General features: G+C 38.5%; 129 protein-coding genes and 1 riboswitch (2 of these 130 running past the window's edge). Of the genes, 33 read left to right on the forward strand and 96 right to left on the reverse strand.

Features of this window, described 5'->3' with window-relative positions; all coding sequences use genetic code 11:
- The 4 genes from metH to QNH29_RS25025 all read left to right on the forward strand — a co-directional run.
- Positions 1 to 3,246: the 3' portion of a methionine synthase gene (gene metH, locus QNH29_RS25010; protein ID WP_283861970.1), read on the forward strand. The gene continues 204 nt to the left of window position 1, outside the view; the window shows 3,246 of its 3,450 coding nt (coding positions 205–3,450); its start codon lies beyond the left edge, outside the window; the stop codon is at positions 3,244 to 3,246.
- Between the two features lie 162 nt (positions 3,247 to 3,408).
- Positions 3,409 to 3,822 carry a MarR family winged helix-turn-helix transcriptional regulator gene (locus tag QNH29_RS25015; RefSeq protein WP_283861971.1) on the forward strand — a complete coding sequence of 138 codons (414 nt, stop codon included), beginning with the start codon at positions 3,409 to 3,411 and terminating at the stop codon, positions 3,820 to 3,822.
- 14 nt (positions 3,823 to 3,836) lie between these two features.
- Positions 3,837 to 5,039, forward strand: coding sequence for an MFS transporter (locus QNH29_RS25020; RefSeq protein ID WP_283861972.1), 1,203 nt, complete (start codon positions 3,837 to 3,839; stop codon positions 5,037 to 5,039).
- Between the two features lie 120 nt (positions 5,040 to 5,159).
- Positions 5,160 to 5,723 carry an NAD(P)/FAD-dependent oxidoreductase gene (locus QNH29_RS25025; RefSeq protein ID WP_283861973.1) on the forward strand — a complete coding sequence of 188 codons (564 nt, stop codon included), beginning with the start codon at positions 5,160 to 5,162 and terminating at the stop codon, positions 5,721 to 5,723.
- A gap of 43 nt (positions 5,724 to 5,766) precedes the next feature.
- On the opposite strand, the gene QNH29_RS25030 is transcribed toward QNH29_RS25025, so the two are convergent.
- From QNH29_RS25030 to QNH29_RS25060, 7 genes are all read right to left on the reverse strand, one after another.
- Positions 5,767 to 6,177: a cytosolic protein gene (locus tag QNH29_RS25030; protein ID WP_283861974.1), complete on the reverse strand. Its 411-nt coding sequence runs from the start codon at positions 6,175 to 6,177 to the stop codon at positions 5,767 to 5,769.
- 121 nt (positions 6,178 to 6,298) lie between these two features.
- Positions 6,299 to 6,451: a hypothetical protein gene (locus QNH29_RS25035; protein WP_283861975.1), complete on the reverse strand. Its 153-nt coding sequence runs from the start codon at positions 6,449 to 6,451 to the stop codon at positions 6,299 to 6,301.
- Between the two features lie 11 nt (positions 6,452 to 6,462).
- Positions 6,463 to 7,683: a helix-turn-helix domain-containing protein gene (locus QNH29_RS25040; protein WP_283861976.1), complete on the reverse strand. Its 1,221-nt coding sequence runs from the start codon at positions 7,681 to 7,683 to the stop codon at positions 6,463 to 6,465.
- A gap of 150 nt (positions 7,684 to 7,833) precedes the next feature.
- Positions 7,834 to 9,099: a S8 family serine peptidase gene (locus QNH29_RS25045; RefSeq protein ID WP_283861977.1), complete on the reverse strand. Its 1,266-nt coding sequence runs from the start codon at positions 9,097 to 9,099 to the stop codon at positions 7,834 to 7,836.
- Between the two features lie 203 nt (positions 9,100 to 9,302).
- Entirely contained in the window at positions 9,303 to 10,241 is a 939-nt protein-coding gene (locus tag QNH29_RS25050; RefSeq protein WP_283861978.1) for a magnesium transporter CorA family protein, read from the reverse strand.
- A gap of 205 nt (positions 10,242 to 10,446) precedes the next feature.
- Complete coding sequence (locus tag QNH29_RS25055) at positions 10,447 to 11,331, reverse strand: cation diffusion facilitator family transporter (RefSeq protein WP_283861979.1); 885 nt, start codon at positions 11,329 to 11,331, stop codon at positions 10,447 to 10,449.
- 31 nt (positions 11,332 to 11,362) lie between these two features.
- Positions 11,363 to 11,500: a hypothetical protein gene (locus tag QNH29_RS25060; RefSeq protein ID WP_283861980.1), complete on the reverse strand. Its 138-nt coding sequence runs from the start codon at positions 11,498 to 11,500 to the stop codon at positions 11,363 to 11,365.
- 89 nt (positions 11,501 to 11,589) lie between these two features.
- Between QNH29_RS25060 and QNH29_RS25065 the strand changes: the two genes are divergently transcribed.
- Positions 11,590 to 11,808: a YozQ family protein gene (locus QNH29_RS25065; protein ID WP_283861981.1), complete on the forward strand. Its 219-nt coding sequence runs from the start codon at positions 11,590 to 11,592 to the stop codon at positions 11,806 to 11,808.
- Between the two features lie 287 nt (positions 11,809 to 12,095).
- Here QNH29_RS25065 and QNH29_RS25070 read toward each other — a convergent pair whose 3' ends face one another.
- A complete protein-coding gene (locus QNH29_RS25070; protein WP_283861982.1) occupies positions 12,096 to 12,851 on the reverse strand; it encodes a TraR/DksA C4-type zinc finger protein in 756 nt (251 codons plus the stop codon).
- 227 nt (positions 12,852 to 13,078) lie between these two features.
- Here QNH29_RS25070 and QNH29_RS25075 point away from each other — a divergent pair, with 227 nt between their 5' ends.
- Complete coding sequence (locus tag QNH29_RS25075; RefSeq protein ID WP_283861983.1) at positions 13,079 to 13,252, forward strand: hypothetical protein; 174 nt, start codon at positions 13,079 to 13,081, stop codon at positions 13,250 to 13,252.
- Positions 13,236 to 14,597 carry an amino acid permease gene (locus tag QNH29_RS25080; protein WP_283861984.1) on the forward strand — a complete coding sequence of 454 codons (1,362 nt, stop codon included), beginning with the start codon at positions 13,236 to 13,238 and terminating at the stop codon, positions 14,595 to 14,597. The genes QNH29_RS25075 and QNH29_RS25080 overlap by 17 nt, the downstream gene beginning before the upstream one ends.
- Positions 14,598 to 14,634: 37 nt before the next feature.
- Here QNH29_RS25080 and QNH29_RS25085 read toward each other — a convergent pair whose 3' ends face one another.
- From QNH29_RS25085 to QNH29_RS25095, 3 genes are all read right to left on the reverse strand, one after another.
- Positions 14,635 to 15,261, reverse strand: coding sequence for a LysE family transporter (locus QNH29_RS25085; protein ID WP_283861985.1), 627 nt, complete (start codon positions 15,259 to 15,261; stop codon positions 14,635 to 14,637).
- Between the two features lie 137 nt (positions 15,262 to 15,398).
- Positions 15,399 to 16,436 carry a glycosyltransferase family 2 protein gene (locus QNH29_RS25090; protein WP_283861986.1) on the reverse strand — a complete coding sequence of 346 codons (1,038 nt, stop codon included), beginning with the start codon at positions 16,434 to 16,436 and terminating at the stop codon, positions 15,399 to 15,401.
- 19 nt (positions 16,437 to 16,455) lie between these two features.
- A complete protein-coding gene (locus QNH29_RS25095; RefSeq protein WP_283861987.1) occupies positions 16,456 to 18,123 on the reverse strand; it encodes a DUF6044 family protein in 1,668 nt (555 codons plus the stop codon).
- A 174-nt stretch (positions 18,124 to 18,297) separates the two neighbouring features.
- Here QNH29_RS25095 and galU point away from each other — a divergent pair, with 174 nt between their 5' ends.
- Entirely contained in the window at positions 18,298 to 19,179 is an 882-nt protein-coding gene (gene galU / locus QNH29_RS25100) for a UTP--glucose-1-phosphate uridylyltransferase GalU (RefSeq protein WP_283861988.1), read from the forward strand.
- Between the two features lie 37 nt (positions 19,180 to 19,216).
- Here galU and QNH29_RS25105 read toward each other — a convergent pair whose 3' ends face one another.
- The 4 genes from QNH29_RS25105 to QNH29_RS25120 form a co-directional block, all read right to left on the reverse strand.
- Positions 19,217 to 19,381, reverse strand: coding sequence for an aspartyl-phosphate phosphatase Spo0E family protein (locus QNH29_RS25105; RefSeq protein WP_283861989.1), 165 nt, complete (start codon positions 19,379 to 19,381; stop codon positions 19,217 to 19,219).
- A 140-nt stretch (positions 19,382 to 19,521) separates the two neighbouring features.
- A complete protein-coding gene (locus QNH29_RS25110) occupies positions 19,522 to 19,926 on the reverse strand; it encodes a YugN-like family protein (protein ID WP_283861990.1) in 405 nt (134 codons plus the stop codon).
- 244 nt (positions 19,927 to 20,170) lie between these two features.
- On the reverse strand, positions 20,171 to 21,517 hold the full coding sequence (locus QNH29_RS25115; protein WP_283861991.1) for a glucose-6-phosphate isomerase: 1,347 nt from the start codon (positions 21,515 to 21,517) through the stop codon (positions 20,171 to 20,173).
- Positions 21,518 to 21,688: 171 nt separating this feature from the next.
- On the reverse strand, positions 21,689 to 22,852 hold the full coding sequence (locus tag QNH29_RS25120; RefSeq protein WP_283861992.1) for an iron-containing alcohol dehydrogenase: 1,164 nt from the start codon (positions 22,850 to 22,852) through the stop codon (positions 21,689 to 21,691).
- A 129-nt stretch (positions 22,853 to 22,981) separates the two neighbouring features.
- Here QNH29_RS25120 and QNH29_RS25125 point away from each other — a divergent pair, with 129 nt between their 5' ends.
- Positions 22,982 to 23,212, forward strand: coding sequence for a DUF378 domain-containing protein (locus QNH29_RS25125; protein WP_034674139.1), 231 nt, complete (start codon positions 22,982 to 22,984; stop codon positions 23,210 to 23,212).
- 35 nt (positions 23,213 to 23,247) lie between these two features.
- Here QNH29_RS25125 and QNH29_RS25130 read toward each other — a convergent pair whose 3' ends face one another.
- The 3 genes from QNH29_RS25130 to yugI form a co-directional block, all read right to left on the reverse strand.
- Positions 23,248 to 24,534: a Glu/Leu/Phe/Val family dehydrogenase gene (locus QNH29_RS25130; RefSeq protein ID WP_283861993.1), complete on the reverse strand. Its 1,287-nt coding sequence runs from the start codon at positions 24,532 to 24,534 to the stop codon at positions 23,248 to 23,250.
- A gap of 23 nt (positions 24,535 to 24,557) precedes the next feature.
- Positions 24,558 to 25,757: an ornithine--oxo-acid transaminase gene (locus QNH29_RS25135; protein ID WP_283861994.1), complete on the reverse strand. Its 1,200-nt coding sequence runs from the start codon at positions 25,755 to 25,757 to the stop codon at positions 24,558 to 24,560.
- A 157-nt stretch (positions 25,758 to 25,914) separates the two neighbouring features.
- Positions 25,915 to 26,319, reverse strand: coding sequence for a S1 domain-containing post-transcriptional regulator GSP13 (gene yugI / locus QNH29_RS25140; RefSeq protein ID WP_283861995.1), 405 nt, complete (start codon positions 26,317 to 26,319; stop codon positions 25,915 to 25,917).
- Positions 26,320 to 26,524: 205 nt separating this feature from the next.
- On the opposite strand from yugI, the gene QNH29_RS25145 reads away from it, so the two are divergent.
- A complete protein-coding gene (locus QNH29_RS25145; RefSeq protein WP_481858756.1) occupies positions 26,525 to 26,740 on the forward strand; it encodes a helix-turn-helix domain-containing protein in 216 nt (71 codons plus the stop codon).
- A 177-nt stretch (positions 26,741 to 26,917) separates the two neighbouring features.
- A complete protein-coding gene (locus QNH29_RS25150; protein ID WP_283861996.1) occupies positions 26,918 to 27,742 on the forward strand; it encodes an alpha/beta fold hydrolase in 825 nt (274 codons plus the stop codon).
- Between the two features lie 28 nt (positions 27,743 to 27,770).
- Here QNH29_RS25150 and QNH29_RS25155 read toward each other — a convergent pair whose 3' ends face one another.
- The 6 genes from QNH29_RS25155 to QNH29_RS25180 form a co-directional block, all read right to left on the reverse strand.
- Positions 27,771 to 28,034 carry a DUF1871 family protein gene (locus QNH29_RS25155; RefSeq protein WP_283861997.1) on the reverse strand — a complete coding sequence of 88 codons (264 nt, stop codon included), beginning with the start codon at positions 28,032 to 28,034 and terminating at the stop codon, positions 27,771 to 27,773.
- 47 nt (positions 28,035 to 28,081) lie between these two features.
- Positions 28,082 to 28,459, reverse strand: a complete 378-nt coding sequence (locus tag QNH29_RS25160) for a PH domain-containing protein (RefSeq protein WP_283865740.1) — start codon at positions 28,457 to 28,459, stop codon at positions 28,082 to 28,084.
- A gap of 84 nt (positions 28,460 to 28,543) precedes the next feature.
- On the reverse strand, positions 28,544 to 29,749 hold the full coding sequence (locus tag QNH29_RS25165; RefSeq protein ID WP_283861998.1) for an alanyl-tRNA editing protein: 1,206 nt from the start codon (positions 29,747 to 29,749) through the stop codon (positions 28,544 to 28,546).
- An 83-nt stretch (positions 29,750 to 29,832) separates the two neighbouring features.
- Positions 29,833 to 30,348, reverse strand: coding sequence for a superoxide dismutase family protein (locus QNH29_RS25170; RefSeq protein ID WP_283861999.1), 516 nt, complete (start codon positions 30,346 to 30,348; stop codon positions 29,833 to 29,835).
- A 79-nt stretch (positions 30,349 to 30,427) separates the two neighbouring features.
- The gene (locus QNH29_RS25175; protein WP_283862000.1) at positions 30,428 to 30,643 is read right to left on the reverse strand and encodes a hypothetical protein; all 216 of its coding nucleotides are present in this window, start codon (positions 30,641 to 30,643) and stop codon (positions 30,428 to 30,430) included.
- 90 nt (positions 30,644 to 30,733) lie between these two features.
- Positions 30,734 to 31,471: a peptidylprolyl isomerase gene (locus tag QNH29_RS25180; protein ID WP_283862001.1), complete on the reverse strand. Its 738-nt coding sequence runs from the start codon at positions 31,469 to 31,471 to the stop codon at positions 30,734 to 30,736.
- Positions 31,472 to 31,575: 104 nt separating this feature from the next.
- Here QNH29_RS25180 and kapB point away from each other — a divergent pair, with 104 nt between their 5' ends.
- Complete coding sequence (kapB, locus tag QNH29_RS25185) at positions 31,576 to 31,956, forward strand: kinase-associated lipoprotein KapB (RefSeq protein WP_283862002.1); 381 nt, start codon at positions 31,576 to 31,578, stop codon at positions 31,954 to 31,956.
- Between the two features lie 38 nt (positions 31,957 to 31,994).
- On the opposite strand, the gene kapD is transcribed toward kapB, so the two are convergent.
- The 9 genes from kapD to QNH29_RS25230 form a co-directional block, all read right to left on the reverse strand.
- On the reverse strand, positions 31,995 to 32,615 hold the full coding sequence (gene kapD, locus QNH29_RS25190; protein WP_283862003.1) for a 3'-5' exonuclease KapD: 621 nt from the start codon (positions 32,613 to 32,615) through the stop codon (positions 31,995 to 31,997).
- Positions 32,616 to 32,787: 172 nt separating this feature from the next.
- Positions 32,788 to 33,171 carry a hotdog fold thioesterase gene (locus QNH29_RS25195; RefSeq protein ID WP_283862004.1) on the reverse strand — a complete coding sequence of 128 codons (384 nt, stop codon included), beginning with the start codon at positions 33,169 to 33,171 and terminating at the stop codon, positions 32,788 to 32,790.
- A gap of 113 nt (positions 33,172 to 33,284) precedes the next feature.
- A complete protein-coding gene (locus QNH29_RS25200) occupies positions 33,285 to 33,497 on the reverse strand; it encodes a hypothetical protein (protein WP_283862005.1) in 213 nt (70 codons plus the stop codon).
- 77 nt (positions 33,498 to 33,574) lie between these two features.
- Positions 33,575 to 35,083 carry a leucyl aminopeptidase gene (locus QNH29_RS25205; RefSeq protein WP_283862006.1) on the reverse strand — a complete coding sequence of 503 codons (1,509 nt, stop codon included), beginning with the start codon at positions 35,081 to 35,083 and terminating at the stop codon, positions 33,575 to 33,577.
- Positions 35,084 to 35,198: 115 nt separating this feature from the next.
- Entirely contained in the window at positions 35,199 to 35,816 is a 618-nt protein-coding gene (locus QNH29_RS25210; protein WP_283862007.1) for a 3D domain-containing protein, read from the reverse strand.
- Between the two features lie 132 nt (positions 35,817 to 35,948).
- Complete coding sequence (locus tag QNH29_RS25215; protein ID WP_283862008.1) at positions 35,949 to 36,272, reverse strand: YuiB family protein; 324 nt, start codon at positions 36,270 to 36,272, stop codon at positions 35,949 to 35,951.
- Positions 36,273 to 36,443: 171 nt separating this feature from the next.
- Entirely contained in the window at positions 36,444 to 36,569 is a 126-nt protein-coding gene (locus tag QNH29_RS25220; RefSeq protein WP_283862009.1) for a YuiA family protein, read from the reverse strand.
- Positions 36,570 to 36,725: 156 nt separating this feature from the next.
- Positions 36,726 to 37,217, reverse strand: coding sequence for an NUDIX domain-containing protein (locus QNH29_RS25225; RefSeq protein ID WP_283862010.1), 492 nt, complete (start codon positions 37,215 to 37,217; stop codon positions 36,726 to 36,728).
- Positions 37,218 to 37,301: 84 nt separating this feature from the next.
- Positions 37,302 to 38,519, reverse strand: a complete 1,218-nt coding sequence (locus QNH29_RS25230; RefSeq protein WP_283862011.1) for an NAD(P)/FAD-dependent oxidoreductase — start codon at positions 38,517 to 38,519, stop codon at positions 37,302 to 37,304.
- A gap of 347 nt (positions 38,520 to 38,866) precedes the next feature.
- On the opposite strand from QNH29_RS25230, the gene QNH29_RS25235 reads away from it, so the two are divergent.
- Positions 38,867 to 39,865 (forward strand): NAD(P)/FAD-dependent oxidoreductase, encoded by a 999-nt coding sequence (locus QNH29_RS25235; protein WP_283862012.1) that lies wholly within the window; start codon positions 38,867 to 38,869, stop codon positions 39,863 to 39,865.
- Between the two features lie 39 nt (positions 39,866 to 39,904).
- On the opposite strand, the gene QNH29_RS25240 is transcribed toward QNH29_RS25235, so the two are convergent.
- Positions 39,905 to 40,270 carry a HesB/IscA family protein gene (locus tag QNH29_RS25240; RefSeq protein WP_283862013.1) on the reverse strand — a complete coding sequence of 122 codons (366 nt, stop codon included), beginning with the start codon at positions 40,268 to 40,270 and terminating at the stop codon, positions 39,905 to 39,907.
- 134 nt (positions 40,271 to 40,404) lie between these two features.
- Positions 40,405 to 40,644 carry a YuzB family protein gene (locus QNH29_RS25245; RefSeq protein ID WP_283862014.1) on the reverse strand — a complete coding sequence of 80 codons (240 nt, stop codon included), beginning with the start codon at positions 40,642 to 40,644 and terminating at the stop codon, positions 40,405 to 40,407.
- 209 nt (positions 40,645 to 40,853) lie between these two features.
- Between QNH29_RS25245 and QNH29_RS25250 the strand changes: the two genes are divergently transcribed.
- On the forward strand, positions 40,854 to 41,921 hold the full coding sequence (locus QNH29_RS25250) for an NAD(P)/FAD-dependent oxidoreductase (protein ID WP_283862015.1): 1,068 nt from the start codon (positions 40,854 to 40,856) through the stop codon (positions 41,919 to 41,921).
- A 37-nt stretch (positions 41,922 to 41,958) separates the two neighbouring features.
- On the opposite strand, the gene QNH29_RS25255 is transcribed toward QNH29_RS25250, so the two are convergent.
- Complete coding sequence (locus QNH29_RS25255) at positions 41,959 to 42,282, reverse strand: YuzD family protein (RefSeq protein ID WP_283862016.1); 324 nt, start codon at positions 42,280 to 42,282, stop codon at positions 41,959 to 41,961.
- Between the two features lie 149 nt (positions 42,283 to 42,431).
- Here QNH29_RS25255 and QNH29_RS25260 point away from each other — a divergent pair, with 149 nt between their 5' ends.
- Positions 42,432 to 42,680, forward strand: coding sequence for a NifU family protein (locus QNH29_RS25260; protein ID WP_283862017.1), 249 nt, complete (start codon positions 42,432 to 42,434; stop codon positions 42,678 to 42,680).
- Positions 42,681 to 42,728: 48 nt separating this feature from the next.
- Here the strand turns inward: QNH29_RS25260 and yutH are convergent, their stop codons facing one another.
- Positions 42,729 to 43,739, reverse strand: a complete 1,011-nt coding sequence (gene yutH, locus QNH29_RS25265; protein ID WP_283862018.1) for a spore coat putative kinase YutH — start codon at positions 43,737 to 43,739, stop codon at positions 42,729 to 42,731.
- A gap of 208 nt (positions 43,740 to 43,947) precedes the next feature.
- Between yutH and QNH29_RS25270 the strand changes: the two genes are divergently transcribed.
- Positions 43,948 to 44,448 (forward strand): phosphatidylglycerophosphatase A family protein, encoded by a 501-nt coding sequence (locus QNH29_RS25270; RefSeq protein ID WP_283862019.1) that lies wholly within the window; start codon positions 43,948 to 43,950, stop codon positions 44,446 to 44,448.
- Between the two features lie 40 nt (positions 44,449 to 44,488).
- Here the strand turns inward: QNH29_RS25270 and QNH29_RS25275 are convergent, their stop codons facing one another.
- From QNH29_RS25275 to QNH29_RS25285, 3 genes are all read right to left on the reverse strand, one after another.
- Positions 44,489 to 45,253, reverse strand: coding sequence for a TIGR01457 family HAD-type hydrolase (locus tag QNH29_RS25275; protein WP_283862020.1), 765 nt, complete (start codon positions 45,251 to 45,253; stop codon positions 44,489 to 44,491).
- Positions 45,254 to 45,319: 66 nt separating this feature from the next.
- Positions 45,320 to 45,754: a DUF86 domain-containing protein gene (locus QNH29_RS25280; protein WP_283865741.1), complete on the reverse strand. Its 435-nt coding sequence runs from the start codon at positions 45,752 to 45,754 to the stop codon at positions 45,320 to 45,322.
- A 27-nt stretch (positions 45,755 to 45,781) separates the two neighbouring features.
- Entirely contained in the window at positions 45,782 to 47,083 is a 1,302-nt protein-coding gene (locus tag QNH29_RS25285; protein ID WP_283862021.1) for an EAL domain-containing protein, read from the reverse strand.
- 182 nt (positions 47,084 to 47,265) lie between these two features.
- On the opposite strand from QNH29_RS25285, the gene QNH29_RS25290 reads away from it, so the two are divergent.
- Both QNH29_RS25290 and QNH29_RS25295 read left to right on the forward strand, forming a co-directional pair.
- Positions 47,266 to 47,532: a DUF3055 domain-containing protein gene (locus QNH29_RS25290; RefSeq protein ID WP_283862022.1), complete on the forward strand. Its 267-nt coding sequence runs from the start codon at positions 47,266 to 47,268 to the stop codon at positions 47,530 to 47,532.
- Between the two features lie 165 nt (positions 47,533 to 47,697).
- The gene (locus QNH29_RS25295) at positions 47,698 to 47,982 is read left to right on the forward strand and encodes a cytosolic protein (protein WP_283862023.1); all 285 of its coding nucleotides are present in this window, start codon (positions 47,698 to 47,700) and stop codon (positions 47,980 to 47,982) included.
- Between the two features lie 74 nt (positions 47,983 to 48,056).
- On the opposite strand, the gene QNH29_RS25300 is transcribed toward QNH29_RS25295, so the two are convergent.
- A complete protein-coding gene (locus QNH29_RS25300) occupies positions 48,057 to 48,332 on the reverse strand; it encodes a YutD family protein (protein WP_283862024.1) in 276 nt (91 codons plus the stop codon).
- Positions 48,333 to 48,447: 115 nt separating this feature from the next.
- On the opposite strand from QNH29_RS25300, the gene QNH29_RS25305 reads away from it, so the two are divergent.
- Positions 48,448 to 49,083, forward strand: coding sequence for a YhcN/YlaJ family sporulation lipoprotein (locus QNH29_RS25305; RefSeq protein WP_283862025.1), 636 nt, complete (start codon positions 48,448 to 48,450; stop codon positions 49,081 to 49,083).
- 79 nt (positions 49,084 to 49,162) lie between these two features.
- On the opposite strand, the gene lipA is transcribed toward QNH29_RS25305, so the two are convergent.
- A complete protein-coding gene (gene lipA / locus QNH29_RS25310) occupies positions 49,163 to 50,080 on the reverse strand; it encodes a lipoyl synthase (RefSeq protein WP_283862026.1) in 918 nt (305 codons plus the stop codon).
- Between the two features lie 205 nt (positions 50,081 to 50,285).
- On the opposite strand from lipA, the gene QNH29_RS25315 reads away from it, so the two are divergent.
- On the forward strand, positions 50,286 to 51,239 hold the full coding sequence (locus tag QNH29_RS25315; protein WP_283865742.1) for a M23 family metallopeptidase: 954 nt from the start codon (positions 50,286 to 50,288) through the stop codon (positions 51,237 to 51,239).
- A gap of 22 nt (positions 51,240 to 51,261) precedes the next feature.
- Here QNH29_RS25315 and yunB read toward each other — a convergent pair whose 3' ends face one another.
- From yunB to QNH29_RS25430, 23 genes are all read right to left on the reverse strand, one after another.
- Positions 51,262 to 52,017: a sporulation protein YunB gene (yunB, locus tag QNH29_RS25320; RefSeq protein WP_283862027.1), complete on the reverse strand. Its 756-nt coding sequence runs from the start codon at positions 52,015 to 52,017 to the stop codon at positions 51,262 to 51,264.
- Between the two features lie 106 nt (positions 52,018 to 52,123).
- The gene (locus QNH29_RS25325; RefSeq protein ID WP_283862028.1) at positions 52,124 to 52,426 is read right to left on the reverse strand and encodes a YunC family protein; all 303 of its coding nucleotides are present in this window, start codon (positions 52,424 to 52,426) and stop codon (positions 52,124 to 52,126) included.
- 67 nt (positions 52,427 to 52,493) lie between these two features.
- Complete coding sequence (locus tag QNH29_RS25330; RefSeq protein WP_283862029.1) at positions 52,494 to 53,843, reverse strand: bifunctional metallophosphatase/5'-nucleotidase; 1,350 nt, start codon at positions 53,841 to 53,843, stop codon at positions 52,494 to 52,496.
- 19 nt (positions 53,844 to 53,862) lie between these two features.
- Entirely contained in the window at positions 53,863 to 54,690 is an 828-nt protein-coding gene (locus tag QNH29_RS25335) for a sulfite exporter TauE/SafE family protein (protein WP_283862030.1), read from the reverse strand.
- Positions 54,691 to 54,706: 16 nt separating this feature from the next.
- Positions 54,707 to 55,552: a DUF72 domain-containing protein gene (locus QNH29_RS25340; protein WP_283862031.1), complete on the reverse strand. Its 846-nt coding sequence runs from the start codon at positions 55,550 to 55,552 to the stop codon at positions 54,707 to 54,709.
- Positions 55,553 to 55,736: 184 nt separating this feature from the next.
- Entirely contained in the window at positions 55,737 to 57,134 is a 1,398-nt protein-coding gene (gene sufB / locus QNH29_RS25345; protein ID WP_192654302.1) for a Fe-S cluster assembly protein SufB, read from the reverse strand.
- Between the two features lie 162 nt (positions 57,135 to 57,296).
- Positions 57,297 to 57,734 carry a Fe-S cluster assembly sulfur transfer protein SufU gene (gene sufU / locus QNH29_RS25350; RefSeq protein WP_283862032.1) on the reverse strand — a complete coding sequence of 146 codons (438 nt, stop codon included), beginning with the start codon at positions 57,732 to 57,734 and terminating at the stop codon, positions 57,297 to 57,299.
- Positions 57,724 to 58,953 (reverse strand): cysteine desulfurase, encoded by a 1,230-nt coding sequence (locus tag QNH29_RS25355; RefSeq protein WP_283862033.1) that lies wholly within the window; start codon positions 58,951 to 58,953, stop codon positions 57,724 to 57,726. Before QNH29_RS25355 ends, sufU begins: the two co-directional genes overlap by 11 nt.
- Positions 58,953 to 60,263: a Fe-S cluster assembly protein SufD gene (sufD, locus tag QNH29_RS25360; RefSeq protein ID WP_283862034.1), complete on the reverse strand. Its 1,311-nt coding sequence runs from the start codon at positions 60,261 to 60,263 to the stop codon at positions 58,953 to 58,955. Before sufD ends, QNH29_RS25355 begins: the two co-directional genes overlap by 1 nt.
- A 24-nt stretch (positions 60,264 to 60,287) precedes the next feature.
- Positions 60,288 to 61,073: a Fe-S cluster assembly ATPase SufC gene (gene sufC, locus QNH29_RS25365; RefSeq protein ID WP_283862035.1), complete on the reverse strand. Its 786-nt coding sequence runs from the start codon at positions 61,071 to 61,073 to the stop codon at positions 60,288 to 60,290.
- A 436-nt stretch (positions 61,074 to 61,509) separates the two neighbouring features.
- Entirely contained in the window at positions 61,510 to 62,346 is an 837-nt protein-coding gene (locus QNH29_RS25370) for a MetQ/NlpA family ABC transporter substrate-binding protein (RefSeq protein ID WP_283862036.1), read from the reverse strand.
- A 15-nt stretch (positions 62,347 to 62,361) separates the two neighbouring features.
- Positions 62,362 to 63,027 carry a methionine ABC transporter permease gene (locus QNH29_RS25375; RefSeq protein WP_283862037.1) on the reverse strand — a complete coding sequence of 222 codons (666 nt, stop codon included), beginning with the start codon at positions 63,025 to 63,027 and terminating at the stop codon, positions 62,362 to 62,364.
- Positions 63,020 to 64,045, reverse strand: a complete 1,026-nt coding sequence (locus tag QNH29_RS25380; protein WP_283862038.1) for a methionine ABC transporter ATP-binding protein — start codon at positions 64,043 to 64,045, stop codon at positions 63,020 to 63,022. The genes QNH29_RS25375 and QNH29_RS25380 overlap by 8 nt, the downstream gene beginning before the upstream one ends.
- 161 nt (positions 64,046 to 64,206) lie before the next feature.
- Positions 64,207 to 64,311, reverse strand: a riboswitch (SAM riboswitch).
- 127 nt (positions 64,312 to 64,438) lie between these two features.
- Positions 64,439 to 65,755: an O-acetylhomoserine aminocarboxypropyltransferase/cysteine synthase family protein gene (locus tag QNH29_RS25385; RefSeq protein ID WP_283862039.1), complete on the reverse strand. Its 1,317-nt coding sequence runs from the start codon at positions 65,753 to 65,755 to the stop codon at positions 64,439 to 64,441.
- An 18-nt stretch (positions 65,756 to 65,773) separates the two neighbouring features.
- Positions 65,774 to 66,133: an SCP2 sterol-binding domain-containing protein gene (locus QNH29_RS25390; RefSeq protein WP_283862040.1), complete on the reverse strand. Its 360-nt coding sequence runs from the start codon at positions 66,131 to 66,133 to the stop codon at positions 65,774 to 65,776.
- 129 nt (positions 66,134 to 66,262) lie between these two features.
- Positions 66,263 to 66,571 carry a thioredoxin family protein gene (locus tag QNH29_RS25395; RefSeq protein WP_283862041.1) on the reverse strand — a complete coding sequence of 103 codons (309 nt, stop codon included), beginning with the start codon at positions 66,569 to 66,571 and terminating at the stop codon, positions 66,263 to 66,265.
- 2 nt (positions 66,572 to 66,573) lie between these two features.
- Positions 66,574 to 66,930, reverse strand: a complete 357-nt coding sequence (locus tag QNH29_RS25400) for a toprim domain-containing protein (RefSeq protein WP_283865743.1) — start codon at positions 66,928 to 66,930, stop codon at positions 66,574 to 66,576.
- 138 nt (positions 66,931 to 67,068) lie between these two features.
- Positions 67,069 to 67,308, reverse strand: a complete 240-nt coding sequence (locus QNH29_RS25405; RefSeq protein ID WP_283862042.1) for a YusG family protein — start codon at positions 67,306 to 67,308, stop codon at positions 67,069 to 67,071.
- A gap of 114 nt (positions 67,309 to 67,422) precedes the next feature.
- Complete coding sequence (gcvH, locus tag QNH29_RS25410; protein ID WP_283862043.1) at positions 67,423 to 67,806, reverse strand: glycine cleavage system protein GcvH; 384 nt, start codon at positions 67,804 to 67,806, stop codon at positions 67,423 to 67,425.
- A 77-nt stretch (positions 67,807 to 67,883) separates the two neighbouring features.
- Positions 67,884 to 68,246 (reverse strand): arsenate reductase family protein, encoded by a 363-nt coding sequence (locus QNH29_RS25415; RefSeq protein WP_283862044.1) that lies wholly within the window; start codon positions 68,244 to 68,246, stop codon positions 67,884 to 67,886.
- Between the two features lie 174 nt (positions 68,247 to 68,420).
- A complete protein-coding gene (locus QNH29_RS25420) occupies positions 68,421 to 70,205 on the reverse strand; it encodes an acyl-CoA dehydrogenase FadE (RefSeq protein ID WP_283862045.1) in 1,785 nt (594 codons plus the stop codon).
- A 22-nt stretch (positions 70,206 to 70,227) separates the two neighbouring features.
- Positions 70,228 to 71,403 carry an acetyl-CoA C-acetyltransferase gene (locus QNH29_RS25425; RefSeq protein ID WP_283862046.1) on the reverse strand — a complete coding sequence of 392 codons (1,176 nt, stop codon included), beginning with the start codon at positions 71,401 to 71,403 and terminating at the stop codon, positions 70,228 to 70,230.
- A 36-nt stretch (positions 71,404 to 71,439) separates the two neighbouring features.
- Positions 71,440 to 73,827 (reverse strand): 3-hydroxyacyl-CoA dehydrogenase/enoyl-CoA hydratase family protein, encoded by a 2,388-nt coding sequence (locus QNH29_RS25430; RefSeq protein ID WP_283862047.1) that lies wholly within the window; start codon positions 73,825 to 73,827, stop codon positions 71,440 to 71,442.
- Positions 73,828 to 74,046: 219 nt separating this feature from the next.
- On the opposite strand from QNH29_RS25430, the gene QNH29_RS25435 reads away from it, so the two are divergent.
- A complete protein-coding gene (locus QNH29_RS25435; protein ID WP_082799668.1) occupies positions 74,047 to 74,178 on the forward strand; it encodes a YuzL family protein in 132 nt (43 codons plus the stop codon).
- Positions 74,179 to 74,256: 78 nt separating this feature from the next.
- Here the strand turns inward: QNH29_RS25435 and glnA are convergent, their stop codons facing one another.
- The 6 genes from glnA to QNH29_RS25465 form a co-directional block, all read right to left on the reverse strand.
- A complete protein-coding gene (glnA, locus tag QNH29_RS25440) occupies positions 74,257 to 75,621 on the reverse strand; it encodes a type I glutamate--ammonia ligase (RefSeq protein WP_283862048.1) in 1,365 nt (454 codons plus the stop codon).
- Positions 75,622 to 75,828: 207 nt separating this feature from the next.
- Positions 75,829 to 76,074 (reverse strand): DUF2573 family protein, encoded by a 246-nt coding sequence (locus QNH29_RS25445; protein ID WP_283862049.1) that lies wholly within the window; start codon positions 76,072 to 76,074, stop codon positions 75,829 to 75,831.
- The gene (locus tag QNH29_RS25450) at positions 76,034 to 76,720 is read right to left on the reverse strand and encodes an IucA/IucC family C-terminal-domain containing protein (RefSeq protein WP_283862050.1); all 687 of its coding nucleotides are present in this window, start codon (positions 76,718 to 76,720) and stop codon (positions 76,034 to 76,036) included. The genes QNH29_RS25445 and QNH29_RS25450 overlap by 41 nt, the downstream gene beginning before the upstream one ends.
- An 85-nt stretch (positions 76,721 to 76,805) precedes the next feature.
- Positions 76,806 to 77,624, reverse strand: a complete 819-nt coding sequence (locus QNH29_RS25455) for an ABC transporter ATP-binding protein (RefSeq protein WP_283865744.1) — start codon at positions 77,622 to 77,624, stop codon at positions 76,806 to 76,808.
- Between the two features lie 287 nt (positions 77,625 to 77,911).
- Positions 77,912 to 78,967, reverse strand: coding sequence for a FecCD family ABC transporter permease (locus tag QNH29_RS25460; protein WP_283862051.1), 1,056 nt, complete (start codon positions 78,965 to 78,967; stop codon positions 77,912 to 77,914).
- A complete protein-coding gene (locus QNH29_RS25465) occupies positions 78,964 to 79,968 on the reverse strand; it encodes a FecCD family ABC transporter permease (RefSeq protein ID WP_283862052.1) in 1,005 nt (334 codons plus the stop codon). The genes QNH29_RS25460 and QNH29_RS25465 overlap by 4 nt, the downstream gene beginning before the upstream one ends.
- A gap of 262 nt (positions 79,969 to 80,230) precedes the next feature.
- On the opposite strand from QNH29_RS25465, the gene QNH29_RS25470 reads away from it, so the two are divergent.
- On the forward strand, positions 80,231 to 81,220 hold the full coding sequence (locus QNH29_RS25470) for an ABC transporter substrate-binding protein (RefSeq protein WP_283862053.1): 990 nt from the start codon (positions 80,231 to 80,233) through the stop codon (positions 81,218 to 81,220).
- Positions 81,221 to 81,265: 45 nt separating this feature from the next.
- On the opposite strand, the gene QNH29_RS25475 is transcribed toward QNH29_RS25470, so the two are convergent.
- Both QNH29_RS25475 and QNH29_RS25480 read right to left on the reverse strand, forming a co-directional pair.
- A complete protein-coding gene (locus tag QNH29_RS25475) occupies positions 81,266 to 82,435 on the reverse strand; it encodes an FtsW/RodA/SpoVE family cell cycle protein (protein ID WP_283865745.1) in 1,170 nt (389 codons plus the stop codon).
- A 134-nt stretch (positions 82,436 to 82,569) separates the two neighbouring features.
- Positions 82,570 to 83,343 (reverse strand): DUF4931 domain-containing protein, encoded by a 774-nt coding sequence (locus QNH29_RS25480; protein ID WP_283862054.1) that lies wholly within the window; start codon positions 83,341 to 83,343, stop codon positions 82,570 to 82,572.
- Between the two features lie 128 nt (positions 83,344 to 83,471).
- On the opposite strand from QNH29_RS25480, the gene QNH29_RS25485 reads away from it, so the two are divergent.
- Both QNH29_RS25485 and QNH29_RS25490 read left to right on the forward strand, forming a co-directional pair.
- Entirely contained in the window at positions 83,472 to 83,603 is a 132-nt protein-coding gene (locus QNH29_RS25485; protein ID WP_283862055.1) for a hypothetical protein, read from the forward strand.
- Positions 83,593 to 84,375: an undecaprenyl-diphosphate phosphatase gene (locus tag QNH29_RS25490; protein ID WP_283862056.1), complete on the forward strand. Its 783-nt coding sequence runs from the start codon at positions 83,593 to 83,595 to the stop codon at positions 84,373 to 84,375. The genes QNH29_RS25485 and QNH29_RS25490 overlap by 11 nt, the downstream gene beginning before the upstream one ends.
- Positions 84,376 to 84,810: 435 nt before the next feature.
- Here the strand turns inward: QNH29_RS25490 and QNH29_RS25495 are convergent, their stop codons facing one another.
- Positions 84,811 to 85,473 (reverse strand): FMN-dependent NADH-azoreductase, encoded by a 663-nt coding sequence (locus tag QNH29_RS25495; protein ID WP_283862057.1) that lies wholly within the window; start codon positions 85,471 to 85,473, stop codon positions 84,811 to 84,813.
- A 242-nt stretch (positions 85,474 to 85,715) separates the two neighbouring features.
- Between QNH29_RS25495 and QNH29_RS25500 the strand changes: the two genes are divergently transcribed.
- The 4 genes from QNH29_RS25500 to QNH29_RS25515 are packed head-to-tail and all read left to right on the forward strand — an operon-like array spanning position 85,716 to position 89,013.
- A complete protein-coding gene (locus tag QNH29_RS25500) occupies positions 85,716 to 86,654 on the forward strand; it encodes a substrate-binding domain-containing protein (RefSeq protein WP_283862058.1) in 939 nt (312 codons plus the stop codon).
- The gene (locus QNH29_RS25505; protein ID WP_283862059.1) at positions 86,648 to 87,514 is read left to right on the forward strand and encodes an ABC transporter substrate-binding protein; all 867 of its coding nucleotides are present in this window, start codon (positions 86,648 to 86,650) and stop codon (positions 87,512 to 87,514) included. Before QNH29_RS25500 ends, QNH29_RS25505 begins: the two co-directional genes overlap by 7 nt.
- A gap of 30 nt (positions 87,515 to 87,544) precedes the next feature.
- Entirely contained in the window at positions 87,545 to 88,243 is a 699-nt protein-coding gene (locus tag QNH29_RS25510; RefSeq protein WP_283862060.1) for an ABC transporter permease, read from the forward strand.
- Complete coding sequence (locus QNH29_RS25515) at positions 88,240 to 89,013, forward strand: ABC transporter ATP-binding protein (RefSeq protein ID WP_283862061.1); 774 nt, start codon at positions 88,240 to 88,242, stop codon at positions 89,011 to 89,013. The genes QNH29_RS25510 and QNH29_RS25515 overlap by 4 nt, the downstream gene beginning before the upstream one ends.
- A gap of 10 nt (positions 89,014 to 89,023) precedes the next feature.
- Here QNH29_RS25515 and QNH29_RS25520 read toward each other — a convergent pair whose 3' ends face one another.
- The 9 genes from QNH29_RS25520 to nadE form a co-directional block, all read right to left on the reverse strand.
- Positions 89,024 to 90,400: a HAMP domain-containing sensor histidine kinase gene (locus tag QNH29_RS25520; RefSeq protein ID WP_283862062.1), complete on the reverse strand. Its 1,377-nt coding sequence runs from the start codon at positions 90,398 to 90,400 to the stop codon at positions 89,024 to 89,026.
- Positions 90,378 to 91,088, reverse strand: coding sequence for a response regulator transcription factor (locus tag QNH29_RS25525; protein WP_283862063.1), 711 nt, complete (start codon positions 91,086 to 91,088; stop codon positions 90,378 to 90,380). Before QNH29_RS25525 ends, QNH29_RS25520 begins: the two co-directional genes overlap by 23 nt.
- 272 nt (positions 91,089 to 91,360) lie before the next feature.
- A complete protein-coding gene (locus tag QNH29_RS25530) occupies positions 91,361 to 92,875 on the reverse strand; it encodes a flotillin lipid rafts scaffold protein FloT (RefSeq protein ID WP_283862064.1) in 1,515 nt (504 codons plus the stop codon).
- A 13-nt stretch (positions 92,876 to 92,888) separates the two neighbouring features.
- Complete coding sequence (locus tag QNH29_RS25535; protein WP_283862065.1) at positions 92,889 to 93,422, reverse strand: NfeD family protein; 534 nt, start codon at positions 93,420 to 93,422, stop codon at positions 92,889 to 92,891.
- A 124-nt stretch (positions 93,423 to 93,546) separates the two neighbouring features.
- Positions 93,547 to 94,281: an amino acid ABC transporter ATP-binding protein gene (locus QNH29_RS25540; protein ID WP_283862066.1), complete on the reverse strand. Its 735-nt coding sequence runs from the start codon at positions 94,279 to 94,281 to the stop codon at positions 93,547 to 93,549.
- 21 nt (positions 94,282 to 94,302) lie between these two features.
- Positions 94,303 to 94,998 (reverse strand): amino acid ABC transporter permease, encoded by a 696-nt coding sequence (locus QNH29_RS25545; RefSeq protein WP_283862067.1) that lies wholly within the window; start codon positions 94,996 to 94,998, stop codon positions 94,303 to 94,305.
- Positions 94,985 to 95,818, reverse strand: coding sequence for an amino acid ABC transporter substrate-binding protein (locus tag QNH29_RS25550; protein ID WP_283862068.1), 834 nt, complete (start codon positions 95,816 to 95,818; stop codon positions 94,985 to 94,987). Before QNH29_RS25550 ends, QNH29_RS25545 begins: the two co-directional genes overlap by 14 nt.
- Before the next feature lie 169 nt (positions 95,819 to 95,987).
- Positions 95,988 to 97,409, reverse strand: coding sequence for an amino acid permease (locus tag QNH29_RS25555; RefSeq protein ID WP_283862069.1), 1,422 nt, complete (start codon positions 97,407 to 97,409; stop codon positions 95,988 to 95,990).
- Between the two features lie 210 nt (positions 97,410 to 97,619).
- Positions 97,620 to 98,435 (reverse strand): NAD(+) synthase, encoded by an 816-nt coding sequence (gene nadE / locus QNH29_RS25560; RefSeq protein ID WP_283862070.1) that lies wholly within the window; start codon positions 98,433 to 98,435, stop codon positions 97,620 to 97,622.
- Positions 98,436 to 98,593: 158 nt separating this feature from the next.
- On the opposite strand from nadE, the gene QNH29_RS25565 reads away from it, so the two are divergent.
- Complete coding sequence (locus tag QNH29_RS25565; protein WP_283862071.1) at positions 98,594 to 99,106, forward strand: acyl-CoA thioesterase; 513 nt, start codon at positions 98,594 to 98,596, stop codon at positions 99,104 to 99,106.
- A gap of 30 nt (positions 99,107 to 99,136) precedes the next feature.
- On the opposite strand, the gene QNH29_RS25570 is transcribed toward QNH29_RS25565, so the two are convergent.
- From QNH29_RS25570 to QNH29_RS25580, 3 genes are all read right to left on the reverse strand, one after another.
- Positions 99,137 to 100,108 (reverse strand): cation diffusion facilitator family transporter, encoded by a 972-nt coding sequence (locus QNH29_RS25570; protein WP_283862072.1) that lies wholly within the window; start codon positions 100,106 to 100,108, stop codon positions 99,137 to 99,139.
- A gap of 134 nt (positions 100,109 to 100,242) precedes the next feature.
- Positions 100,243 to 100,476 (reverse strand): hypothetical protein, encoded by a 234-nt coding sequence (locus tag QNH29_RS25575; protein WP_283862073.1) that lies wholly within the window; start codon positions 100,474 to 100,476, stop codon positions 100,243 to 100,245.
- 12 nt (positions 100,477 to 100,488) lie between these two features.
- The gene (locus tag QNH29_RS25580) at positions 100,489 to 101,490 is read right to left on the reverse strand and encodes an AI-2E family transporter (RefSeq protein ID WP_283862074.1); all 1,002 of its coding nucleotides are present in this window, start codon (positions 101,488 to 101,490) and stop codon (positions 100,489 to 100,491) included.
- Positions 101,491 to 101,721: 231 nt separating this feature from the next.
- Between QNH29_RS25580 and QNH29_RS25585 the strand changes: the two genes are divergently transcribed.
- The 3 genes from QNH29_RS25585 to QNH29_RS25595 all read left to right on the forward strand — a co-directional run bounded on the left by QNH29_RS25585 (position 101,722) and on the right by QNH29_RS25595 (position 103,242).
- Positions 101,722 to 101,940 carry a hypothetical protein gene (locus QNH29_RS25585; RefSeq protein ID WP_179595258.1) on the forward strand — a complete coding sequence of 73 codons (219 nt, stop codon included), beginning with the start codon at positions 101,722 to 101,724 and terminating at the stop codon, positions 101,938 to 101,940.
- A gap of 59 nt (positions 101,941 to 101,999) precedes the next feature.
- On the forward strand, positions 102,000 to 102,641 hold the full coding sequence (locus QNH29_RS25590; RefSeq protein WP_283862075.1) for a DUF2085 domain-containing protein: 642 nt from the start codon (positions 102,000 to 102,002) through the stop codon (positions 102,639 to 102,641).
- 136 nt (positions 102,642 to 102,777) lie between these two features.
- Positions 102,778 to 103,242 carry a hypothetical protein gene (locus QNH29_RS25595; protein ID WP_283862076.1) on the forward strand — a complete coding sequence of 155 codons (465 nt, stop codon included), beginning with the start codon at positions 102,778 to 102,780 and terminating at the stop codon, positions 103,240 to 103,242.
- Positions 103,243 to 103,293: 51 nt separating this feature from the next.
- On the opposite strand, the gene QNH29_RS25600 is transcribed toward QNH29_RS25595, so the two are convergent.
- From QNH29_RS25600 to QNH29_RS25610, 3 genes are read right to left on the reverse strand one after another with little or no spacing between them, the layout of a single operon-like run.
- Positions 103,294 to 103,641, reverse strand: a complete 348-nt coding sequence (locus QNH29_RS25600) for a 2Fe-2S iron-sulfur cluster-binding protein (RefSeq protein WP_283862077.1) — start codon at positions 103,639 to 103,641, stop codon at positions 103,294 to 103,296.
- Positions 103,641 to 104,489 carry a family 1 encapsulin nanocompartment shell protein gene (locus QNH29_RS25605; protein WP_283862078.1) on the reverse strand — a complete coding sequence of 283 codons (849 nt, stop codon included), beginning with the start codon at positions 104,487 to 104,489 and terminating at the stop codon, positions 103,641 to 103,643. The genes QNH29_RS25600 and QNH29_RS25605 overlap by 1 nt, the downstream gene beginning before the upstream one ends.
- Positions 104,490 to 104,509: 20 nt before the next feature.
- On the reverse strand, positions 104,510 to 105,079 hold the full coding sequence (locus QNH29_RS25610; RefSeq protein ID WP_283862079.1) for an IMEF encapsulin system ferritin-like cargo protein: 570 nt from the start codon (positions 105,077 to 105,079) through the stop codon (positions 104,510 to 104,512).
- Positions 105,080 to 105,242: 163 nt separating this feature from the next.
- Between QNH29_RS25610 and QNH29_RS25615 the strand changes: the two genes are divergently transcribed.
- Positions 105,243 to 105,917 (forward strand): spore coat protein, encoded by a 675-nt coding sequence (locus tag QNH29_RS25615; RefSeq protein WP_283862080.1) that lies wholly within the window; start codon positions 105,243 to 105,245, stop codon positions 105,915 to 105,917.
- 82 nt (positions 105,918 to 105,999) lie between these two features.
- Here QNH29_RS25615 and menC read toward each other — a convergent pair whose 3' ends face one another.
- From menC to QNH29_RS25650, 7 genes are all read right to left on the reverse strand, one after another.
- Positions 106,000 to 107,109: an o-succinylbenzoate synthase gene (gene menC, locus QNH29_RS25620; RefSeq protein WP_283862081.1), complete on the reverse strand. Its 1,110-nt coding sequence runs from the start codon at positions 107,107 to 107,109 to the stop codon at positions 106,000 to 106,002.
- A 22-nt stretch (positions 107,110 to 107,131) separates the two neighbouring features.
- Positions 107,132 to 108,514: a YjiH family protein gene (locus QNH29_RS25625; RefSeq protein WP_283862082.1), complete on the reverse strand. Its 1,383-nt coding sequence runs from the start codon at positions 108,512 to 108,514 to the stop codon at positions 107,132 to 107,134.
- A 37-nt stretch (positions 108,515 to 108,551) separates the two neighbouring features.
- The gene (locus tag QNH29_RS25630; protein ID WP_283862083.1) at positions 108,552 to 109,406 is read right to left on the reverse strand and encodes a MurR/RpiR family transcriptional regulator; all 855 of its coding nucleotides are present in this window, start codon (positions 109,404 to 109,406) and stop codon (positions 108,552 to 108,554) included.
- Positions 109,407 to 109,712: 306 nt separating this feature from the next.
- Positions 109,713 to 110,987: a TRAP transporter large permease gene (locus tag QNH29_RS25635; protein WP_283862084.1), complete on the reverse strand. Its 1,275-nt coding sequence runs from the start codon at positions 110,985 to 110,987 to the stop codon at positions 109,713 to 109,715.
- Positions 110,988 to 111,479, reverse strand: coding sequence for a TRAP transporter small permease (locus tag QNH29_RS25640; protein ID WP_283862085.1), 492 nt, complete (start codon positions 111,477 to 111,479; stop codon positions 110,988 to 110,990).
- Between the two features lie 13 nt (positions 111,480 to 111,492).
- The gene (locus tag QNH29_RS25645; protein WP_283862086.1) at positions 111,493 to 112,518 is read right to left on the reverse strand and encodes a TRAP transporter substrate-binding protein; all 1,026 of its coding nucleotides are present in this window, start codon (positions 112,516 to 112,518) and stop codon (positions 111,493 to 111,495) included.
- A gap of 381 nt (positions 112,519 to 112,899) precedes the next feature.
- Positions 112,900 to 113,083 carry the 3' portion of a hypothetical protein gene (locus tag QNH29_RS25650; protein WP_283862087.1) on the reverse strand. Its footprint extends 164 nt past the window's final position, so the window shows 184 of its 348 coding nt (coding positions 165–348); its start codon lies beyond the right edge, outside the window; it ends in the stop codon at positions 112,900 to 112,902.

Here is a 113,083-nt window from a genome sequence, read left to right on the forward strand (position 1 = left end):
ATTATTGAAACCAATACCTTTGGGGCTACTAGCATTGTTCTTGATGAATACAATCTTGGCTTTAAGGCCTATGAATTAAATAAAATTGCCGCACAAATTGCAAAAAAGGAAACTGAAAAAATTTCTACTGCGGAATGGCCTCGGTATGTGGCTGGGTCAATGGGACCGACCACTAAGACGTTAAGCGTTACTGGCGGGACTACTTTCGACGCACTCACTGCCTCCTATGAAGAACAGGCAATCGGGCTGATTGACGGTGGCGTGGACCTTCTGCTTCTTGAAACAAGTCAAGATATGCTGAATGTTAAGGCAGGCTTTATTGGGATAAAAAATGCTTTTAGTAAAACTGGGAAAGTTCTCCCGCTAATTGTATCAGGTACAATTGAACCGATGGGCACAACGCTTGCTGGACAATCGATTGATTCGTTTTATATCTCCTTGGAGCATATGAATCCAGTTGCAGTCGGGCTGAACTGTGCGACTGGGCCGGAATTTATGCAGGATCATATCCGTTCACTTTCCAATCTTGCTTCTACTGCGATTATATGTTATCCAAACGCAGGTTTGCCTGATGAAGAAGGACATTATCATGAAACTCCAGAAACATTAGCGAAAAAGCTTGCTGACTTTGCGGCCCATGGCTGGTTAAATATTGTCGGCGGCTGCTGTGGAACCACGCCCGATCATATCCGGGCGATTTCAGAAGAAATGAAAAAGTACACACCACGCGAGGCACAACCTTCTGATTTCCATATGGTATCAGGGATTGAACCTTTTGTTTACGATGATCCAACGCTCCGTCCGATTATGGTTGGTGAACGTACTAACGTCATTGGATCTCGTAAATTTAAACGCCTCATTAACGAAGGGAAAATTGAAGAAGCTGCAGAGATTGCTCGTGCCCAGGTAAAAGGCGGTGCACATGTCATCGATATCTGTCTTGCAGACCCAGATCGTGATGAGCTTAGCGACATGGAGAATTTCATTCCAGAAGTGGTGAAGAAAATAAAAGTGCCGCTGGTTATTGATTCAACAGATGAGAAAGTAATCGAAAAAGCACTCAAGTATTCTCAAGGAAAAGCCATCATTAACTCGATAAACCTTGAAGATGGTGAAGAAAGATTCGAGGCAGTCGTTCCACTTATTCATAAGTATGGTGCAGCGGTCGTCGTTGGTACGATTGATGAGAAAGGTATGGGCGTTACAGCTGAAAAGAAATTAGAAATAGCCAAACGTTCTCATGACATTCTAGTCAATAAATATGGTTTGAAGCCACAGGATATAATTTTTGATCCGCTTGTTTTCCCTGTAGGTACTGGTGATGAACAATATATAGGATCTGCAAAAGCAACGGTGGAAGGTATTAAGTTAATTAAAGAACATCTTCCTAAGACACAAACCATTCTTGGTATCAGCAATGTATCGTTCGGTCTTCCGCCAGTTGGCAGAGAAATCCTAAACTCCGTATTTTTATACCACTGTACATTAGCTGGTCTTGATTATGCGATTGTTAACACCGAAAAACTAGAACGTTTCGCTTCTATCTCAAAGGAAGAAGTCCAATTAGCAGAGGATCTTCTTTTTAAAACAACAGATGAAACATTAGCAACTTTTACTGAATTTTATCGCGGTAAAAAGAAAGAAGCAAAAAGTACAATACCAGACATGAGTTTAGAAGATCGACTCTCTTATTATGTGATAGAAGGCACAAAAGAAGGCTTACTGGACGATTTGGCGCTAGCACTTGAAAATTATCCTGCTCCACTAGATATTATTAATGGACCATTAATGGAAGGTATGAAAGAAGTAGGAAGACTTTTTAATGACAATCAGTTAATCGTAGCTGAAGTACTTCAAAGTGCCGAAGTTATGAAAGCAGCCGTCTCTTATTTAGAGCCATTCATGGAAAAAGGAGATGTTTCTGCTTCAAAAGGAAAGGTCATCTTGGCAACTGTAAAAGGCGATGTTCATGATATTGGGAAAAACCTCGTTGATATTATCCTTAGCAATAACGGTTATGATGTCCTTGATTTAGGGATTAAGGTATCACCAACTGAATTGGTTCAAGCGATTCAAAAAGAAAAACCGGACATTGTTGGATTATCAGGACTACTGGTAAAATCAGCTCAGCAAATGGTGTTAACTGCACAAGATATGAAAGAAGCCGGGATCTCAACACCAATCCTTGTAGGCGGAGCTGCTCTTTCTAGAAAGTTCACCGATACAAAAATTGCAAAAGAATATGAAGGACTCGTTCTTTATGCAAAAGACGCTATGACCGGACTATCATTAGCAAATCAGCTTCAATCCCCAGAGGAACATGAAAAACTGATTGCTGAAAAAAATGAAAAGCTAGCTGCTTTAGATATACCTCGAGATTTACCAATTCGTTCAGCGGTATCTACTGCAGTAAAAACTAGACCATCTGTTTCAACAGAAGTTCCGGTTTTCACACCGATGGATACAAAGAAACATATCTTAAAAACATACTCTCTATCCCATATTGAGCCATATATCAATATGCAAATGTTAATCGGCCATCATCTTGGTGTAAAAGGAAAAATAGCAAATTTGATTGCTGCCAAGGACGAAAAGGCGATAAAAGTAAAAGAAGTTGTAGATGGACTATTAGCAGACGCTAAGAAAGAAAATTGGATTTTACCTGCTGCTGTTTATCAATTTTTCCCTGCTCAGTCCGATGGAAATAAAGTTTTCATTTATGATCCGGAAGAGCCTAATACTATTATTGAGACGTTTGATTTCCCACGTCAAGATTCTGCACCGCATTTATGTTTGGCTGATTTTATTAAATCCGTTGACAGTGGTGAAAAAGATTATGTTGGTTTCTTTACAGTAACGGCTGGAAGAGGAATCCGGGAAAAAGCAGATCAGTTAAAGGCAGAAGGACGTTTTCTTGAGAGCCATGCTCTGCAAGCTTTAGCGCTTGAAACAGCTGAAGGATTTGCAGAATTAATTCATCGTCAAATGCGTGACCGCTGGGGATTCCCTGATCCACTGACGTTTACGATGCAGGATCGTTTTGCTGCTAAGTATCAAGGACAGCGTTTCTCTTTTGGATACCCTGCATGTCCTGATTTAGAAGATCAGAAGAAACTATTTGCGTTAATTCATCCTGAGGAGATTGGAATCGAATTAACAGAGGGGTGCATGATGGAGCCAGAAGCTTCCGTGTCGGCCATGGTATTTGCCCATCCTGAGGCAAGATATTTCAATGTTCTAAGATAAATGAAGTCCGCGGATCAATTCCGCGGATTTTTATATTACTCCCAGAAAACCCATTAATAGCAAAGCATACCTTGACATTTCACTCTAAAGTCGATATAGTTACCTAGGTAAACAAAATGATTACCCAGGTAACTATTTATATTATATTTGGAGTGAACACATTTGACCAGCCACGCATTATTCCATACGCTGCATCAACTTTCTCGTCAATTGACCAATAAACTTAATGAAGCTCTAAAACCATTTGGATTATATAGTGCCCAATGGTCTGTTCTCTATGTATTACATACCAAAGGCTCACTAACTCAAAAAGAAATCTCTGAGTATTTGTTCGTCGAAGCGCCTCCAATGACTCGTACCATTCAACGGCTTGTTAAACAAGGGTATGTAAGACAGATACCAGGAAAGGACAAACGGGAGAAGTATATTCAATTAACGGAGCTAGCAGTAAGTGAATTTCCTAAGTGGGAGCATGCTGTTTCGGAATGTAATCAAACTTTATTAAATCACTTCCCCGAAAGTTCACAACAAGAATTATTAAAACTGCAAAGTGTTTGGTTAAAACAGCTTTTGTAAAGGAGTGAAAAAACATGAACAAACCTAAATTATGGACGAGGGATTTTATTAATATTTCCTTGAGCAACTTTTTCCTATTTTTAACTTTTTATATTTTACTCGTAACTCTGCCTATATACGCATTACAGGAATTTGAAAGCAACGCTTCACAAGCTGGACTCATGACAACTGTTTTTTTACTCTCAGCCATTCTTTCACGACCGCTTGCTGGACAATGGCTTGAGCGAGACAGCAATAAAAAAGTGCTTTTAACCGCACTTATTATTTTCGCTGCGGCTTCCCTATTATACTTCTTCCCCAAAACAGCAACAGGATTCCTAGTTATTCGTTTATTACACGGAGTGGGCTTTGGTATGGCCACTACCGCTGTAGGAGCGATTGTTGCCGACCTCATTCCTAGTTCAAGAAGAGGAGAAGGAATGGGATACTTTGTAATGTCGACAAATATGGCAATGGTTTTAGGGCCATTTATAGGGTTGACAGCTATCCAGCAATGGGGGGCAAAAACAATGTTCATCCTATCTGTAATTGTGGCCATAGGGGCGCTAATCACTGGCCTCACAGTGAAGTTATCAAAGACTGAGAAGGCTAAACAGCAGGTTATTCTCCCTGCTTTTTCATTGAAAAACTTTATTGAACCTTCAGCAGTCTCCATTGCTATTGTTGGTGGTTTTTTAGCCATTGTATATTCTGCACTGCTTTCTTTCGTATCTGTATACGCAAATGAAATCCATGTTTCAGAAGTTTCAAGTCTTTTCTTTGTTGTATACGCGATTATTTTATTAATATCTAGACCATTTACGGGTAAATGGCTTGATCAATACGGTCCCAATGTGATTGTATTCCCCTCTATTATCATGTTTGCGATTGGTATGTTTGTATTGAGCCAAAGTGGAGGCGCGATTACTTTCCTTATTTCAGCCGGGATGATTGGCTTAGGATGGGGTACTCTTTTTCCAACCTTTCAAACAATTGCCATTCAAAATGCCGCTCCTAGAAAACGAGGTTTAGCTACCGCTACTTTTCTATCAATCTATGATACTGGTATAGCATTAGGCTCATTCTTGATAGGATTAATTGCTGCCAAAATGGACTTTAGTTCCTTGTACTTCCTGTGTTCTTTCTATATTCTTATTGGAGCTGTTCTTTACTATTTCATTCAAGTGCGTAAGCCAGTAATGAAGAGCCAGCACTATTTAAAAATAAAAGAGCAATAATTGACAAGAACCATCATTTACCCGATGGTTCTTGTCTACATTCTGAGCAGTGATTTTTACTTTTCTGATTTATTAGGTTACACTTTTTTTGTATATTATTTCTGAATGGAGGTTTTTTTCATGTTAGATGTGGTTGTAATTGGTTCTGGACCAGCCGGAGCAAGTGCTGCTTTATTGACGGCTAAAGCAGGAAAGAAAACTTTGGTGCTTGATAATGATAAGACAGTTACAAAGCGTGCTTGGGTTGAAAATCATTATGGCGTGATGGAAATCTCTGGACCTGACCTCGTTGAAATTGGTAAGCAGCAGGTAAGTAAATTTGGCGGGGAAATCGTTCAGACTACTGTTACCAACATTAGCAAAGTTGAACAAGGCTTTAAGGTTGAAACCGAAAACGGAGACTATGAAGCAAAGCATGTAATTGTTGCTACAGGTTTCCTTGTAGACCTGGCTGAAAAAGCAGGCTTACGTACAAAGCCTGGTACTGAACCAAGAGTAAAGACAATCCTTGATGTAGATGCGCAAGGTAAAACAAATGTCGATGGTATTTGGGCTGCTGGAACTGTGGCTGGTGTGAGCGTACATACCATTGTTACTGCTGGTGATGGTGCGAGAGTTGCCATCAATGTTATTAGCGAATTGAATGGCGAACGCTATGTAGACCATGATGTATTAAAAGCTTAATTCTTTTTATAAAGAAGGGTGTCCTAATTTAAGGACACCTTCTTTATACTTCTAAATCCTTTCCTTCTTCAACGATATGGAATAGAAGATGGGCTAGATGATGAATCGGTCCATAATCTTCTTCCTCTTCACTTACCTCTTCATTGAATTCAAGATCGTTTAGATAAAGGGCTGTAAATTCATAAAAATCCTTTAACTGGAAGGAATAGCAGGCTACTGGATCTTCACTGCCATCCTCTCCAGTCGGATCTTCATATTGAAGAACCATATAGGAAACATCTCCATCTGCATCCTCTGCGTCGAAAAAAACGAAAAAGCCAATATTTGTATCTAAATCAAATAAATGCCTTGTGCCCCCTTCAGTTGCTTTTTCAAAATCCTCTTGGCTAAGCTTTTGAATCTGCATCGAATCTACATTGTCTTCTTGGTGAAAGCCAACAACAAATGATTTCATTACTCTTCCTCCTTGTTAAACCACATATAAACTACTTTACCCCTTATTTATAGTTTTCATTAACATTATGGAAGAAAATAAAAAAATCTCGACAGCAGGCAGCTGTCAAGATTTTTAAAGATTACCCTACTGGTGGATAAATAGGGTCAGCTTGGGCTTTATTTATTTGAGTCTTTGCGACATCAACCGATGTATTTTGACTGGTAGTATCATTCGAAGGTGTTGCAAAAACAAGTATTGAGAGTGAAAATAATAAGATGATTGCTTTTTTCATTTTCTTCCTCCTCAAGTAATTTTAGATAGATAATTTACTGCTTCAAGATATTTCTCTTGATGATGATAATGCTCAGAAAGCAGTTTGTAAAAATGAATCATATCCTCTTTGTGTTCTTTCGAGCCTTCTAAAAAGGGAATTACCTTTACCTCTAAAAATTTCATTGCCTTTTCAGGGGAATCCATTTGAAGTAAGTAAAAATCAGCTAAAAGACCTTGTTTTTTTGTGCCAATACCTTTGGAAAGTTCCTTAACCTGAAGGAAACATTCCTCTGCTTTCTCCATGTCTGATAATTTATAATAGATTTCACCAATCCCATATAAAGTTACTAAATAGTTTTGGTTTTTTATTGTCTGTAAAGATAAACTTTTTTCATAATAGGTTAATGCTTCTTTCACGTTGTTCATCTTATCTTGCAAGTACCCCATATTATGATAGATTTGTGGAAGCATCCTTTCTTCCTTTAACAACTCCGCATTTCGAATTAAGTGCTTAAAACAAACCTGTGCTTCCTCATAAATCTTTGAATTTGTATAGCTAATACCTAGCAGCATCAAGGTATGAAGTATCCGATAAAAATTATGCTGATTCATAAAAATTTGCAGTGCTGACCTGCCAAAATGTATCGCATGCCCGGGCTGATCAAGCGCACTCTTGACTAATGCCCAGTGATATAGGAATTCTCCATTCGTTGTTTCATTGTTATTTTCCACAAATAGCTCATCGAATATTTCATCAGCTTTTTTATGGTGACCCTTTAATATTAAGGATACAGCATTATAATAGCGAAATAAATACTTCTCATGTTGGGAAAAATTTTTCTTTTGCTTGTATAAAATATCTCTTTGAGCATCTGCTTCTGTAAGTAATCCCTTGAATAATAGATACCGATATTTATATAATTCATATGAATACATATGAGCAGAAAACGGAATAACATGTTCGATTTCTTTTAAGCTATTAAATATTATTTCTATTTCTTCTCGTAAATAGAAGTTTATTTTCTCTGCAAAGTCCTTGAGAAGGCTTTTTATTAACTCCTCTTTTTCTTCCATCTCTTCAAAGCTGACTTCCAGTCTTTCCAACAGTAAGGAAATAGTTTCTTCATTCGCATCTTTTGAATTGTTCTCGATCTTGCTTAGATGAGGGATAGAGCAAATTCCAGCAGCAAGTTCCTTTTGTGTGATCCCTTTTTGGGTTCTGTAATATTTGATTAATGGTCCAAATTCCATATCACCACCACCTTTAGAAGTTTTTTCCTTTTTCCTATCATTTTATAACATCCAGCCCACCTCTTCCATCTATTTGTTCAGACTATTTTAAAAATTATTAAATAGCGTAAAAAGCCATCTGTTCGTAATAAACAGATGGCTTTATGTTTATTATCTTACTCTAGGAAAACCAAATCCAGAAGCATAATCATCACCAGTTGTTGCCCCTGTCCCACCTTTAATATCATAAAGTTTTGCACGGTTTTGAAGCTCTTGTCGAAGCTGTGTGTGTGACATTGAAGGACTTTCAGCCCAAATTTTAGCAGCTAAACCTGATACATGTGGTGTCGCCATTGACGTTCCACTAATTGTGTTGTATGAACCATCATGCCATGTAGATTCAATTGCTCTTCCAGGGGCAGAGACCTCCACATCACGTTCTTGAATGATATAATCACCATCTGTATTCGGATTTCCTCGAGAAGAGAAATCAGCGACACGATATGTACCGTTTTGCTGAACATTTTCTAATGCAGCGACTGCCACAGCATTGACTAATGCTCCCGGATATCCGATTGTATTGCTTGATGGGCCATCATTTCCAGCAGCTGCGATAATTAATACTCCTTTACCATAAGCATAATCTACTGCGTTTGAAATAAGGGTGTCTTTTACGCTGGAACCTAGCGACATTGAAATGATAACTTTAGAACCTGTTCTGCCTGCTTCATCTGCAGCCAAACGAATAGCTGAAGCAATATCATCTGAATAGCCAGAGCCACGGTTATTTAACACCTTGTATGCCCAAAGATCTGCTTCTGGTGCTACACCATATATTCCTTGTCCAGTGCTGCCGCCATCAGCAAGTACTGTACCAGCTACATGCGTTCCATGACCATTACCATCAGAGCAGCTTCCATCAACAAGAGGCGTTTTAGCTTGGGTAAAATCCTTACATTGCTCGACTCTACTTGTTAAATCGGCATGACTAGTATTTGCACCAGTATCAAGGACTGCTACTTTTATCCCATTGCCTCCAGAGGTTGACTGAATAGCGGAATCATTATATATGGCTTGAATTCCCCATGGTGTTTGATCGCTCGGTTCAGAATTGGTGGAACCACCTGGCTTTGCTGCAGCTTCTTTGTTTGGTGCCAGCCGAACTTCTTCTACTTTTTCAATAATTAAATTTTTATTTTTTAATAATGCCTGGTATTGCTTGCTGTTAACAGTTGTGGTGAAACCCTCTGATCCAAAATCCCAGCGTACCCCAACACTCTTCTTAGCCTGAGCTCTTTCCGCGGATGGTCCTTGAATGATAACGCGCAAAGACTCATCCTGACTATTTGGCTGCTGACCAAAGGCACCTGTCGCAAACATGGATACCCCCATTATCAAGCTAAGTACTGACGCTCCTATTACTTTTCTCTTTTTCATCCACATTCTCCCCTACTATTAAACTCCAGGCCTGTACCTGTTTCTCTATTTTATTTTGAATTTTCAGAATAAAGAAATGAAAAATGACCTAGAAAAGTTGGGAAATTTTTTAACTCTATTAAAATCCGTTCGGAAAAATTATGTTGGTTCACCTATCTAAAAAAGAGCATAAAAAACCGTCACTTAGTAGTGACGGTTTTAGGTTAGAAGTATTTCTTTTTCCAAAAAATTAATGCCGTTAAAGTTGATAAGATACATGCAACAGTTATGGAAATCCAGAAAGCATGTGGACTATTTTGCAGCGGCAGATCAACATTCATGCCGTAAAAACTAAACACAATTGTAGGAAATGAAAGAATAATTGTGAATGATGTTAAAAATTTCATAACAATATTTACGTTATTAGAAATAATAGAAGCGAATGCGTCCATCATCCCGCTAAGGATAGAACTGTATGTCTCAGCCATTTCAATGGCCTGAATTTTTTCAATCATTACATCTTCAAGTAGATCCTTGTCTTCCTCATACATTTTAATATAACTAAAACGAAGAATTTTATCTAATACCACTTTATTGGATTTTAGGGAGGTAGTGAAATAGACAAGGCTTTTTTCTAAAGCGAGAAATGCATATAATTCCTTGTTTTTCATCGATTGATGAAGTTCCCGCTCAATTTCATTTGTTCGTTTATTAATTTGTTTTAGATAACGAAGATAATAGGATGTAATGATAGCGAGAATTTGCAGAGCAAAACGGTTCTTTTTAAAAGTATAAAACTCTTTTATTTTATTATTCTTAAAAACTTCTAAAATTGGCGTATCCTTTAATGAAACAGTAAGAATACATTCGTCCGTTAAAACAATCCCAATTGGTATAGTTTCATAAATCGGAAATCCTGCATCATCGTGTGTAATATAAGGATAATCCACAATAATATAAACCTGGCCGTCTTCACGTTCAATTCTCGGGCGTTCTTCATCATCAAGGGCGTCTCTTATAAAGTCAACATAGATGTTAGCTTCATCAGCAACCCTGTTAATTTCTTCTTCGGTTGGGGCATACATATTAACCCAGCAGCCTTTTGTAATTTTCTCAACCTGTTCAAGTACTTTTGTTTCTGTGCTTTTATAAATCTCCAACATGATAAAACCTCCTCACTTACTATGTTCGAGGAAGCCATACTACCTTCTTAAGAGCTGATATTCCTGAAGAATCCAATTCAAAGATAACGCTGACTTCCCCCATACTACTTGGGTCAGGGTCTATTGCATAACTCAAAAATATCAACTCCTTAACAATTAATTACTTCATAATCATAAACCCAAAGTCAAAAAAGCACAAACAAGATTATTCTGGAAAATAGGGATTTAAGTGAATTAATACTTCTTCAATGTTGTCGTACCTCTCCATTAATCTCCCCTTGATTAACTTTGCAAGGTCATGGCCCTCCTTAATGGTTTTAAAATGATCAATCGATATCCTGAGATCAACCAAAATATAATGGCCATGTTCCCTTGCTCTAATTCGATCAATCCTCTTTACCTCTTGGAATTCATTCACTACATTAATGTATCCCTGCAGCGTCCCGGCGTCAATGTTCCTTTCGAGTAAGATATCAAAAGCTTCCATTAACATTTCTTTCGATATTTTAAAGATTAAGTACGCTACAAATATACTTGCTGCTTTATCACCATAATGGAGGAATAGAATATCGAGACGGTGCCCAATGATCGAAAGGAGAACCCCTATAGCAGCAGCAATCGAAGCTACAATATCTGCTTTATGGTCAAAGGCAATTGCTTCTATTGCCTTACTATTATGTTCGTTGGCCACCTTTAATGATGAACGGTACAAAATAACTTTTGTTATGTAAGAAATAATCGCTACCCACATGGCTAAGAAACTCGGTGTTTCTACTTCATGGAAGAAGCCCATAATCCCCTCATATACAACGTATATCGAAACGAAAAAAAGTAAAATCCCTACAATCCCTGATACAATGACCTCTGCCTTTCCATGGCCATAAGGGTGCTCATTATCAGCTGGTTTATTCGCAATTTTGATCACCATGAGCACAATTACGGACGCGAAAACATCCGCTGCAGAATGGATACCGTCTGCAAAAACCGCATCACTATTTCCATACCAGCCGATAAATAGTTTTCCTAATGTTAATATAATATTACTAATCACGCTGATCCACGCAATTTTCTTAGCTAGAGATTCCCTCATCTTTCAAGTCCACCTCAAAACAGTTCTTTTTCTATATCTGATTATTTCCATTAACCTCCCTTTTCATTTCTTCCTCTTCTTCTTCTACTGTAATCCTGTTAATCGCGTCATGAAGAAAATGAAATGCCTCATCCAATTCTTCCCTTGATGGATATTTATCTTTGTTCATATAAATCATCTCCTGATATTTTGTGAGTAATCCTCGATTAATAAGTAGAAAATACGGTTGTACCAATTTTATTAAAAGGAGTGTGCAGCATGGATAAAAAAAATAATGCCACAAACAGTACTGATCTCGCTGGACGTATTTACGAAACAAGTGATTATCAAAAGAACGATATTCTAGCTACTGGCCTTTCGACAACCCATGAACAGGCTAGTGACAGCTATATGCAGGGTGAAATAGATCCATCTACTGATGATGACCTAAACGCTAAAGATCTACCGATTGCACAGAAACCATACCGAAACAAATGAAATGCGTAAGCGCCTTGCCCAGGGGCGACAGGCATAAGACGAGCCGACAAGAAGGTTGGTTTTTACCTTCTTGTTGGATTGTCAGAAATGTGGAGGCGACTGCCCTGGGACGAAGGCATAAGACGAACCCTGCAAGAAGGCGCTCTTTGCCTTCTTTCAGGGGATGGCTTATGACTCGAGTCCCAAGGAGCCGAAACTAGACAAGCTTATGACCCCGAGCCCCTAGGCGCTGAAGCTAGACAGATAAAAATCAGGAAAACAGCTTTCAAAACGAAAGCTGTTTTCTTTTACTTATCGTCATCTACATAAGGATCATGTTCATAGGCTGGTAAGTCTCCAAAGCTTGTCATGATTCCTTCCTCATCAAGTGACTGTTCATACCGTTCGTGTTGTGAGTTTGGATATACAGTAATATTGTTACCATACATATCATTTCCAACAAAGTTCTCAAAATCCTCTACATACCCCTCATTTTCATCCGGTTCATTGTTAACATCGTTATAATGCTCTTGAGGAAAAGCCAAATCCGAAGGTGTATCGGATGTTCCCCATTGAGATACAATCTGCCAGGAATCTTCCGCATCAAAGGCAACATTCTCATCTTTCGAATCCATGTCAAATTTTCCAAACGGCGGCATTAACACACCTTCTTCAATGGGACGATCATGGGAAACAACTTGGTCTGGACTGTGCTCCTTACAATAGGTGGTGTTCGGCAGGGCCTCTAATCGTTCAAAAGAAATTTCTTTCCCGCATACCTCACACATGCCATATTTCCCATTCTCCATCGCCTCTAGTGCTTTATTGATATTTCTAAGCTGCAAGTCTGTATGCTGATTTAATGCAATATCTTTTTCACGTTCGTATAAATCTGTTCCTTCATCTGCTGGGTGATTATCATAACTTGATAACTCCCCCATCGATTCATGATAATGCCCTCTTTCGAAACCATAGTGATCATTTTGCTCGAGACGTTCTTCAATTTCCTCTTTTTCCTTAAGTAATTGCAAACGGAACCCAGCAAGCTGCTCTGTCGTTAACATATTGATAACCCCTTTCAAGGTTTATTGCCTTCCTTTTTCGCCAATTATATATATTTAACTTTGTCTAGTACCTTTTTATTTTCATTGATTTAGGCCATGATTATGTAATTAATTTCTTGATTCCAACAAAATCCTAAATTACTCTGAGGAACTTACTGAATAAGTTTTTTCTGAGCGTGTATCTTAACAGATAGAAAGATATTAGTAAAGTAATGAGGGGGATATATATGGTAAATGAAAATTTTAATAAATTTAGAAAAGAACAGCAGGAGCATCAAAGCGTATATTTAGGCGGTGCCAATCGCCAGCATGGTAAGAATGATCCCGAATATAATAATCAGGAAATTACAGATAAATCGGTAGGAGCTGCTGGGAGAAGCAATAATGGGAAAAACGAGTAGCGGTGCTAAAGAAAAAGGCAATATGAAGTGGTGGCAGCTTACATTATTTGGGATAGGCTGTACAATCGGTACGGGATTCTTTCTAGGGTCAAGTATTGCCATAAAAATGACAGGACCAGCCATACTAATTGCTTTCGTACTTGCAGCTGCTGGAACCTACTTTGTATTTGATGCACTAGCAAAAATGACTGCACAAGAACCTCTAAAAGGCGGTTTTCGTTCCTACGCGAAAAAAGCTTTCGGCAGATGGGCTGGTTTTAGCAGCGGATGGGTCTACTGGATGTCAGAAGTGTTAATTATGGGGAGTCAAATGACTGCACTTTCTATTTTTTCGCGCTTTTGGTTTCCAAAGGTTCCACTTTGGGTATTTGCTGGATTTTATGCTCTCCTAGGACTTGTTGTAGTTCTAATTGGTGTCAGCATTCTCAATAAACTAGAAAATGTTCTAGCTATACTAAAAATCGCCGCCATCCTAATGTTCGTTATAATTGCTTTACTGGCAATATTCGGAGTAATTGACGGGGATCGACCGATTCAATATCCTGACAGCCAAAAAGACCTAATTCCTCATGGTGTTTTAGGGTTATGGTCAGGTGTTATTTTTGCCTTTTATGCTTTTGGAGGAATTGAAATATTAGGATTAATGGCTACACAGTTAAAGGATCCTAAGGAAGCTCCAAAGGCTGGAAAAGTAATGTTATTTACCCTTATGATTATCTACATGCTATCAATCGGTCTGGCTGTCTTAATGGTACCTTGGAATCAATTTAATGGCGATAAAAGTCCTTTTGTTAACGCTTTAGATAATTATAATTTAACGTTTATTCCCCATCTTTTTAATGGGGCATTAATTATTGCCGGATTTTCAACCATGGTTGCCTCCCTATTTGCGGTTACCAGCATACTTGTTACACTTTCAGAAGAAGGGGATGCCCCTGGATTATTTTGCAAGCAGGGAAAATTAAAGGTTCCAATCCCTACTTTGCTAATTACAGTATTAGGAATATCCGCATCAATTGTCTGCGCATTATTAATGCCAGGTCATGTATATGAATACATAACCACTGCTGCTGGGCTTATGCTGCTCTACAATTGGATTTTTATTTTAGCTTCATCGTGGAAACTGTTAGAGGTGACAGCGAAGGATAAAATAAAATATTCTTTAGGTATACTATTCATTTTAATTGCAGTAAGCGGTACCTTATTCCATGGCACGAGCAGACCAGGCTTCTTCATCAGCTTAGCATTCGTTGGTGTTATTGGGTGCATAACGGTGATTATGAATCTCAAATGGAGAAAGAAAAAGAAAAAAGGCAAGGTATTTAGCCCTTGGCCTACCGCTTAAAGGATGATTGCCAGCGTTTTCTATGCTGGCTTTTTTGTTATCCAAATAATACATTGACCGCTTGATACCCAAAGTAAACACCAAATCCAATCAGTGATACTCCTGATAAAATTGATATCCCTACTAGCAGCTGAGAGGTTAAATATTTACGAAAATTACTTGCAATACCTGCCATGGTGATATCCCATAGCAGTAATCCAATAAAGATGGCACTGCTATAAATAATTAATTGACTGGTTTCATAAGTCGCAGCGGTTTTGGCAAGGACAGAGCCGTAAATACCGAGCCAAAATAAAATGGTCAACGGATTGGATATCGACATAAAAAATCCAGATAAAAAGGACTTTACTAACGGTTCATCTTTTCTATTATCACCTATTTTAAGCTTATTTGCTGATAGCAGGGTCTCAATTCCTGTATAAATCAAAACAAAGCAGCCAAATAACCACAAAAAGGTTTTCATAAAAGGAGTTTCCAAAAAGTGAACAACCCCTAAATAAACAACCAGCATATATACACCATCAGCTACAACGGCCCCTACCCCAATAAGCCATGAATGCATAAAACCATGTCTAATTCCCTTATCAATTTGAGCTGCATTGATTGGACCAATCGGAGCAGCTAGTGATAGTCCTAGTAAAATATAACTCAAAAATACATTCATCCTAATCTCTCCCTAAGTCAAAATAGAAGCCTGTCTTTCAATTTCTATTCAGAAAGGAGAGTTTGTACCACTTTTATTTCAAAAAAGAAGAGCCTTCTTAAATTAAGAAAGCTCTTTAAGAGATTATACAAAAGGAGTTAGTTTGACTCAGACATTTTTCTATGGTCAATTTTAAAGAATTCCTCTTCTTCACTATCCCTAATTAAATAATGACGAGGAGCTGGCAAAGAAAAGGTATCTATATCAATGATAAATTTTGGCCGGTGCTTTGATTCTTTATAGATCTTTCCAACATACTCCCCAATTAAACCTATTGCAATCAGCTGTAATCCCCCAATCAGCCAGATCGAAGTAATCAGTGAAGTCCAGCCTGTCTGGGTCTCCCCTATAGCTTTTAACATTAAGAAGTATACGCCAAATAGCATGCTTAGGAAAAAGGAAATAAACCCGATAAACATTACAAACCGAATTGGCGACACTGAAAAGGATGTTATTCCATCAAAAGCAAACGCAAGCATTTTTTTTAATGGGTATTTCGTTTCACCTGCTTGTCTTTCTTTACGGTCATAATACACGACATCAGAACGAAATCCAAGGAGTGGAACAATTCCGCGTAAAAAAAGATTTACCTCCTTAAATCCTTCTAATTCCGTTAATGCCCTTTTACTCATTAAACGAAAATCCGCATGGTTATAAACAAGGTCTACACCCATTTTTTTCATGATCTTATAAAAAGCTTGAGCCGTGCTCCTTTTAAAAAAGGTATCACTATCTCTGCGCTTACGAACGCCATACACAATTTCATTTCCTTGATTATACTTAAGGATAAATTCCCGAATAACCTGAATGTCATCCTGTAAGTCGGCATCAATTGAGACAACACAATCAGACGCGTCCTTTGCAGCAAACAAACCTGCTAATAACGCGTTTTGGTGCCCCACATTTCTTGATAATTTTAAACCTCGTATACGTTCATTTCTTAATCCTTCTTTATAAATCATTTCCCAGGTCCGGTCCTTACTCCCGTCATCAACAAACAATATTCTTGTTCGGTTGGAAACGAGCTGTTCGTCTATTAACTGTTTCACGAGCTGGTCGAGCTGATTCATCGTTTCAGGTAATACTTCTTCTTCATTATAACAAGGCACCACAATCGTCAGGACAGGTTCAATCATCCGTTATAACCCCCGATGTTTACAAAGTCTTGTATAAATAAATTTTCCAAGCAGCGTTTTTTGATTCAAAAATTTTATCCAGTTTTAGTTGATTTTGCTCGGAATTAGTAATAGGCAGTGCGGAGAGTATGTATTCACCACCCATTTCTTTAAATATCGTTGTATTTAGCTGCAGATCTTTTAATTTCCGTCTGGAATCCTTTTTTATCATATATTTTTTGCCGAGCTGTGCCGTAAAAATGTAACAGCGGCCTCCCCATTGATCAAAATATTTACGAATGGTTTTATTCTTCTTCAACTCTGCCTCTATTATTTTTCTAAACTGATGTTTATAAGATAACGGATAAAAATTATTATAAGTATCCAATGTGTAGAAGCCATTATACTGAGATATGGCAGGATGGATTCCAATACTAGCCACCCGGTAATTTTTTTGGTCTTGACCGATGTGTTCTTTTATCTCTGTAAATAATTCCTCTGCATAAAATTCTCTTACTGTTGGTTTTTTGTGATAGATAATCTCATCATTAAATAAACAAAGCAGGAGAATCTGTGCGATGGCAAACCATTTGGCAGTACTCGCCCAGCTTCGCCCTTGAAGCGAAAGGATTTTTAATGATAGTGCAAATCCAGCATAAATGACCATAGGTCTTAAAAAGTGATAGCGGGCAAAATTAAAAGTGTCCATAAAATGGAATTTCTTTGTTAAAGGCAGCCAGCCTTTATAAAACCAAAAGGCATACCAAAGTGATAACAAAAAATTCAATCCAAATAAAAAGACAAACACCTTTTCTTGTTTCCAAAGTTTTTTTGAATAGACAAAGTAAAGGGCTATAAACATTACGGGTAGAATAAAAAGCCCGTGTACTGTCATTACATGTGTATGTCCTAAAACATAATTTTTAAAGGTCAGTCTGATTACTCTCCATAGTGGCAGGGAAGCGTGAAAATATTCATCACGGCTGTTTGGTTCCGTCGAAAATAAAAAGGAACTGACTAATCGATATTCAACCAGCATAAAAATGCAAGTCATATAAGCAATAGATAAAAAGAAACGAAGATTCCATCCTTTTCCTCTAAGAACATCCGTGATCCAAAAGATCCCCATTGCGCTTAAGAAAAAGAAAAAACCTAAGACAATACTTGCGTAAAAAGGAATTAACGTAAGGACAATATAATCCTTTTTCGATCCTTCTCCATTTCGGATATTAAGAAAAGCCCAAAGTGCGAGCGGCATTCCTAACGTACTAAGCATGCCCGATGGCCAAAACGGGGTTAAGGCAAATGCCAGCGATACACCCACTTGCAGGAAGGCCCATCTTTTATCAGGCAGTAAATGCTTTTTTAACAGTAAATACATTCCTATAAATGCTACTACCCTTGTCAAAGCCTGACTGAGACCATAAGCAATCATGGTTGGAAATAACGCATAAAGCCATACAATGATACTGAATTCCGTTCCAAATGCATTTCTTGGCACCCCGTTTATAATTTGGGGAATCACCGCATTAACCTCTCCAAACATTTGTCCGCTCTTGGCTAGGACTTTATACCATGCTAAATTCGAATCCAAGTTATCATGAACACGTATATGAGCATTTTCTTGGAGAATAAAGAGTGGGGAAAGATATATTGTTAGAATTAGCACAGCAAAAAGGATCCGTCGTTGCTCTTTTTTCTTATCCATGAACACTCATTACACCTCGTAAGCCTTCTTCTCTTGTTTAATAAAGTTCGCATCTGGGATGGAAATTATTCCTTTTAATCAAATGTTTCCCTAATTCCTGCCGACTACTAAAAATATCCTTATTAGCATAGGATTAAATGAGTCTCGACTTTATGAGGAAGAGGGGGTACAAAGATGATTAAAAAAGCTGTTATTCCTGCTGCTGGGTTGGGGACTCGATTTCTTCCTGCGACTAAGGCACAGCCAAAGGAAATGCTGCCAATCGTTGATAAACCGACGATACAATATATTATGGAGGAAGCCGTTCTTTCCGGTATTGAAGATGTAATTATTGTTACTGGCAAAAATAAGAGGGCAATAGAAGATCATTTCGATAAGTCTTCAGAGTTAGAAATGCAATTAAAAACCAGCGGGAAAATAAAAATGCTGAAGGTTGTCCAAAAAATTTCTAATCTTGCTGACATACACTATGTCCGCCAAAAAGAACCCTTAGGATTGGGTCATGCCATATTATGTGCAAAGAAATTTATTGGTAATGAACCTTTTGCCGTTCTACTTGGGGATGATGTTATTGACAGTGAAACACCTGCTTTGAGACAAATGATTGAAAAATATAATGAGGTACAGTCAAGTATTCTCGGCTGTAAAGAAGTTCCGCAAGAGGACGTAACGAAGTACGGAATAGTTGATTATTCCTATCCATATAAGGACATGTATAGGGTTCAAAGTCTCATAGAAAAACCGCCTATTAACCAAGCACCCTCTACCCAGGCCATTGTAGGGAGATATATATTAACTCCGACTATTTTTGAAATGTTAGAACGCAGTAAACCCGATTCAAAAGGAGAAATTCAACTAACTGAGGCCATTGATCATCTCTTGTCACGTGAACCTATTTTTTCCTATTTGATTAGAGGTAACCGCTATGATGTTGGCGATAAATTTGGATTTTTACAGGCTTCCATCGACTTTGCTTTAAAACGGCCCGAACTAAGGATGAAACTGAAACAATATTTACTAGAGACATTAAATAAAGTTGAAAGCAATCAAAACTAAAAATACCTTCCTTATTAGAAGGTATTTTTGTATGGTTTTAGTGTCTTAACTGTCTATTTTCATAAACATTCAAAAGAAGGTCAAGCCTTTGGCTGCATTGAACAACATTTGGGTTCGAATATCCAAATTGTCGTGCTAAATCAATCATTTCAGTCCTTGTTTTTTCAATATCAGACAACAAATAGTTCATGCTTGTCTCCATGGGCGCAACCTCTTTTCGTGTTTATAACATATTTATATTATTAACCTTAATTTAAGTAATTTTTGACTATAAAACAAGTAGTCCCTATAAAAATAATTGTAACTTTTGTGAACATTATTCTAGTACAATGTTCCCATCGCTCATAAGGTTTGGTCAGAACTTAATATGGATTCAAGCTCTTTGACAAGGACCTTTCCTGTTTCAATATATTGTTCAGGAAAACTGGCATCTTTATCAACGGGTTCGGAGAACTGATTTAAGGTGCCAGCGCTGACCTGATCATCTAGACCGATTTGATACTTATGAGACAATAGGAACGGTCTTCCTAGCACAACTGTACAGTTGTGGGCGTCTAACTGACCATCAATGGCGGTAAACGGCAGCCTTAAAAACTGATAGCCCACTTCATCATTTATTTTGTAATCAAAGGCACCGTGATCGTAATCCCAGTTACCGCCGATTGAATATCCGATTGGTTTTAGCATTTGTTCGAGCTTATACAAATCAAACTGCTTACCTTCTATGCTAGATGGTAATTCAATCATAATACAGCCCCCTTTTCATGATTATTTATTAGTTTTCCCAAAAAATATAAAATAGAGTACTGATTTTTTTCAGTACTCTACTTTTTTAATTTGGTCTGTTAATTTCCGTTCCAGGCACTTCGCTTTCCGCGGGCGGTCCGGGGAGCCTCCTCGGCGCTTATGCGCCTGTGGGGTCTCCCCTGCCCCGTCCTCCCGCAGGAGTCTTCGTGCCTTCCACTCCAATTAACAGAGTGCTAAAAATAAATTACAATCTTTTTTCTAGTTCAGCTTTCTTTTCTTCGAATCCTGGCTTTCCTAATAATGCGAACATGTTTACTTTGTAAGCTTCAACGCCTGGCTGGTCGAATGGATTTACTCCTAGAAGGTAACCGCTCATCGCACAAGCTTTTTCAAAGAAATAGACTAGGTAGCCAAATGTGTATTCGTCCATTTCAGGAATAGATACGATTAAGTTTGGTACTCCTCCATCTGTATGTGCAAGCATTGTTCCCTGGAATGCTTTATTGTTTACAAAGTCTACGGATTGTCCTGCAAGATAATTTAAACCGTCTAAATCACTTTCTGCCTCTTCAATCGTCAATTCATAACGTGGTTTTTCTACCTTAATGACGGTTTCGAATAGATCACGGCGACCTTCTTGTACATATTGTCCTAAAGAATGTAAATCAGTTGAGAAGTTAGCGGAAGAAGGGTAAATACCTTTTTGGTCTTTTCCTTCACTTTCTCCAAATAATTGCTTCCACCATTCTGAAAAGTACTGAAGTCCAGGCTCATAATTGATTAGCATTTCAATGGTTTTCCCTTTATTATAAAGCGCGTTTCTTACAGCAGCATATTGGTAGGCCTGATTTTCTTCGAGCTCAGAAGTGCTGTATTCTTCTTGAGCTTTAGCTGCCCCCTGCATCATTTTATCAATGTCAGCACCACTCACAGCAATTGGCAGTAACCCAACCGCAGTTAATACAGAGTATCGGCCGCCGATATCATCTGCAATAACAAATGACTCATAACCTTCTTCTGTAGCTAAGGTTTTCAAAGCTCCTCTTGCCTTGTCAGTAGTAGCATATATTCTCTTACGGGCTTCTTCCACACCGTATTTCTCTTCAAGAAGCTTACGGAAAATTCTAAACGCGATTGCAGGTTCTGTTGTAGTACCTGACTTTGAAATAACATTAATAGAAAAGTCTTTCCCATCTAGGAGGTCCATCACATCTCTCATATAAGTAGAGCTGATGTTGTTTCCGACAAAAATAATTTGCGGCGTTTTACGCTTTTCTTTTGGCAGTGCATTGTAGAAGCTGTGCTGTAACATTTCAATCGCAGCTCGTGCTCCTAAGTAGGAACCGCCAATTCCAATTACTAGAAGGACATCTGAATCTGACTTAATTTTTTCTGCAGATTTCTTAATGCGTGAGAACTCTTCTTTATCATAGTTTGTAGGAAGGTCAATCCAGCCTAAAAAGTCACTTCCAGCACCTGTTGCTTCGTGCAGGGAATGATGTGCTACCTTTACGGCATCGCGTAAATATGTAATTTCATGCTCTGCAAAGAAGGTTAACGCTTTTGAGTAATCAAAACGTATGTGTGTCATGTATGTAATCCTCCAATAAATTTATTTTCTATTCTCACTTTAACGAATGCTGGACAGATTATCAAGAAGGGCATCCCCTTGTAAGCGTACCCATTTTCGCCATTTTTTTTACATTCATCAGATTTTGTCGAAAAAAAGAAACGAACACAAATAAGTGCCCGTTTCTATTAATTAAAGTGACTCGCGGTAGATGGTTAATACGTCTTCTCTGTTTAGTTTTGTAAAGTTTCCGAATTCACCATAGACCATTGCTCTGTCTGCCATTAATTCTAGTTTGCTGTCATCGATGTTATAGTCTGCTAAACGGGAAGGTGCACCAATGCTATTCCAATATTCTCGCAGTTTTTGGATACCTTCCAGTCCAGTCTCCTCCGCAGTTTTACCTTCTGGGTCGACCCCAAAGACTCTTACAGCGAGCTGTTGAAAACGTTCTGGTTTAACCTTTAGATTATGTTTCATCCAGTGTGGGAATAAAATTGCAAGCCCTCCGCCGTGAGGAATGTCATAGACCGCTGAAACGGCATGTTCAAGATTATGGGTAGCCCAATCACCACGGTAGCCCATATTTAAAATACCATTTAACGCCATAGTTCCGCTGTAAAGGATTGTAGCACGATGTTCATAGCTTTCTAAATCCTCTAGAAGTTTAGGTGCAGTTTCCATAACGGTAATAAGTAAAGATTCACACATACGATCTTGGAATAATGTATTTTCTTCCAAATGGAAGTAGTGCTCTAAAACATGTGACATCATATCCACAATTCCATAAATGGTTTGATCCCGTGGAACAGAAAAAGTATGTACAGGATCCAAAATCGAGAATTTTGGAAAAGTAAAAGGACTTCCCCATCCATATTTTTCATTTGTCTCCCAATTGGTAATGACAGACCCTGAATTCATTTCTGAACCAGTGGCCGCTAATGTAAGAACTGTTCCAAACGGAAGTGCCTCAGTAACTGCGGCTTTTCTAGTAACCAAGTCCCACGCATCGCCGTCATATTTTGCGCCAGCTGCAATTAACTTCGTACAGTCAATGACACTGCCGCCGCCAACAGCTAAAAGTACATCTATTCCCTCGTATTTACAAATATCTATTCCCTTACGAGCTGTTGTAATCCGGGGATTCGGTTCAACTCCAGGTAATTCAAACACTTGTGCGCCGATTTCATTTAATAAGTTGATGACCTTATCATAAAGACCGCTCCGCTTTATGCTGCCACCGCCATAAACCACAAGTACTTTCTTTCCATAATGAGGAATTTCAGATTTTAACTGTTCAAGTTGTCCTGTACCAAAAATTAATTTGGTTGGATTCCAAAACGTAAAATTTTGCATGAGATGCACATCCTTTCCACATCCCATTATTATTGAAAAAAAAATATTTTGCAAAGGTTAAACAGATGAATATTTTAACTTAATATCAGCAAGCTATTATTGAAAGTATATTGATAGGAGGAATGTACCTTGAGTACTATTCAAAGAATTGCTCTAATCCTTACAATTATTGGTGCAATTAATTGGGGATTAATTGGTTTTTTTGGATTTAATTTGGTTGAGGCCATATTTGGCGATAATTCAGCACTATCCAGAATTATCTATGGCTTAGTAGGAATCGCCGGTCTTATTAACCTAGGCCTTCTATTCAAGCCAAATGAGCAGCATGTTAGAGAGCCGCAAACAGATACTACTAGATAAGAAAAAAATCCTTGCATTTCTTTTGCAAGGATTTTTTATATCCATCCCCTAAACTCAGCACCTTCTACTATTTTTCTCAAACCGACGATATAGGCCGCTGTCCGCAAATTCACTTGGCTGATTTGTGAGATTTCATATATTTTATGAAATGCAGTAATCATTTTTTCACGTAATTTGATTGTTACTTCTTCGTCATCCCAGTAATAACCCTGCTTGTTTTGAACCCATTCAAAATATGAGACGGTAACTCCGCCCGCTCCCGCAAGAACATCGGGAACCAGAAGAATACCCCGCTCTGAAAGAATTCTTGTCGCCTCAATGGTTGTCGGACCATTGGCGGCCTCGACAATAATTTTAGCTCTAATATTTTCAGCATTCTTAGCTGTAATTTGATTGGAAACCGCTGCAGGTACGAGAATATCACATTCCTGTTCAAGCAATTCTTCGTTGGTAATCGTACCATCAAATAGGGAAGTAACGGTACCGAAACTGTCACGGCGGCTTAGTAAATAGTCAATATTTAACCCATCCGGATCATAAAGAGCGCCATAAACATCAGAAATACCAACAATAACAGCTCCAGCTGAATGCATGAATTTTGCAATATAACTGCCTGCATTTCCGAAACCTTGGATAATGATACGTGCCCCTTTAATTGGAAGCCTACGTATTTTAGCAGCTTCTTCGATACAAATGGCCGCACCTAGAGCACCTGCTTCTTCCCTAACTTCAGAACCTCCAAGAACAATCGGCTTTCCCGTTATAAAACCAGGAGAATCGAACTTCCTCAGACAACTGTATTCATCCATCATCCATGCCATGATTTGCGAATTAGTATACATATCGGGTGCCGGAATATCTTTCGTTGGACCAACAATTTGACTGATGGATCGAACATATCCTCGGCTTAGCCGCTCTAGTTCACCAAATGAAAGGGTACGCGGATTACAAAGAACCCCGCCCTTTCCACCGCCAAACGGTAAATCAACAATGCCACATTTCATGCTCATCCACATCGACAATGCCTTTATATCATCGCCATTAATTTTAGGATGAAAGCGAACGCCGCCAATAGTTGGTCCAACTGAATCATTATGCTGTGCCCTATAACCGCTAAAAATTTTAACTGAGCCATCATCCATACGTACTGGAATCCGTACTTGAAGCATCCGTACAGGCTCTCTTAACAACTCAAAAGCAGATTCAGGAAGCCCCATTCTTTGTAATGCATCATGAATAACAATCTGTGTCGATGTAAGTAGATTTAATGTCTCTTTATCGTTCTCACCTACACTATTTGTTATTACATCATTCTTCCCCATTTTGACACCTCAAGTTTTTTCTATTAACTAAGTACTTTATTAATGCGTTCAATTGCCCAATCTAATTCATCTTTACGAATAATTAGAGGAGGGGCGAAACGAATCACTGTATCATGTGTTTCCTTACATAAAATCCCTTGTTCCTTTAATACTTCACAGTACTTCCGTGCAGGCTCATTTAATTCTACCCCGATAAACAATCCGCGCCCTCTTACTTCCTTAATTCGAGGATTTTGTATCTCTTTTAATTTGCTGATAAAATATTGCCCTAACTCCAATGATTTATCCGAGAGCTTCTCCTCAATCAGTACATCTAAGGCAGCAATTGATACAGCACAGGCTAGTGGATTTCCACCAAAGGTAGAACCGTGCGAACCTGGATTAAATACACCTAAGATATCTTGGTTTGAGACGACGCAGGAAATAGGAAAAACACCACCGCCAAGCGCTTTACCTAGAATATACATATCTGGTTCGATGCCTTCCCACTCGCAGGCAAACATTTTTCCAGTCCTAGCCAAACCAGCCTGAATTTCATCGGCAATAAAAAGAACATTGTTTTGTTTACATAAAGCAAAGGCTTCTTTCATAAAACCTTCAGGAGGAATAACAATACCTGCCTCACCTTGAATAGGCTCAATCAAAAAGGCTGCTGTATTAATTGTAATCGCTGATTTTAGAGCTTCTAAATCTCCATATGGTATCAATTTTATACCTGGAAGCATCGGTCCAAATCCACGTTTATATTCTTCCTCTGACGACAGGGAAACAGCTGTCAGCGTTCTGCCATGGAAATTCCCGGTACAAGCAATAATCTCTGCTTGGTTTTCAGCAACTCCCTTTACATCATACGCCCAGCGGCGTGCTGCCTTAACCGCTGTTTCTACTGCTTCAGCACCGGTATTCATAGGAAGTGCCATCTCTTTTTTTGTCAATTTACAAATTTTTTCATACCAAGGACCCAATTGATCATTATGAAAAGCACGGGAAGTTAACGTTACTTTATCTGCTTGATCTTTTAATGCTTGAATAATTTTTGGGTGCCGATGACCCTGGTTAACTGCTGAATAAGCACTTAACATATCCATATATTTATTGCCTTCAGGATCTTCAACCCATACACCTTCCGCGCGTGAAACTACAATTGGAAGTGGGTGATAGTTATTTGCCCCGTATTTCTCAGTTTGTTCAATCAAACCTTTAGTTTTTTCTTCTGCTGTCATAATACTTTATCCTCCGTTCAAAAGGGAATTATGTACATATCTATTGTAGCCGAGCCTGCCAAAAGAATGAACCATTACCCAAAAAACTTTTTTGATTGATAAATAAAAAAACCTAGTTTCTGCCATAATTAGCATGGAACTAGGTTTTTTATTAATATTATTTCTTGATTAAATCTTCACGCTGTGATTGGTCAATCCATTCTTGAAGCTTGTCTTTTAATGTGTTAAAACCTTGTTGACCCTCAACTTCTGGTACGATTGCAGCAGCTTGGCGCTTACGAGGCTTTTTTGGTTTAGCAGCTGCCTGTTGCACAGGAGCTTCTTCCGTTGCACGAATAGATAAACCAATTTTCCCTGCATTCTCATCGATTGATAATACTTTTACCTTTACTTCATCTCCGACTTTCAAATGGTCGTTAATATCTTTAACATAACCATGTGTAATTTCAGAAATATGCACAAGACCTTGTGTATTTTCATCTAATGCTATGAACGCTCCATAAGGTTGAATTCCTGTAACTTTACCACTTACTACACTTCCAGTTTCGATCTTTTCTGACATGAAAACACTCCTAAGAAATAATTATTTTTTATCTTCTATATACGCAATAAGAAATTATAGCACATTGTATACATATAATCAAAAAAGGTTTTCCTTAAAATATAATGGAAACGGTAACATAATGTTTGAAAACGAATTTTTCAATAAAAAGATTTTTATGATAGAATAAAAAAGAGATAATGTCTAAATTGGAGAGGTGAGCAGTTTGAACACAATTGGCAATACCATTAAAAATTATCGTGAGCATTTGAAAATGACAAAAGAGGAGTTAGCTCAAAAAATAAGAGTAGGAACCCAAACGATTGAGAAGTATGAATCTGGCGAACAAATCCCTAGTACCCAAACTCTTCTTAAATTGTCGACTGTTCTTGATATTCCCGCTTCTGAACTTTTATTAGACCAATTAGACCAACATATTTAAATTTTAAAAAACAATGTATAGAGTATGAAAAAAAAGGAAATCAATATTATATAAGCTTTCTAGTATTCCCCCCTTTTTGAAGTGGACAGCCACATATGGTTAGTCCTCTTTTTTTTTTAAAAATACTGGAAGGATTTATGATTATCACTAACATATCAGCAGAAGGTGGGTTGAGTAGTGGAAGAGAAGGTTTTTTACCGTAATCAGCTAGTCAATGATATAAATATTTATTACGAATTCTATCCGAATCCTAATTCTCACAAGACACTTGTGCTGCTCCATGGATTTCTTTCTTCCACGTTTAGCTATCGAAGGTTAATTCCTTATCTAAACCAAAAATACCAAGTGGTTTCGATTGATCTCCCTCCCTTTGGAAAAAGTGGGAAAAGCAACAAATTTGTTTATTCCTATCATAATCTTGCCCAAACCGTGATTCAGCTGATTGCTGTACTCAATTTGAAAGAAGTTACTCTTATTGGTCACTCCATGGGCGGACAAATTGTCCTCAATATCCTGCATCAAAAGCCCGATATAGCCGAAAATGCGATTCTGCTTTGCAGTTCATCTTATTCAAAACGGTCTAGACTGCCTTTAATCATTGGCAGTTACATTCCCTATTTTCACTTGTATGTAAAGTTTTGGCTCGCTCGTTCAGGTGTGATGAAAAATCTTCAGAATGTAGTGCATGATCATACCATGCTAAATGACGAAATGCTTTTTGGCTATCTACAACCCTTTTTAGAGGATGAAATCTTTTTAGCCTTAACTAGAATGATTCGGGACCATGAAGGTGATTTATCAACTGCGGTACTTAGCAAAATATCAAATCCATGTTTATTAATTTGGGGCGAGTATGACAGAGTAGTCCCTTTATCAGTAGGGAAACGGTTAAAAACCGATTTAAGTACGTCTGAGCTGATTATATTAAAGGAAACTGGCCATTTAGTTCCCGAGGAACGTCCGGAAGATGTCTTCAAGCATATCGACCAATTTTTGGCATAAAAAAAAACGACAGCATGCTGCTGTCGTTTTATATTGAACAGGAAGAGTTTTCCTTTATCGCGAATAGTTGCTTTGCTATTTTTAAGCATTCGTCGATAGGAATCGATTGCTCGAAAGAGAATTCGTATATGCTTTGTATTCTTTTTGCAAGTTTGTCCGGTTGATCTAATTCATGTATGGCCTGTATCGTATCAGCGATTTCGGTATCGTAATGGCCATTTTTTAATTTGAATGGATCCCATTCATTTAATAAGTCTACAAATTGCAGATTGGTTTTCATTTCACTTTCCATTTTATACTCTCCTACACTATTTAGCAGTATTATTTGTCTGTTGATTTCTATTTTAGGACATATTCTGCCAGTACGGTTTGAAGTTCATATATATTCAAGTTTTTGTTAAATTGTTTTTGTAGCGGGAGCGCGTTGCCTGAAATCCAGATTTTCAGTTCTGCATCCAAATCAAAGCTTCCTGCAGTCTCGATGCTAAAATGGGTAATACTTTTATAGGGAATGGAGTGATATTCAACCTTCTTGCCTGTTAACCCCTGCTTATCCACTAGAATCAGCCGTTTATCTGTAAAGATAAATAAATCTCTAATTAATTTATATGCTTTTTCAATTCTTTCATCTTTCGCAAGTATCCTTGCAAATTCCCTTTGTGCTTCTGCTGAGTTTACCTCAGAGGCATTTCCCATCATCCCATCAAAAAATCCCATCATACCCACACCTTTCCTAACCTTTAACTTTATTATACTCATTCATGCTTTCAATAAAAAGCTAGGCCTGACATTGACGCAAGATTAAGATACCCTCTCACTATGGACTAAATCCAATAGGTGCTCGAGCATTTTTTCAGCTGAAACTAATGCTTCCCCTCCGCCTTGTGCAAATGAATTACTTCCTCCACCCTTGCCATTAATGGATAGAAGTGCATTTCCGATAACCTTTTTCATACTTATATTTTCTGCCGGTCCACTTGCGCAAACAAGCTGTAACCTATTTTCATTATGAGAAACCAATAATACGATTGCCTCTTCATCACTTGCTATAATAATTCGGGCTAGCTTTTGCAGTTCTTGAATACTTCTGTTTTTAAAAACATTACCGATAATTTTTTTCTCCCTATTGGCTAACAAGCTTTTTGCTTCAAAGTGCAGGATCGTTTCTAATGATTGTTCTAACTCTTTTTCAGCAGTTTTCCCATTCTCTAACAGTCTAATGACCGCTTGCTGCATATCTTTTTCAGGAGCATTCAGTAATTTGGTTAACTCCATAAGCACCTTATGTTTTTGACTTAGCTGTTTTATCACACGATTTCCGCATACAAATTGTACCCGAGTTTTTCTTTTTTGCCTCTCCCAATCTAATATTTTTATTGCCTGTACTTCCCCAGTGGCACTCGGATGAGTTCCGCCGCAGCCGTTATAATCAAAGTTCGGAATAATCACAAGTCGAATATCCTCTTTTACCTTCGTCTCTTTGCGAAGATTATAATTACCTAATTCCTCTTCTGTTACCCACTTCGTGTCAATCGGCCAATTGTCTACAATGATTTGGTTGGAAAGTTTCTCTACTTGTAGAGCCTCCGATTCCAGAAGGTTCTCAGTGTCTAGATCAATGGTTAGAGTCTCGTTCCCTAAATGAAAGCCCACTGTCTTATAGCCATACAGTTGTTCAAAAGCGGCAGATAGAATATGCTGACCTGCATGCTGTTGCATATGATCAAATCGTCTTTCCCAATCGATAACACCATGAACGGCGGCTGCATTTCCATTATTTAATTCCTTTTCAAGGTAGTGACGAACTTCACCATCTACTTCCTCTACATTTAGGACTTTTATGTTTTCAAGTGTCCCAATATCATGAGGTTGTCCTCCACCTGTTGGGTAAAATGCAGTTTGATCCAACACTATATAGTAATTTCCAGTTTCATCTTTTTTTTGTGCTGTTACTTTTGCTGAAAATGTTTTTATGTAAGGGTCTTGGTAAAATAGTTTAACTCCCATATTTCATTCTCCTAGTTTTTAATAATAAGAAGCCTGTCCCTTCAATTATGAAGAAACAGGCTTCAAACGTCTAATTTTTGCAATCATTTTTCCTTAGAGATTTTACCGCACGCTATGATGCCGCCTGAATCCCCTTCCGGCTGGGACATTCCATCATCTTTTTCTTCATGTATCACAATGGTAGTTCCATCTTTTCTAATAAGCGTTGCCTTACCCTCTTTTAAAGTTACCCTCGGAGCCATTAATTCTGCTTTAACTGTTCCGTCATCCTCAACAATTATATTTGGAAGGTCACCTTCATGTGCACCCTCTGGGTGCAGCAGACCATGCTTTTTATCATCAGGGTTTAAATCCTTCCCGGAGGATTTAAATTCTGGAGTCTTACATTCACCCTTATCATGAATGTGAACAGCATGCTCTCCAGGAGGAATTTTTTTCAAATCAAAAGTCAATTTTATTCCACTAGATACCTCTTGGAATTTAACTGTACCAACAGAATCTCCCTTATCATTTATCATTTTCACATCTAGTTTTGTAATATCCTTTTCCAAGCAGCCCGTGAGTAATAGAAGTGGGATGATGATCCAAACTCGTTTCATAAATATCCCCCTAGATAGACATTTTGTCATAGTATTAGCTTCGGGTGGTAACTTTATGTAAAAAAAAAGAAACAGCGGCTTAATGTTCACTGTTTCCTTGACTATGTTGTTGAGACATTAATTTTTCCTCGAGTTCTTTTGCTTTCATCGCTTCCCGCTTAGAGATTTTGATAATGAACCGCATGGTTAAAAAGGCTCCTATCATAAAAATCAAAAATGTAACCGCAGCTGGACCATATTCCGATTTATCTTCTGGAAAATATAGAAATAACGATAATATAAATGGCTGGATCATCTTTTTTCTCCCTTTCTTTAAAGGAATGTCACTTAAGATTAATTATAGCAATAAAAAGTGTATCCTGCCATTATAGAAAACTCAGGGGTTTTACTTCAATACCTTAATTCCTTTTATAATTACATCTTCTTCTGGTTTGTCCTTAGCGTCTACTGGAGTTTCAGAAATTTTATCAACAATATCCATTCCTTCAACCACTTGTCCGAATACAGTATGACGATGGTCCAGCCAAGGTGTGCCTCCTCTTTCATCGTAAGCCTCAATAATTTCTTTTGGGAAGCCCGCTTTTTCCATTTCCGTTTTCATTGACGGGTCTACCGATTTTTTCGTCACAATAAAAAATTGGCTCCCATTCGTATTGGCCCCTGAATTAGCCATCGATAATGCTCCGCGTATATTAAAAAGATTGGTTGAAAATTCATCCTTAAATGGTGCCCCGTAAATACTTTCTCCGCCAGTTCCGTCACCATTCGGATCGCCGCCTTGAATCATAAAATCATTAATGACCCGGTGAAAAATTAGTCCATCATAATACCCTTCTTCACCATGTGTCACAAAATTTTCCACCGCTTTTGGCGCATATTCAGGGAATAATTTAATTTTAATAGTGCCCATTGTTGTTTCCATTTCAACTAGTTTTTCATTTTCAGATACCTCGTTTGAAAGTTGAGGAAATACTGTATTTGCCACTTGATTGCTCCCTTCCTTTTCCTCCGTTTTTGAAGCATTACTCTTAGGAGCTGCTTCCTCTTTCTCTTTGCTTGTCCCACATCCAGCCAAGATAAGCACACCAATCATTAGAACGAACCAAAATTTCCATATCTTCATCTCTATCATCCCTCCATTTTATTAATTTAACCGATATTTTTGTTTTTTGCACTTCGTTTTTTATATAATAGGATAAATATATAGATGAATGAGGAGTGGTTTTTTTGCCTGAATTGCAGATTGGAGAAATTGTTACAGGGATTTATAAAACAGGGAAATATATTGGGGAAATTACCGAAATTCGTCCGCAGCATTATTTGGTCAGAGTTTTAGCGGTTGTCAAACATCCTATGCAAGGTGATTTACATAATCCAAAAGAAGTGGATGTACTCATTTTCCATGAAAGAAAGGCTCTTTCATACAGGGAACAAACCAATATTCCAAAACAAATGGTCAAGCCTTTCATGGAAGAAGTGCCTGACTATCTCGAGTCATTGAGACAAGCAGTTGAAAAAATGAAAAGCGAATTAACAGAAAATGCTTCTGACTGGGCTGAAATGAGTCTCAAAAGTATTGCCTCCCTAGAAAAGGATTACTTCAAATAAATAATTTAAGGCCAAATCAGATTGAATGATTTGGCCTTTTATGCGAATTCATTTAATAATTTTGAAAAATCAACGCGGTCACCGATTGTAGTTGGTTTTGGCTTTTCTAAATAGCGTTTATCCTTTTCAACCAACCGGAATATATTATAGGTAGTCAACGCATCATCCAGCGCTCTATGATGTCTTCCTGTTCCTTCTTTTCCATACTCCTGAACGGCTTTCCATAAACCTGTCTGGTTTTGGTCTCCAAAGAACCTCTTATACTCCATAGATAAATCTAATTCTGCGGCTTTAAATGGAAATGCAACCCCTGCTTCTAAACAATTATGCTTTAGTACCTTCATATCCATATTTCCCCAAGTGACAATGGTAGTTTCATACTGATTATTGAATTCTCCTAATTTCCGGACGAGTTCATAAAATGAAATTCCCTGGTCAACCTGCTGCTGTGAAATATGTAAGAATGATTTACAGCGTTCAGATAAAATCGGGAATTTTAGTGGTGTTACATAGGATGAGAATTGCTCTGTTATTTGATCATCGACAACTGCCACAAGTCCAACCTCAATAATCTCTGCGTAAAAATCTTTCATCCGGACATTTCGTTCGGGCATTGTAAATTCAAAATCAATAAAGATAGTTTGTCTCTTTTCCTTCATTTTTTCACCACCTTTTTGATCTTTTCTTACTACTATTATATAAAGAAACCTGTACAAAGTATTGTACTGTTTCTCTATATTTCTTATATTATATCACGAAATTGACTCAAATTTTTTAAATATTTTTTCAATTAAATTAAAAAAAGATGGAAATACTCCACCTTTTTTTACTTCATTTTTTTATTTTTATAATCGCAATTGTACATCTTGAAATACATATAAGGCGATCCTTTTCATCTGTAATCTTGATATCCCAAACCATTGTTGTTTTTCCTTGATGTAAGATGGCTCCAACAGCTGTTACCGTCCCTTCTGTAATCGGGCGGACATGGTTAGCGTTAATTTCTAAACCAGCAGCACCTTCTGTTTCTTTATCAACCAATTCATATGCACCAATACTTGCAACTGTTTCTGCAAGGGCCACAGAAGCACCGCCATGCAATAAACCAAATGGCTGGCGGGTTCTTTCATCTACTGGCATGGTTGCAATCACTTTTCCCGGTTCTAACAGCTTTATCTCGATACCTAATGTTTCAATTAATGTGTTTTTTATCATTACTCTCTCCCTTTCAAAACATTTCGTTAGTGTATATATTCTCTTAATACTTTTGGATTTCCTTTTATGTACATGTAAAAGAAAAAAACAGCCGCGAAAGCTGTTTTTTTCTTTTAATAGTAATAAGGTGATCCATATCCAGGGTAGCCATATACTGGCGGAGCATAAACAGGATAGCCATAAAACGGACGAGGATACCCGTAGAATGGGCGAGGGTAAATTAATGCACTTCCTAGTAATCCACCAACTAAACCACCTAAAAATGGCAGCCCAAAGCCGATAAATCTCTGGTCATGTTTAGGATACGAATTTCGATAATAATACATGCAGCCAAACCTCCCTTTCGCAATACTTGCTACACTACTTCATATGCAAAAGGAGAATAGATGGGTTGGGCAAATGGTTATTTTTCCATGGGTTCAAAGCGTTCTACAAATAAAGCCAATGTACGCGTCATTACCCCTGTAGCCCCTGCAGGACCAAGGTCATGTTCTTTTGATGTGGTGGAGGTTCCAGCAATATCCAAATGAACCCAAGGAGTTCCTTCTGTAAATTCACCTATAAAAGCCCCAGCAACAATCGCATGACCTTCACTGCCCGGAGAATTGTTTAAATCCGCAACTTTACTATTTCTAACCCGTTCTTTATCCTTCTCAAACAACGGTAATTGCCAGATCGGTTCTCCGGCTTCCATTGAGGCTTCTAACACTTGTTCATACAACGTTTCGTGATTCGTCATGGCACCGGTGGTATGTAGTCCAAGCGCCGTAATAACCCCGCCTGTTAAGGTTGCCACATCAATCAAATACTCTGCACCATGGTGCTTAGCATAGGTAATAGCGTCTGCTAAAACAAGCCTGCCTTCTGCATCAGTATTTAAGACTTCTATTGTCTTCCCGCTCATAGAGGTAATCACATCATCCGGCTTAAAGGCATTTCCGGAAATCATATTATCTGTTGAAGGTATAACGGCAACAACGTTTTGTTCCGGTTTTATTTCACCGATGATTTCCATAGCGCCTAAAACAGCTGCGGCCCCGCCCATATCCGTTTTCATACCAACAATGCCAGCTTTCGTTTTAATAGAGTAACCGCCTGTATCAAAAGTAATTCCTTTTCCAACCAATCCGATTACATCTTGCCAGTGTTCTTTCCCTTGGTATTTAAGAACAATCATCTTCGGAGGTTCCGTAGAACCTTGGTTAACAGCGAGGAATGCCCCCATTCCCAGTTTTTCAATCTCTTCTTTATCAAGAATTTCAACCTCAAAGTCATATTTAACAGCAAGCTCTCGAGCGTATTCCGCCATATCCTTTGCTGTAAGGAGATTACCAGGAATATTGACAAGTGTACGAGCAGAGTTCGTACCTTTTCCAAACGCATGACCCACTGTAAGCGAGGCTTGAACTTCTTCCTTCTCGATACTTTCACTATAAACAGTAATTTTCTCTATTCTTTTCTCAGGCTCGTTTGTTTTCTGCTTATAGCCGTAGAATTGGTAGGTAGACAGAGAAAACGCTTCACTTACAGCATGTGCTGCTTCATGTCCGCTTACAGACCCAGCCGTAAGGGAGTCCAGCAGAACACCACATTCTTGGAGCTTACTTGCTTTTAATGCTTTATACGCCTTCCCTAACGCCTCACTCAGCCTTTCAAAATTGAAATCCTTCTCTTTTCCAAGGCCGACAAACCAAATTCTTTTTGCTCCAATTTTCCCTAAGCTATGTACTTTGCTAATATTTTTTAACTTTGCTGAAATATCACCTGCTCTGACTAGCTCTCTTAATTGACCCTCAAACTGTTCATCAAGCTTCGCCAGGGTACCTGTAAACTTTTCAGGTTTATCAAATAGTCCAATTATCAATCCTTCGTGGCCGGCCGAAAGGTCAATTTCACTTTTAACATCAAACATGTTTTCCCACCTCCGTTTAAATTACCTGTTCATTGTATCGGAAAAATGGATATATTTCGACTCTCTAAGTATTTTAATAATTAACACAATAAAAATAGCAGGCTTTATGCCTGCACTATTTTCTCTCTGAACCAATAAACTGCTGACGGAACACTTGCATCGATTTTTCTTCGTTTAACGCTTGGAGCTCTGCTTCTGTAAGATTTCCTTTTCCTTGTTCAATGATATATACATCAATTTCCTTTTTCCCCCATTTATTGTAAACATCCTCAACCGTTTCATAATAAAGATCGACTTTATCTCCCTTAATCGCGCCGCCCTTATCCGCTACTACCCCGTAACCATAACCAGGTATAAACAGAATCGTACCAATCGGAAAAACAGTAAGGTCTGCTGCCACAGTTGAATATAAATCTCGTTTCACTTTTACACCTGAATAGGTAATTCCATACTCAGGGTGGCTTTCATTTTTACCTGTTGATTCATAACCTGCTGTATAGCCTGTTGCAATTACTGTTTTTTTCGGATATTTTGACCAATCAAAAGCATCTTCTAGCGCTTTTGGTTTCTCTGAAGTTGCAGCGTTTGAAGCTGCATTGGCTTCAAGTTCTACCATTTGTTTAATAAACAATTTTAGATCAATGCCTGTAATAGATTGAAAAGTCACTAGTATAGCAATCAGGAAAAGAACGGTCATCGCAAAACGCTTTGTCCAATTTTTGATTTCATTCATTAAGATTTTCACTCCTCCCAAAATATTCATTTCCCAACCCGGGAAGAATTATTCAAAAGAAGTAATATCCTAACTATAAAAAAAGCTTTTTACCTAAGTTAAACCGGAAGTGGAGTAACCCAGGGAAAAAGCTTAAAACATTTGATAGCCATTTTTCCTTAACATTTTAATTGTCACACCAGCAGCAATGGCCCCTGCTAACCCGCTCAGTAAGATAAGAATATCTGCTGTTGCCAAAGACCCTACCTTTTGACCAAGTTCTTGAAATGCTATTTTACTATTCGTAATGTATTCGATAAACTTTACGTTATCAACTATAAATATGGCGATAATTGGATAAATAATTGCCATAATCCAGGACATTCTTAAAAGCATGTTTAAAATAAAACCAATTCCAAAAAATAACACAAAGAATAATAAGATGGAAATGATTAACACTACAATACTCATCTGCATGGAAATACCTCCTTTACACATCCATTTATAAGTTTACTGAATGTCCAAAAGGGAGTCAATCTTTACATATTAGAATATCATTACATATTCGAGGCAAAAAGTTCAAAAAAATAGCCTCCCGAAGTTTCTCGTGGAAGCAGCTTTGGTTGACCCTAGAAGCTCGAATTACTATTAGTCCTGTTTTTTCCCAGTGCCCTTACAGCAGGTACATGTTTCAGAACCTCCAAGCAGTAATTGAAAATATCCTGTCCCTGAACAATAATCACATGTTTTAGTATCTAAAGTAGTCGTATTCATTCAAATCAGCTCCTTGAATTATTATTTAAATTTTCTGATAATATATCAAGAAACCGAAAGAAAGAAAAGGACGAAAATTAACCAAAATCGGCTGAGAAAACGGATACATCGTAAATTTACTTTCACTTTCTAGGCGTAACTTAAATTATCAAAAAATTAAAAAAATAATTTATAGGCACTATACTTAAATTGTTCTCCAGGGTTTAATCCATCGTAACCTGGCCTGGAAGTCGTTATGTTTTGATTAATCAGGTAGTGCAGCATAATCGACGCATCTTTTTCTAGTAGAAGGTCTTTAGGTGCAACAAATCTTGCTTCGTAAAGTTCATTCTCCTGATGTTGGATCTTTCCTTCATCTAATGGTTCAAGTAAAAACACAAGCAAATTATCACTTATTTCGTCTGAAATAACACCTGTTCTAAGCCCTACCAACCCATTGACAACACAATCTATACCGGTTTCTTCCTTTACCTCTCTAACTACTGCTTCATCTGCCGTTTCTCCTTCGTCTACAAAACCTGCGGGAAGTGACCATTTTCCCTTTAGGCCGCCGTAACGCTTTTTAACAACCAGCCAATGCCCTTCAGAAGACTTGACCAGCCCGGCAACTGCTAACCAAACCTTTCCCCGTTTCTCTTTATTGCTCATAAAACCCCCCCCTTAACACCCCTATTTACTTTATATAGTAACAAAAAAGGACAGAATTCTCTGCCCTTTTTAAAAATTTTATATTTAAAATACGTTAAATTTACCTTTTTTCAGTACCAATCCAGCTCCGCCAATCATGTAGAGTGAACGGTTGTCGACTACTTTTTTCATAAAGGATGCCTTAGCACCGGTAACTTTTTTACCGAACACAACACCAATGGCATCGTCATGACCTAGAGAACAAACGGTTCCTTTATTATCAAACGTAAAAGTTTCAAGATCCTGTTTGTTTCGAACCAATGCAGCGATGTTGCGGGCAACTACTTCCCCCTGCTGCATTGCAATTTGAGCAGTTGGAGGATAAGGACGGTTGATCTCTTCATTGATCACAAGTGAACTGTCACCGATGATAAACACATCATCAAATCCTGGAACACGAAGGTCTGGCTGAACTTTTACACGGCCTCTCATTGCTTCAAAACCTGATTTTTCAATAACTGAATTCCCGCGAACCCCAGCAGCCCAAACAACGGTGCCTGCTTTGATTTCTCTCGGTTCCTCTTCACCCTTCGCTACAATGATTCCTTCAGGTGTACATTCTTTAATGGCAGTTCCAATTAAGAATTCTACCCCTTTACGCTCTAATTGTGATACGGCGTAGTTAACTAATTCAGGGTCAAAACCTGGCAGAACAGTTGGTGCTGCTTCTACACAAATGATTTTTACTTTATGAGAATCTACATCATATTCGTGACATAGTTCTGGTACACGATTGGTTAATTCACCTAAGAATTCAATACCGGTAAAGCCTGCTCCGCCCACAACGATGACCAAACGATCGTCGTTCTTTTCTTCTTCCATACTATAAGTGGCAAATTGATACTCAATATGCTCACGCAATTGACGAGATGAATTTACATTGGTAATCCCAAATGCAAATTCCTTTAAACCCTTAATTCCAAAGGTTTCAGGTTCTCCGCCAAGAGCAATAACCAGATAATCATACTCAACTTCGCCCTTTTCTAAGATTACCTTTTTCTCTTCTTTCTTGATTTCAACTACTGTGTCCTGTACAAAATCAACTTTACTTCTATCAATCACATCACGAATGTCATAACGGACACGGTCATGATGAAGTGTGCCTGCTGAAGCCTCATGCAGCCATGTAGTTTCATAATGATAGTCATTTTTATTAATTAGAACAATATCCGCTTCATTAACACCAACAAGCTTTTGCAACCTTACAGTTGTCATCAGCCCGCCATACCCCGCACCAACAATAACAATTTTTGGCTTTCTCAAAGTGATCACTTCCACCTTTTTTATTTTGTTAATATACTTGTTCTTATCTTCCTCAGCTTGTTACATTTTTATTTTTGTTCAGAGGAAAAAAGTTTGTGATATACTTCACGTATAGCGACACAAAAAGTTCCTTTTGTTGTCACAAAAAATTAACATCTATCCTCCATACATATTATGCTAAACTCTTCACATTATCAAGTGGTTTATTTGATTATTTTTAGAGAAAAATAGTTTAATTTTCGTTGATTAAACTACTCTGAATATTCCCCAAAAGTTGTGAGGATTTTATAGTTTTGTGATATTATAAGGAATGGAGTCTGTTACTACATACGTTAGGGGGATACAGAGTGCAAGAAGATCAAAAAGTATATGATATTACCATCATCGGAGGCGGTCCTACCGGTCTATTTACAGCCTTTTACGGTGGAATGAGACAAGCTTCTGTAAAAATTATTGAAAGTTTGCCACAATTAGGCGGTCAATTATCAGCACTATACCCGGAAAAATATATTTACGATGTTGCAGGGTTTCCAAAGGTCCGTGCACAAGAACTAATTAATAACCTAAAGGAGCAAATGGCGAAGTTTGAACCAGCTGTTGCTTTAGAGCAATCCGTGGAAAAGTTGGAAAAACAAGAGGATGGTACGTTCAAATTAACGACCAATTCTGAGGTGCATTATTCCAAAACCGTTATTATTACAGCAGGAAATGGAGCGTTCCAGCCTCGCCGTTTAGAGCTTGAAAGTGCTGCTCAATATGAGCGCAAAAACCTTCACTATTTTATTGATGATTTAAACAAGTTTGCCGATCAAAAAGTCGTTGTCTTTGGCGGCGGTGATTCTGCTGTAGACTGGGCTTTAATGTTAGAGCCAATTGCAAAAGAAGTAACAATTGTTCATCGAAGAGATAAATTCCGAGCTCACGAGCATAGTGTCGAAAACTTGCATAATTCGAAAGTAATCGTTAAAACTCCATTTGTTCCTGCGGAATTAATTGGAGATGACAACGGTATCAAGCAAGTCGTCCTTACTGGCGTTAATGGAGATGGCAGAGAAGCAATCGATGTGGATGCTGTTATCTGTAACTATGGGTTCGTTTCCTCATTAGGCCCAATTAAAGAATGGGGCTTAGAAATTGAGAAAAATTCGATTGTTGTCAATTCCAAAATGGAAACAAATGTACCTGGTATCTATGCAGCTGGAGACATTTGTACCTATGAAGGAAAAGTAAAATTGATTGCCTGCGGATTTGGTGAAGCGCCTACAGCTGTTAACAATGCAAAAGCATTCATTGATCCAAAAGCCAAAATCCAGCCGCTTCACAGTTCTTCAATGTTTGGTAAATAACAAACAAAAGGCGCCCCTAGAGGCGCCTTTAACTTTTAATTAACATTCTTCTGGTGTCCCTGCTGCTGTTGCTGTTCTAAATGATGAGCCACAGCCGCAAGATGCAATGGCGTTAGGATTATCAATTGTAAATCCGCCACCCATCATTGATTGCTTATAGTCAATTTTAGTACCGTTTAATATAGGGGCATCCTCTTTATCCACTAGAATCTGTATTCCATGCTGTTCGGAATGGAGATCATTTTCCTTCACTTCGTGGTCAAATCCCATACCGTAGGATAATCCACTGCAGCCTCCACCTTTTACACTTACGCGTAATAAGGCTCCTTCTTCTTCATTGTGTTTCATCATTTCTTTTATTTGAAGAGCCGCGGCTTCTGTTAAAACAATTACATCGTTACTCATTTATTTTTCCTCCTTTGAGGTCTTTCTTATAGTATATACACTATAACATCATCACTCAACTAATACGTTTAGAGTATTATATGTCTAGAATAAAAGAAGGGAGCGCTTAACGCCCCCTATTGTGCTGGAATATATTAAAACATTGGATTATCTTCTAAGTATTGGTAAATCTTTTCCACAAGTTCATCCGGTGTTTCACCTGTTACGACTTCACCATTAACAAGTGCAAAAAGGGTGGAAGCACATTTCCCGCAATACCCCAGACAACCATATTCAATGATATCAAGATTCGGGTCTTTTTCTAGCCTTTCCAGGGCTTTTTGAGAACCACTGGCTAGATTACTCATACAAAATTCAATAATTGGCATAAACATGGCTATCACCTCTTTACAACTTATTATCCTACTATTTTTCCTTTGCTACGTCAAATACCACGTTTTATATCTAAATGTCAATAAAATTCCCATACGTGTTGTTATTTTGTCATAATTCAGCTATACTTTTAATGGATTTAAAGACTATATTACTATCATTTCAACATAAACTATGACATGATTACTGGTTTACAAAGGGGATATAAAAAATGAAAAACCTAGTTATTCTCGGTGGAGGATACGGCGGAATGAAGATATTGAGCGAACTCCTGCCAAACCATTTACCTGAGGATGTAAGAATAACACTTGTTGACCGCGTTCCATACCATTGCTTGAAAACTGAATACTATGCCTTGGCGGCAGGAACTGTTTCGGATAAGGAGCTGCGCGTTGCCTTTCCTGCGCATCCTCAATTAGATATTATATATGGAGAAGTTGCAGGAATTGAAAGAGACAATAAAAAGGTCCTGCTAAAAGATTCTGCTTCGATTTCCTATGATGATTTAATCATCGGTCTAGGCTGCGAGGATAAATACCATGGTGTACCAGGTGCTGACCAATTCACATACAGCATTCAAAGCATCGAAAAATCTCGTCGTACTTATTCAGTATTAAACAATTTAGGACCTGGGTCCGTGGTTGGCATCGTAGGCGCTGGTCTTAGTGGTGTAGAACTTGCCAGTGAATTAAGCGAAAGCCGCGGCGACTTAAAAATTAAACTATTTGACCGTGGTAAACACATACTTCCTGCCTTTCCGGATCGCTTAAGTAAATATGTTGAAAATTGGTTTCATAAGAATAACGTAGAAATCATCAACAACTCTAATATTACGAAAGTGGAAGAAAATTTACTCTATAACCATGATGAGCCTGTCCCGTGTGACGTGATTGTTTGGACCGCTGGTATCCAGGCTAATAAGATTGTTCGCGAATTAGGAGAAGAAACGGACCGCTCCGGCAGACTGATCATTACGCCTCGTCATCATTTACCGAATGATGAGCACGTTTTTGCACTAGGAGATTGCGCAAGTCTTCCACATGCCCCAAGCGCTCAATTAGCAGAAGGTCAGGCAGAGCAAATGGTGGAAGTATTGAAGAAGCGCTGGAACGGTGAGGAGCCTCCAGTTGAATTCCCAACAATAAAATTAAAAGGTGTTCTTGGTTCACTTGGTAAGAAACATGGTTTTGGGATGATGGCAGACAGAGCTATAACCGGACGTGTTGCTCGTCTGTTGAAATCAGGGATTCTGTGGCTTTACAAATACCATAACGGATAATTTTCAAAAAAGCATTCCAACAGGAATGCTTTTTCACTTATGCTTTGTAACCATATTTTTCCAATTCACTAAAAATCGTTTTTAATCGCGGGTTTCCTTCACCTACGATTTTATCTTTAATCACCACAACAGGATAAAACAAATCTTCTTCAATAACTCTTTTCGCAAAAGCTTCTTTTTCTGGTTCTTGAGGAGGTTGATAAATATCAACATACGTCATCTTGAATGGCTGATTAGGATACTTTCTGGAAATTGCAGCCTCGAGCCATTCAAATGTCTCCTTTGAGGAAGGTAAATTTACACAGCTTGGACATAATTGTTCTGCACCATAGAGGATAATTTCAACTGTAGAAGTGGTCATTCCATCAATCCTGCCTTTTTCTTTTATTTTACAACATTTAAACTATTAAACATAAGAATATGGTTGTAAATGTGCGAATTCCCATTTCATGAGAATGGATTTTTCCCTTCAATGACATTATAATATAAGGTAGGAAGGAGACGATAAATATGGCAGAACAAGTACAAGAACAAGAAATGTTTGAGCAGGTTCAGGAAGTATTAGATAAATTGCGTCCATTTCTTCTTCGCGATGGAGGAGATTGTGAATTAGTTGATGTTGAGGATGGTATTGTTAAACTTCGTTTACTAGGTGCATGCGGAAGCTGCCCGAGCTCAACGATTACCCTTAAAGCAGGAATAGAAAGAGCACTTTTAGAAGAAGTTCCTGGGGTTGTTGAAGTAGAACAAGTATTTTAATAAACACAAAAAGCGATTGCTGATAAAAAGAGCAATCGCTTTTTTATATTACCTAATCGGCAGCCAGTCTAATTGAGGAATCTTTAATGGTTTTAATGGAGCACCTACAGTATGAAAAAAGTTGCCCAAAAATCGCTCATACTCCATTGATTGCTTTAACATCTTACTTAACCTTTCCTCCAAAAGCTTCTTTTCCTGCTCAGACCGAGTAATATAATAATTCTCAATACACTCGAAATAATGAAGTGGAAATATTAAACGGGAAAATAATAACCGCCATGAAAAAGAGGATAAAGGTGCAATACTTTGATATTCGGCAAAAAACTGTCTTACATCAATCTGATAGGTTTGGGTGTTTTGAAAATAACGCTCTCTCGTCCATTCTGCAAGGTCACGGCTGCGATGATCAAAAACCCAATCAAATGGGTTTTTAATATAATAATCGGCTCCCCAAGAGTCATTTGAAAAACGCTCATGACACACCGTTCCGCTGTCCGATTCTACAGGCTCATCGTCCAGTTCCGTATCCACTAAGTATTGAATGGCATTTTCGGTTAAACCAATATAGTATGGAAATGACTCAATAAACATCCGTTCAAAATCATCATCAGGTGTTTGGAACAACAGTTCACTCCATACCTTTTCGATTTGATCCAGACGCTTCTCCCATAATTGCTTCCATTGTCCAATCCTGCTAGACCTTTCAATCTTGTATGGGATCGTTTTACCTCGCTCATGAAATTTAGCTAACTTTCTCCCTAGTTTTGCCTTTACGTGCTTATCTGTTTGTCTATTTGCCAGCACACAATATTGGTGATCTTCCCATGATGTAATAAATCCACCCTCAATTGTTTGTAAAAATGCCGGTACATGAGAATCTCCACTATTCCTTAAATGTTCTGCAATTTTCTCCAATTCATTAATATCCTCGGCTTCCCTCCCGTCAGATTTTTCAACCAAATAAAACCAGCCGTTTCCTCTCAGCGCATCGTAAGAATCTAATTTCACATATTCCTCGACTTGTATTCCATATTTATTTTCAAGTAATTTTTGAAGCACCTTTACACCTCTTCTCTTTTCTACTCTTATGTCATATATATGTAGTAGCCCAAAAAACTTGTTGTCTTCTTACGTAATAAAGTATAAGAAAAACGTGAAAGGAGTAATCTGTAAGAAGGGTGTTGGTTCATTCGTTCCTTTTCAAAACATCAAGCATATGGTAAAAATTAAGAATAGTAAAAAATTCCGAGGAAAAGGTGATAAATGGATGGCAGAAGATAAAAAAATGGATTTAACAGAAGAAACAGCACGAAGATGGATTAAAGAAAGAGGCGTTGAAATTCAAGATATCGCTGATTTAGTCTTTTTCTTACAAGAAAAATACCATGATGACTTAAAAATGGAAGACTGTATTGCAAATGTGGAACGCGTTATATCAAAACGTGAGGTTCAAAATGCCATCATAACAGGAATTCAACTAGATATGTTAGCAGAGAAAAACATGCTTGAAGAACCGATCCAATCCATTATTAAAACAGATGAAAGTCTTTATGGTGTCGATGAAATTTTAGCACTATCTATTGTTAATGTTTACGGGTCCATCGGCTTTACCAATTATGGCTATATCGATAAACAAAAGCCTGGAATATTAGCCCGTTTAAATGATAAGTCAACAGGAGAATGCCATACATTTTTAGATGACATTGTCGGTGCAATCGCAGCTGCCGCCTCAAGCAGACTTGCTCACCGAGCTGCGCATGTGGAATAAAGACAATAAGAAAAGGATGGAGAGGTAATCCATCCTTTTCTTACGGCTCCCATTGATCCAATGAATCGATGGAATAAGTAGGTTTACGGTCGTAGCCAGCAAGTAATTCCTTAGTAGTCACACCCGTGTGCACTAATAGTGTATCAAGTCCTGCATTTATTCCCGCTAAGATATCCGTATCATAATAATCGCCCACCATGAGTGTTTCTTCTTTAGAAGTACCCAAAACCTTTAACGCCTGCTCCATGATGATGGATTCAGGTTTTCCAATAAAAGTTGGCTTCGTTTGTGTTGAAACGGCAATGACAGAGGTTAACGAACCATTTCCAGGCACTAAGCCTCTTTCTGTTGGGATCGCAATGTCCCCGTTTGTAGAGATAAAGGAAGCGCCATTACGGACAGCCAGGCATGCTACTGCTAATTTTTCATAGCTAATCTCACGGTCAATCCCAATGACAACATAATCGGCATTCTCTGTGGCGAATCTGAATTTCTTTTCTTCGATAGCCTTGCGAAGACCTTCCTCACCGATTACATAAACGGAAGCATCCTGCTTTTCGCTATAAATATAATTCGCTGTTGCCTGACTCGTTGTAAAAACAAGATTCTCTTCTGCTGGAATATCAAAATTATTTAGTTTTTGAGCAACTTGCACAGGTGTCCGTGATGAATTATTAGTTACGAATAAATAAGGAATACCCTTTTCCCTTAATTTTTTCACAAAATTTCCTGCTGCTTCAATTTTTTCTGATCCTCTATACATCGTTCCATCAAGGTCAATTAAATAACCTTTATACTTTTTCATGTTGATCACTCCCACATGTATCATATCCGATTAATAAAAAGGACCGCAAACGCGGTCAGTGATAAATTATACAAAAGCGGTTACTGGACCAAGTTCATTCTCAAGATAGTCTCGGACATTCTTTGGAAATAAAGCTAAATCTTTCATTTTGCTGGAGAACTGATTTAAAAGTTCGCTATGATCAATCTCTGTATACAATTGAACCAGTACCTTTCGATAGTGGACAAGTGTTTTTAAACTCTTTCCGGTTTCTTCGGAAACAACCTTTTCATCGATTAATATCTCAATGATATCTTCATAACTGCCAGGGTCTCTCATTATAAAGCCGTCTATCATGGCATTCCCCACATCTAACACAGATTCAATCATCAGATGTGTAATCCGTTCTAATGCTGCTTTTTCTATCGGTGTTAACCATTGACCCTGATTAGAAAATAGTCTGATCTGCTTTTCTAGAAACACCAATGTAGCCTCCAACTTTTCGCGGTCTACAAAATACATTTCATCCACTTCCTCATAAATAGTCACTTATGTTGCCACATCATCAAAAAACCTAGCGGGACGGGCATAGAAATTACCCTGTACTAAATCAACATTATTTCTGGTTAATACGGATGCTTCCTCTTGGTTTTCAATGCCTTCTGCCACCAATAAAGATCCTGCCTCCTTCGCAACAAGAAGCAATCCCTTTAACATTGACTCTTTTACAGAGTTTTTATCAATATTTTCTATCACGGAACGATCAATCTTTATAATGTCTGGCATCAATTCGCTTATGGTATTTAAGCTTGCATAACCCGCTCCTGTATCATCAACAGCTATCTTAAATCCCATTAGTCGCAATACATTAATATTAAACGTAAAGTTCTTCAAACCCTCAATTGAATCACGTTCTGTGACCTCAAACGTAATTTTTTTAGGAGATATTCCCCTATATTTTTGAAGCAGCTTCTTTAAATCACTTGTAAATCTAATATTCCCCAGCGTTAAAGGAGTACAATTAACAAATATATCTTGACGGCACCGAGATGCTTTAACTTGCTGAAGGATTTTTTCTAAAACTATCATTTCTAATTCGTACAATCTGCCGGTTTGTCTTGCAACAGAGAAAAGCTGTAAAGGAGCTTCTAAAGCCGTCCCTTTAGGGCCGCGAGTAAGCAGTTCCCAGGCACGAACCTCCTTTGTGGCTACATCAAAAATGGGCTGTGCTAACAAGGTAATAGACCTCTTTGTAATAATTTTGTTTATAGCAAAAAGCATTTCATTGATATGCAGCTGCTCTCTCTTTTCTGCCATACTAATAGCTTGTCTATGTGCCCTATATATAGAATCTTGGATAGAAAAATCATATTTATCAATAAACATATACCCAACATCAAAAATTGGATAGGAAGTAGAATACTGCTTAAAGTAACTCTCCGATACTTCATTTGTTATTGTTTCCAACAGGATATCAATATTCGAAATGGAATGTCTTTCATGATCTACGGTAATTAACAGTGTAACGCCTTCACCATAATAATCATGCAGGGTAATTAACTCCTTTGGGTTTACCGTTTGTTCCACAACGGTTTGAAATAGTTTCTTCATTTTTGTCAGCAATTTAGAATGCTGTTGGGAGTCTGCCTGTTCAATTAAATCATGTAAGTTACTTAATTTAAAAACAATTACCGCTACCTCATGGCCAGCACCTATAGCGTTCTTTACCCCTTCCATTAAAGGATTACGCAAGGTAAATTGAGGCGGGTAATAGCGTATGGATGAAAGAGGTAAAATAAGCTTTCCCCATTGCATTACATTCTTAACTTTTTTGATGTAACGACAGCCCATTAACTCCATCCCTCTCAGTAACACATACGACAATAATAATTATATTGTAACACAATTTGACAGAAACCGTTTTTTCTTTCAGTAAATTTTTACAAATATTCTATTAACGTCAAAATTCCCCCATTTCCTGTTTATTTGGTAATATAAAGAGGAAGCAGAAATCAACTAAAGGAGCATATTTCATGAAAGAACGTTTTTTCTTATATGATGATACAGAAGATACAAAAACACGGTTTGTAAGTTTTGTTGGCGACAACCAGCGGTTTGATTTAGCCATTGTTAAAACCGATCGTCATTACGGGAAACACCTTGTACTCGATTTACAAGGAAATCGCTTTGCCATTATAGGTGAGGATGACTTGCAAGAGGAAGGGTATTTAGAATACGCTTTCCAATTAAACGAAGAGGATGCCGAAGAGTTACGTTCCTTTTTGTTAGAATTAATATAATTCCTTTTTACATACTAATAAAAAAGGCGGAAGCGCCTCGAACAGGGGCGACAGGCATAAGACGAGCCGGCAGGAAGGTTGCTCTTTAACCTTCTTGACGGATTGGCTTATGACCCCGAGCCCCTAGGCGCTGCAGCTAGATTAGTAAAAGGAGTGAGTGATGACATGCCAGAAAAAAAATCAAGAAGCTATTTTGACCTTTCTAATGTTGAAAAACGAGAGAACTTTCTAACCGCAGAGGAGTTCCCAGATGGTCCATTTGGATCTCCAATTCGTAAAGATAAACCGGTTCAAAATAAAAGCACCCCTTGGCATGAAGGGCAGCGTTATTATAGCAACTTTAATTATGAGAACAAAACCTTTCATCAGGATATTCCTCGTCAGATGGAAGGGGCTCATCCGGTACATGACGACCCTAATCAAGAGGAACAACCGCCCTACACGCATTAAAAGCTCAGCACATTAACCAGCGCTAAGCATGAAGAGAGCACATAAAAAGGCTTGCCGCTTTGGCCAGCCTTTTTTTATTTTTTAACTTTTTTCAACACAAAATAAGCACAGCCAAAATTACAGTATTCATATAAATATTCACTTAATGTACTAATTTTGGTATCAAATGTAGCTTTTTGATTTTGATCTTCAAAAAAGCCCTTAAGTCGTAGCTGACCATAACCCCAATCACCGACAATATAATCATATCTGGATAATATATCACTGTATCTCGCTTTTAGAGCCTCCTCATTAAAGGCATCTCTATGTTCCTGCACGATTTCATACGTGGCGCCGTTTATATTGATCATGTTATCACCTCAAATTTTACCAGTAAAATCTATCTTTCATTATAACCGATTCACCATCAATTACTAAGAAAAAAAATAAGTTATTTGGCTATTCTATAAAAAGGAGGTGCTTTCAGTGAAAAAATGGTCAATGATGATTGTTTTTTGTTTACTTCTAACAGCAGCTGGCTGCTCAAGGGATATGGCCAATCGTGATGTGTATAAAGAAAGCGGAGATACCATAAATGTCAATAACAAACGAGAAGAGCTCTATAATGAAGGCGGCGGCCAGGGTGTCAGAAATGTGAGTGATGATTATGGCTTTGTCCGTCATCAAAGGAGCCCCATACAAGGTGACCGTGGCGGAATGAAGCACTATGCAGGTATAGACCGTGAACAAGTTGCTAATATTATTAGTCAGCTAAGCACAGACATACCGAATGTTGATGATGTTGCCACTCTTGTAACGGATCAGGAAGTTCTCGTTTCCTATGATACAGATTCTAAAGACCGTAACCGGACGGCTGACCAAGTAAAGAGAACGGCTATGTCAGTTGTCCCTAGATACTATCATGTATATGTTTCAGACAATACACGATTAATGCGTGATGTGGAAAACTTGGCGAATCTTGATTCCACTAGTCACAATGCCAGAAATTTAGTCAATGGTTTAATTAAACAAATGAAGAAATCACCGCAAGGTAATCGTATGAGCGATAGTGAGGACGAAAACGGGGCGACCGCTGATGATAATATGAATACAACCCGTTAACAAAAAGAGTTCAGCCCAAGTGGACTGAACTCTTTTTATTGTCTAGCGGAAGTACGTAGGGGCTTCCGCTATTCATTTTTTAAGCTTGTTGGACTTCTGCTTCCCCAAGCAATTGTTTATGTTTTGCAGCCGCATTAACTTGTTCATCTGCATGGTAGGAGGAACGGACTAATGGACCTGCTTCACAGTGACTAAACCCTTTAGACAATGCAATTTCTCGTAATTCTGCAAATTCCTCTGGACGGTAATATTTTTCAACCTTTAGATGGCTCTTAGACGGTTGTAAATATTGTCCAATTGTCATAATATCTACATGATTTGCCCTTAGGTCATCCATAACCTCAATGATTTCTTCTTTTGTTTCACCCAAGCCAACCATTAAGCTGGACTTTGTTGGGATAGTCGGCTGCATTTCTTTCGCTCTGCGTAAAAACTCTAATGAACGGTCATACTTTGCACGTGCTCTAACTCTTGGTGTTAATCGTTTAACCGTTTCGATGTTATGATTCAAGATGTCAGGTTTTGCGTCCATTAACAAAGCTAAATTTTCTTCTTTTCCACCCATATCTGACGGAAGAACTTCAATGCTTGTAAAAGGATTCTTTCTTCTTATCGCTCTAATGGTTTCTGCAAACACAGCAGCTCCGCCATCTTTTAAATCATCCCTAGCTACTGCTGTTACTACAACATGTTTTAAGTTCATTAATTGAACAGAGTCTGCTACTCGTTCCGGTTCAGCCAGATCTAACTCTGTTGGCAATCCTGTTTTAACGGCACAGAATCGACAGGCACGTGTACATGTATCACCAAGAATCATGAAGGTAGCCGTTCTTCTCTCAGCCCAGCATTCGTGGATATTAGGGCAGCGTGCTTCTTCACATACCGTATGTAGATTTTTCTCGCGCATCATTTTTTTTAAGCCAGTATAATGTTCATTCGTATTTAATTTTATTTTTAACCATTCCGGTTTTCTTAGGTAATCACTATTCCTGCTCACTGTTTCCACCCCTATAAATGAGTTTGCTCCTAGTCACTTTACCATACTTTTTGTAACAACAACAAGCAGACAACTCCATAAGGTCCCATTTTCCAATTATTGTCCATAATGAAATAGCCTAGAATTCATAAACTATAAGCGTACAATAATCGGAAGGAGGATTCCTGTGCGGGCATTTCTGATAATTGGAACAATCCTCTTATTTATGAGCTTTTCTCTCAGGGATGCTCATGCTAAAGGTCCGGATGAGTATCAGGAAAGAATGAAGCTTTATAAAAAAGTTGAAACCGTAACATTAATTCCATGGTATTACCTAGCGGCCGTGGACCAGTATGAAAGGTCTATACGGCAGGTACGCAAAGATTTACCAAAGCCGGAAAGTGTAATTGGCATTTATTTTACTCCACAGAAATGGGCTGGACCTATAAATCCAAATCCTGAAGAAGAAAACCCAGCAATTATCCAATTTTTCAACGGAATGGGCGTCGATGGTGATGGAGATGGTAAAGCTAGTTTAAAGAGTGATGAGGATGTCTTGTATACTTTTGCCAATTATCTTCTCTCATATGGAATAGACGATGATAATATTAAAATTGGATTATGGAATTATTATCATCGTGACAAAACCGTCGGCATTATCGTTGGAAAGGCTAAAATGTACCACCATTATGGCAGGTTAGATTTAGATTCTCATGTATTCCCGCTTCCATTGCGGAGCAATCACAGTTATCGCAGTACATGGGGAGACGCAAGGGGCTGGGGCGGCCGAAGAATTCATGAAGGAACCGATATTTTTGCAGGGTATGGTGTCCCTGTCCGTGCCACAAACTATGGCATAATAGAAATGAAGGGCTGGAATAAGTTCGGCGGCTGGAGAGTTGGAATTCGTGATATTAATAATACGTATCATTATTTTGCTCATCTTAGCGGTTTTGCTAAAGATTTAAAAGTTGGCCAAGTGGTTGAACCAGGAACCTTAATTGGCGGTGTTGGCAGTTCAGGATACGGACCTCCAGGAACATCTGGAAAATTCCCGCCGCATTTGCACTATGGAATGTATAAGGATAACGGTTATACCGAATGGTCTTTTGACCCAACCCCACATTTACGATTATGGAAACAACAAGAAAGACAGGCATTAAAATCAAAGAAAAAATAGGACTGTCCGGCTGACAGTCCTTTTAATTTTGAGGAGAAGGTATTTGAATAGATGGTGTAACACCATTTCCGCCATTATTATAAAATTGTGGTACATCACCTTGAATGAGTCTTCCGCCTACTGGAATATTCTGCTCTAATTTTGTTATCTCTGTTTTAAACGGGGTAATAATTTGCACTGAAACCTCTAGATGGATTGCTACATCAATCCATGTATTATTGATCCCCATAGGTTTTGGATTAATTTTCACATCTGGGCGTACTTCACCGATTGCATGGAATCGAACAGGTATTTTAGGACCCAAGTTTCCTAATAATGCCATGTTTGTGGCTTGACCAAGAGGAACATTCCAAACAATCCCATCCTGTCTTTCTGTATTTACCTCAATATCGACATCTGTTAATTTCTCTAGTGAATCAAGGTCTCCTTTTTCTGCTGCATTTAAGTTTTTCTGTATTTCATTCGTGATTTCAGATAATTTCTGATTTATGACTTCCGTTTTTAGACTTGCACTTGGCTGTGCACCATTTTGACCAGCTTCGATTGCAATAACATCTCCTACTTCAACTGTTTTTTTATTAATGGCCTTATTAATAACCTGTGAGGCAATTTGTTTTGTCTTAGATTCCGCATATCTCATTAAGGAAGGCTCAATCCCCTTGTTGACCAGCCATATTCCCATTGCAGTAGACAATAAAAAAAATACAAACGATAATAACAACACATATCGGAAAGGTAACGGTCCCCGTTTTCGGTGACGGACACGGAATTTAGCCAAATATAATCCCCCCTTACATGTTATATGTATGCAGGAAAGGGGTGAACTAGCCTATAAATTTATACTAGCTGCACCATAAGAAAAAGCCCGCACGTATGCAGGCTTTTTATACCATTTTCAACAAGGCGTCTTTTCCGAGCATTCCTTTTGTAATACCGATTGCTTCTGCCTCAGCTGTAACCGACTCCATAGGAGCATTTAGGAGCTGTTCAATGGTCCTTACCCCCACTGCTCTTGCGGCAATGATTTTGCGGTCCTTTAACTTTTCGTTTAATAACCCAACATCTAGAGCACCGCACATAATATAGCCCTTATCATTGCTTATTGAGAGCAGTGTAGTTTTTGGTAACAAGACAGTAACAGCCAAGAACGTATGACCATTAATCTCTACCGGTGTTAACTCAATCAATTTACACACTCCCTTCCTCACTAACAAATTATGAAAGTGCAAGAGGATGCGTGTATCCATTTTAGGACTACTTTTTTTCTAATTTCCATTTTAAGATATCCCGTAAAAATTCAGGAAGAAAATATTCCTTTTTCTTCTGTGGAAAAACGTCCTTAAAAAAATGTCCAAAGGTAAACATATCTGGGAGCGCAAGCGTATAGAGCTTGTTTAAATCTAAGTGAATGCCATTGATATAAATTTCGTTGTTCTCTTTAAAAGTTATCCCGTCATATATACTTACTCCCATCACAGTCCCCCTAAAACCAAGCCCGACTACATGCTTCTGTGCCCAGTCCTCTTCCCTTGTTTCAAGTAATACCCTTTTTAATTCAATCCCTGTTAGTTGAATTTTACATGGATTTATCGGGTGTGGACATATTAAAAGCAAATCATACAATGACACTTTACCTGATAAAGGACCTAAAATCAGACCGCCATTAATAAAGGCACAATCCGCTTTGCACCATTCTCTTATTGCTTCGCATAGGAGCTTCGAAAGCTCCGTTTCTTGGAAAGGATCATGAGAATATTCATTTTGAAGGGTTGTAATTTTTTGATTTAACAATTTCTTACCTTTACGATATAGCTCCTTGGAATTCACCCTCTCATTTGGAATTGTAGGAAGTTCCATCACATTATATAATAAGGCTTGTTTGCTGATTATTTTTCTCTCATCAACTTGAAGAGATACATGCCCTACATATCTTCCATGCTTACCAGCACCCGCAAGCAATGTCTGCCCCACTAGCTTTCCGTCCGGAAGGGTATGGTGGGAGTGTCCCCCAAGAATAATATCGATCTCCGGAAATTCCCTTGCAATTTGTTCATCATGGTCAAGACCAAGATGAGATAGTAAAATAAAGATATCAGATTGAGACTTTAGCGGCTGTATCCATTTTTTTAACTCTTCAAGAGGTTCGGTAAGGTGCCAGCCTAATAACTCATAAAACAGGGAATAATAAGCTGTTAATCCAAACACACCAATTCGTGTACCTTTTTCGGTCTGATATATTTTGTAGGGAGACAGCCACTTGGGATGCTGCCTGTTAGTGTTATAGAGGTTAGCAACCAGGACATCAAATTTCCTGTTGTCATACAAATGATTGAGGCCTTCATAAGGAAAGTTTATCCCCTCATTGTTCCCAATCGTGACAGCGGTATAGCCGGCTTCATTTAGCAGTTCTATATTCCCTTGCCCATTCGTCCCCTCTGAAAGTGGATGCCATCTGTCAATAAAGTCACCTATATCAAATAGAAAAAACTCTTCCTCAGCCTCTTTGTGATTTGTTCTGCGGACATTTAAGAAATGCTGAATTCGCGGCCATCGTTTTAAATGGCTATGAACATCATTTGTATGATATATGTGAATGAATTCCATACATGATTCGCATCCTTTTTTAACTAATAATACCTTGATAGATTAATCGTATGCCGACGATTATTAATATGGTTCGCAGTAAAAAAACAATTGTTTTGCTTTTTAGCCTTGTGTTTAGGTAGACACCGACCCTTGCTCCAATCCAGGCCCCAGGAACTAATGCCAATGCTAAAAGCCAATCAACATTCCCTAACGTAATATGGGTAATCGAGCTAAGGATGGATGTTGGTAAGATCATAAACATCGATGTGGCTGTTGCGACATGTGGAGGAAAGAAAAAGAACAAAATCATGGTCGGCACCATTAACGATCCACCGCCAACGCCTAGAATCCCTGATAAAAAGCCGACAATAAACGAAATAATGACTCCCATCCAAGGATTAAAACCATATTCAAAGGTTTTTCCTGAGTTATCTGTAAAGGTTCGGACAATCCCCCTATCTTTTTGATAAGGAACAGGCTTTAATTTATCTTTTAGGAGCAGTACAAACGAAACAAATAAAATAAAAATGCCAAAAAATAGATTGAATGATTTTAAATCTAAAATCTCAGTAACCCATGCGCCAAGAATGCTCCCAGGGCCACTTCCAATCAAAAAAATTAATCCACTTTTATAATCTACCGTCTTATGCTTCATATAAGCTAACGTTGAGGAAAGCCCGGTAAAAATCATGGTAAAAAGGGAGGTACCTACGGCTGTCTGTGGCGAAATATAACCAAACGCAGACAGTGATAGTGAGCCTAAAAATAGCAAGGAAGGAACAATTACGATTCCTCCGCCCAGTCCAATCAAACTGCCTAAAGAACTGCCAGCTATCCCTATCAATATTAAAACAATCCACTCCATATTTTTTCTCCTTTTTTTAAAATAGATCTAGCTGTCTAGGGGCGAGGTCTTCATATATTATATTTAAAAGGTCAATCATTTCTTTTGCGTTATCAGCTGCATACCCGCCAGAATTGTTGTTAAAGAGAACATAGACATTAGCAGATTCCTTAGCTAATTTTTTGATAATATTTGCCCATTCTTGGAGTTCTTGCTGATTATAACGATAGAGGTAACGAACCTCACGCCAATTTTCAGCTTGGCGTTTTTGCCATCCATGAAAGTTTCGTCCATGGAATCGTATGAGAAGTTTTTCAGGATCAATTGCCTCTAATATGGCTGGAATAGAGCCCTCTCCTGATTGGGGTTCATCACAAATACTATGTATCCATTTTTCCTCTCTCATAAAATCTAGTGTGTGCTGGCGAAAACGGGGTTTGAACCATGATTGGTGCCTGAACTCAAGTGCACAGGGTAAATCGCCCATAACATTTTTGCACCAACGTAAATATTCAACATTTTCCCGCTTACAATCGAACCAAGGCGGGAACTGAAAAAGGACCATTGCTAGCTTGTTTGCTTCTATGTATGGTTCAAGGGATTCTTTAAAAGCCTGGAACATTACTTGGTTGGTTGCGAATGGAGATTCTCCGCGCTGATGGCCAGTCATCCCCTGGTAAGCCTTCACGATGAACTGAAACGTGGAAGGAGTATCATTCACCCATTTAATAGCATTCCTCTTCGGTTGGATTGCATAAAAAGCATTATCGACTTCAACTGTTGGAAAATGACCAGCATACTCTTTTAACTTATCACGTGGAGACACTTGCCCAGGATATAAACTATCGTGGTCTCCCCAGCCTGTTACGCCAATGTAAATCATCCTAAATCACCTCCACCTACTGATAATAGCATACCCCGAGATTTGATTTTCTGCTACCCTAGAGTATTTTTCGGGATCCGAGAGTAAATCTCCGCTTCCCAGAGTAAATCTTCGCTATCCGCCAGTGTTTCCCCAGATAACGCTAAAAAACCGCCTGCCAAATCGGCAAGCGGATGAGTATTAATTATCCGATAGAACCTTCCATTTCAAACTTGATCAGACGGTTCATTTCAACAGCGTATTCCATTGGCAGTTCTTTTGTAAACGGCTCAATGAAGCCCATTACGATCATTTCTGTAGCTTCTTGTTCTGAGATACCACGGCTCATCAAGTAGAAGAGCTGTTCTTCAGATACTTTTGAAACCTTTGCTTCGTGCTCAAGTGAAATATTGTCGTTTAGGATTTCGTTGTATGGAATGGTATCAGAAGTTGACTGATTATCCATAATTAACGTATCACATTCGATATTTGCACGAGCGCCATCCGCCTTACGTCCAAAGTGAACAACACCACGGTACGTTACTTTACCGCCATGCTTAGAAATGGATTTAGACACGATAGTGGAAGATGTGTTTGGAGCTAAGTGAATCATTTTTGCTCCTGCATCCTGGTGCTGACCTTTCCCTGCAATTGCAATCGATAAAGTCATACCACGTGCACCCTCACCTTTTAAAATAACGGCTGGGTACTTCATCGTTAATTTAGAACCGATGTTACCATCAATCCATTCCATTGTTGCATTAGCTTCGCAAACTGCACGCTTCGTAACTAAGTTGAAGACATTGTTTGCCCAGTTTTGAATCGTTGTATAACGGCAATAAGCGTCTTTTTTAATAATAATCTCAACAACTGCACTGTGAAGTGAGTTAGTTGTATAAACAGGAGCTGTACATCCTTCAACATAATGAACATGTGCGCCTTCATCTACAATGATTAACGTACGCTCAAACTGACCCATGTTTTCAGAGTTAATTCGGAAATACGCCTGTAATGGAGTATCCACTTTCACACCTGGTGGTACATAAATGAATGAGCCGCCAGACCAAACAGCAGAATTCAAGGCAGCAAATTTATTATCCGTTGGTGGAATAACCTTTGCCCAGTGCTCACGGAAAATATCTTCATTTTCTTTAAGAGCAGAATCTGTATCTTTGAAGACAATTCCTAGTTCTTCTAGGTCTTCCTTCATATTATGATAAACAACTTCGGATTCATATTGAGCAGATACACCCGCAAGGTACTTTTGCTCTGCTTCAGGAATTCCAAGTTTGTCAAAAGTTGCTTTAATTTCTTCTGGAACTTCATCCCATGATTTTTCCGATTTCTCAGATGGTTTTACATAATAAGTGATTTCGTCAAAATTCAATGAACCTAAATCGCCGCCCCATTGAGGCATTGGCATTTTATAAAAATGCTCAAGTGATTTTAAACGGAAATCAAGCATCCATTGTGGTTCATTTTTAAGCTTTGAAATTTCTTCAACAATTTCACTTGTTAGACCACGTTTTGATCGGAATATGGAAACGTCCTTATCGGCAAAACCGTATTTATAATCACCGATTTCCGGCATCTTTTTCGCCATCGTCGTATTCCTCCATTTCATTAGAAAAGCGGAAGCGCCTTGTTCAGCCCCGACAGCTGCTTACGGGTCTGACGGTGAAGTCGTTTTTTGACTTCAACGTCAGGACCGAAGCGACTCGAGGGGCTAGGCGCTGGAGCTAGACATCTCACCCGCAATTTCGTTTTATTGTTGTTCCTCTTCATTCAATCCTTTTTCCATTGCCTTCCATGCAAGCGTGGCACATTTGATTCGGGCTGGGAATTTAGAAACACCTTGAAGCGCCTCAATATCACCTAGGTCAACTTCATCATCATATTCTTTCCCTTGAATCATATCGGAGAATATTTTTGATAGCTTGATCGCTTCCTCTACCTTTTTCCCCTTAATTGCTTGTGTCATCATCGAAGCGGATGACATCGATATCGAACAGCCTTCTCCTTCAAATCCTACGTCCTTGACAATTCCATCTTCAACTTTAAAAGTCAATTGAATTCTGTCGCCGCAAGTAGGGTTGTTCATATTGATGGTATGACTGCCATCCTCTAATAAACCGCGGTTACGCGGTTTTTTATAATGATCCATAATAACTTGACGGTAAAGTGCATCTAAATTAGAAGACATCGCTGAAATACTCCTTTGTTTTAACAAGTCCTTCAACTAGCTTATCAATATCGTCTTCTGTGTTGTATAAATAAAAGCTTGCACGAGCAGTTGCTGACGCCTTGAGCCATTTCATCAATGGCTGCGCACAATGATGTCCTGCACGGACGGCAATTCCTTCGGCATCAAGGACAGTAGCCACATCGTGCGGATGCACATCCTCGATATTAAAGGTAACAAGACCGGCACGTTTTGCGGCATCTAATGGTCCATAAATCGTCATGCCAGGAACAGCAGACATTTTTTCTAACGCGTACGCAGCAAGCTTATGCTCATGTTCTTCAATATTATCTAAGCCAATTTCATTTAAAAAGTCGATCGCTGCTCCAAGTCCAATGGCACCTGCAATGATTGGTGTTCCCGCCTCAAACTTCCACGGGAGCTCTTTCCATGTAGATTCTTGTAAATGGACAAAATCAATCATTTCGCCGCCGAATTCAATTGGTTCCATATTTTCTAACAAATGCTTTTTCCCATATAGAACCCCGATACCTGTTGGCGCACACATCTTATGTCCAGAAAAGGCTAAGAAGTCGCAATCTAAATCCTGAACATCTATTTTCATATGAGGCGCGCTTTGTGCCCCATCGACTACCATAATCGCCCCATTCTCATGAGCAATTTTAGCAATTTCTTTTACAGGATTAATCACACCAAGTACATTCGATACCTGCATAACAGAAACGACACGGGTATTAGCTGTCACCGTTGCTTTAACATCCTCAAGTGAAATCGTTCCATCCTCTTGAAGCGGGATGTACTTTAATACAGCTCCCGTACGTCTTGCAACCTGCTGCCAAGGAATAATATTACTATGGTGCTCCATATACGTAATGACAATTTCGTCACCAGCCTTTAAGTTGTCAGCAGCATAGCTGGCTGCAACTGTATTTAAGGCCGTCGTTGTCCCCCGGGTAAAAATAACTTCCTGGGTTGATTTTGCATTAATAAACTTTCGAACCTTTTCCCTTGCACCTTCGTAGGCATCTGTTGCACGTGTTCCGAGCGTGTGAACACCACGATGGACATTGGAATTGATTTCTTTATAATATTTCTCCACTGTCTCAATCACCTGGATTGGTTTTTGAGAGGTAGCGGAACTATCTAAATAAACGAGAGGTTTTCCATTTACTTCCTGATCTAATATAGGGAACTGACGACGAATATCATGGACATTCATTACCGTACTTTCCTTTCAATTACAGCAGTTAACTGCTCTTTAACTCCTTCGATTGGCAATTCGTTCACTACCGGAGCTAGGAATCCGTGAATAACTAGGCGTTCTGCTTCTTTTTTCGGAATTCCGCGGCTCATTAGATAATAGAGTTGAACAGGGTCAACACGTCCGACAGAAGCTGCGTGACCTGCTGTTACATCATCTTCATCAATTAGAAGAATCGGGTTAGCATCTCCGCGCGCTTTTTCGCTTAGCATAAGTACTCGTGATTCCTGTTCAGCATTCGATTTTGATGCGCCATGGAGGATATGCCCAATTCCATTAAAAATGGAAGAAGCACTGTCTTTCATGACACCATGTTTTAAAATATAACCTTCGCTGTTTTTACCATAGTGAACAACTTTTGTTGTAAAGTTTTGAATCTGCTCACCACGTCCAACAACAACTGTTTTTGTATCACCGTATGCACCATCACCAACTAAGTTGGTTGTGTTCTCAGAAATCGTATTTCCTTCATTCATTAAGCCGAGTGCCCATTCGATTCTAGCATCTCTTCCCGCTGATCCACGACGATTCACATATGTGGTGATTCCTTTTGCAAGAGTATCAACTGCACCATACTGAACTTTTGCTCCGGCTTTTGCGATGACCTCTGTAACGATATTAAAGACACTGTTAGCACTCTCTAGAGTTGAGAGGTAATTTTCTACATACGTAACTGCGCTGTTATCATCGGCAACTACTAATACATGATTGACGAGGTTTGTACCGGCTGAGTCATGTAAATAAATCGAATGAATCGGTTCTTTAATTTCAACGTTTTTAGGGATGTACAAGAATGCTCCGCCATTCATAAGTGCTGCATGAAGGGCAATCAAACGATGTTCGTCCGTTTTAACTGCTTCTGTTAACAGATACTTTTGTACCAAATCGCTATGTTCACGAATCGCTGTAAAGATGTCGGTAAAAATGACGCCTTGCCCCTTTAATTCCTGTGTTAAAGAAATGTATGCAGGGGTATGATTTCGTTGTATATATAAATTTTTCGCTGTCGATTCATCACCAATTAAAGCTTTTACTTCATCTGGAAGCTCAGCTAGTGATGCGAAAGTTTCACTTTTTATCGTAGCAGTATCAAATTGAGTGAAGTTCCACTTATCAATTTTTGTTTTATCTGGTCTTGGCATTGGAAGGGATTCGCTCAATTCTAATGCTTTTAAACGCAGTTCTTCCATCCACGCAGGCTCGTTCAATTCTTTAGAAAAAGAACGAACAAAATCTTTATCAAATGATAAATTCGTTTCTGTTGTCATGATTATCCTCCTAACGCTAAACTCTTACGCTTCTTGCCCAACTGTTTCATCTTCGATTCCAAGTTCTTGCTTGATCCAGTCATATCCTTCTGCTTCTAAGCGTTGTGCAAGTTCTGGTCCACCAGATTTCACAATGCGTCCCTGCATCATTACATGCACATGGTCAGGAGTGATATAGTTTAAAAGTCGTTGATAGTGGGTGATAATTAAACAGCCAAAATCTTCTCCACGCATTTGATTGATTCCCTTTGAAACAACCTTTAAGGCATCAATATCTAATCCAGAGTCAATTTCGTCTAAGATTGCAATTTTTGGCTCCAGCATCATTAATTGAAGAATTTCGTTACGCTTTTTCTCTCCACCGGAGAATCCTTCATTAAGATAACGCTGTGCCATATCAAGATCCATTTCTAAGAATTCCATTTGCTTATCCATTTTACGGATAAATTTCATTAATGAAATTTCATTGCCTTCGCCAAGACGGCTATTTAAGGCAGAACGTAAGAAATCAGCATTTGTTACGCCATTAATTTCACTTGGATATTGCATGGCTAAAAATAGTCCAGCACGCGCGCGCTCATCCACTTCCATTTCAAGTACATTTTCATCGTCTAACATAATAGAACCGCTTGTTACTTCATATTTTGGATGTCCCATGATAGCAGATGATAAAGTGGATTTACCTGTACCATTTGGTCCCATGATTGCGTGGATTTCTCCACCTTTTATTTCAAGATTTACACCTTTTAAAATTTCTTTTCCATCAATTTCTACATGTAAATCTTTAATTGTTAATGTTGACCCTGCCATATATATACCTCCGCAAAGATAATTTTGTATCTTGTAGCCTAAAACACTTGGCCCCAAAATTCATTCTCACTTTATTCTCATTACAATCTTATAACAAATAGAATCTGTTAGCAACTCATAAACAGTATTAACATTCAAGAACAACGAAAGAATTTTTATTTTCACTGAACACAAACCAAATGAGAATGAATTTATAGACAAGATGTGTTTGTACTATAATAAATTCGAAATTTTGAAACTTGTGAACGCTTTATGTATTCACATACGAATAAAATCATAACGTATTTCTCTCTATTTTGCCAAGGTAAGAGCAATATTATTTCCTGCCTATTTTTACCTATAAACCTAGTTTGATGTTCCATAGTAGAATTAAAATCAAGGAAAGCCAGTGAGTCATATTCACCGGCTTCCTTGTTTCTTCCTATTATACAGGACATTATTCTGCTGCTAGTACTGCACCTTGGTACTTCTCTTTAAGGAATTTTTGAATTTCCTCTGATTTTAGGACTTCTACAAGTGTTTTGATTTCATCGCGATCTTTGTCCTCTGAACGAACGACAACAAGATTAGCTGGAACAACATCACTACCTTCAAATGCGATTCCGGTCTTTCCAATGTCAATTCCACCTTCTAATGCATAGTTCGTGTTAATAACTACCGCATCACCTTCACCGCTTTCGAAAGAAGAAGCTAATAATTTGGCTTCAATTAATGTAGAGAAATCAAGATTCTTTGGATTTTCCACTATATCCTCTACCCTTGCATTTGCGCCAACACCTTCTTTTAGCTTAATTAAACCTTCTCTTTCAAAAATAGGTAAAATACGTCCATGGTCACTAAATGAATCACTCATAATAATTTTTGCACCATTTGGAAGATCTTTTAGGCTTTTATACTTTTTAGAATAAATACCGATTGGTTCCTTATGGACTGCACCAACACTAACAAAATCATAATCCTTATTTTCTTCCATTTGAAGTTCTAAATAACCTGGTGTTTGGAAATAATTCGCGTCGAGTTCTTTATCCCTTAACGTCACGTTTGGAAGAATATAATCTTGAAAAACTTTTATTTCAAGGTCGATACCTTTTTCCTCTAATAAAGGTTTTGCGGCTTCAAGTACCTCCGCATGAGGTACAGCGGATGCACCTACAACTAATTTTTTGTTACCATCTTTTCCTTCTTTTTCTTCCGTGTCGTTGTTTGCACCTGCACACGCTGTTAATGCAAATGCTAATAATGCCAAAACAATAAGACTAAATACTTTTTTCATTTTTAACCCCTCCTGTTATCGTTTATCTGTTTTCTTTGTAAAATAATCTCCAATAAATTGGATAATAAAAACTAAAATTAAAATGGCAATCGTTGCAACTAATGTGACAAACGGTCTATTGCGCTGAAAACCTTCAAGGTAAGCAAAATGTCCAAGTCCACCTGCCCCAATTACTCCGGCCATTGCTGTAAAGCTGACTAACGAAATAGCAGTCACGGTAATCCCTGAAATTAAAGCCGGTAGTGATTCAGGTATCAATACTTTAAAAATAATATGACCATGTGTTGCTCCCATTGATTGAGATGCCTCAATAACACCTTTGTTGATTTCCCTAAGCGCAATCTCTACCATTCTCGCATAAAAAGGAGCTGCACCAATAATTAAGGCAGGCAGTGCCGCATTGGCACCGAGTATAGTCCCAATCAATAATTTTGTAAAAGGAATTAATAAAACAATAAGGATTATAAACGGGATTGACCTAAAAATATTTACAAAACCAGCAGTAATAACATTAACCGTCCTATTTTCCCATATGTTACCTTTATCCGTAAGAAATAATAGCAATCCAAGGACTAGTCCTAAAATAAATGTAGTAAACACTGAAATGGAAGTCATATAAAGGGTTTCGAGTGTAGCCGCCCATAACTGTTCCCACTTTACCAATTCTATATAGCTAGCCATTACTAATCACCTCCACACCGACTTGCTGTGAGTGAACATAATCAATGGCTTTCTGAATTTCGTCTGCCTTCCCATCCAAGTGAATAAATAATGTTCCGTAAGATCCGTTTTGCGTGTGTGAAATTTTCCCTTGAAGAATGTTGACGACAACGTCGAAATCTCTTATAAGAGTTGTAATTAATGGCTGTTCTGCTGCTTCTCCAACAAACGAGAGCTGCACCACTTTTCCATAGGGATAACGTTCTAGTAAATGTTCAATCGTTTCTTTTGTTTCTTCAGGTTCAGTAACCTGTTGAACAAAACGCTTCGTAATCGGCTGCTGTGGGTTTTTAAATACGTCTAACACCTGCCCAAGCTCAACAATTCTGCCACTTTCCATAACCGCTACCCGGTGACAGATTTTACGAATGACATGCATTTCATGAGTAATCAACACAATCGTTAATCCGAGCCTTTTATTGATATCAACCAACAAATCCAAAATGGAATCAGTGGTTTGTGGGTCAAGGGCTGAAGTTGCCTCATCACATAGAAGTACTTTTGGGTTGTTGGCCAGTGCCCGCGCAATTCCCACACGCTGTTTTTGACCGCCGCTAAGCTGGGAAGGGTAAGCATTTTCTCGACCTTCAAGTCCTACTAATTTAATCAATTCATTTACTCTTTTTTGTCTTTCTGCTCTACCTACGCCAGCTATCTCCAAAGGAAAGGCAATATTCTCGCTAACAGTTCTAGACCAAAGTAAATTAAAATGCTGAAAAATCATACTTATTTCTTGACGTGCTTTCCGAAGTTCACTGCCCCTAATTTTTGAAATAACACGACTAGCAACGGTAACAGATCCTTCTGTCGGGAGCTCTAGTCCATTCAGCATTCGAATTAAGGTACTTTTCCCCGCACCACTATAACCGATTACCCCAAAGATTTCCCCTTCTTGTATTTCTAAATTAACATCATCGACTGCCTTCAGCTGCCCCTGCTTAGAAGGAAAAACTTTTCGGACATCTTTTATAGAAATCATACTATCACCTTCTTTTTATCCAATTAAATGTATACAAAAATTCCAATTAAAGCGGGCTGTTTAAATATAGGGTTTGATTGATTTAAGAAAAACATTCTTATATTAGAAAAATTAAAAAGCCTTTCTGCAATAGGCAGAAAGGCATCATTAATAAGACCTTTCTCCCATCTTCCAAAGCATCCGCTTTGTGTGAATTGGCACCATTTCAATAAATTGACGGTTGCCGGGCTTCATCGGGCACATCCCTCCACCACTCTTGATAAGAGTTATAACATTCTATATTCAATTAGCACGTTCATTGATTAAAGTAATTAATTTATAGTACGAAAATTATCTTAACATGGATAAAAAAAGGTGTCAACGAATTTTCTACAAATTTCGAATAAACTCTTATTAAGCTTTTGTTTTTAAAGAAGCAACACCTGTGGCTGTCTCAATTGCAGCTTCTAGGTCTTCAATTAGATCCTCTACATTTTCAATACCAATGGAGAGTCGAATTAAATCCTCAGATACTCCAGCTGCCTTTAGTCCTTCTGCATCAAGCTGTTGATGAGTAGTACTAGCAGGGTGAATAATTAAGCTTTTCGCGTCGCCAACATTCGCTACATGGGCAAAAAGTGTAATTGAATCAATTAACTTTGCTCCAGCTTCTCTACCGCCTTTGATTCCAAAAACAATCATCGACCCTGCACCCTTAGGCAAATACTTGCTTGCCAATTCATAATCTGGATGAGAGGAGTGACCAGGATAGGATACCCACTCAACGGCAGGATGCATTACTAAATACTCAACTACTTCCTTCGTATTGGCAACATGCTCCTTCATCCGAACATGAAGCGTTTCTAGTCCAAGTGTGAATTGAAAAGCGTTTTGTGGACTTAAAGAGGGTCCTAAATCACGTAAAAGCTGTACACGTGCTTTAATAATATAGGCAACTGCACCTAATGCTTCTGCATAAACAAGGTTATGATAGCTTGGATCTGGAGTCGTAAAACCTGGGAATTTAGGTGAATTCCAGTCGAACTTCCCGCCGTCTACAATAACCCCTCCGGTGGTTGTTCCATTCCCTAATAGCCATTTTGTTGCTGAATGAATAACAATATCTGCACCGTATTCGATTGGTCTGCATAGGTATGGTGTCGCAAACGTATTATCAATAATTAATGGAACCCCTGCCGCGTGGGCAATGTCCGCCACTTTTTCAATATCAAGAATTCTTAAAGACGGATTCCCAATCGTTTCGGCAAACACCGCTTTTGTTTTTTCATTTATAGCACGTCGGAAGTTTTCTGGATCTTCGGGATCTACAAACTTAACTTTAATTCCATATTTCGGTAGAGTAACGGCAAATAAATTGTAGGTTCCGCCATATAACGTGGATGCTGAAACAATTTCATCACCTGCTTCCGCAATATTTAAGATTGCTAGGGTTATCGCGGCCATTCCGCTTGCTACTGCTAGGGCTCCAACTCCCCCTTCCAACAGCGCCACTCTTTCTTCGAAAACGGTTGTTGTCGGATTGTGAATTCGAGTATATATGTACCCACTCTCTTTCAAGGCAAATAGATTTGCAGCATGTTCGGTATTTTTAAATTGGTAGGCATTATTTTGATAGATTGGAACAGCACGTGCTCCTGTAACTGGATCTGGCGCTAACCCTCCATGAACACTCAACGTTTCAAAACGATAATTTTTTTGATTTCCCCCCATACTTAACACTCCTTCATTTTATGAAATAAATTCTTTAAACCGTTCATCTGGTCTGGTTAAATAAAAGATTGATTCGATAAGTAAAATAGTACGAAATGGTGCTTTAACTTTTAGCTGTCCATTGTTAATAAGGTTTCTTAATTTTTCTTTTCCTTCAAGCAGATTATAAATGGAATCCCGTTGCCCGATAATTTCGCAAGTGACAAAGCTGTCGTTAGAATCAACGAGGAAAATAACTTCGCCATGATGAAAAACGAGGGAGTCTTCTTGGCCTTCACAAACCAGCTTTATTTTTAAAGCTTCCAATTTTTCAATCAACGTAAGAACGTGACCGCGTTTCTTGATAGCAGAAATAAAAATCTGTATCATCTCATCCATTTTTCATCACTCCGATTCACTCCATTCTGTTATATATTCAAGGTTATTGGTTAGGATTCCTGTATAATTTCATCGACAAATTTCTTATTTTAGAGAAACAACAAAAAAACAGATGCCTCAGCATCTGTTTTAAAGTATCAATTGTTTAATTTTTTCATATAAAAAAGGTACAGAGTTGAAAGCATAGATCATCTCAACTAATTCTCCATCCTTAATAAAAAGCAAACAGGGAACACTTTCGATTTGAAACGTATCTGACAGCTCTGGATAAAAATTAAGATTCATTTTTCCTATTTTCACATCAAACATATTCTCAATAATCTGGAGCATTCTCGATGCCACCTGACAAGTACCACATAAAGGTGTATAGAAGTAAATCAGTCCGGATGAATGACCATTCAAGAATGATGATAACTCATCTAAGTTCCAATCGTTCATTTTCAACCCATTTCCAAAAATTCAGAATGAACATCAATATTTGCACCTAAAAGAACTGTAGCAAGATGGTACACTGGTGCAGTGGCTACTTCACGGTACATCCTGTCTATATAAATATGTTCCGCTTGAGGAAATTCCCTTTTCAATTGTTTACGAAGCTTCTCACCCGCATCATCAGCATCAACTAAGATATAGACTTCTTTATTCTCGAGTGTATCAATTAATTCATCCAATTTTGTCATGCTGATGGTTCCATTTGTACAGACAATCTCCATTGGCTCCTTCAAGATACTTTTTACCTTTTTCTTGTCTGATTTTCCTTCAACAATCAGAACTTTGTCACCATACGTGTCATTCATCATTCATCACCTATACGAAAGAAAGTTATTTGTTTGATGTTAACATATTCAATATAATTAATAACGTGTGTTATATGTTAACTATACCACGATTGACTTTTTGATAATAGGTGTTTGCTTATAAGTACTTGTACAGCACTAACACCATCCACCGTCATCACAATCCGTATATTTAGCGTCTGGCTGTTCCGTAACAGTTACATTTTGAAAAATCTTTCGCTGTTCTATTTCAAATTGTTGATCTAATTGAAAAGTCATGTCACCTGGTAACTGTATCTTTCCGATGGATGTGTTATCTAGAAATAATTCCATCTCACCGTTTTTCATCTTTCCAATAACTCGATCTGTCACATCAACCTTTTGCTGCTTTAAAGTCATACCAAGAGCTCCTTTTAATTAAAGTTTATTATAGTATCCCCTGGATTTAGAATATACTAGGTGCGAATTTTTCCCATAAAAAAAACACCTTGAGAAACAAGGTGCTTACGAAGATTAATCTTCTTTAATCATTTCTTCATACTGTTCAGCAGTCATTAGGTTGTCCAATTCACTGCTATTAGATGGCTCAATAACGATCATCCATGCTTTTTCATATGGAGATTCGTTAACGAATTCAGGGCTGTCATTTAAATCTTCGTTCACTTCTACAACCTTACCGCTTATAGGTGCATATAGCTCTGAAACAGTTTTAACTGATTCAACACTTCCGAATGGCTGATCCGCTGTCACTTCATCTCCTACCTCTGGAAGTTCAACGAAAACGATATCGCCTAATTCAGATTGAGCAAAATGAGTAATACCTACTCGAACCGTTTCCCCTTCAACTTTTACCCACTCATGTTCTTCAGAATAGCGCAATTCCTTTGGTGTAGTCATTACAAAACCCTCCATTATTTTCTGAGATTTAATGTGTTAATTTAATATTACCCTAATACCCTGCAGAACAGTAATGATTATGCTTTTTGCCACACATTCTCATACTCTTCTTCTTTAAAACCAACTGTCACTCTTTCACCGTCTGTTAATAATGGTCTTTTAATCAACATCCCATCTGAAGCTAACAGATCTAGCAGCTCATCTTCAGCAGCAGTGGGTATTTTATCCTTAATACCCAATTCACGATATTTTTGGCCGCTTGTATTAAAAAATTTCTTTAATTCAAGATTGCTCTTTTCGTAGATATCCTGAAGTTCAGCCCGTGATGGCGGCGTTTCAACAATATGTATTTCTTTGTAGGAAAGATGATGTTCATCTAGCCATTTCTTTGCCTTTCGGCATGTCCCGCATTTGGGATACCAGTAAAAAGTAAGAGACAACTGTCCACCCTCCTTGTAATTAACCACTGATGCATGTCACTTGAATAGTAACACAACAGAAAAAAAAGTAAAAACGCTTCAGTTAAAATTTCGACTAATTCTGCAAAAATCCTGCTAACATATAGAAAAACTTTAGGCTCCTGCAAATCTGCGCGGGAGCCTAAAGTTTACTAATTAAACGATATAGCGTTCTGCGGCAATTAGAACGTCGGCCGCTTCACGTTTCTTACCTATCACATTGATCGGTGTATGGCGAGTTAATTTACGAAGAGCTGAAACGAGCATCCGAAGCGTATCTCCTTGTTCGGTCGCAACCAACGTTTCTTTCGCATGCTGCTCAATTTCATTGAAGGCTTCTTGACAGAAAATTTGTGTATAAAGAAGTTTTTGTTTGTTTTTCTCTATTCCCGTCTTGGCAATTGCCTTTTCAGTACGTAACACGACTGATTCCATTGCATAGGCATTAGAAACAATATCTGCAATATTTGATAAGATTTCTTGTTCTTTATCAAGTGCCTTACCGAATTTTTGTGCAGCTAAGCCGGCCGCAAGTAAGCCAATCTTCTTTGCATTGCTAACTAAATGTTTTTCTTGTGCAAACGGCTCATCACCTGGCTCTTCAGGCATTAACATCATGATTTCTTCTTGTAGGGCCAGTGCTTTTTGGAATAATGGGAGCTCTCCTTTGAACGCCTTTTTAATATAAGTTCCTGGTACCAGGAGACGGTTAATTTCATTTGTACCTTCGAATATACGATTAATACGTGAATCACGGTATGCTCTTTCAATCGTATACTCTTGCATAAAGCCGTATCCACCATGAATTTGAACACCTTCATCAACCACATAATCTAGGACTTCACTACAGAAGAATTTATTAACAGAACATTCAATGGCATATTCAGCAATCGAATTAGCCACTAATTTAATATCCTTTTGTTCTTCAGGTGTAAGTTTTCCTTGGTTTTCTTCGTACAATCCAATCGTACGGTAGACAGAGCTTTCCGCTGCATAAATTTTGGACGCCATTGTTCCAAACTTTTCTTTTGTTAAATTGAACTGGGAGATTGGTGTGTTGAATTGTTTACGGCCGTTTGCATATTTAACAGCTAACTCAAATGCATTTTTAGAACCACCCACACCTCCGACCGCTAACTTATAACGTCCGATGTTTAAGATATTGAAGGCTATGACGTGCCCTTTGCCGTATTCCCCTAATAGGTTTTCAACAGGAACCGGTACATCTTCTAGAATAAGTGTACGAGTAGAAGAACTCTTAATTCCCATCTTCTTCTCTTCAGCACCTGTAGAAACACCTGGAAAATCTCTTTCAACAATGAATGCCGTAAAGTGTTCACCATCAATCTTTGTATAGACAACAAATACATCAGCAAAACCAGCATTAGTAATCCACTGCTTTTCACCGTTAAGAATATAGTGAGTGCCTTCTGCATTTAATTTTGCTGTTGTTCTGGCACCAAGAGCATCAGAGCCAGATCCAGGTTCTGTTAGAGCGTACGCTGCAATTTTTTCACCAGAAGCAAGTGCTGGTAAATATTTTTTCTTTTGCTCTTCGTTTCCGAATAAAACGATTGGCAATGAGCCAATACCAACATGTGCGCCATAGGATAATGAAAAGCCGCCGGCCTTTGACATTTTTTCAGTTACAAGTGAGGAAGTTACTTTATCTAAACCTAGCCCTTCATACTCCTCAGGAACATCAGCTGCCAGTAGACCAAGGTCACCAGCCTGTTTTAAAAGTTTTACGGTGCGGTCAAATTCATGGTTTTCAAGATGTTCCAACTGTGGAAGGACTTCTTTTTCAATGAAGTCTTCGGCTGTTTTCGCAATCATTAATTGTTCTTCGTTAAAATCCTCAGGTGTTAAAATTCGGTCATAGGAAATATCATCGATTAAAAAGCTTCCGCCTTTAATAATTTTTTCAGTTTGCTGTGCCATTATCATTTCCCCCTAATTTTTTTTAAAGAAGCTCAAATACTCCTGCAGCGCCCATTCCGCCGCCAATACACATGGTTACGACGCCAAATTGCTGCTGTCGGCGTTTTAACTCGTGGATGAGGGTTAAGGTAAGCTTTGCACCTGTACATCCAAGTGGATGACCTAGGGCGATGGCGCCTCCATTTACGTTAACTTTTTCTTCATCCAATCCAAGCTCACGAATGACTTGGAGTGACTGTGATGCAAATGCTTCGTTTAACTCAAACAGGTTAATATCAGACATTTCCAATCCAGCTAGTTTCACTGCTTTTGGTACTGCTACTACAGGCCCTACTCCCATAATTTCTGGCGGTACACCACCGACGGCAAATGATCTGAATTTAGCCAATGGCTTTAGCCCAAGTGATTCTGCTTTTTCACGATCCATAATCATTAAGGCTGCAGCCCCATCACTTGTCTGCGAGGCATTCCCTGCAGTTACGGAACCCGTCACAGAAAAGGCTGGGCGGAGTTTTGCCAGCGATTGTACGTTTGTATCAGGACGAACGCCTTCATCTTGCGAAAACTGGACCGTTCTTTCAACAAGTTTATTGTCTTTTCCAACAGTACGGACAGTGACATCAACAGAAACGATTTCGTCTATAAACTTTCCTTCTTGTATGGCTTTTGCCGCCTTCTGATGACTTCGAACTGCAAATGCATCTTGATCCTCACGAGAAATACCATATTTCTTGGCTACTTCTTCCGCTGTATGACCCATTCCCATATAATATTCCGGAGCAGTTTCTGCTAACTTTACATTGGGACGTATTACATGCCCTGCCATCGGAATCAAACTCATTGACTCGGCTCCGCCTGCAATTGCAGTATCAGTGTGTCCCAGCATGATTCCTTGAGCTGCATAGGCAATTGCTTGGAGTCCAGATGAACAAAAACGATTAACAGTAATGGCTGGTACAGTGTGCGGCAGGCCTGCTAAAGCACCAATATTACGGGCCATGTTGTTACCTTGCTCTGCTTCAGGCATTGCGCATCCTATGATTAAATCATCGATATTTCCTTCATAGTTACCCGCACGCTTTAATGTTTCCTTTACAACCAATGCTCCCAAATCATCAGGGCGAACATGGGCAAGCGTTCCTTTCTTTGCTTTACCTACCGGGGTCCGAGCTCCGGCTACGATTACCGCTTCTCTCATTTCATTCCCTCTCTTTCCTAATAAAATAGAAATCTATTAATTTCTCAAGGGCTTACCTTTTACCAGCATGTGCTGCATACGCTGCTGCGTTTTACCTTCTCTTATTAAACTTAAAAATGCTTCTCTTTCTAAGTCCAATAGGTACTGTTCATCTACTTCTGTACCATATGGGACTTTACCGCCAGCAATCACATAGGCGACCTTTTTTGCAATCTTCAAATCATGTTCTGAAATATATCCTGATAAAAACATTGATTGCGCCCCTAGTAACAGTGTTGCGTAACCTGTTTCACCCACTACCGGTACTTTTCTGCGGGCTTTTTGTACATATCCCTGCTCATGCAACGCTAAGACAGCCTGCTTTGCGTCGTAAATCAGGTGATCACCGTTCACACTAATTCCGTCGGCTAAGCCTAAGAAATTGTTCTCACGTGCTTCTGCACCTGAAGTAGATACCTTTGCCATCGCAATCGTTTCAAACACTTTATTTGCAACAGCTTGAAGGTCAATTTGTACGCCATTAGGCAGTCCTTCTAAGTGCTTAATATATAACTCTTTATTACCACCGCCGCCAGGCAGTAATCCTACTCCGACTTCAACCAGACCCATATAGGTCTCTGCAGAAGCTTGGATGTGCGCAGCAGGTAAACAAACCTCAGCTCCGCCGCCAAGTGTCATCGCAAATGGTGCTGCAACCACTGGTTTTGCGCTATATTTAATCTTCATCATCGCATTTTGGAATTGACGAACGACCATTTCAAGCTCATAAATATTGTCATCCTGTGCTTCCATCAACATCATGGCTAGGTTGGCACCAACACAGAAGTTCTTGCCTTGATTTCCGATTACTAGACCTTTGTAATTCTTCTCAACCTCATCAATTGCAAAATTAATCATTTGTATAATATCAAGGCCAATGGCATTATTTGGAGAGTGAAATTCTAAAAGAGCGACTCCGTCACCCAAATCGATTAAGCTGGCACCGCTATTTTTTTTAATAACACCGCTTTGTTTTTTTATTTTTTTCAAGTCAATTGCTTTTGGATTCCTTTCAACTAAGCGGTATTCACCATTGTTATAAAAGAAACGTTCTCCATTTTCCTCAATATAGAAAGATGAATGCCCCTTAGAAAGCAACTCTGTTATCCAAACAGGAATTTCCAGCCCGCTTTCCTTCATTTTCTCGACTGACTTTTCTAACCCAATCGCATCCCAAGTTTCAAAAGGACCCATTTCCCAGCCGAAACCCCATTTCATGGCTCGGTCAATGTCCACCACACTGTCAGCAATTTCTCCTAAAAGCTGTGCTGAGTATACTAAAACCGGACTAAAGATGTTCCACAGTAACTCACCTGCTCGATCATTCGAGTATATAAGCGCTTTCAATTTATTAGCAGTGCCTTTTTCCTGCTTGCTCATTTCTGTTGCTGCAGTTGAAAGCTTTTTACGAGGAATGTATTCTAACGTATCAGGGTCAAGTTCAAGAATTTCTTTCCCTTTTTTCAAAAAGAAGCCTTGACCAGATTTACTGCCCAGCCAGCCTTTTTCAAGCATTTTTCTCATAAATGCTGGGACTTCAAATACTTCCTTTTCTTTTCCGGATACTTTTTCATAAACATTGCCTGCCACATGTGCGAATGTATCCAGCCCAACAACATCTAACGTACGGAAGGTTGCGCTAGAAGGGCGGCCGACTAATGGACCCGTAACTGAATCAACTTCCCCAACACTATAACCGCCTTTTAGCATTTCTTGGACAGTAATAAGGAGACCATAAGTGCCAATCCGGTTGGCAATAAAGTTCGGGGTATCCTTTGCAAGTACCACACCTTTTCCTAAAACATCTTCGCCAAATGTTTTCATGAATGAAATGACTTCTTGACTCGTATATTGTGTAGGGATCACTTCAAGTAATTTTAAGTATCGCGGCGGGTTAAAGAAGTGGGTGCCAAGGAAATGCTTCTTAAAATCCTCTGACCTTCCTTCTGCCATTGCTTCAACAGATATCCCTGATGTATTTGAACTGATAATGCTTCCAGGTTTTCTGTACTGTTCTACTTTTTCAAATACTTGTTTCTTAACATTGAGATTCTCAACGACAACCTCAATTACCCAGTCCACATCTTTTAATTTAGTTAGGTCATCCTCTAAATTTCCTGCTTCAATTAGCGCCAAGTTCTTTTTAACCGCTAAAGGTGCTGGTTTTTGTTTTAGTAATTTTTGGATCGATTGGCTGCTAATGCGATTACGCACCTGTTGATCTTCTAACGTAAGGCCTTTTGCTTTTTCGTCGTCGGTTAACTCCCGAGGCACAATATCCAATAATAATGTCGGTATACCGATGTTTGCTAGATGAGCGGCAATCCCCGATCCCATTACTCCAGAACCTAGAACAGCTGCCTTTTTAATAAGTTGGTTCAACATTGTCTCCCCCTTTACACACTTTGAATGAATACTCATTCATTTTTTAGCCAAAAAAAATTCACAAATGAATGAGTTCTGCTAATTATTACTATAGAATATTTTAAAAATTTGCGCAATAAATAATAGCTGAAAATACCAAATTTTTTTATAAATTATCTTTTCCTATCCTCTTTACATAAAAAAGTCGAATTGGGCATCCTAAAAACGAGGTGATAATTCATGGGTAAAATGAAGAAAAACCCATCCAAAGCAGGCGTTAGCGCTGCTAGCGTACAAGGGAACGCAGGTCCTGGCGGGGAACGGTCACAAAAAGACAAAGTTAACAGCCAAAATAATCAGTTTAAAAGATAAGAACCCGCTTGCAGATAACTTGCTGAGAAATGTAAAAAAGCAGGCTGCATATATTCAGCCTGCTTGAATTCGTTTTTATTAGAACTTAGCTTGGTAGTTTTCAATTTCCCATGCATGAACAGCTGTGCGGTAACTATCCCATTCTGCTTTCTTCGCAGATACGAACTCATCATAAACATGGTTCCCTAATGTATTACGTCCAATCTCTCCATCCTCTAGTTCCTTCACCGCTGCAGCTAAACTGCCAGGAAGGCTTTCAATACCTAATTCACCACGTCGCTCTTCGGTCATATGGAAAATATCTTCATTAATTGGGAACGGCACTTCTAATCCTTTTTCAATTCCATCCAATCCAGCAGATGCGATTACTGCAAAGGTTAGGTATGGATTGGCAGATGGATCAGGACATCTCAGTTCAACACGTGTAGCCAACCCTTTTTTTGCTGGGATTCGAATTAATGCGGAACGGTTTGATGCGCTCCATGCGATATAACAAGGCGCCTCATATCCAGGCACTAAACGCTTATAAGAGTTTACAAGCGGATTGGTGATAGCCGTAAAACTCTTTACATTTTCAAGTAGTCCTGCAATAAATTGATACGCTTCATTCGAAAGTTGCAGATCATCAGCCGGATCAAAGAAGGCATTTTCATTTCCTTTAAAGAAAGACATGTTGACATGCATTCCAGAACCGTTTATCCCAAATACCGGTTTAGGCATAAACGTTGCATGCAATCCATATTTCTTTGCAATGGTTTTTACTACCCACTTATATGTAGTGGAAAGATCTGCTGCACCTAGAGCATCAGCATACTTAAAGTTAATTTCGTGTTGTCCCTCAGCAACTTCATGGTGAGATGCTTCAATAGTGAATCCCATCGCCTTTAACGCACGGTAAATTTCTAATCGAACACGCTCCCCAAGATCTTTAGGTGAAGGTTCAAAATATCCAGCCTTGTCACTTAGTTCCTGTGTTGGATATCCATTTTCGTCCGTTTTAAACAGGAAAAATTCCAGCTCAGGACCTACAGAAATGGTGTATCCTTTATCTGCAGCACGTTCCACAGTTTTCTTTAAAACATTTCTTGTGTCACCTTCAAACCACGATCCATCAGGGTTTTTAACGGAACATAAAAAACGTGCTTCTGAATATCCCTCTTCGACTGTCCATGGTAAAACGGAGAATGTTGTTAAGTCTGGCTGCAGGTATAAATCAGATTTATTTATTGGTGAAAATCCTTTAATAGATGAGCCATCGAACATCATTTTTCCTTCTACTACATCTTCCAATTGCTCACTTGTTACAGTTACATGTTTTAAGATTCCTTCAATATCCACAAATTGTAAGTGTAAAAGTTCTACACATTTATTATTTATTACGTCTTTAATTTGTTGTACTAGTTCAGTTTGATCTTTAACTTCTGATAGAATAGCTTCAGCCATGTTATTTCTCCTCCCGTTTTCATGTTACGTTTCCTAACATTGAGTTTATTATAGTGTGAAAAATTATTTTTGACAATATGTTTTATTAAATTTTTCGAATATTTTATGCATATAAAAAAGAAAGCGTTTTCTAAAATTGCATATAAAAAAGGCCACCTCGTATAAAAAGGTGACCTAAGGAAGCATAATTATTCATTTATCTGAATATCACTTTCCCTGTCTATGCTGTTCATTCAGCAATTTAATTTCATTAATAATTGTTTTCATTTCTTCCTTTGCCTCTGGATATCGTTCATTCCAGTGCTTTGCTAAGGCTGGCATTGATTTCGCAATATGTGTATACAGAGCCCACACTTTTACCTTTTCCGTTACCTCCTCACTGGATTCACCGACGAGCAAGTCACTATATTTTTCAAGTAGCGCTTGGAACTGCTCCACAAATACTTTCTCCATCAAAGCACACTCCATTGTTAGTATTGTAAGTACATGGGCAAGTTTTACAGCGTTTTGACCCTAGCTGATAGGTAAAACAACATGTTTTTCTCATTCTTATCTCATCTTCAGAATTTTTCTTAGAATAATACCTTCGAATTGGATTAAGGTGATAATCACCGAACAAATTACCCTCTGCTTCCTGAATTAAGTAATTGAAATCACTTCGCACATTTTGATATTCACTCTCTTTTAACTCCGTCTCGTAAAGCCAGAAAAGATAAACGGCGATATTTTCCCAGAGAATTAGTTTTGATATCTTAAACGTTTTTTCAAAGTGCTCAATTAATGGGTAGATATTGTGAGCAAACAGGTCTCTGTAAACACTTTTCCGCCATTCGTCACGATCTTGACCATTCCAATCCTCGATGGACGGATTCTTCAACGAAATCAATGGCAGCCAATCTGTCCCGCGTTCTGCTTCTTCCATTTCAATATTATCTAAAGATAAATTAAATTTCTTATTGGTAGTTGTCATGGTAAACAGTGAAATGACAGCAATAAATGCATATCTTTTTATAAATATGGAGGCTGCCGCTTTTTCGGATGGAGAACCGATGGAAAGAGCTAATTTTTTCATAAAGTCGATTGCAAAAGCTTTATCCATTAAATTTGCCACGTTAAAGGATTTGCCTGTTAAGGGTTTAAACCTATATTTCTGTAAACTGCTCAGGTCATTTTTTGTAAGTGTATTACCCATGAGAAACAGCTGCCTTTTGAAGAATACGTCTTCCTTTACCATAAGGAATACAAAGCGGTGTTCCGAATAAAGGGTCCATTGTTACCTCACATTCCATGCCAAAGACATTCTTAACAAGATTTCGGTTGATTACATACTCGGGCTTACCTTGGTCATACACCTTCTGATCTTTTAGGGCAACGATATTGTGTGCATAGCGGCAAGCAAGGTTAAGATCGTGGAGAACCATTACTACCGTTCTTCTTCTTTTTTCATTGAGTTCGAATAGAAGATCAAGAATTTCAATTTGATGTGTCATATCTAAATAGGTTGTTGGCTCATCTAAAAGAATCACATCGGTATCTTGAGCCAATGTCATCGCAATCCATGCGCGCTGCCTTTGACCTCCTGAAAGAGAATCAACACTTCGCTCTTTCAAGTCTTCTAACCGGGTAGCTTTTAGTGCGTCATTAACTTTTTTCTCATCTTCCTCTGACCATTGTTTTAACCATGATTGATGAGGATAACGACCCTGTTTAACAAGTTGAAGCACAGTCAGTCCTTCAGGAGCTGTGGGTGATTGAGGAAGTATCGCCATTTTTCTAGCTACTTCTTTCGTCGAAAGCTTAGCAATCGCTTCTCCCTCCAAAATAACAGTACCAGATTTCGGCTTAAGAAGACGTGCGATTGAACGAAGGAGAGTTGATTTTCCACATCCATTTGCCCCAATAAATACGGAAATTTCACCTTTAGGAATTATTAAATTTAACTCATCAATGATGAGTGTATCCCCGTATGAAAGTGATAAATTTTTCGTTTCAACCGCATTCATCATCTGTCATCTCCTTTTTTAATCAATCTAGTTAATGTTTTTTAGGCTTGTTTTATAGTATATGAATTAGACCCTAAAGGGGGTTGTATTTATATCTTATATAGAATTAATATTCTCTACATTTCTAAGTTTATAATTAATTGATAATGATTGTCAATGAGCATGAAAATCATTTTCATTTGTAAATAGTATCTTGGTTATAATGTACATTCATGAATTGGCCTCATGATGCGTTTCATTTAAAAAAGTGAAGCCATTTCAAAGGAAATGGCTTCTTTTGGTGAAAACTAATGGTTTCTGGTCTTAAATAATAGGTAGATAAAGTACGGTGCCCCAATACTTGCTGTAAAAACACCCGCAGGAATATCTAATGGTGAAAAAAGTGTTCGCCCAACTAAGTCAGCCAGCATGACTAAGATTCCTCCGAGGAGTGCTGAAACAGGCAATAACGCTCCAAATGCAGAGCCTACTAATCTTCTCGCCATGTGCGGCGCCATTAATCCAACAAATCCAATACCTCCCGCAAAAGCTACCGCGCCCCCGACCAGTCCGGTACTAAGCATAAGAAGGATAAAACGCTGTTTTTGCACTCGTCCTCCAAGGCTGGTTGCGACCTCATCACCGAGCTCTTGAATATTTATATTACGTGCATAAACAAATGTGATGATTACTAGGATGATGACCCAAGGCAGGAGGGCACCTACATTTCGCCACGTTGAGCCGTAGACTGTCCCTGTGATCCAAATGTTCGCCTGGCTTGCCTGATAAATAGGTCCTAAAACCATCATAAACGTGGTAAGAGCTTTTGTTAAACTCATCAAACCTATTCCAATCAGAATTAGTCTAATCGGCGAAACACCATTTTTCCATGCCAATAAATATACTAGAAAAGCCACGACAGCCGCACCGATAAATGCAGCTAAAGGCATCCAATGTATACTGACCGTTAATACATGGTTTTTATCACTGAAGATTGCCAGGAAACCCACAACTGCAACCGATGCTCCACCAGTAATCCCTAAGATATCAGGGGAGGCCAGCGGATTTCGAATCATTCCCTGCAGAATGCCCCCTGCTACAGCCAATGCAATTCCTGCCAGTAATCCAACGATGATTCTTGGTAAACGAAACGTCTGGATAACGAGCTTTTCCATTTCAGTTCCGCCCCCAAAAAACACCTTCATGACGTTTAATGGGGTGATTCTCATCTCTCCCAATCCGGTACTAACAACAAAGATTCCAACCGTACAAAGCAGCAGGGCGATAATCACATAAAATGCCTTTTTATCAATTAAATAAGATATTTTTCCTTTTTTAATTCTAAAAACTTTATACTTACTCATCTGCCATTGAACCCCTTTCTAGCAATGTAAATGAAGAACGGGGTACCAATAATGGCTGTCATAACTCCAACAGGGATTTCTGTCGGCATTAAGATGTACCTAGACAATGTATCTGCAGCCAATAAAAGCATTCCACCGAGGAGCCCTGAAAAAGGAATTACCCAGCGATGGTCGATTCCCACAATGGAACGAGTAAGATGTGGAATCACAATCCCAATAAAGCCTATTGGTCCAGCTACAGCTACGGCACCACCTGAAAGAAGAATAACTACGAGACCAATCACAATTTTTAATAGAGCCGTGTTAACTCCAAGACCTTTGGCAACATCCTCACCCATTGATAATACATTCATTTTGGAGGCAATGATCAAAGATACAATCCAGCCGCCAGCCAGATAAGGAAGGACAGCTTGTAAATTTTCAAGACTTCTTCCCGCTACAGAACCAGCAAGCCAAAATAGCACCTGCTCTAGAGCAGCTTCATTTAAAACGAGGATCCCTTGTGTAATAGAAGCAAAAAATGCCGTCATCGCAGCACCTGCAAGAGTGAGTTTCATAGGAGTCAGTCCCTCTCTCCCGACTCCGCCAATAGCATAGACACTTATAGCTGCGATAGCTGCACCAGCAAATGAAATCCAGGTAAACAATTGAAGACTTGCCACGCTAAATACCGTTACAGCTGCTACAACCGCCACCCCTGCTCCGGCATTTATCCCAAATATGTCTGGTGATGCTAACGGGTTTTTCGTAACAGTCTGCATGAGGACACCCGAAATCGCTAAACTAGAACCAACCGCTGCAGCAATAAAAGCTCGTGGTATTCTTACGTGCTGGATGACAATATGTTCATTTGTTCCATTGAAATTGGTAACAGAGTCAATAGCCATTTTCCAGGTAGTATCTGTATACCCGTAGACAATGCTTACGGACATAAGAAATAATAATAATATAATTGCAATAAAAAGTCCTGCCCACTTTTGTCCTGTGCGCTTTAGCAGCATAGCTTCGTTCTCCTCTAACCTAATTAATAAGATGAATTTGACCCTTATGTATCCGCTTTTTCATGTATCAGTCTATTTGAATCGTGAAAAACTGTCAATGAGTTGAAAACCATTTTCACTTATTAAAACAAGAGTCATAAATTTGCCACTGATTTTGATAATCATTTTCATTTTCATGATTGACACTTATCTGAAAACATTTTATGATAGGGTTGTAAATGAAAATGATTATCATTAACAACATTATTTGGGGGTACATAGGATGAAAAGGTTTAAAAATGTATTTGCAATGATTTCAATCATTGCTCTCTTCCTGCTTGCTGCGTGTGGAAACACGGAAGAGAAAACAACTGAAGAGAAAGATACAGGCAAAAAAACAGAAGATACCAGCTATACCGTAGAACATGCAATGGGATCTACTACTTTAGAAAAAACTCCGGAGAAAATCGTTATCTTAACAAACGAAGGTACGGAAGCGTTACTTGCACTTGGTGTAAAACCAGTTGGTGCTGTTCAATCTTGGCTTGGTGATCCATGGTATGACCATATTAAAGAGGACATGGATGGAGTTGAAGTTGTTGGCGTTGAAAGTGAAGTAAATTTAGAAAAGATTGCCGCGCTAAAGCCTGATTTAATTATCGGAAACAAGCTGCGTCAAGAAGCAGTATACAGTCAATTAAACGCAATTGCTCCAACGATTTTCTCCGAAACACTTAGAGGAGATTGGAAAGAGAACTTTACTCTATACGCTAAAGCACTAAACATGGAAGACAAAGGGAACAAAGTATTAGCAGATTTTGATGCTCATGTAGAAGAATTAAAAGGAAAACTTGGAGATAAAGTAAATCAAGAAGTTTCTGTTGTCCGTTTTATGGCTGGAAAGTCTCGTATTTATTACACAGACTCATTCTCAGGAATCATCTTTAATCAACTAGGTTTCAAACGTGCAGCACATCAAGCAGAATTTTTCCCTGATGCCAAATTAGGAAATCTTGCAAAAGATGTTGGAACAGAGGCTATTCCAAAAATGGACGGAGACATTATTTTCTACTTCACTTATGCTCCAAATGGTGACACGGTTGCCCTAGATACAGCAAAGGAATATACGAATAATCCACTTTGGAAGAATTTAAATGCTGTGAAAAATGGAAATGTCCATGAAGTAAGTGACGCAACTTGGAATACAGCTGGCGGCGTGCTAGCAGCAAATATTATGCTGGATGATTTAGAGGAAATCATGCTTAAAAAATAGATAAAAAGAACGAGGCTGCCATGACCTCGTTCTTTTTTTCTATCTTTAATCCGATGTTGAAAACATATATTTTTTATAATGGTAGCGGATTGAGAAGATTAACCCAAGTGCAAGCATATTCCCCATTAAAGAACTTCCTCCATAGCTGATGAACGGCAATGGTATACCCGTAATCGGCAGCACTCCAATTGTCATCCCGATATTTTGGAATACATGGAAGGTAATCATGCTAATGACACCTACGCAAATATACGTATAAAAATTATTCTTCGTTTCCATACCAACCTTGGTAATATGATAAATTAACAAGAAAAATAAACTTACTAGCATACTCGCACCAATAAAACCATACTCTTCTCCGACAACACTAAAGATAAAATCAGTATGACTTTCAGGTAAATATACTTCTCGATTTCCATATCCCTTACCTCCAGTTTGTCCGGAGCCAATGGCTAAGAGTGATCGTGTCAGCTGATACCCTGCAGAGCTTTGAAAGTTATAAGGGTCCAGCCAAGAATAGATACGGCTAAATTGATACTGCCTTACACCTAAGTATTTTTCAAGTATTTCTGGCTTCAATAATACAAAATAAAAAATGACCGATATAAGTGCAGTTCCAGTTGAAAATATGGGTACTAGTAATTTCCATGTTATACCGGATATAAAAATCATCCCTAAAAGGATGGCGATAAATACAAGCGCTGTCCCTAAATCTTGTTTAATAATAAGTACTAAAGGAACCATTGTGGTGACTCCAAGCTTTATTAAAAGCCAAAAGTCCGAAGAAATGGTTTTAACTGGGTTCTTTTGATGATGATCCTCAATTACCTTTGCCAAAGCTAAGATAATAAAGATCTTAACAAACTCCGAAGGCTGGAGTGAACCAATCCCGGGAACTTTAAACCAGTTTTTTGCTCCATTGATCACAGGTGCAATACTTTCAGGGGCGATTATTAGTAAAATAAGGAGAAATATTCCTACTCCGTATGCATACCATGTCAATTTTTTTAACTGATCAGAGTCAAGCCTAATAACAGCAGCAATTATTCCACAGCCAATTCCATAAAAGATTATTTGTTTTATAAGGAAGTTACTATCATATTGACCGCTTGCCTGCGCACTATAAATCGAAAAACAGCTGGCTAAAAACAATAAAAGTAAGATAAAAACAAGACTATAATCAAGTTTTGAAGTTGTATTTTTAGATGTTGTCATCATTCACACTCCTTTATGTCGAAGCTTCAAAAAGGAACTTGTACATTATTTCATTATATTTTTTAAATGAACAAAGCACAACTTATAAAGTGAGAATGGGTGAATTTACATATAAAAAAGTGGAAGCCACTTGGTCAGGCGCTTCCACTGATAGTATATTTATTTCTAATATCATCTGCCATCCAATGTAAATTATCCGGTACTTGGGGAATCCCGTAGCCGATATAAAGTGGAGTGGTAACAAATCGGGGAACAACTTTTACATATATCCTTCTATTATAATGGTGAAAGAAAAGATTGTAGCTGCTTGCCTTAAATGGGAAGTTATTGAGAATGTAATGTACCGCTTTTTGAAGATTAATACCAAAGGATTCATTATAACTAGCGTCTTCCATCACAATATTAAATTCATAAAAGCCTACCTTTGGCTTTGTCGATAGTGTAAATGTTACCCCATCCTTTTCTTCTATTATAATACCCTCAAACACTTCTTCAGATATGTTTTCCTTGTAATTAATATCATTTAAACCAATTATTTGCATATGAGGGTGAGCAATGGTTCCCCCTGACAATGGACCATGATTTTTGAAAAAGATAACTGATTCATATTTCCCGGTTTTATCTAAATCTAGCCAATTCCTCATTCCAAACTGTAACAGCCTATGTAGATAGGGAAGCTCATAGGTTGATAAATCACCATGACAATCATCTGTTTCAATAAGAACCGTTTGGTAGGCATTTTCTAAAACTGGATATTTATTTTTCAGTAATATAATAGGTCCATCCACTTCAATAATGTCGGTCAATTCGCCTCGCGCACAAAAAGGGCATGCCTGCTCTTTATTTCTGATACTTTCTGGTTTCTTAACTCCGATGGATGTATTGAAATGTAGATGGTGATTTTTCAAATGTGCAGCTCCTCTCCAAAATACTTACTTCTATTTTATGGGAGATTTCACTGCTTTTGCACTATTTTTGCCTTGCTAATGTTTGAAATTTTGACTGCTCTACAGCAATTCTTTAATTTTGCACTCTGTTGAATGGAGCGTGGGATCAGCTGACCGGCGCCAAAACAGCAAAAATTTATTGCTTATTTGTTGAGGGACGTGCATATCTTTACTATGTACAGGCTAACGGAGCAGAAAGAGAGGTTGGATATGTTAAGTAAACTAGAAGCACTTATATTAGGAATTATCCAAGGATTAACGGAATTTTTACCAATAAGCTCGACAGGACATTTATATTTAGGAAGGAATTTATTTGGTTTACAAGAAGCAGGTTTATTACTTGATACTATGCTTCATGTCGGTACCTTGCTTGCCGTTTTTGTATTCTATAAGGATGAGTTTGTTAAGATTATTAAAAATCCTTTTAGTAAGCTCAGCTTTCTATTGATCGTGGGGACCATTCCAGCTGTTGTGATAGGTTTGCTGTTCAAAGACTACTTTGAAGAAATTTCAAAGACAGGTGTTACCATTGGCTGGGAGTTTTTAGTTACCGGTTTGTTTCTCTGGATTGCTGATTCAGCAAAAAATGGTTATAAAAATATGGATGATATTAGTTATACGGATGCTTTCATCATTGGCTCTTTTCAGGCTGCAGCTATTTTCCCAGCGATTTCTCGCTCAGGGTTTACGATTGTCGCAGCGTTATGGAGGAAGTTAGACCGCGAAACAGCAGCCTATTTTTCTTTCCTGTTATCTACTCCGGCCATTGCCGGGGCCGTTGTGCTGCAATCAATGGATTTATTTGGAGGCGCAGGAGAGGAAATTTCACTATCTGCGTTAATCGTGGGGATTGTCTCTTCTGCCCTATTCGGATATGTTGCGGTGAAGTGGATGATTGGATTTTTAAAGAAGCGCTCTTTAAAACCGTTTGCCATTTATGTCTGGGTTCTAGGTTTTGCAGTTCTATTTTTCCAGTTTACAGGAAAATTTTGAAGCCAACCTCCATGTTATTGGAGGATTTTCTATAAGACGGGATGATTGAGGACAAATCTCTTTGGTCTCCTCTGGTGTTTTGTCCTCAAGACACTCGATTGAGGACTAATCTCCTTGGGCTCCTCTGGTGTTTTGTCCTCAAGACGCCCGATTGAGGACTAATCTCCTTGGGCTCCCCTGGTGTTTTGTCCTCAAGACGCCCGATTGAGGACTAATCTCCTTGGGCTCCTCTGGTGTTTTGTCCTCAAGACCCCCGATTGAGGACTAATCTCCTTGGGCTCCTCTGGTGTTTTGTCCTCAAGACACTCGATTGAGGACAAATCTTCTCGTCACAGCTAGGGTTTTGTTCACAAGAAGAGGTTCTATTCCTAGTTCGATATTTAAGAAACTCAACAAAAAATGCGGCTCGATACTCGAGTCGCATTTTTCATTCTATTAAACTGTAACGGTTTCTTTTGCCATTTCTCTTGCAGCTTCGATGACTTGTTCTTTTGCCTTCGCCATGATTTCTGGAACTTGTTTTGGAAAATGATCCATACCTTCTGCAAATACAGTCGGCATGACTTCCATACCTAAGAATCCAAGTACTTTTGTTAGGAAGCGGTCTCCAAATTCAAATTCGACCATTGGACCCGTTGAATAAATGCCGCCGCGTGTTTGAATATGAAGAGCTTTGCGATTTGTCAGCAGCCCTTTTGCCCCTTCATGGGTATTAATAAAAGTTTTATTTACGATAAATAAATTATCAAGGAATGCTTTTAAAATAGCCGGTGATCCAAAGTTCCAAATTGGTGTAACAAACACATAATAATCGGCTGCAATAAATCGATCAGCCAGTGCATGCATAGCAGTGATTTGTTTTTGTTCTCCATCTGAAAGTTCATCAAAGGTCTTGCCCATGAAAGATAGTTTAGCGCGGGCATATAATAAATCCATATCAATTTGCGGGATATCCATATCGTATAAATGCATATGTTCTATTTCGACATCAGGCTTTTGTTTCTTAAACTCTTCTAAAAATGCCTCACCTAACTGCATTCCCTTCGATAATTTTATATCATTTTTTGGGTTAACAGTAATATATAGAAGTTTTGCCATCTCAGCTTCATCCCTTTGTAATTAAATTTTCATCTATTCATATAGTACATCAAACTCTTTTGTTCACAGATGAACAATCAGTGAAGTTTATGAAGAAAGTGTGAACTTTTCAATTACCCATGAACAAAAAGTGACAATTACAAATAAAACTTAACGAAACTTAACAAAACTTAACAAAAGTCACAGGAACCATAGTATATTTGTATTATATTTACTTTGCTAATGAAAGGAGGCACACACTAATGAATGGAAAGGCTTACACACCAGATGAAGTTGCTCAATTGTTTCAGATTTCTAAGCATACGGTTTATGAACTTATTAAGCGAGGTGAACTTCAGGCGTTTAAAGTTGGCAACAAAATGAGAATTGAATATGAAGAGATTGAACGATATAAGGAAAGCACAAAAGCACCTGCAAAAAAGAATCAAGCGGAGCAGATTGACCCCCCTGCTTCCATTCAAATTCGATTATCCGGCAGCCATGACTTTTTAGTAGAACATTTTGTAAAACAAACATCAAAAGATTTACACCTGCAAATTCAGCCAACCTACATAGGAAGCCTTGAAGGACTGATGATGCTTTATCGGGGCCAAACCGATATTGCAGCCGTCCATTTATTAGATCCAGCCTCACAAGAATACAATCTCCCATTTATCAATCAGCTATTTGTACACGAATCCATTTGTGTGGTTCGGTTTGTCTCTAGGGAACAAGGTTTTATTGTAGCAAAAGGGAATCCAAAAGGGATATCGAACTTTGGGGATCTCACTAGAAAAGATATCCAGTTTGTTAACCGCCAAAAAGGGGCGGGGACAAGATTTCTTTTTGACTCCCTGATTGCTAAACAAGGGATTGATCCTGCTGCTATAAATGGCTACGAAAACGAGGAATGGAATCATTTATCGACTGCTTCTTATATAAGCAGGGGCATGGCTGACGTTGCCTTTGGAATTCACTCAGCTGCCAGTCATTTAGGACTGGATTTTATTCCAGTGACCAAGGAACAATTTGATCTCGTATTCCGATTTACAAAAGATAACAAAGAAACTCTAGTTGAATTAATTCACTACCTTCAGTCTGAAAATTTTAAAATCAGCTTAACGAATCTAGAAGGATATGATATAGCAGATTTAGGAAAAATTATCTATCAAACTAGTAAAATGGAGGAGTTTTCATGTTAAAGAATCGCTTTTTTGCTGCACTATTCATATTCATGCTCCTTATTCTATCTGCTTGTGGAAATACTGCCACAGACTCAGCAGATGCAAAAGAGAAAAAGACTGAACCGAACGCAGAACCGACTGAACTCATCCTGGCAACGACAACGAGTACCCAGGACAGCGGCTTACTAGATGAATTGCTGCCAATCTTTGAAAAAGAAAACAATGTAAAGGTAAAAACGATTGCCGTTGGTACTGGACAAGCATTAGAAATGGGCACAAAGGGTGAAGCAGATGTCCTTTTAGTCCATGCTCCAAAATCAGAGGAAGAACTGGTAACAAGCGGTGACGCCGTCAATCGTAAACGCGTGATGTACAATGACTTTATTTTAGTAGGTCCTAAAGATAACCCAGCAGGTGTTAGCGGTGATGACGTTAAAGCAGCATTTCAAAAAATCACTGAAGTGAAAGCAAACTTTATTACTCGCGGCGATGACTCTGGTACCCATAAGAAAGAACTAGGAATCTGGACAGCTGCTAATATCCAGCCAACTGGTGACACCTACATCTCCACAGGACAAGGAATGGGGGCTTCTTTACAAATTGCCAATGAGAAAAATGGCTATATTTTAACAGACCGCGCGACATGGCTGGCACAGGAGAAAAACTTAACCAACCTAAAAATCGTCGTTGAGGGCGGCAACGATCTCATGAATATTTACCATGTCATGCAGGTAAATCCTGAGAAACACGATATGGTTAACAGCAAAGACGCAGAAAAATTTGTGGAGTTCATGGTAGATTCAAAAACACAAGATGTCATTGAAAGCTTTGGAAAAGAAGAATTTGGACAGTCATTGTTTATTAAATATACAGAATAACCCTAGGACAAGTAAAAAGGAGCAGGCAGGATGGAACTTATTATCGATGGACTGAAGAAAGCGGTAGAAATGATACTAACCGGTGATAAAGAGATCTTTGAAATTACCTGGTTAACACTAAGAGTTTGCTTTATGGCTATCGTTATTAGTTCCATTATTGGCCTGCCACTTGGAATGCTGCTTGGCCTAAGAAAATTTAGAGGCAGAAAAATACTACTTGTTTTCATTAATATCGGTATGGGCTTACCCCCTGTTGTTGCAGGATTATGGATCACCATGCTTTTATGGCGTTCTGGTCCCCTTGGACATTTACAATTGCTCTATTCCCCAACAGCCATTGTTATGGCTCAAGTACTGGTTTCCTTACCGATTGTCACAGGGTTAACAAGCTCTGCTTTTCAACAAATCAATGATAAAATGCTTTTGCAAATTAAGGCACTTGGCGCAACGAAATTACAAACCATTATAATTCTTTTCAAACAAACCAAAATTGCTATTGTTGCTGCCATAATGGCAGGGTTTGGCCGTGTGATCGCAGAAGTTGGTGCTGCAATGATGGTAGGTGGTAATATCCAAGGAGATACCCGTATACTAACCACTTCCATTGTTATGGAAGTTTCAAAAGGTAATTTTGATGTGGCCTTAGCAATTTCCTTCATTTTATTAACGGTTGCATTACTCATTACTGCAGTGTTAACGATGTTACAGCAAAGGAAGCGAGTATCATGAATCCATTAATTGAGCTCAAAAACATTACCTATCAGGCACATAATAAAACCATCCTAACGATCCCTCATTACCAAATCCATGCTGGTGAATTTCTCGGTATCATGGGACCTAACGGTGCCGGAAAAAGCAGCTTGCTGAAAGTAATAGCTTTGTTGGACAGAATCAGTAGTGGTGAGATTCTCTACCGCGGGCAAGTCGTTCCAAATGGAACTCCCTCCCTTGAACTGCGGAGAAAATTCTCAGTGGCCCTGCAGCAATCGCTGCTGTTAGAAGGAACTGTTTTTAACAATATTGCAATTGGTTTAAAGTTACGAAAGGTACCCAAAGCGATCATAAAAGAAAAGGTATCATTATGGATGGAACGGTTTCAAATTAGTCACCTTGCGAAAAAAAATGTCCATTTCCTTTCGGGCGGTGAAGCTCAGCGTGTAAACCTTGCAAGAGCGATGATCGTTGAGCCTGAAATCCTTTTTCTAGATGAACCTTTTTCAGCACTAGACTTTCCTACAAAAATTAAATTAATGGATGACTTTAAAGGTATTATAGAAGGTTCAGGAACCACAACAGCTTTTGTCAGTCATGATTTGATGGAAATTAATTATTTAACAAGTACCCTTGCAATTATCGTAAACGGAGAAATTAAGCAATATGGCCCTACTCAGAGAGTCCTTGAACACCCCAATTCAGCGACTTCTCCTTTCCTAAATGAATGGAAGAAATTCTATCCCTTACAGGCTAACCAGCAAAAGCCGCTAACCCTTATGAGATAGCGGCTCTTTTTTAATCTTCGTCTTCAGGGAACCATAAGATGATACTTGTTCCCTTATTTTTTCTGCTTTTTACCTTTATAGTCCCTTTATGTGCTTCCATTAACGCTTTGACAATGGAAAGACCAATTCCAGCTCCGCCCGTTTTTCGATCACGCGATTTATCGCCGCGGTAAAAGCGCTCAAATATATGGGGAATATCTTCCTCTGACATCCCAGAGCCTTCATCTTCAACCTTAAAACCTACATACCCTTCCTTTTCGGTGATGACAGATATGGTTACATTCTTTCCTTCAGGTGTATATTTAAGGGCATTGTTTAACACGTTGGAAAGAATTTGCATTAAACGATCCTTGTCAGCCGGGAAAAGGAGTTCCTGTTCAGGCTCTTCAATATGAAGTTGGACACCCTTTTGTTTGAACAATGGTACAAACATTTCCCATAATGCAGCCAGCACATTCCCGGCTTCAACCTCTACTTTTTCCAATTTAATTTGTGGATTCTCGGCAGCTAGCAGCTTCTCAAGCTCGTTTACCAGTCTTACTAGTCTCATAAGCTCTTCATGGCTTGATTGTAATCGTGCCGGTGTGGGCTCCCAAATCCCATCCTGGTAGGCTTCAATTTGGCTTCTTAATGTAGCAAGCGGCGTCCGAAGTTCGTGAGCTAAATCACCCGTAAACTGCTTCCTTAACATTTCACCCTTTGCCAATGATTCTGCTAAATTATTAAAGGATATTGCCAGCTGCTTAACCTCTGTAGGTAATCCAGTCAGAGGAATTCGGATTGATAGATTATGCTGCTGGAGCTCATTTGCTGCAAAGGAAACTTTATTTAAGCTAGACGTTATTTTTTTCGAGAATAACATACTAAGTAGAATGGATAACAGTATCGTTAGACAAACAGCTGCATAAATGTATAATTGAATGGTTTGTAAAAAATTATACTCGTCATCGATTAAGCCTATCGGGTAGATCGCAACAAGTTTACCAATCACTTTATTGTCTGCTTTTAACGTATAGGAAGCAGAATGCCACTCTTCATCATTCGGTTCAGGTTCAGTCAACCCTAGGCTGTTCAAATAGCCGACAATATTAGAGGTCCCCATTTGTAATTGACCACGGTTATCATACAAATCGAAATATAGCTGATCGGTCATCGCATGTTCGTGGAGGAAACCAAAAACTGGGTCCCTAGTAAAATGGCCATTTTTCTGATAGCCCTTTTCAATTTCTGTAATAATTCTATCAATCTTTTTTTCACGATTACGATCTAGATATTTCGTAAAGCTCTCTTCAAATCCCCACTGCATAAAAAAGCTGACAAAGAGGATCCCAATCAACGAGCTGAGTAATAAATAAAAGAGGATTCTAGACCGCAGTGTTTGAAACATCTAGTATCCCTCCAAATTTATAACCCATCCCAAATACGGTGAGAATAAACGTTGGCTGTCTAGAATCCAACTCAATTTTTTTCCGAAGGTTTTTAATATGTGTGTCAACACTGCGTTCGTAGCCTTCATAATACATTCCTTCATCCTGAATCTTTTCGAGTAAGTCCATCCTGCTGTATACTCTTCCAGGATTTAGCGCCATATTGGTTAACAGCTTATATTCTATCGGTGTCAAGATAACATCCTGTCCTTTGACGGTTACTTCCTTTTTGCTAAGGTCAATGGCCAGCTGTTTGTTATTGAATTCAATTCGTTCTACTTTCTCTGTTTTCTTCACTCTTCTAAGGATTGCCTGTACGCGTACCACTACTTCCCGCGGACTAAATGGCTTCGTTAGATAATCATCTGCCCCCATGACAATCCCATTGATACGGTCATCTTCTGCAGACTTCGCCGTCAGCATAATAATTGGGACATCAGATTCTTTTCGAACTAAGCGGCATACTTCTTCACCAGAAATATCAGGAAGCATTAGATCTAAAATTATTAAATCCGGATTTATTGATTTTGCCTTTTTTAAAGCATCTATTCCATTATCGGCACAATGAATTTCATAGCCTTCTCTTTCAAGATAGGCTTCGAGAACTTCTAGGATTCTTTTTTCATCATCAACTAGTAATATTTTCACTGTTCTCACTCCCTTAACTATAATATAGCATGTTGGGGAATGGCTGTTTCCATCTTCACAAATTCATCACAAGTTCTTCATAACATCTACAATATTTCTCGATAAGATGTACCTGTAGCAATGAAAGAGTTACTCATCACCTAAGGTAATGAACCTTCTTGCTTCCCAAATTTAATCTCTCTTTTTTACATATGGATTGCCTCGTTGTGAGGAATCCTTATTTTTTTGCGCACAAAAAAATCCTTATCATAAATGATAAGGACCCTCTTTGTTTACTCGTCTGTCTTTTTAATCGTTTCTGTCAGTTCCTCAATGCTTCGTTTTACATTCCCTTTCCCGGAATAGTTTTCAATAAGTTCTTTGACATCAATTCCGCTAGATGCTTTTAATGACTCTTGAAGAGTGGCCATTAGATTGGTAGCATACCCCGTAATCTTATTGGCACCGCCATTCTCTCCAGAACCCCCGGTGTCCACAACTGTAATCTTATCGATATTCGAAAGCGGGCTTGCCACTTGCTTCGCATATTCAGGCAGCATTTTGATGATCATATCTAAAATGGCTGCTTGACCGAACTGTTCGAACGCTTCTGCGATCTTTTCTTTCGCTTCTGCTTCTGCCAAACCCTTCAAGCGAATGATTTCTGCCTCAGCTGTACCTTGTGCCTTTTGGGCTTCCGCTTTGGATAAACCATCTAGGCGAACTCTTTCTGCTTCTGCTTTTGCCATGGCTTCGATCCGGTACTTATTCGCTTCTGCCTCTGCGATTTCCCTTGCTTTATTCGCAGCAGCTGCCTGTTCAACAGAGTACCTGTCAGCATCCGCTTTTTTCTTGACTTCAGAATCGTATTGACGTTCACGGCGCAGAATTTCTTTTTCTTCTAATTCAATCTGCTTTTGTCTTTCGATGATTTTAACTTGCATTTCCTGCTCGGTTACTTCCTGCTTCGCCCTTGCACTTTCCAATTCATACGCCATGTCAGCTCGTGCTTTCGCACTATCTTGTTCACGGCGGAACTCGGCAACTTTTAGCTGATTAACCTTCTCTGCCTCAGCAATTTCAGTTGCGCGTTCTAACTCAGAACGCTTTGCTTCCTTTGCTGCTTCGGCTTTTTTGATTCTCGTTTCTTTGTCTGCCTCTGCTGTGGCTATATCGGCGTCCCGTTTAACTTGAGCGATTCGTGGTTTACCAAGCGAATCTAGGTATCCGTTTTTATCGCGAACATCCCTAATCGTAAAGGAAACAATCACTAAGCCCATTTTTGCCAAGTCCTGTGAAGCCACTCGTTGAACCTCTTGCGAGAATTTATCACGGTTTTTATAGATTTCTTCAACAGTCATCGAACCAAGGATAGAACGCAAGTGACCTTCAAGTACTTCTTTCGCTTCATTTTCACGGTCATCCTTCGCTTTACCCAGGAACTGTTCAGCAGCAGTCGCAATTTCACTAATCGAACCACCGATTTTGATGATCGCAACACCATCCGCCATAACAGGCACACCTTGCTCTGTATATACTTCTGGTGTTGTTACCTCTAGCTTACTAGATAATAAACTTAACGGTTTTGCTTGTTGAAACACTGGTAAAATGAAACTACCACCGCCACGGATGATTTTTATTTTATTTCCTGATTCATCCACATGAACATTTCCGTTTCCTAAGAAACTGCCGGTAACAATCAATGCCTCATCCGGCCCTGCTGTCCGGTACTTCGTAATAAAAACACCAATTAAAGCAATCAAAATAAATGCAACTATACCAATTACAATCCAAAAACCTAATTCCATCTAGCCAACCTCCCTATAATAAATATGTCTCTACTTCTTGATGGGAACTAACTTGCAGTACTCCATCTTTTATATCAACTACAAGCACGTTCGTGCCATTTTCAATTTGAACACGATCGAAGCTTGTCGCTGGTTTTGCAATTCTTCCACTGATACTTTCAATCATTACTTCCCCATACCCATCAGCCGGAATCGCAGTAATCACCGTTCCAATCCTGCCTCTTAAGTCACTTTCTTTATATACAAGTGACTCTTCGGCATTCGATAATGGAATTAGAACAAATACGTTTAAAAAAGTAACGAGGATAAAGGCTATAATTGCTGATATTCCACCGATTACCAAGTAATGAATCGCGGAAAGCTTTTCAAATAAATACCCGCTTGCTGAAAAAAGGGTTACAAATGATAGAATAATTACCGGATTAAGAAAATCTGGTCCATCAAAGTGAACAACGTCTCCAAAGAATACATACAAAATGGTCAAAATCCCTGAGCCAATTAATCCATATAAATAAATCGTTTCTAATGGCAAGTTAAATACCTCCATCGGCACCACTCCCTTCCTTATGTATGCAACTTTAATACGTTCCAATTATGGAAAAGTTTCACAATTTTATAATTAAATTTTACCTAAATAATAAAAAAAGTGCTATGACTTTTGCCATAAGCACTTACTGAATCATATTTAAAAATTTCCTAGTACGCTCTTCTTTTGGATTGGTGAAGATTTCTTCTGGTTTATTCCTCTCAACTACAACACCTTGATCCATAAAAATAACTTCATCTGCAGCCTCTCGGGCGAAGCGCATTTCGTGTGTGACCACCATCATCGTCATTCCTTCGTTAGCGAGGTCCTTCATCACTTTTAATACTTCACCTACGAGCTCAGGGTCTAAGGCTGAAGTCGGTTCATCAAACAACATCACCTTTGGCTCCATTGCTAATGCCCTGGCAATCCCAACCCGCTGCTGCTGGCCGCCTGAGAGCTGTGCAGGGTAAAAGTCTAGTTTATCCCCCAGCCCCACCTTTTCTAATAATGTCTGAGCCTTATTTCGAGCAGAGTCCTTATTCTCATTTTTTACGATTACCGGCCCCTCCATCACATTTTCCAGTGCTGTTTTATGAGGGAATAGGTTATAGCTTTGAAAAACCATACCGGTTAATCTACGGAAGGAGGCGATGTTCTTTTTTGGTACATTACCCGAGAAATCAAGGGTGTTTCCCTCAATGGATATAACACCCTTCGTTGGTGTTTCTAATACATTTAAGCAGCGAAGCATCGTGGTTTTCCCAGACCCAGACGGCCCAATAATCACAACTACATTCCCTTTTTTTACATCTAAATCAATCCCTTTAAGAACCTCTAATTTACCAAATTGCTTATATAATCCTTGAATCGAAATCATCGTAGGTAGCCCTCCCTTCTATTACACGTACCGATCGAGTTTCTTTTCAAAGTATTGTTGAAAAATGGAAAGAATAAAGCATATAACCCAATAGATCAATGCCGCTTCCGAATAGACTAATAAAAATTCATAATTGCTTGCAGCTATTTCTTGAGCTTTGCGAAACATCTCGGATACTAGCACTAAGGAGGCAAGGGAAGTGTCCTTCACAAGACTAATAAATGAATTTGAAAGTGGAGGAATCGAAACTCTTGCTGCCTGAGGCAGGATAATTCTTCTCAAAACCTGGGAATAACTCATTCCAATGGAATAGCCTGCCTCCCACTGGCCTTTTGGCGTAGAGAGAATCGCTGCACGAATAATTTCAGAAGTGTATGCCCCGACACTCAATGAAAAACCAATTACGGCAGCTATATAGGAGTCAATAATAATCCCGATATTAGGAAGACCATAAAATATAATAAAAAGCTGTACTAATAGCGGTGTTCCACGAATGGCTGAAACATAGACTCTTGCTATTATCTGAAAAACTTTCACATGTGAGATTCGGGCCAAGGCAGTTAAAATAGCTAAAATCAAGCCAACTATAAACGTAATGATTGTTAGCGGTATTGTATAAAAAATAGCCCCTTTCAGAAGGGGCAGAAAGGAACTTTGAGCTATATCCATTAGACGCGCGGTTCGCTCTGGGTCAGTAAAAATACTATTTAAGTACATCTTCACCAAACCATTTCTCTGAGATTTTTTTGTATGTGCCGTCTTCAACCATTTCTGTTAAAGCCTTATTCACTTCGGTTACGAGCGTATCACTATCTTTTCTAAACATAAGCCCGCTGGCTGATGCGTCTTCACTTGTTGCGGCAATTTTTATTGGCGCCTCTGGTCTTTGCTTTGTATAATCTAAAAACGAAATCCGATCGTTAATCGTTACGTCAACACGTTTAGATGCAAGAAGTTCAACAGACTGGGTAAAACCTTCCACACTAACTAAATTAGCACCATATTTTTTTGCCATATCTCCATAGTTACTTGTCAGAGACTGAGCAGCATTTAAGCCTTTAATGTCTTCAAAAGTCTTTACTTCATTATTATCCTTGTGCACAATCAGAACAGCCGCAGATGTAATATATGGATCAGAAAAATCGTATTTTTCCTGACGGTCAGGGCGGATTCCGACCTGGTTAGCAATCATATCAAATCGCTTTGCGTCGAGCCCTGCAAAAATGGCATCCCACTGTGTCTCTTTGAACTCAGGTTCTACCCCTAAACGTTTTGCAACTTCTGTTGCAATCTCAACATCAAATCCGGTAAGATTACCACTCTCATCATGAAAAGTAAATGGAGCATATGTACCTTCAGTTCCAATTAAGAGTTTGCCATCATCCTTAATCTTCGCTAATAAATCTTGATCATCAGCCTTATCAGCTGCTTTGTTGTCTTCCTTTTTATCCTCATTTGCCTTATCATCTTTTCCACATGCTGATAAAATCAACATAAAGCTGACTAAAAGTGCAAAAACAATAGTTAATTTCTTCATTTCTACTTATCCTCCTAATTCTGATTGTTTTTCTCGGATTTGATTATCTTAATATAATCTTTTGTAGATGTAAAGGAAAATATAAAATCTACACAATTTTATCATTCCCTATTTTCTCAACTAAAATGTAAAACACCTGCTAAAATCCCAGCAGGTGTTACATTTTTTATTATGCAGATAATAGTTCATGCTCATCTTTAGCGTGTTTTTTATTAAGCGGTCCATAAAAGAAGATTCCACTTGATAATAACACAATTCCAAATATAAAAGTCTTTAGATCAGAAGTTCCTGATATAATGACCCAAACTGAGTAGATGGTGGCAACTGTTGCAATGACTCCGTCTATCATTCTTGATTTTGAATTGTTGTAGGATTCACCTGTAATAACTAATTTCAACTGATAAACAGAGGCAATAAAATATGGTACTAAATAGGCTAAAGTTGCAATGATAATAATAAAATCAAAAGCTCCTGAAATCGACTTAGATATAGTTGAAAAGATAAAGATTTGTGCAATCCCGTTTGTTAGAACAAGTGAGAATATTGGCAGTCCTTTTTTGTTTTCTTTTAAGAAAGCAGGAAGGAATAATCCTTGCTTTGCAGCTTGATAAGGTACTTCAGCACTTAGCATTACCCAGCCAATCGTGGAACCAAATAAGCTGACTAACCCAATAGCTGCTAATACTTTTCCACCGATTGGTCCCATTACTGTTTGAATCGCATCTATTAATGGTTTTTCGGAATTGATAAGTGTATTTTGGTCCAACATCCCCATCACGAGCGTGCTTATCCCAATATAGATACCTAGAGCGATAAATAGCCCGATAATCGTTGCCCGTTTTACATCGATTTTCCTCTTAGCACGGGACGCAAACACAACAGCGGATTCTAATCCACAGAATGCCCAAAGCGTCACCAATGCTGCATTGTTAACCTGTGACATTAAACCAAATGTTTGACCTGAATCACTTATTCTCGTGTCTACCATTGGCATGATATTTGTTTTATCAAAGGTAAAGAGTCCAACAATGATAAATAGTAAAAACCCTGTCACCTTTGCAGCTGTTGCAGCGAAATTCAATTTCCCAGCACTTTCTAAGCCGCGTAAAATAATAAAATGTGTCCCCCATAGGAGAACTGTACAAACGATAAATGTAAGTCCATTTCCTACCTTAAGTGTGAACCCGCCAATAGTGAACCAATCAGCCTGACTTGTTAAAATCGGGAAAAACGTTGATAAGTAACCAGCAAAGGTTGTAATAATTGCCACATTTCCAGCTAGGTTTCCAATCCAGTAACCCCATGACGCCATAAAACCTGAAAGTACAGAGGCTTGTGATTCTGGTTTAAAAAGCTCCTTCGCATAAATTTGCGGACCCCCTGTTAAATTGGGTTTCCGAATAGCCAAGTTACCGAAAACAAGTGCAATCATCAGTACACCAATTCCAGTAAGAAGCCATGCTAATAGAACTCCCCCTGGGCTTGCTGCCTCGGATAATGAGCGTGGAAGCATAAAAATACCTGAACCGACCATATTTCCAACGACAAGTGCGGTTAATACCCAAAAGCCTAATTTATTTGAAATCCCCATGATGTATCCTCCTATCGAGTAATGCGGATTAATACGGATAATTATTATAGTAACCTAATAATAATACGAGCTGAAATTACAACAGTCAATGGAAAAATGTATCACTCAGCAGTATTTTAAACACAAAAAAAAGTAAGGTAATCTCTTTGTATGATTACATTACTTTTTTGTAATTTTTATGAAAAAAGAAAGGGTGTGATCCCTTCCTTTTTACTTCCACCAGCTGTCGAACATGGAGACTGGCAGCTGACGTTTATGTTCTGTAGCCAAATATCGCTGTTCAATTTTCTCAGCTGCGTCTTTGGAGACAGGTTTTCCTTCCAGGTAATCATCAATCACATCATAGGTAATTCCTAATTCTGTCTCATCAGCTTGACCTGGCTTCTTATCAAGTAAATCAGCAGTTGGTACTTTTAAATATAAACTTTCCTCTGCTCCTAACTCTTTCAGCAATGCTTTTCCTTGACGTTTGGATAATCCGCTTAATGGCAGGACATCCGCTCCACCATCACCATATTTAGTATAAAAACCTGTAACAGCTTCTGCTGCATGGTCTGTACCGATTACAAGCAGACCTTCCATACCGCCAAAGGCATATTGTGCAATCATTCTCATTCTTGCCTTCACATTTCCTTTGTGATAATCACTTAATGGCTTTTCATTCGTAACAGAATTATATTCCTTTTGAACAGCATCCACCGCACCTTGTATGTTGAAGGTGTACTCACGGTCTGCCTGAATAAAGTTTAGAGCACGTTGTGCATCTGCTTCATCCTGCTGAATCCCATAAGGTAAACGTACCGCAATAAACAAAGCCTCATGTCCTTCTTGACGAAGTTCCTCCACTGCCAATTGAACTAACCGGCCTGCCAGCGTTGAATCCTGTCCGCCGCTAATGCCCAGTACATACCCTCTCGCCTTAGCTTTTAACAAATAGCTTTTCAGAAATTGGATTCGGTTTCGAATCTCTTCCTTTGGATTGATCTCAGGTTTCACATTTAATGCCTTGATAATTTCTTTTTGCATGGTATTTTTTAAACCCCCATCCTATTTCATCATATATGTAATTTATCATAATTACTTAGTGTTCGCTTTATTCGGGACTCTATTCTTTTCCAAATTTAATGATTATGTAATATAATTCTAGTTTAAAATAAATTTATCCTGGCCAATGGAGGAAGAAGATGGACGCAAAAACATGTAATGAATCAAGAGTGGTTCGGACGGGCAGAATTTTCCCGAATGATGTTAACAATCATAATACCTTATTTGGGGGCAAGTTAATGAGTGACATGGACATGGTTGCCTCCATTTCGGCTGTACGACATGCAAGAAAAGAAGTTGTCACCGCCTCCACAGACTCTGTTGATTTTTTAAGTCCGATTACTCAACAGGACTCTGTATGCATTGAATCTTTCGTTACCTATACCGGAACGAGTTCAATGGAGGTTTTCGTCAAAGTGATTGCAGAAAATCTACTAACGGGTAATCGAAAAATTGCTGCTACCGCTTTTTTAACTTTTGTGGCTTTGGATGATGATGGAAAACCAACAAAGGTTCCTGGCATTATTCCTGAAACGGAAGAAGAAAAAAAGCTGTTTGAAACAGGAAAGGATAGAGCCGAAAAACGTAAAGAACACCGTAAAAGCAGTAAGGAACTAGCAAGTTATTTTACAACTGAAAAACCTTGGGAATGAAGATAGGCTGCTATTTTAGCTAGCCTATCTTTATTTTTTTACAGTAGAATTATCATTCCAGTTAATTACTCCATCTTCTTCATCAAACTCAATCGTGACATCAACTACGCCTTTTTCTGCCATGATTTTCTCCTGTAAACGGTCTTTAATATCATCTGCAGCTGCTATCGTTAGACTCGGGTCAATCTCAATTTCCAATTCGACATGCAAGTCTTCCCCTTCTTTGATTACAGCAAGGTCTTGGATATCTTTAACATCAGGGTCAGACATCACTAATTGACCAATCTTACCTTCCATTTCCTCATCTGCCCTGCCAAGAACACCTGCAGCATTATCCAAAAAGACTCGGCCGACAACAAAAAACATCATCAAGCCAATGAGAATCGAAGCAGCTCCTTCAATCCAATGTAAATCCGTAAAATGCGAAATCACGACAGCGATAATAGCGAGTAAGCCGCCGCTTGTCGCTACTAAATCTTCCATGAACACTAGCTTTGTGGCTGGCTTAGCCCTACCGAGATGGGCAAAACTCTTTAAAAAAACACTTGGACCACTTGCTGGTTCACCGACTTCATGCATAACTTCCTTCATTGCCTTATAAAGAACATATATCTCAAGTATGAGGGCAAATGTAAGTACACCTACATTAATAAAGAACCCTTCTGATTCAGCCGGGTGAAGAATATGATGATAACCTTCTTGGATTGTTTCAAAAGCCATAATACCAACGATTAGGACCGCACCCAATAAGACTAAGTTTACCAATCGACCAAAGCCATTTGGAAAGCGATTGGTTGGTGACTTCTTGCTTAAGGCAGAACCAACAAATACGAAAAACTGGTTTGCGGCGTCACCCAGACTATGCATCGTTTCCGCAAACATTGCGACGTTTCCAGTAAACATATAAGCAACGCCTTTAGCGATGGAAATAATAGTGTTAACAATCGCTGCAATCAAAGCAGACTTGTTACCTTTTCTTAATAATCTAAATAATTCTCCCATTATATCCCTTCTTTCTCCTACATTTTTAGTTATCATTACTATTTTCTAAAATAGCGAATTTCATGAACATAGCCGCTTTCCTATTAAGAGAGATTTTCCCAAAACAAAAACCCCCATTGCTGGAGGTTAACAGGTTAAACGTTTTTTAAAACCATATATAAACGGTTATTTCTCTCATTTCTTTCTTCGTCTGAAGCTAAATCATATTTTTTTAACAGATGAAACACTTCATTTAATAAATCTTGTGTATGTTCATTGGAGAAGAATTGTTCAAATAACGGCTTCATGTCTTCCGGTAGAAATGCTTCTTGCGATTCATACTTGTTTCTAACATCTTCATGTGAATGATTCAGTTTGCATTCGCTCATTACAATCACCTTCTATACTTTCTTATGATCTGTTACTTCTAAAACATCTAATATGAAAACAAATACCGGAATACCGATGATTAACCCCCAAACCCCGAAAAAATGTTCAGAGAATATTAATACGAGAAATGTATAGAAAACCGGTAAATTTGTTTTGGATGACATTAAATTCGGATTTAAAATATAGGCTTCAATCGCATGGATGATCATAATTGCGATAAATACATACAGCACAGTCATAATGCCGCCAATGCTATACCCTATGATAACCAGTGGTATCAAAGATATGATTACCCCGGCAACAGGAATTAATCCTAAGAATAGAATCATAATAGACAGTCCGCCTAATTGCGGGAAACCGAAAATCCATAAAGCAATTGTTGTTAGAATGCAGTTTACTACCGCAATGATGATTTGTGCTTCAATCACCTTACCAAAAGTCCCAACAAATTTAAGTGAGAAGAATTCAATTTCTGCGTATATAGATGCAACCTTACTCGTTTTAAATTTCTTGGTAAATTCAACTAAACGAGGCTTTTCCAATAAATAGAACAAACTCATTAATAGCGCAATAAGAATTTGTAATCCAAAAGTACTTATATCCGTAAAATAAGTTATTAAAAAGGTAAAGCCTCTCTCCAAATAATTTGAAATCTGAATTTCTTCAAGCCGGCTGACCAAATAATTTAATATAATATTATCGTGTTCTTTTGTATAGAACGCTGTAATCTGCCTTATTAATGCAGTTATTTCGCCAATAATCATTGGTAAGTATTTCACAAGTCCATATGACAGAAGGCCTACAATAGTAGAATAGGACGCAATAACAAGTATTTTTCGATTGAGTGGTATTTTTCTGTTCAAAAAGATCACTAACCGGTCCATTAAAAACGTGAAAATAAACGTAAATAGTATCAAATTAATCATATCTTTTAGTCCGTAAAGCACTAATGCAAGTAAGACAAAGATAGAAATTCTTTTAAAACCGCTGCTTTTTATCAGATTATTAATCATATACTTTTACCAAACCCCATTTTTATGTCCTGAAGAACTATATTTTAAGTTTATTATAACAAATATGTACATGATTGTTACTTCTAAGTCTGAATCTTTTTAGTAAAAAGATTCATTCTTTCGTCATGGGAACTGCATGAAGAAAAATTCATAGGGAGACAGGCAAAAACTCCTGCTCCTCATCATACATATTCAAAGAGCACAGGATTGATTTGAACGGAGGGGATTTTCGTGTCGGGAGGTCAGAGAGCACTTTTATACATTTTGTCCTTTATCATACCTGTAGTAGGCATTATCCTTGGGATTGTATGGATGAATGATCAAGATTTAGACAAGAAAGCTATCGGAAAAACCTGTTTAATCGTTGGTATTGTTTCGATTGTCCTTAGTTGTATTTGCTGGTTTGCCGCTTCAGCATTGTCGATAATCCCTGCTTTTATGACGTATTAATATAGGCGGATAACCCAATTCTTTTAATTGAATTGGGTTTTTCAGTAGGAGTGATGGAGTTGCTTCATGATATTTTACATTTCTTTGGGAGAGCGATTTGTCACCAATTCGAAGTACGCTCTCTCACAGTATCCGGTGACGTCCTTGCAGTATGCGCCAGGGACACTGGAATTTATATAGGTATTTTCTCTACCTTAATGTATTTACATTTCTTTAAACGCAGACAACCTATAACCATACCCTCTATTAAAGTAAGCTTTTTACTTCTGTTTTTCCTTGTTCCTTTAATGGCAGATGGACTAGGATCCTATACCGGCCTTTTTGAATCGAATAATCCACGGCGTTTATTGACGGGTATTTCTTTTGGGCTTGTATTGCCTTATTTTACATATCCACTACTATCGAAAAAGTATTTTTATCATGACAGTGTGCCTGTTATAAGCAAAATACAAGATTTTATTGTTCCACTAGTGGTCAGCGTTTTATTAGGGTGCCTATTTTATATGGGTTGGCCGTCTCACATCGTACTGGATGGCTTTATTATCGTTACTGCCATTGGTTGGTTTAGTCTATTAGCTTCTTTCTTGTTTCCATTCATTACAAGATTCAAAGTGAGGATGTTTTTTTCCCTGTTAATTAGTTTTTCTTTCCTTTCGATTCTTTCATTAGCACATGCGTGGATTCTTTCCTTTCATATGTGAGGCCATTTTCAATAAAACTTTCCATTAATTGGCTTCTTTTTATCGTCAAAATTAGGCTGTTAATTCCATTGACAATGATTCTCATTATCTATAAAATCAACACTATAAACAACTTCGGAAATGGGGGATCATCATTATGTTTAACATGCTATTTGGGTTAAAGGATATTCACACGGTTATCGCAAATCAGCGTAAAATTGGCGGTGCTGCAGAAGCAGACTCTATCACTCTATCTTCTGGTGAAATCTATCTAAACCCAGTGTTTACAAATGTTGATTTCTCTAAAGGACAGTATGTATCTATTGGTTTTATTGATGGTGAAGGACAGAACATTATTGCCCATGTAGATCAAATTGCGGTTATAAAAGGATTAGAACATAAACTAATTTGTCAGCTAAATAATACCTATATAAAACAAATGCTCGTTCGTGATACACTACAATACCTGCAAAAGCTTTGTGAAGTTAACGCTGGATTTGTCACAAAAACCTTTAAGAAAGAGGCTTTGAGACTTGTTCAGGATATAAGTGTAAATGAATTAAACAAACACAATATCTCACTACCATTCCCTGTTGAAGACAAAATTATAAAGTTGGCATAATAAAAAATGAGGTCCCTTCGCTGGACCTCGTTTTTTTTTATTGGATTAAATTTAATGTATTTCAGCCTGACAGGCTAGGCGATACCCGTTGGTTATTTCATTCTTTAGTTTTTTCTGCTCCTGACTGTTTGGGGCAGATAATCTAGGACCTATTAACACTTTGACCGTACACTGTCCGCACGTTCCTTTTCTGCATTTATAATTGATCTGCTTACCTTGATTCAGAGCTATATCCAACAGCTTTCCTTTTACAGGATGAATGTCCATCCTTTTGCCGTTTTGCTCTACAGTAATCACTTCCGTCTTGATTACTTTACTTTCGGTCTGTTCTGATACAGGTGGTTTGGCAATCAGCCTTCCCGGAATAAGAGACCCAACAGTGTATACACGATTGTTCATTAGTCCCCCATGGATTCCAATGTGCAAATGGCGGAAGGGCGTTTTATTCGTAAAACAACCGTCTCGTAAACACGGAAAGGATGATTCATACCTTCTACACCCAAGTAAGCAGTATCAAAATCCTCTGAAATAGCCAAATCGAGATTATTTCTTCCTGTATTTAGCAGCACACCCGATCTTCCTTTTAAAACAGGTGATTGGAATACACCGTCCGTAACTAACTCCCGAATATGTTCGATTTCCAATACATTTGTATCACGGTGAACACGATGAACGAGAGAATACAGCTGTGGTGATAGCACAAGAGCAAATGGGCCATTGTGGTTCATCTCCAGCAGTTTATTTCTTGCGTCCACAATATCTTGAAAGGCATTTCCAGATTCATACCATTCACCGATCAAATGTGTTAAACGCCCTGGTACATTCATTAAACCAGGAATATCAAATTCCCGGGTTCCATGAAAGATCATTTGATCTTCTAAAATCGCAACATCCCGGGCTGCATTGGCCGCGGCAGAAAAATCAATTGGGATATCTAATACCTTTGCCTGATCCAAATCACGCCAATATAATACGAAATCCTTATAAAGTAATGGTATCGTATAGTTCACCCTTTTACTTGCTTCAATATCCGTATCGAAGGATCCTTGGAAGTCCATTTTCGCTTCTAAGTTTTCTGAAAAAATATCATTAAAAATGCTCTGGACACCACGCCCCAATGGGCCATATAACTCAATAAAGCGGCGGCCTACGAGCTGTCTTCGTGCTGCCTCAATTACCGTTTGGTCTAATTGTGTAAACTCCTGACTTGATAACGGTGAATCCGGGTATAATTGTGTTTTGTTCATTTGCTTCTACCTCTCTTTCCCTATATTAAGCTGCCCACCGTAAATCCTCTTCTCTGTTTTGTCTGAGGAATATGGGCAATTACTGTTGCAGTGGCTGACCGATCTAAATGATCATGGTGCTCATCATGATAGGCATGGGGGTCAACAAAGTTGGTGTCAAATCGGCTGTTGATATCGATTAGCATTTGTTTTACTTGCTGGTAATCCTTATAGGATACTTCCCTTAGACTATTTAATAGAGTGCTTCGCTCTTCATCAGTGAAGCGAAATAGTGCTAAGTCAAGATGTTCGACGAAATTATGTAAACCAAACTTTTCAAGGTTAAGTTCCTGTAAAAGTCGATTGAATTCATTGTTGGCTGGAGAAAACTCTTTTTCATCTTTGACTTGCTGAAATTTTTGAATAAGGGGGATCAATACGACCAAACGGGATAGACGCTGTTCCTCTTCTTCATAAATATGGTGATAGTACAGCCTTTCATGTTCATCAGCTGCATTTTGAATGACCGGATCAAGCATATTCATGAATTTTTCAATTGCATCTTTTGTTGTCGTAAATATCTGATAAAAAGCCCTTAACTCTTCTTGCATTCACTCGCACCTCCAAATACTCTCTACCTGACATTATTGACGTTGTTTGTTTTTCTAAAACCTTTTGGTTACAATCTTTTGAACAAATCGTTTAGATGAATAACTATGGTCAATTGAAAACATAATAACTATGGCTGTTATCAATCAATTAGGAGGAGAAAATATGATGCAAAATCAGCAAGGTCAACAAGGACAAATGCACCAAAATATGCATACAGGTAATGTTCCCCCGCAGATGAATCACGGTGGTCATGAAGTGATCGACTTAAATGAGGTGCTTTCATCCGCAATCGGTACTATGAATCAGTATTTAATGCTACGTCAGCACGTAAAAGACCCTGAATTACTCGATATACTAGATCGTCAATATAAATTTATGCAAGATGAATATAACATTACTTTAGAGTGCTTCAAATCCGGTCAAAACCCTTCCCATCCAACTTCAAGCTATAAAATGAATCAAGGGAACGATTTCATTTATGGAATGACACCGGCTCAGCCAAAGAAGCCTTTTCAATCTGTAGCTGAAATTAATGATGAATACATTTCTAGTTGTATGCTTGCATCTTGTAAGTCAGGTGCACAAATGAAAACAATGGCAGCACTGGAGTCAACAAATCCAGTTGTACGCCGTGTACTAGCAGATTCAATTCCAAACTGCATTGAAATGGGATATGAGCTTTCCATTTATCAAAATAAACATAAATACTATCAAGTACCACAATTTGCGGAGCAAGATATGATGAACTTCTTCAATGCATTTGCACCAGCACAGGGAATGCCGCAAGGGCAAATGCCAAATAACAATGTGAATATGAACAACAATATGCCGCATTAAAACAAAATGGCCATTCTATTTCTGTTAATTCAGGGCATAAAAAGCGTTCCATTCTTCCTAAGAATGGAACGCTTTTTTCATTTTAGCTATTAAATGTTTTTGAATACAATGTCTGGTCGTCAATTTTTGTTATAGACGGTTCGAAGCCGATTCCCGGAAGGTCTGGAACATGGATATATCCGTTATTCATCACTACCTCTGGTTGAATAATATCCTCTTTCCAGTAGTGAGAAGAAGGAGCTGTATCACCCGGCAGTATGAAATTAGCTAACGAAGTAATTGCAATATTGTGAGCCCTGCCGATTCCTGCTTCCAGCATTCCTCCGCACCACATCGGGATGTCGTTCTTCACACATAAGTCATGAATCATTTTCGACTGTGTCAATCCGCCAACCCGGCCGATTTTTAAATTAATGATTTTACAACTGCCTAATTCAAGCGCTTTTCGCGCGTCCTCAACTGTATGAATGCTTTCGTCTAAGCAAATAGGCGTCTGAAGTTTCGCCTGGAGCCTTGAATGGTCAATGATATCATCACAGGCCAACGGCTGTTCAATCATTGTTAAATTGAATTGATCCAATTGCTGCAGGTGTTCAATATCCTCAAGCGTATACGCACAATTGGCGTCTGCCATTAGCGCGATATCAGGAAACTGCGCCCGGATAGCCTTTAAAATATGAATATCCCAATCTGGCTTTATTTTTACCTTTATTCGTTTGTAGCCATCGTTCAGATATCCTTCAATTTGTTGAAGCATTTTGTACTCAGAATCCTGAATTCCAACACTTACTCCAACTTCAATTTTGTCTTTTACCCCACCCAGGGCTTTTGCTAATGAAATGTTCCGATCACGTGCATACAGATCCCAAACAGCACATTCAAGGGCAGCCTTTGCATTATAATTTCCGCGAATGTGCTTGAATCTTTCTGAGACCTCATCTGGATGCTGAATAGGTTCTTTTAATAACAGCGGAATCAGGAAATCACTCATCATATGCCAATTGGTTTTTACCGTTTCTTCATTGTAAATTGGTTCGATAATCGAAACTGATTCACCCCAGCCCGACAAGCCGTTTTTACCTTTTACTTCTACGATAATAAAATCCTTGTCATACTCCGTCCCTACACTTGTTGTGAAAGGATTTAACAGATCCATTTTAATATGTCTTAATACGATGCTTTTTATCTCCATTTTTTTTATCCCCTTGGTTCGTTTAAAAAATAATATGAGCAATGACAACAACAATCGGTAATGTAATCATGGTGCGCAGGATGAAAATGAGTACTAGATCTTTAATAGTAATTGGGAGCTTTGAACCAAGAAGCAAGCCGCCCATTTCTGACATATAAACAAGCTGTGTAACGGAAACACAGGCAATAACAAATCGAGTCAATTCACTTTCAATTCCACTGCCGATAACCGCTGGCAAGAACATGTCTGCAAATCCAACAACCATCGTTTGAGCAGCTTCTGCTGCTTCCGGTACTTGCATTAAAGTCAAAATAGGTTCAAATGGTTTTCCAATAATCGTGAACACGGGAGTATATTCTGCAATCAACAAGGCAGTTGTTCCAATCGCCATTACAATTGGCAATACACCCATCCACATGTCTAAGACATTTTCAATACCTTCTCTAACAACCTGTGAAACACTTTCATTGGTCTTTGCCTTTTTTAACGCTTGGTTTAGACCCCAGCGGGCAGGAGTAAACTCTGAAGGAATGTCATTCTCTTCTTTAAATTCAATCCCATCGTAGCCAGTATCCGGTTTTCTTGAAAGCGGTGGGATTCGCGGCATAACTATTGCTGCAACTAACCCGGCAAAAATAACCGTCATATAATAATGGATGAAATAATCACCAAGTTTTAAATATTGAGCAACAACAATCGTAAAGGTAATGGAAACAACTGAAAAAGTGGTTGCAACAACAGCTGCTTCACGTTTTGTATAATAGCCATCCTCATACTGCTTCGTTGTTAACAGAACGCCAATCGTTCCATCTCCTACCCAAGAAGCAAGACAGTCCAATGAAGAACGGCCTGGAAGCTTAAATACTGGACGCATTATTTTTATTAATAAAGCGCCAAAAAATTCAAGTAACCCAAAGTTTAAAAGAAGAGGTAATAAAAATCCTGCTAAAAGAAAGGTAGTAAATAAGATTGGCATTAAATCATAGAGTAATAGAGCGCCAGTATTTTCAGAGTAAATCATTGCCGGACCCAGCTTAAATAGTGTGATGACAGCAAAAATCAAACCTAAAAAGCGTGCAGACAGCCAAAACTTATTTACAACTAGCAGTTTGCTAAGAAACCGGCTGTTCACTATAAATGCTGGTTTTATAACGACTGCAATAAAGGAACCAATGACAGACAGAGCCATAACTCCAACGGTAATCGGCGGAATACTTGCACCTAATAAACCATTTATTTGGTTAGCAAAATAAGCCACAGGGATTGTAATTCCATCCTCAGCTTTAAATGGAATCATGAATAAAATTACACCCAATATTGATGGGATAATAAACTTTAAATAATCAGCGTTTGATCTCACTGACACTTCATTACTTGCTGTTATCTCCTTCGAAAAGTCGTTCAATTTAATAACCCCCTAAAAATATATTTTTTGTAAAGATTTATTCCAAAAATAATTCCTGTTCTGTATAGACCTTTTCTAATTTTTTCTGTCGAATGCTGATTCTATCGATATCTTGATGATGGATCGCTGCGATGAGTACTTCCAATAAAGTGATAACAGAAGCAATCGAGTGATGATCGGATTCCATTTGTTCTTCAGTTGTTAATGTTATGTCTGAAACCTGACCTATAGGTGATAATTGCCTATTAGTAATGGCAATGATTTTGGAACCTTGCTCTGCTGCAATTTTTACTAGTTTAAGAGATTCTCTTCTGTACCGGGGAAAGGAAAAAATAATAACAACTGATTGTTCTGTCAGGTCTGAAATATCCTCAGCCAAAAAACCCGTTGGACTGGATAGATATACATTTCCTCTGAACTGCTTTAATGTGTAATAAAACCAATAAGCTGCACCATAGGTACTCCCAAACCCGCCGATATAAATGGAATCGGCCTTAATAATTTCTTCCGCAGTTCTCAAAACTTCATTTGTGTTTAACTGCTGTAATAACTGCTGCAAAATCAGTCTTTCTTGGTCTATAACGTTAGTAAAGAGATGACTATCTGAATCCGCTTCCATGTTTGAAGGTCTATCTTCACTCTGAGGATACTTTCTTACAAGCCAATCTTTGCGAAGTTTTTCCTGCAGCTGTGAAAAGCCGCTGAATCCAAGAGCGTATGCCAGTCTAATCACCGTGGTTTCACTAACGCCAACTTTCTTGCCGACCTGGTATGCCGTTAGCAACGCGGCTTCATTCACGTTTTGAATGAAAAATTCTGCTACCTTTTTCTGGCCGGGAGATAGTAAAGAAAAGTTTTCTTTGATCACTAGGTTTAATGGTTTTTGATCCATCAATCGTTTCCCCCACGGTAGTGAAGAAGGAAAAACTTCATAATCAACATTATAAAGTAACAAATCCTTCTATCACAACTAAAATTTTTTATATTCTAAGTATTCAAAAAGCAACATCAATGCCGAATATGCAGTCTATTAACATCTTATTTATGAAGGAAAAACTTCACAGATAGAATAATACCGCATTATATAATTAATGTGCAATAAAAAATTGCATTTTTAGTCTAAAAAAATTATAATTATGCACTTCATGCGAAGAAAAAAAGGTTATCCTTTTTTCCGGATAACCCTCAGTTTAAAAAATTATTGCAAAGCTGTTGGAAGCCAAAGAACCATTTGCGGCCAAAACGTAATAATCGCTAAAGCAACAAAGGATGCTGCCAAGAACGGCCAAATGGACCTAGTTAATGTTTCTAGTTTAACATTCCCCAGTGAGGAGGCAATATATAAACCTGCACCAACTGGAGGCGTTAACAAGCCAATTGTCAAGTTTATACAGATAACAACTCCAAAGTGAATAGGATCGATCCCATACTTTGCTAACATAGGTGCAAATATAGGAACTAGAATGATAAGGGCAGCAATCCCATCCATGAACATTCCCACGATTAAAAGAAATAGATTGACGATTAACAAGAATATAATAGGATTATTGGTTAATGCGGCCATCCAATTGGCAATTGCCTGCGGGATTTGCTCAAATGTAAGGACCCAGCCAAATAAATTGGCCATCGCAATTAATAAAGTAATCGTAGCAGTCGTCATTGCCGTATTTATCATGATTTTAGGAAAATCTTTTATCCTTAATTCCTTATAGAAAAAGAACCCGACAATCAAGGCAATTACACAGGCAAATGCTGCTGATTCTGTAGGTGTAAAAACTCCGCTTAGAATGCCAACAATAATAATCGCAGGAACAAGCAATGCAGGAATGACTTTAATAAATGAGCTGCTTATTACAGAAAAAGAAGAACGTTTATGTGTAGGCCATTTTTGCTTCATACCTGTATAGGCGATTAGTATAATAAAGGCCAGCCCTAGGATGATTCCCGGCATGACACCGGCAAGGAACATGGCGCCAATAGATGCTCCTGAAGAAACACCATAAATAATAAACAGCATACTTGGCGGGATGATTGGCCCAAGCAGTCCTGCTGCAGCTGTCGTAGATGCACTAAATTCTCTTGAATATCCTTCCTTTTCCATAGAAGGCACCATTGTACGGCTCATCATTGCAATTTGTGCAGTAGCTGAACCGATAATAGAGGCAAGCATCATATTAGATAAGACATTGACGTAGGCTAAACCGCCGCGAAAATGTCCGACTATTGTTTTCGAAAATGCGATAAGACGCTTGGTAATACCTCCTGAGTTCATCAGTTCTCCCGCCATCATAAATAACGGAATTGCAAGAAGACCATAGCTTTCAAGCCCAGAATACAGTCTTTGTGGAGCAGTGGCAAGCAGCCCCATATTATTAGTTAGCACTATATACATGATGGAAGTTATTCCTAATACAAATGAAATAGGAACCTGGAGCAATAGTAATACAATAAAGATTAACAGAGCAATAACCATCTATAGTGCCTCCCTTTTATCGAGGAAGTTTTTGGCCATTAAATCGATTGAATGGATGGTCATAAAGAAAAAGCTGACAGGAACACTTAAATATGGAATGATCATTGGCAATCTCATGGAGTTAGATCTTTGCAGCATGATGGATGGAGATGAAATCCATATGATGGATAAATAAAAAATGTAAGCTACAAAAACAAGAGCTGCCAATAAACCAAGCCCAAATAATATCGTTTTTATCTTCCCGGAAAAGCGGTCCATAAAAAGAGTTACGGCAGCAGAGCTTTGGGTTTTGATTCCCAAGCTCCCGCCGATAAAGGTTAGCCACACTAGCGAAAATATCGCTGTCTCATCTGACCAGTTTAAGGGTGCGCTCAATACATAACGGAAGAAGACTCCCAATGAAAGCGAAATTAACATGGTCAGACATAGAATAATCGCAATGAATTTTTCGACCTTATGGAATAAGTCGCTGAGTCGGTGTATGAAAGTCATAAGCATTCCTCCACTACTTGCCTGCTTCCTCTAAAAATGATTTGATGGTCGGAGACTTTTCTGTATATTTTTTCTCTACTTCTTTTTTAATGTTGTCAAAACTGGTTGTATCTTTGAGTTCCTCGACCTTTACACCATTTCCATTCAATGTTTCCAGGTTATCTTTTTCACGTTTTAAGGCATCTTCAATTCCCCAATCAACCGCAGTTTTCATGGCCGTTTTCACAATTTCTTGGTCTTCCTTTGATAGCTTTTCAAAGGATGTTTTACCCATAACGATAACTGTTGGGAAAGTCGTATGATTTGTTATCGTGAGATTTTCGGCATTTTCATAATATTTTTCTGTAACAAGGGCATCAAGGTCGATATCGATACCATCAATAACCCCGGTTTGAAGCGAAGTATAAACTTCAGATAGCGGCATGGCAGTCGGTCCCGCACCTGTAGTGGCCCAGAAATCTTGAATGGCAGGGCTTCCAATAATACGTACTTTTTTCCCTTTTAAATCTCCTGGTGAAGCAATATGCCCTTTTTTCATCAGGATATGACGGTTACCGGCAAATCCAAAATCCAAACCAACTAGTCCTTGACTATCTAATTCTTTTAACATTTCTTTAGCAGGCTCGGAATCTCTTAATTTCACTGCCTCTTCTAAACTACGAAAAGCAAAAGGCATAAACCAAGCATTTAATGACTCCTGACGGGTGCTCATGTATGCATTGGTTAAAAAGCCAAAATCCAATGAGCCTGTTTCTAATTGTTGTACCATGTCTTTTTCTTGGCCCAATTGAGACGCAGGGTATACCTCAAGCTTCATTCTGCCATTTGATAGCTTATCCAATTCTTCTCCAAACTTCAGTGCTGTTTGGTGCCAAACATGGCTCTCCTGGGTAACATGTCCTGCCTTAAAAGTATAAGTTGCTCCTTCTTTACCAGCAGTTTCTTCACTTGTTCCGCCGCTAGCACACCCGGCTAAAACTAAAGCGAAAGCGGATAGAATGGCAATGAGTGATAGAAAACGAAACTTCTTCTTTTGCAATGTTATTTCCCCCCTAAAAATAATTTAAATCATAGACGCACAAGGTCGCCGTTTGTAAAAAGAATTACCTTCACATCTTTATAGTGAAAGCGGTTCACTTATATTATAAAAGATAGGAGATGAAAGTCAATTTGTATTTAGAAAATTTATTATATTCTAAATAGTAGAGTTAAAAAAATTTTCTATTAAGATATGGCTGTACGTTATCAACGGAAAACATTCTTTCTTCATATATCCATTAGAGAAGATTTCGACTTTATAAAGGAATTAAGTATAAAATTTCAAAAAAAAAATAAAGCACAACCTTTCCAATCGAAAAGATTATGCTTTACGTTTTGGGATATAACAAATTATTCTGAAAAACAGATGTACCTTTCCTATTTAGGCAAAGTTCTTCATTAATATAATCATCAAACCGCTAAAAAAGACAATTATCCCCAAAAAGAGTAAAATTGCGTTTAATGTTTCTCTTTTCTTGAATTTTTTGTACTCTTTATACGTAATTTCTCCCTTTGCAAATCTTACCCCAAACGAGTTTGGTTCAACAAAATACACATTACCTTCA

Source organism: Neobacillus sp. DY30 (genome assembly GCF_030123065.1).
In the GTDB taxonomy this organism is placed as follows: Bacteria; Bacillota; Bacilli; order Bacillales; family Cytobacillaceae; genus Neobacillus.

What these genes read in the sequence shown, in the direction of transcription:
- QNH29_RS25605 (WP_283862078.1), bottom strand. Translation starts at nt 104,489, where the DNA reads ATGAACAAAACACAATTATACCCGGATTCACCGTTATCAAGTCAGGAG.
- QNH29_RS25545 (WP_283862067.1), bottom strand. Translation starts at nt 94,998, where the DNA reads ATGTACTTAAATAGTATTTTTACTGACCCAGAGCGAACCGCGCGTCTA.
- QNH29_RS25450 (WP_283862050.1), bottom strand. Translation starts at nt 76,720, where the DNA reads ATGGATAAAGCTTTTGCAATCGACTTTATGAAAAAATTAGCTCTTTCC.
- nadE (WP_283862070.1), bottom strand. Translation starts at nt 98,435, where the DNA reads ATGCAAAAAGAAATTATCAAGGCATTAAATGTGAAACCTGAGATCAAT.
- QNH29_RS25405 (WP_283862042.1), bottom strand. Translation starts at nt 67,308, where the DNA reads ATGACTTTAAAGCAGCAAAAGGTTGATGTGACAGATCGAGTTATTGGA.
- kapD (WP_283862003.1), bottom strand. Translation starts at nt 32,615, where the DNA reads ATGAAGGAAAAGAGACAAACTATCTTTATTGATTTTGAATTTACAATG.
- QNH29_RS25170 (WP_283861999.1), bottom strand. Translation starts at nt 30,348, where the DNA reads ATGAAACGAGTTTGGATCATCATCCCACTTCTATTACTCACGGGCTGC.
- QNH29_RS25065 (WP_283861981.1), top strand. Translation starts at nt 11,590, where the DNA reads ATGGATAAAAAAAATAATGCCACAAACAGTACTGATCTCGCTGGACGT.
- QNH29_RS25570 (WP_283862072.1), bottom strand. Translation starts at nt 100,108, where the DNA reads ATGGGAGAATTATTTAGATTATTAAGAAAAGGTAACAAGTCTGCTTTG.
- QNH29_RS25550 (WP_283862068.1), bottom strand. Translation starts at nt 95,818, where the DNA reads ATGAAGAAATTAACTATTGTTTTTGCACTTTTAGTCAGCTTTATGTTG.
- QNH29_RS25270 (WP_283862019.1), top strand. Translation starts at nt 43,948, where the DNA reads ATGGCAGAAGATAAAAAAATGGATTTAACAGAAGAAACAGCACGAAGA.
- QNH29_RS25300 (WP_283862024.1), bottom strand. Translation starts at nt 48,332, where the DNA reads ATGATCAATATAAACGGCGCCACGTATGAAATCGTGCAGGAACATAGA.
- QNH29_RS25455 (WP_283865744.1), bottom strand. Translation starts at nt 77,624, where the DNA reads ATGAATGCGGTTGAAACGAAAAATTTATCACTTTCATACGGGGATACA.
- QNH29_RS25640 (WP_283862085.1), bottom strand. Translation starts at nt 111,479, where the DNA reads ATGACTTTCATACACCGACTCAGCGACTTATTCCATAAGGTCGAAAAA.
- QNH29_RS25255 (WP_283862016.1), bottom strand. Translation starts at nt 42,282, where the DNA reads ATGACCACTTCTACAGTTGAAATTATCCTCTATGGTGCAGAACAATTA.
- QNH29_RS25510 (WP_283862060.1), top strand. Translation starts at nt 87,545, where the DNA reads ATGGAACTTATTATCGATGGACTGAAGAAAGCGGTAGAAATGATACTA.
- QNH29_RS25085 (WP_283861985.1), bottom strand. Translation starts at nt 15,261, where the DNA reads ATGAATGTATTTTTGAGTTATATTTTACTAGGACTATCACTAGCTGCT.
- QNH29_RS25635 (WP_283862084.1), bottom strand. Translation starts at nt 110,987, where the DNA reads ATGGTTATTGCTCTGTTAATCTTTATTGTATTACTATTGCTCCAGGTT.
- QNH29_RS25445 (WP_283862049.1), bottom strand. Translation starts at nt 76,074, where the DNA reads ATGGAGAAAGTATTTGTGGAGCAGTTCCAAGCGCTACTTGAAAAATAT.
- QNH29_RS25610 (WP_283862079.1), bottom strand. Translation starts at nt 105,079, where the DNA reads ATGCAAGAAGAGTTAAGGGCTTTTTATCAGATATTTACGACAACAAAA.
- QNH29_RS25390 (WP_283862040.1), bottom strand. Translation starts at nt 66,133, where the DNA reads ATGGATGAGATGATACAGATTTTTATTTCTGCTATCAAGAAACGCGGT.
- QNH29_RS25195 (WP_283862004.1), bottom strand. Translation starts at nt 33,171, where the DNA reads ATGATAAAAAACACATTAATTGAAACATTAGGTATCGAGATAAAGCTG.
- QNH29_RS25565 (WP_283862071.1), top strand. Translation starts at nt 98,594, where the DNA reads ATGGACGCAAAAACATGTAATGAATCAAGAGTGGTTCGGACGGGCAGA.
- QNH29_RS25470 (WP_283862053.1), top strand. Translation starts at nt 80,231, where the DNA reads ATGAAAAGGTTTAAAAATGTATTTGCAATGATTTCAATCATTGCTCTC.
- sufD (WP_283862034.1), bottom strand. Translation starts at nt 60,263, where the DNA reads ATGACAACAGAAACGAATTTATCATTTGATAAAGATTTTGTTCGTTCT.
- QNH29_RS25205 (WP_283862006.1), bottom strand. Translation starts at nt 35,083, where the DNA reads ATGTTTGATGTTAAAAGTGAAATTGACCTTTCGGCCGGCCACGAAGGA.
- QNH29_RS25500 (WP_283862058.1), top strand. Translation starts at nt 85,716, where the DNA reads ATGAATGGAAAGGCTTACACACCAGATGAAGTTGCTCAATTGTTTCAG.
- QNH29_RS25385 (WP_283862039.1), bottom strand. Translation starts at nt 65,755, where the DNA reads ATGGGGGGAAATCAAAAAAATTATCGTTTTGAAACGTTGAGTGTTCAT.
- QNH29_RS25495 (WP_283862057.1), bottom strand. Translation starts at nt 85,473, where the DNA reads ATGGCAAAACTTCTATATATTACTGTTAACCCAAAAAATGATATAAAA.
- QNH29_RS25030 (WP_283861974.1), bottom strand. Translation starts at nt 6,177, where the DNA reads ATGAAATCATTTGTTGTTGGCTTTCACCAAGAAGACAATGTAGATTCG.
- QNH29_RS25130 (WP_283861993.1), bottom strand. Translation starts at nt 24,534, where the DNA reads ATGGGGAAGAATGATGTAATAACAAATAGTGTAGGTGAGAACGATAAA.
- QNH29_RS25075 (WP_283861983.1), top strand. Translation starts at nt 13,079, where the DNA reads ATGGTAAATGAAAATTTTAATAAATTTAGAAAAGAACAGCAGGAGCAT.
- QNH29_RS25120 (WP_283861992.1), bottom strand. Translation starts at nt 22,852, where the DNA reads ATGCAAAATTTTACGTTTTGGAATCCAACCAAATTAATTTTTGGTACA.
- QNH29_RS25095 (WP_283861987.1), bottom strand. Translation starts at nt 18,123, where the DNA reads ATGGATAAGAAAAAAGAGCAACGACGGATCCTTTTTGCTGTGCTAATT.
- QNH29_RS25175 (WP_283862000.1), bottom strand. Translation starts at nt 30,643, where the DNA reads ATGATCCAGCCATTTATATTATCGTTATTTCTATATTTTCCAGAAGAT.
- QNH29_RS25530 (WP_283862064.1), bottom strand. Translation starts at nt 92,875, where the DNA reads ATGGAATTAGGTTTTTGGATTGTAATTGGTATAGTTGCATTTATTTTG.
- QNH29_RS25070 (WP_283861982.1), bottom strand. Translation starts at nt 12,851, where the DNA reads ATGTTAACGACAGAGCAGCTTGCTGGGTTCCGTTTGCAATTACTTAAG.
- sufB (WP_192654302.1), bottom strand. Translation starts at nt 57,134, where the DNA reads ATGGCGAAAAAGATGCCGGAAATCGGTGATTATAAATACGGTTTTGCC.
- QNH29_RS25215 (WP_283862008.1), bottom strand. Translation starts at nt 36,272, where the DNA reads ATGCAGATGAGTATTGTAGTGTTAATCATTTCCATCTTATTATTCTTT.
- QNH29_RS25250 (WP_283862015.1), top strand. Translation starts at nt 40,854, where the DNA reads ATGAAAAACCTAGTTATTCTCGGTGGAGGATACGGCGGAATGAAGATA.
- QNH29_RS25600 (WP_283862077.1), bottom strand. Translation starts at nt 103,641, where the DNA reads ATGAACAATCGTGTATACACTGTTGGGTCTCTTATTCCGGGAAGGCTG.
- QNH29_RS25595 (WP_283862076.1), top strand. Translation starts at nt 102,778, where the DNA reads ATGTTTAACATGCTATTTGGGTTAAAGGATATTCACACGGTTATCGCA.
- QNH29_RS25425 (WP_283862046.1), bottom strand. Translation starts at nt 71,403, where the DNA reads ATGAGAGAAGCGGTAATCGTAGCCGGAGCTCGGACCCCGGTAGGTAAA.
- QNH29_RS25285 (WP_283862021.1), bottom strand. Translation starts at nt 47,083, where the DNA reads ATGGGCTGTCGTTACATCAAAAAAGTTAAGAATGTAATGCAATGGGGA.
- QNH29_RS25020 (WP_283861972.1), top strand. Translation starts at nt 3,837, where the DNA reads ATGAACAAACCTAAATTATGGACGAGGGATTTTATTAATATTTCCTTG.
- QNH29_RS25630 (WP_283862083.1), bottom strand. Translation starts at nt 109,406, where the DNA reads ATGGATCAAAAACCATTAAACCTAGTGATCAAAGAAAACTTTTCTTTA.
- QNH29_RS25090 (WP_283861986.1), bottom strand. Translation starts at nt 16,436, where the DNA reads ATGATTGAACCTGTCCTGACGATTGTGGTGCCTTGTTATAATGAAGAA.
- QNH29_RS25395 (WP_283862041.1), bottom strand. Translation starts at nt 66,571, where the DNA reads ATGAACGATTGGAACTTAGATGAGTTATCATCATTCTTGAATGGTCAT.
- QNH29_RS25040 (WP_283861976.1), bottom strand. Translation starts at nt 7,683, where the DNA reads ATGGAATTTGGACCATTAATCAAATATTACAGAACCCAAAAAGGGATC.
- QNH29_RS25180 (WP_283862001.1), bottom strand. Translation starts at nt 31,471, where the DNA reads ATGAAGATATGGAAATTTTGGTTCGTTCTAATGATTGGTGTGCTTATC.
- QNH29_RS25105 (WP_283861989.1), bottom strand. Translation starts at nt 19,381, where the DNA reads ATGGAGACAAGCATGAACTATTTGTTGTCTGATATTGAAAAAACAAGG.
- QNH29_RS25575 (WP_283862073.1), bottom strand. Translation starts at nt 100,476, where the DNA reads ATGAGCGAATGCAAACTGAATCATTCACATGAAGATGTTAGAAACAAG.
- QNH29_RS25025 (WP_283861973.1), top strand. Translation starts at nt 5,160, where the DNA reads ATGTTAGATGTGGTTGTAATTGGTTCTGGACCAGCCGGAGCAAGTGCT.
- QNH29_RS25555 (WP_283862069.1), bottom strand. Translation starts at nt 97,409, where the DNA reads ATGGGGATTTCAAATAAATTAGGCTTTTGGGTATTAACCGCACTTGTC.
- QNH29_RS25465 (WP_283862052.1), bottom strand. Translation starts at nt 79,968, where the DNA reads ATGCTGCTAAAGCGCACAGGACAAAAGTGGGCAGGACTTTTTATTGCA.
- QNH29_RS25225 (WP_283862010.1), bottom strand. Translation starts at nt 37,217, where the DNA reads ATGAGCAATAAAGAGAAACGGGGAAAGGTTTGGTTAGCAGTTGCCGGG.
- QNH29_RS25520 (WP_283862062.1), bottom strand. Translation starts at nt 90,400, where the DNA reads ATGTTTCAAACACTGCGGTCTAGAATCCTCTTTTATTTATTACTCAGC.
- QNH29_RS25400 (WP_283865743.1), bottom strand. Translation starts at nt 66,930, where the DNA reads ATGAATGACACGTATGGTGACAAAGTTCTGATTGTTGAAGGAAAATCA.
- QNH29_RS25535 (WP_283862065.1), bottom strand. Translation starts at nt 93,422, where the DNA reads ATGGAGGTATTTAACTTGCCATTAGAAACGATTTATTTATATGGATTA.
- QNH29_RS25260 (WP_283862017.1), top strand. Translation starts at nt 42,432, where the DNA reads ATGGCAGAACAAGTACAAGAACAAGAAATGTTTGAGCAGGTTCAGGAA.
- QNH29_RS25080 (WP_283861984.1), top strand. Translation starts at nt 13,236, where the DNA reads ATGGGAAAAACGAGTAGCGGTGCTAAAGAAAAAGGCAATATGAAGTGG.
- QNH29_RS25200 (WP_283862005.1), bottom strand. Translation starts at nt 33,497, where the DNA reads ATGTATTATTATCGAAATTCGTATCCTAAACATGACCAGAGATTTATC.
- gcvH (WP_283862043.1), bottom strand. Translation starts at nt 67,806, where the DNA reads ATGACTACACCAAAGGAATTGCGCTATTCTGAAGAACATGAGTGGGTA.
- galU (WP_283861988.1), top strand. Translation starts at nt 18,298, where the DNA reads ATGATTAAAAAAGCTGTTATTCCTGCTGCTGGGTTGGGGACTCGATTT.
- yugI (WP_283861995.1), bottom strand. Translation starts at nt 26,319, where the DNA reads ATGTCAGAAAAGATCGAAACTGGAAGTGTAGTAAGTGGTAAAGTTACA.
- QNH29_RS25220 (WP_283862009.1), bottom strand. Translation starts at nt 36,569, where the DNA reads ATGAATACGACTACTTTAGATACTAAAACATGTGATTATTGTTCAGGG.
- QNH29_RS25380 (WP_283862038.1), bottom strand. Translation starts at nt 64,045, where the DNA reads ATGATTTCTATAAAAGATGTCCGAAAAGTTTTTCCTTCTAAGCAGGGG.
- QNH29_RS25275 (WP_283862020.1), bottom strand. Translation starts at nt 45,253, where the DNA reads ATGAAAAAGTATAAAGGTTATTTAATTGACCTTGATGGAACGATGTAT.
- QNH29_RS25540 (WP_283862066.1), bottom strand. Translation starts at nt 94,281, where the DNA reads ATGATTTCGATTCAAGGATTATATAAGCAATTTGGTAAATTAGAGGTT.
- QNH29_RS25435 (WP_082799668.1), top strand. Translation starts at nt 74,047, where the DNA reads ATGGGTAAAATGAAGAAAAACCCATCCAAAGCAGGCGTTAGCGCTGCT.
- QNH29_RS25295 (WP_283862023.1), top strand. Translation starts at nt 47,698, where the DNA reads ATGCCAGAAAAAAAATCAAGAAGCTATTTTGACCTTTCTAATGTTGAA.
- QNH29_RS25045 (WP_283861977.1), bottom strand. Translation starts at nt 9,099, where the DNA reads ATGAAAAAGAGAAAAGTAATAGGAGCGTCAGTACTTAGCTTGATAATG.
- QNH29_RS25115 (WP_283861991.1), bottom strand. Translation starts at nt 21,517, where the DNA reads ATGACACACATACGTTTTGATTACTCAAAAGCGTTAACCTTCTTTGCA.
- QNH29_RS25515 (WP_283862061.1), top strand. Translation starts at nt 88,240, where the DNA reads ATGAATCCATTAATTGAGCTCAAAAACATTACCTATCAGGCACATAAT.
- QNH29_RS25375 (WP_283862037.1), bottom strand. Translation starts at nt 63,027, where the DNA reads ATGGCTAGCTATATAGAATTGGTAAAGTGGGAACAGTTATGGGCGGCT.
- QNH29_RS25460 (WP_283862051.1), bottom strand. Translation starts at nt 78,967, where the DNA reads ATGAGTAAGTATAAAGTTTTTAGAATTAAAAAAGGAAAAATATCTTAT.
- QNH29_RS25505 (WP_283862059.1), top strand. Translation starts at nt 86,648, where the DNA reads ATGTTAAAGAATCGCTTTTTTGCTGCACTATTCATATTCATGCTCCTT.
- QNH29_RS25490 (WP_283862056.1), top strand. Translation starts at nt 83,593, where the DNA reads ATGTTAAGTAAACTAGAAGCACTTATATTAGGAATTATCCAAGGATTA.
- QNH29_RS25240 (WP_283862013.1), bottom strand. Translation starts at nt 40,270, where the DNA reads ATGAGTAACGATGTAATTGTTTTAACAGAAGCCGCGGCTCTTCAAATA.
- menC (WP_283862081.1), bottom strand. Translation starts at nt 107,109, where the DNA reads ATGGAGATAAAAAGCATCGTATTAAGACATATTAAAATGGATCTGTTA.
- QNH29_RS25335 (WP_283862030.1), bottom strand. Translation starts at nt 54,690, where the DNA reads ATGGAGTGGATTGTTTTAATATTGATAGGGATAGCTGGCAGTTCTTTA.
- QNH29_RS25245 (WP_283862014.1), bottom strand. Translation starts at nt 40,644, where the DNA reads ATGTTTATGCCAATTATTGAATTTTGTATGAGTAATCTAGCCAGTGGT.
- QNH29_RS25580 (WP_283862074.1), bottom strand. Translation starts at nt 101,490, where the DNA reads ATGATTAATAATCTGATAAAAAGCAGCGGTTTTAAAAGAATTTCTATC.
- QNH29_RS25355 (WP_283862033.1), bottom strand. Translation starts at nt 58,953, where the DNA reads ATGAATGTCCATGATATTCGTCGTCAGTTCCCTATATTAGATCAGGAA.
- QNH29_RS25615 (WP_283862080.1), top strand. Translation starts at nt 105,243, where the DNA reads ATGATGCAAAATCAGCAAGGTCAACAAGGACAAATGCACCAAAATATG.
- QNH29_RS25280 (WP_283865741.1), bottom strand. Translation starts at nt 45,754, where the DNA reads ATGTATTTTGTAGACCGCGAAAAGTTGGAGGCTACATTGGTGTTTCTA.
- sufU (WP_283862032.1), bottom strand. Translation starts at nt 57,734, where the DNA reads ATGTCTTCTAATTTAGATGCACTTTACCGTCAAGTTATTATGGATCAT.
- QNH29_RS25210 (WP_283862007.1), bottom strand. Translation starts at nt 35,816, where the DNA reads ATGAATGAAATCAAAAATTGGACAAAGCGTTTTGCGATGACCGTTCTT.
- QNH29_RS25475 (WP_283865745.1), bottom strand. Translation starts at nt 82,435, where the DNA reads ATGACAACATCTAAAAATACAACTTCAAAACTTGATTATAGTCTTGTT.
- QNH29_RS25050 (WP_283861978.1), bottom strand. Translation starts at nt 10,241, where the DNA reads ATGTTGGAGATTTATAAAAGCACAGAAACAAAAGTACTTGAACAGGTT.
- glnA (WP_283862048.1), bottom strand. Translation starts at nt 75,621, where the DNA reads ATGGCTGAAGCTATTCTATCAGAAGTTAAAGATCAAACTGAACTAGTA.
- QNH29_RS25035 (WP_283861975.1), bottom strand. Translation starts at nt 6,451, where the DNA reads ATGAAAAAAGCAATCATCTTATTATTTTCACTCTCAATACTTGTTTTT.
- QNH29_RS25155 (WP_283861997.1), bottom strand. Translation starts at nt 28,034, where the DNA reads ATGGAAAGTGAAATGAAAACCAATCTGCAATTTGTAGACTTATTAAAT.
- QNH29_RS25110 (WP_283861990.1), bottom strand. Translation starts at nt 19,926, where the DNA reads ATGATTGAATTACCATCTAGCATAGAAGGTAAGCAGTTTGATTTGTAT.
- sufC (WP_283862035.1), bottom strand. Translation starts at nt 61,073, where the DNA reads ATGGCAGGGTCAACATTAACAATTAAAGATTTACATGTAGAAATTGAT.
- QNH29_RS25135 (WP_283861994.1), bottom strand. Translation starts at nt 25,757, where the DNA reads ATGACAGCAGAAGAAAAAACTAAAGGTTTGATTGAACAAACTGAGAAA.
- QNH29_RS25060 (WP_283861980.1), bottom strand. Translation starts at nt 11,500, where the DNA reads ATGAACAAAGATAAATATCCATCAAGGGAAGAATTGGATGAGGCATTT.
- QNH29_RS25420 (WP_283862045.1), bottom strand. Translation starts at nt 70,205, where the DNA reads ATGGCACAGCAAACTGAAAAAATTATTAAAGGCGGAAGCTTTTTAATC.
- QNH29_RS25315 (WP_283865742.1), top strand. Translation starts at nt 50,286, where the DNA reads ATGAGCTTTTCTCTCAGGGATGCTCATGCTAAAGGTCCGGATGAGTAT.
- QNH29_RS25430 (WP_283862047.1), bottom strand. Translation starts at nt 73,827, where the DNA reads ATGTTGAACCAACTTATTAAAAAGGCAGCTGTTCTAGGTTCTGGAGTA.
- QNH29_RS25370 (WP_283862036.1), bottom strand. Translation starts at nt 62,346, where the DNA reads ATGAAAAAAGTATTTAGTCTTATTGTTTTGGCATTATTAGCATTTGCA.
- QNH29_RS25290 (WP_283862022.1), top strand. Translation starts at nt 47,266, where the DNA reads ATGAAAGAACGTTTTTTCTTATATGATGATACAGAAGATACAAAAACA.
- QNH29_RS25160 (WP_283865740.1), bottom strand. Translation starts at nt 28,459, where the DNA reads ATGGGATTTTTTGATGGGATGATGGGAAATGCCTCTGAGGTAAACTCA.
- QNH29_RS25165 (WP_283861998.1), bottom strand. Translation starts at nt 29,749, where the DNA reads ATGGGAGTTAAACTATTTTACCAAGACCCTTACATAAAAACATTTTCA.
- QNH29_RS25055 (WP_283861979.1), bottom strand. Translation starts at nt 11,331, where the DNA reads ATGAGGGAATCTCTAGCTAAGAAAATTGCGTGGATCAGCGTGATTAGT.
- QNH29_RS25340 (WP_283862031.1), bottom strand. Translation starts at nt 55,552, where the DNA reads ATGATTTACATTGGCGTAACAGGCTGGGGAGACCACGATAGTTTATAT.
- QNH29_RS25330 (WP_283862029.1), bottom strand. Translation starts at nt 53,843, where the DNA reads ATGGAATTCATTCACATATATCATACAAATGATGTTCATAGCCATTTA.